87 protein-coding genes, 1 pseudogene and 1 riboswitch (1 of these 89 running past the window's edge) are annotated in these 115,343 nt (G+C 63.9%); of the genes and pseudogenes, 46 read left to right on the plus strand and 42 right to left on the minus strand.

Annotation, left to right across the window (positions count from 1 at the left end; genetic code table 11):
• A protein-coding gene (locus AB870_RS17410; RefSeq protein ID WP_084663827.1) for a peroxidase-related enzyme crosses the window boundary here: on the minus strand, nucleotides 1-339 show its 5' portion. Its footprint begins 243 nt before the window's first position; the window shows 339 of its 582 coding nt (coding positions 1-339); the start codon lies at nucleotides 337-339; its stop codon lies beyond the left edge, outside the window.
• A 51-nt stretch (nucleotides 340-390) separates the two neighbouring features.
• Nucleotides 391-2,142 carry a lipid A export permease/ATP-binding protein MsbA gene (msbA, locus tag AB870_RS17415; RefSeq protein WP_047905676.1) on the minus strand — a complete coding sequence of 584 codons (1,752 nt, stop codon included), beginning with the start codon at nucleotides 2,140-2,142 and terminating at the stop codon, nucleotides 391-393.
• A 162-nt stretch (nucleotides 2,143-2,304) separates the two neighbouring features.
• On the opposite strand from msbA, the gene recQ reads away from it, so the two are divergent.
• Nucleotides 2,305-4,116 carry a DNA helicase RecQ gene (recQ, locus tag AB870_RS17420; protein WP_047905677.1) on the plus strand — a complete coding sequence of 604 codons (1,812 nt, stop codon included), beginning with the start codon at nucleotides 2,305-2,307 and terminating at the stop codon, nucleotides 4,114-4,116.
• A 142-nt stretch (nucleotides 4,117-4,258) separates the two neighbouring features.
• A complete protein-coding gene (locus AB870_RS17425; RefSeq protein WP_047905678.1) occupies nucleotides 4,259-5,011 on the plus strand; it encodes a glycosyltransferase family 2 protein in 753 nt (250 codons plus the stop codon).
• Between the two features lie 226 nt (nucleotides 5,012-5,237).
• Here the strand turns inward: AB870_RS17425 and AB870_RS17430 are convergent, their stop codons facing one another.
• On the minus strand, nucleotides 5,238-6,089 hold the full coding sequence (locus AB870_RS17430; protein ID WP_047908351.1) for a glycosyltransferase family 2 protein: 852 nt from the start codon (nucleotides 6,087-6,089) through the stop codon (nucleotides 5,238-5,240).
• Between the two features lie 125 nt (nucleotides 6,090-6,214).
• The gene (dnaE, locus tag AB870_RS17435; protein ID WP_047905679.1) at nucleotides 6,215-9,808 is read right to left on the minus strand and encodes a DNA polymerase III subunit alpha; all 3,594 of its coding nucleotides are present in this window, start codon (nucleotides 9,806-9,808) and stop codon (nucleotides 6,215-6,217) included.
• A gap of 454 nt (nucleotides 9,809-10,262) precedes the next feature.
• On the opposite strand from dnaE, the gene AB870_RS17445 reads away from it, so the two are divergent.
• The 3 genes from AB870_RS17445 (at nucleotide 10,263) to gluQRS (ending at nucleotide 13,569) form a co-directional block, all read left to right on the plus strand.
• Nucleotides 10,263-11,486 carry an anthrax toxin-like adenylyl cyclase domain-containing protein gene (locus tag AB870_RS17445; RefSeq protein ID WP_167362715.1) on the plus strand — a complete coding sequence of 408 codons (1,224 nt, stop codon included), beginning with the start codon at nucleotides 10,263-10,265 and terminating at the stop codon, nucleotides 11,484-11,486.
• Between the two features lie 209 nt (nucleotides 11,487-11,695).
• On the plus strand, nucleotides 11,696-12,607 hold the full coding sequence (locus AB870_RS17450; RefSeq protein WP_084664197.1) for a sulfurtransferase: 912 nt from the start codon (nucleotides 11,696-11,698) through the stop codon (nucleotides 12,605-12,607).
• Between the two features lie 56 nt (nucleotides 12,608-12,663).
• A complete protein-coding gene (gene gluQRS / locus AB870_RS17455; protein WP_418304009.1) occupies nucleotides 12,664-13,569 on the plus strand; it encodes a tRNA glutamyl-Q(34) synthetase GluQRS in 906 nt (301 codons plus the stop codon).
• A gap of 87 nt (nucleotides 13,570-13,656) precedes the next feature.
• On the opposite strand, the gene AB870_RS17460 is transcribed toward gluQRS, so the two are convergent.
• Together AB870_RS17460 and AB870_RS17465 are read right to left on the minus strand one after the other, a co-directional pair.
• Entirely contained in the window at nucleotides 13,657-15,126 is a 1,470-nt protein-coding gene (locus tag AB870_RS17460) for a DEAD/DEAH box helicase (RefSeq protein WP_047905682.1), read from the minus strand.
• A gap of 273 nt (nucleotides 15,127-15,399) precedes the next feature.
• The gene (locus AB870_RS17465) at nucleotides 15,400-16,482 is read right to left on the minus strand and encodes a bile acid:sodium symporter family protein (protein WP_047905683.1); all 1,083 of its coding nucleotides are present in this window, start codon (nucleotides 16,480-16,482) and stop codon (nucleotides 15,400-15,402) included.
• A 219-nt stretch (nucleotides 16,483-16,701) separates the two neighbouring features.
• Here AB870_RS17465 and AB870_RS17470 point away from each other — a divergent pair, with 219 nt between their 5' ends.
• The 3 genes from AB870_RS17470 to wrbA all read left to right on the plus strand — a co-directional run bounded on the left by AB870_RS17470 (nucleotide 16,702) and on the right by wrbA (nucleotide 18,818).
• A complete protein-coding gene (locus tag AB870_RS17470) occupies nucleotides 16,702-17,622 on the plus strand; it encodes a LysR family transcriptional regulator (RefSeq protein ID WP_047905684.1) in 921 nt (306 codons plus the stop codon).
• Between the two features lie 137 nt (nucleotides 17,623-17,759).
• On the plus strand, nucleotides 17,760-18,053 hold the full coding sequence (locus tag AB870_RS17475; protein WP_047905685.1) for a hypothetical protein: 294 nt from the start codon (nucleotides 17,760-17,762) through the stop codon (nucleotides 18,051-18,053).
• 132 nt (nucleotides 18,054-18,185) lie between these two features.
• A complete protein-coding gene (gene wrbA, locus AB870_RS17480) occupies nucleotides 18,186-18,818 on the plus strand; it encodes an NAD(P)H:quinone oxidoreductase (protein WP_047905686.1) in 633 nt (210 codons plus the stop codon).
• A 119-nt stretch (nucleotides 18,819-18,937) separates the two neighbouring features.
• Here wrbA and blaOXA read toward each other — a convergent pair whose 3' ends face one another.
• Nucleotides 18,938-19,789, minus strand: coding sequence for an OXA-62 family carbapenem-hydrolyzing class D beta-lactamase (blaOXA, locus tag AB870_RS17485; protein WP_053059421.1), 852 nt, complete (start codon nucleotides 19,787-19,789; stop codon nucleotides 18,938-18,940).
• Nucleotides 19,790-20,090: 301 nt separating this feature from the next.
• On the opposite strand from blaOXA, the gene AB870_RS17490 reads away from it, so the two are divergent.
• Both AB870_RS17490 and thiC read left to right on the plus strand, forming a co-directional pair.
• The gene (locus AB870_RS17490) at nucleotides 20,091-21,695 is read left to right on the plus strand and encodes a hypothetical protein (protein ID WP_047908355.1); all 1,605 of its coding nucleotides are present in this window, start codon (nucleotides 20,091-20,093) and stop codon (nucleotides 21,693-21,695) included.
• A gap of 173 nt (nucleotides 21,696-21,868) precedes the next feature.
• Nucleotides 21,869-21,967, plus strand: a riboswitch (TPP riboswitch).
• Between the two features lie 73 nt (nucleotides 21,968-22,040).
• Nucleotides 22,041-23,957, plus strand: coding sequence for a phosphomethylpyrimidine synthase ThiC (gene thiC, locus AB870_RS17495; protein WP_047905687.1), 1,917 nt, complete (start codon nucleotides 22,041-22,043; stop codon nucleotides 23,955-23,957).
• Nucleotides 23,958-24,087: 130 nt separating this feature from the next.
• Here thiC and AB870_RS17500 read toward each other — a convergent pair whose 3' ends face one another.
• Nucleotides 24,088-25,242: a hypothetical protein gene (locus tag AB870_RS17500; RefSeq protein ID WP_047905688.1), complete on the minus strand. Its 1,155-nt coding sequence runs from the start codon at nucleotides 25,240-25,242 to the stop codon at nucleotides 24,088-24,090.
• 431 nt (nucleotides 25,243-25,673) lie between these two features.
• Here AB870_RS17500 and paeA point away from each other — a divergent pair, with 431 nt between their 5' ends.
• Nucleotides 25,674-27,035, plus strand: a complete 1,362-nt coding sequence (paeA, locus tag AB870_RS17505; protein WP_047905689.1) for a polyamine export protein PaeA — start codon at nucleotides 25,674-25,676, stop codon at nucleotides 27,033-27,035.
• Here paeA and recD read toward each other — a convergent pair.
• Genes recD through recC form a run of 3 tightly spaced genes read right to left on the minus strand, consistent with a single transcriptional unit; the run spans nucleotide 26,983 to nucleotide 36,463 of the window.
• Entirely contained in the window at nucleotides 26,983-29,163 is a 2,181-nt protein-coding gene (recD, locus tag AB870_RS17510; RefSeq protein WP_053059423.1) for an exodeoxyribonuclease V subunit alpha, read from the minus strand. The genes paeA and recD overlap by 53 nt on opposite strands.
• A complete protein-coding gene (gene recB / locus AB870_RS17515; RefSeq protein ID WP_064674862.1) occupies nucleotides 29,160-33,050 on the minus strand; it encodes an exodeoxyribonuclease V subunit beta in 3,891 nt (1,296 codons plus the stop codon). Before recB ends, recD begins: the two co-directional genes overlap by 4 nt.
• Nucleotides 33,047-36,463, minus strand: a complete 3,417-nt coding sequence (recC, locus tag AB870_RS17520) for an exodeoxyribonuclease V subunit gamma (protein ID WP_047905690.1) — start codon at nucleotides 36,461-36,463, stop codon at nucleotides 33,047-33,049. The genes recB and recC overlap by 4 nt, the downstream gene beginning before the upstream one ends.
• A 259-nt stretch (nucleotides 36,464-36,722) precedes the next feature.
• On the opposite strand from recC, the gene AB870_RS17525 reads away from it, so the two are divergent.
• Complete coding sequence (locus tag AB870_RS17525) at nucleotides 36,723-38,945, plus strand: FUSC family protein (protein ID WP_047905691.1); 2,223 nt, start codon at nucleotides 36,723-36,725, stop codon at nucleotides 38,943-38,945.
• 44 nt (nucleotides 38,946-38,989) lie between these two features.
• Here the strand turns inward: AB870_RS17525 and AB870_RS17530 are convergent, their stop codons facing one another.
• The 5 genes from AB870_RS17530 to AB870_RS17550 all read right to left on the minus strand — a co-directional run bounded on the left by AB870_RS17530 (nucleotide 38,990) and on the right by AB870_RS17550 (nucleotide 49,611).
• Entirely contained in the window at nucleotides 38,990-39,628 is a 639-nt protein-coding gene (locus tag AB870_RS17530) for a response regulator (protein ID WP_047905692.1), read from the minus strand.
• Between the two features lie 421 nt (nucleotides 39,629-40,049).
• Complete coding sequence (locus tag AB870_RS17535) at nucleotides 40,050-41,585, minus strand: efflux transporter outer membrane subunit (protein WP_157112477.1); 1,536 nt, start codon at nucleotides 41,583-41,585, stop codon at nucleotides 40,050-40,052.
• A gap of 190 nt (nucleotides 41,586-41,775) precedes the next feature.
• Nucleotides 41,776-44,940: a multidrug efflux RND transporter permease subunit gene (locus AB870_RS17540; RefSeq protein WP_047905693.1), complete on the minus strand. Its 3,165-nt coding sequence runs from the start codon at nucleotides 44,938-44,940 to the stop codon at nucleotides 41,776-41,778.
• Nucleotides 44,937-48,143, minus strand: coding sequence for an MdtB/MuxB family multidrug efflux RND transporter permease subunit (locus AB870_RS17545; RefSeq protein WP_047905694.1), 3,207 nt, complete (start codon nucleotides 48,141-48,143; stop codon nucleotides 44,937-44,939). The genes AB870_RS17540 and AB870_RS17545 overlap by 4 nt, the downstream gene beginning before the upstream one ends.
• 115 nt (nucleotides 48,144-48,258) lie before the next feature.
• Nucleotides 48,259-49,611: an MdtA/MuxA family multidrug efflux RND transporter periplasmic adaptor subunit gene (locus AB870_RS17550; protein ID WP_237169979.1), complete on the minus strand. Its 1,353-nt coding sequence runs from the start codon at nucleotides 49,609-49,611 to the stop codon at nucleotides 48,259-48,261.
• Nucleotides 49,612-50,190: 579 nt separating this feature from the next.
• On the opposite strand from AB870_RS17550, the gene AB870_RS17555 reads away from it, so the two are divergent.
• Nucleotides 50,191-50,910, plus strand: a complete 720-nt coding sequence (locus AB870_RS17555) for a response regulator (RefSeq protein ID WP_084663829.1) — start codon at nucleotides 50,191-50,193, stop codon at nucleotides 50,908-50,910.
• Between the two features lie 184 nt (nucleotides 50,911-51,094).
• A complete protein-coding gene (locus AB870_RS17565; RefSeq protein ID WP_047905697.1) occupies nucleotides 51,095-52,369 on the plus strand; it encodes an ATP-binding protein in 1,275 nt (424 codons plus the stop codon).
• Nucleotides 52,370-52,689: 320 nt separating this feature from the next.
• Here AB870_RS17565 and AB870_RS17570 read toward each other — a convergent pair whose 3' ends face one another.
• Nucleotides 52,690-52,980, minus strand: a complete 291-nt coding sequence (locus tag AB870_RS17570) for an H-NS histone family protein (RefSeq protein ID WP_047905698.1) — start codon at nucleotides 52,978-52,980, stop codon at nucleotides 52,690-52,692.
• A 940-nt stretch (nucleotides 52,981-53,920) separates the two neighbouring features.
• Between AB870_RS17570 and AB870_RS17575 the strand changes: the two genes are divergently transcribed.
• Nucleotides 53,921-54,520 carry a GNAT family N-acetyltransferase gene (locus tag AB870_RS17575; protein ID WP_084663831.1) on the plus strand — a complete coding sequence of 200 codons (600 nt, stop codon included), beginning with the start codon at nucleotides 53,921-53,923 and terminating at the stop codon, nucleotides 54,518-54,520.
• Nucleotides 54,521-54,710: 190 nt separating this feature from the next.
• A complete protein-coding gene (locus AB870_RS17580; RefSeq protein WP_047908361.1) occupies nucleotides 54,711-56,045 on the plus strand; it encodes an MFS transporter in 1,335 nt (444 codons plus the stop codon).
• Between the two features lie 28 nt (nucleotides 56,046-56,073).
• Here AB870_RS17580 and AB870_RS17585 read toward each other — a convergent pair whose 3' ends face one another.
• Genes AB870_RS17585 through AB870_RS17595 form a run of 3 tightly spaced genes read right to left on the minus strand, consistent with a single transcriptional unit; the run spans nucleotide 56,074 to nucleotide 57,381 of the window.
• A complete protein-coding gene (locus tag AB870_RS17585) occupies nucleotides 56,074-56,496 on the minus strand; it encodes a YeeE/YedE family protein (protein WP_047905699.1) in 423 nt (140 codons plus the stop codon).
• On the minus strand, nucleotides 56,493-56,972 hold the full coding sequence (locus tag AB870_RS17590) for a YeeE/YedE family protein (protein WP_047905700.1): 480 nt from the start codon (nucleotides 56,970-56,972) through the stop codon (nucleotides 56,493-56,495). The genes AB870_RS17585 and AB870_RS17590 overlap by 4 nt, the downstream gene beginning before the upstream one ends.
• A gap of 31 nt (nucleotides 56,973-57,003) precedes the next feature.
• A complete protein-coding gene (locus AB870_RS17595) occupies nucleotides 57,004-57,381 on the minus strand; it encodes an ArsR/SmtB family transcription factor (protein WP_047905701.1) in 378 nt (125 codons plus the stop codon).
• Between the two features lie 131 nt (nucleotides 57,382-57,512).
• Here AB870_RS17595 and AB870_RS17600 point away from each other — a divergent pair, with 131 nt between their 5' ends.
• Nucleotides 57,513-58,382, plus strand: coding sequence for an MBL fold metallo-hydrolase (locus AB870_RS17600; protein WP_047905702.1), 870 nt, complete (start codon nucleotides 57,513-57,515; stop codon nucleotides 58,380-58,382).
• Here the strand turns inward: AB870_RS17600 and AB870_RS17605 are convergent.
• Nucleotides 58,369-59,274, minus strand: a complete 906-nt coding sequence (locus AB870_RS17605; RefSeq protein ID WP_237169980.1) for a LysR family transcriptional regulator — start codon at nucleotides 59,272-59,274, stop codon at nucleotides 58,369-58,371. The two genes, AB870_RS17600 and AB870_RS17605, sit on opposite strands and share 14 nt — an antisense overlap.
• Nucleotides 59,275-59,408: 134 nt before the next feature.
• Between AB870_RS17605 and AB870_RS17610 the strand changes: the two genes are divergently transcribed.
• The 5 genes and pseudogenes from AB870_RS17610 to AB870_RS17630 all read left to right on the plus strand — a co-directional run.
• The gene (locus tag AB870_RS17610) at nucleotides 59,409-59,810 is read left to right on the plus strand and encodes a tautomerase family protein (protein WP_047905704.1); all 402 of its coding nucleotides are present in this window, start codon (nucleotides 59,409-59,411) and stop codon (nucleotides 59,808-59,810) included.
• A 214-nt stretch (nucleotides 59,811-60,024) separates the two neighbouring features.
• Complete coding sequence (locus AB870_RS17615) at nucleotides 60,025-60,405, plus strand: YXWGXW repeat-containing protein (RefSeq protein ID WP_047908362.1); 381 nt, start codon at nucleotides 60,025-60,027, stop codon at nucleotides 60,403-60,405.
• 247 nt (nucleotides 60,406-60,652) lie between these two features.
• The gene (locus tag AB870_RS17620) at nucleotides 60,653-61,498 is read left to right on the plus strand and encodes an ABC transporter substrate-binding protein (RefSeq protein WP_047905705.1); all 846 of its coding nucleotides are present in this window, start codon (nucleotides 60,653-60,655) and stop codon (nucleotides 61,496-61,498) included.
• A 103-nt stretch (nucleotides 61,499-61,601) separates the two neighbouring features.
• The gene (locus AB870_RS17625) at nucleotides 61,602-62,324 is read left to right on the plus strand and encodes an amino acid ABC transporter permease (protein ID WP_047908363.1); all 723 of its coding nucleotides are present in this window, start codon (nucleotides 61,602-61,604) and stop codon (nucleotides 62,322-62,324) included.
• A 91-nt stretch (nucleotides 62,325-62,415) separates the two neighbouring features.
• A pseudogene (locus tag AB870_RS17630) lies at nucleotides 62,416-63,037 on the plus strand (amino acid ABC transporter permease); the annotation flags it as partial.
• A 258-nt stretch (nucleotides 63,038-63,295) separates the two neighbouring features.
• Here the strand turns inward: AB870_RS17630 and AB870_RS17635 are convergent.
• Nucleotides 63,296-65,584: an NADP-dependent malic enzyme gene (locus AB870_RS17635; protein ID WP_047905706.1), complete on the minus strand. Its 2,289-nt coding sequence runs from the start codon at nucleotides 65,582-65,584 to the stop codon at nucleotides 63,296-63,298.
• 220 nt (nucleotides 65,585-65,804) lie between these two features.
• Here AB870_RS17635 and AB870_RS17640 point away from each other — a divergent pair, with 220 nt between their 5' ends.
• The 4 genes from AB870_RS17640 to AB870_RS17655 all read left to right on the plus strand — a co-directional run bounded on the left by AB870_RS17640 (nucleotide 65,805) and on the right by AB870_RS17655 (nucleotide 69,241).
• Nucleotides 65,805-66,767, plus strand: coding sequence for a LysR family transcriptional regulator (locus tag AB870_RS17640; protein ID WP_047908365.1), 963 nt, complete (start codon nucleotides 65,805-65,807; stop codon nucleotides 66,765-66,767).
• A gap of 184 nt (nucleotides 66,768-66,951) precedes the next feature.
• On the plus strand, nucleotides 66,952-68,217 hold the full coding sequence (locus tag AB870_RS17645; protein WP_053059424.1) for an autotransporter strand-loop-strand O-heptosyltransferase: 1,266 nt from the start codon (nucleotides 66,952-66,954) through the stop codon (nucleotides 68,215-68,217).
• An 83-nt stretch (nucleotides 68,218-68,300) separates the two neighbouring features.
• Nucleotides 68,301-68,828 (plus strand): helix-turn-helix transcriptional regulator, encoded by a 528-nt coding sequence (locus AB870_RS17650; protein ID WP_047905707.1) that lies wholly within the window; start codon nucleotides 68,301-68,303, stop codon nucleotides 68,826-68,828.
• The gene (locus AB870_RS17655; RefSeq protein WP_047905708.1) at nucleotides 68,825-69,241 is read left to right on the plus strand and encodes a VOC family protein; all 417 of its coding nucleotides are present in this window, start codon (nucleotides 68,825-68,827) and stop codon (nucleotides 69,239-69,241) included. The genes AB870_RS17650 and AB870_RS17655 overlap by 4 nt, the downstream gene beginning before the upstream one ends.
• 76 nt (nucleotides 69,242-69,317) lie before the next feature.
• Here AB870_RS17655 and AB870_RS17660 read toward each other — a convergent pair whose 3' ends face one another.
• Nucleotides 69,318-70,334: a transporter gene (locus AB870_RS17660; protein ID WP_047905709.1), complete on the minus strand. Its 1,017-nt coding sequence runs from the start codon at nucleotides 70,332-70,334 to the stop codon at nucleotides 69,318-69,320.
• Nucleotides 70,335-70,667: 333 nt separating this feature from the next.
• Between AB870_RS17660 and ppk2 the strand changes: the two genes are divergently transcribed.
• Nucleotides 70,668-71,588, plus strand: a complete 921-nt coding sequence (gene ppk2 / locus AB870_RS17670; protein ID WP_047905711.1) for a polyphosphate kinase 2 — start codon at nucleotides 70,668-70,670, stop codon at nucleotides 71,586-71,588.
• Nucleotides 71,589-71,702: 114 nt separating this feature from the next.
• Here the strand turns inward: ppk2 and AB870_RS17675 are convergent, their stop codons facing one another.
• From AB870_RS17675 to AB870_RS17685, 3 genes are read right to left on the minus strand one after another with little or no spacing between them, the layout of a single operon-like run.
• Nucleotides 71,703-73,082 carry an ATP-binding protein gene (locus AB870_RS17675; RefSeq protein WP_053059425.1) on the minus strand — a complete coding sequence of 460 codons (1,380 nt, stop codon included), beginning with the start codon at nucleotides 73,080-73,082 and terminating at the stop codon, nucleotides 71,703-71,705.
• Nucleotides 73,079-73,918: a response regulator gene (locus AB870_RS17680; RefSeq protein ID WP_084663837.1), complete on the minus strand. Its 840-nt coding sequence runs from the start codon at nucleotides 73,916-73,918 to the stop codon at nucleotides 73,079-73,081. The genes AB870_RS17675 and AB870_RS17680 overlap by 4 nt, the downstream gene beginning before the upstream one ends.
• 17 nt (nucleotides 73,919-73,935) lie before the next feature.
• Nucleotides 73,936-74,157, minus strand: a complete 222-nt coding sequence (locus tag AB870_RS17685; protein WP_047905712.1) for a hypothetical protein — start codon at nucleotides 74,155-74,157, stop codon at nucleotides 73,936-73,938.
• Nucleotides 74,158-74,770: 613 nt separating this feature from the next.
• On the opposite strand from AB870_RS17685, the gene macA reads away from it, so the two are divergent.
• The 3 genes from macA (at nucleotide 74,771) to AB870_RS17700 (ending at nucleotide 79,631) form a co-directional block, all read left to right on the plus strand.
• Nucleotides 74,771-75,907: a macrolide transporter subunit MacA gene (gene macA, locus AB870_RS17690; protein WP_047908369.1), complete on the plus strand. Its 1,137-nt coding sequence runs from the start codon at nucleotides 74,771-74,773 to the stop codon at nucleotides 75,905-75,907.
• Complete coding sequence (locus AB870_RS17695) at nucleotides 75,904-77,955, plus strand: MacB family efflux pump subunit (RefSeq protein WP_047905713.1); 2,052 nt, start codon at nucleotides 75,904-75,906, stop codon at nucleotides 77,953-77,955. Before macA ends, AB870_RS17695 begins: the two co-directional genes overlap by 4 nt.
• Before the next feature lie 107 nt (nucleotides 77,956-78,062).
• A complete protein-coding gene (locus tag AB870_RS17700) occupies nucleotides 78,063-79,631 on the plus strand; it encodes an efflux transporter outer membrane subunit (RefSeq protein ID WP_053059427.1) in 1,569 nt (522 codons plus the stop codon).
• A gap of 15 nt (nucleotides 79,632-79,646) precedes the next feature.
• On the opposite strand, the gene AB870_RS17705 is transcribed toward AB870_RS17700, so the two are convergent.
• Nucleotides 79,647-80,798 (minus strand): Rossmann-fold NAD(P)-binding domain-containing protein, encoded by a 1,152-nt coding sequence (locus AB870_RS17705; protein WP_064674863.1) that lies wholly within the window; start codon nucleotides 80,796-80,798, stop codon nucleotides 79,647-79,649.
• Between the two features lie 15 nt (nucleotides 80,799-80,813).
• Between AB870_RS17705 and AB870_RS17710 the strand changes: the two genes are divergently transcribed.
• From AB870_RS17710 to AB870_RS17725, 4 genes are all read left to right on the plus strand, one after another.
• A complete protein-coding gene (locus AB870_RS17710; RefSeq protein WP_047905714.1) occupies nucleotides 80,814-81,848 on the plus strand; it encodes a CDP-6-deoxy-delta-3,4-glucoseen reductase in 1,035 nt (344 codons plus the stop codon).
• Nucleotides 81,849-82,219: 371 nt separating this feature from the next.
• The gene (locus AB870_RS17715) at nucleotides 82,220-83,479 is read left to right on the plus strand and encodes an acetylornithine transaminase (RefSeq protein WP_084663839.1); all 1,260 of its coding nucleotides are present in this window, start codon (nucleotides 82,220-82,222) and stop codon (nucleotides 83,477-83,479) included.
• A 121-nt stretch (nucleotides 83,480-83,600) separates the two neighbouring features.
• Nucleotides 83,601-84,098 (plus strand): GNAT family N-acetyltransferase, encoded by a 498-nt coding sequence (locus tag AB870_RS17720; protein ID WP_047908372.1) that lies wholly within the window; start codon nucleotides 83,601-83,603, stop codon nucleotides 84,096-84,098.
• Nucleotides 84,095-84,571 (plus strand): GNAT family acetyltransferase, encoded by a 477-nt coding sequence (locus AB870_RS17725; protein WP_174554729.1) that lies wholly within the window; start codon nucleotides 84,095-84,097, stop codon nucleotides 84,569-84,571. The genes AB870_RS17720 and AB870_RS17725 overlap by 4 nt, the downstream gene beginning before the upstream one ends.
• 157 nt (nucleotides 84,572-84,728) lie before the next feature.
• Here AB870_RS17725 and AB870_RS17730 read toward each other — a convergent pair whose 3' ends face one another.
• The 7 genes from AB870_RS17730 to AB870_RS17760 all read right to left on the minus strand — a co-directional run bounded on the left by AB870_RS17730 (nucleotide 84,729) and on the right by AB870_RS17760 (nucleotide 91,951).
• Nucleotides 84,729-85,442, minus strand: a complete 714-nt coding sequence (locus AB870_RS17730) for an ABC transporter ATP-binding protein (RefSeq protein ID WP_047905716.1) — start codon at nucleotides 85,440-85,442, stop codon at nucleotides 84,729-84,731.
• Entirely contained in the window at nucleotides 85,442-86,215 is a 774-nt protein-coding gene (locus tag AB870_RS17735) for an ABC transporter ATP-binding protein (RefSeq protein WP_047905717.1), read from the minus strand. The genes AB870_RS17730 and AB870_RS17735 overlap by 1 nt, the downstream gene beginning before the upstream one ends.
• Nucleotides 86,216-86,236: 21 nt before the next feature.
• Complete coding sequence (locus tag AB870_RS17740) at nucleotides 86,237-87,370, minus strand: ABC transporter permease subunit (RefSeq protein ID WP_047905718.1); 1,134 nt, start codon at nucleotides 87,368-87,370, stop codon at nucleotides 86,237-86,239.
• Nucleotides 87,371-87,388: 18 nt separating this feature from the next.
• Nucleotides 87,389-88,339, minus strand: coding sequence for a branched-chain amino acid ABC transporter permease (locus AB870_RS17745; RefSeq protein WP_047905719.1), 951 nt, complete (start codon nucleotides 88,337-88,339; stop codon nucleotides 87,389-87,391).
• 210 nt (nucleotides 88,340-88,549) lie between these two features.
• A complete protein-coding gene (locus AB870_RS17750; protein ID WP_047905720.1) occupies nucleotides 88,550-89,758 on the minus strand; it encodes a branched-chain amino acid ABC transporter substrate-binding protein in 1,209 nt (402 codons plus the stop codon).
• A 754-nt stretch (nucleotides 89,759-90,512) separates the two neighbouring features.
• Complete coding sequence (gene ispH, locus AB870_RS17755; protein WP_047905721.1) at nucleotides 90,513-91,487, minus strand: 4-hydroxy-3-methylbut-2-enyl diphosphate reductase; 975 nt, start codon at nucleotides 91,485-91,487, stop codon at nucleotides 90,513-90,515.
• 8 nt (nucleotides 91,488-91,495) lie between these two features.
• Nucleotides 91,496-91,951 (minus strand): FKBP-type peptidyl-prolyl cis-trans isomerase, encoded by a 456-nt coding sequence (locus tag AB870_RS17760; protein WP_047905722.1) that lies wholly within the window; start codon nucleotides 91,949-91,951, stop codon nucleotides 91,496-91,498.
• Between the two features lie 213 nt (nucleotides 91,952-92,164).
• On the opposite strand from AB870_RS17760, the gene radC reads away from it, so the two are divergent.
• The 4 genes from radC to nadB all read left to right on the plus strand — a co-directional run bounded on the left by radC (nucleotide 92,165) and on the right by nadB (nucleotide 95,380).
• Nucleotides 92,165-92,839, plus strand: a complete 675-nt coding sequence (radC, locus tag AB870_RS17765; RefSeq protein ID WP_047908374.1) for a RadC family protein — start codon at nucleotides 92,165-92,167, stop codon at nucleotides 92,837-92,839.
• A gap of 275 nt (nucleotides 92,840-93,114) precedes the next feature.
• Nucleotides 93,115-93,348, plus strand: coding sequence for a 50S ribosomal protein L28 (gene rpmB, locus AB870_RS17770; RefSeq protein WP_039400832.1), 234 nt, complete (start codon nucleotides 93,115-93,117; stop codon nucleotides 93,346-93,348).
• Between the two features lie 16 nt (nucleotides 93,349-93,364).
• A complete protein-coding gene (gene rpmG, locus AB870_RS17775; protein WP_010807102.1) occupies nucleotides 93,365-93,532 on the plus strand; it encodes a 50S ribosomal protein L33 in 168 nt (55 codons plus the stop codon).
• A 243-nt stretch (nucleotides 93,533-93,775) separates the two neighbouring features.
• Nucleotides 93,776-95,380, plus strand: coding sequence for an L-aspartate oxidase (nadB, locus tag AB870_RS17780; protein WP_047908375.1), 1,605 nt, complete (start codon nucleotides 93,776-93,778; stop codon nucleotides 95,378-95,380).
• An 82-nt stretch (nucleotides 95,381-95,462) separates the two neighbouring features.
• Here the strand turns inward: nadB and nadC are convergent, their stop codons facing one another.
• From nadC to purN, 6 genes are all read right to left on the minus strand, one after another.
• Nucleotides 95,463-96,368 (minus strand): carboxylating nicotinate-nucleotide diphosphorylase, encoded by a 906-nt coding sequence (nadC, locus tag AB870_RS17785; RefSeq protein WP_084663841.1) that lies wholly within the window; start codon nucleotides 96,366-96,368, stop codon nucleotides 95,463-95,465.
• A complete protein-coding gene (gene nadA, locus AB870_RS17790) occupies nucleotides 96,365-97,498 on the minus strand; it encodes a quinolinate synthase NadA (protein WP_047905723.1) in 1,134 nt (377 codons plus the stop codon). The genes nadC and nadA overlap by 4 nt, the downstream gene beginning before the upstream one ends.
• 95 nt (nucleotides 97,499-97,593) lie before the next feature.
• On the minus strand, nucleotides 97,594-98,790 hold the full coding sequence (locus AB870_RS17795; RefSeq protein WP_047905724.1) for a DesA family fatty acid desaturase: 1,197 nt from the start codon (nucleotides 98,788-98,790) through the stop codon (nucleotides 97,594-97,596).
• A 404-nt stretch (nucleotides 98,791-99,194) separates the two neighbouring features.
• Complete coding sequence (locus tag AB870_RS17800) at nucleotides 99,195-100,550, minus strand: mechanosensitive ion channel family protein (protein ID WP_157112373.1); 1,356 nt, start codon at nucleotides 100,548-100,550, stop codon at nucleotides 99,195-99,197.
• A gap of 64 nt (nucleotides 100,551-100,614) precedes the next feature.
• Nucleotides 100,615-101,925 carry an RsmB/NOP family class I SAM-dependent RNA methyltransferase gene (locus AB870_RS17805; protein ID WP_047908377.1) on the minus strand — a complete coding sequence of 437 codons (1,311 nt, stop codon included), beginning with the start codon at nucleotides 101,923-101,925 and terminating at the stop codon, nucleotides 100,615-100,617.
• A gap of 200 nt (nucleotides 101,926-102,125) precedes the next feature.
• Nucleotides 102,126-102,785, minus strand: coding sequence for a phosphoribosylglycinamide formyltransferase (gene purN, locus AB870_RS17810; protein ID WP_047905726.1), 660 nt, complete (start codon nucleotides 102,783-102,785; stop codon nucleotides 102,126-102,128).
• A 217-nt stretch (nucleotides 102,786-103,002) separates the two neighbouring features.
• Here purN and AB870_RS17815 point away from each other — a divergent pair, with 217 nt between their 5' ends.
• From AB870_RS17815 to dut, 7 genes are all read left to right on the plus strand, one after another.
• The gene (locus AB870_RS17815; RefSeq protein WP_047905727.1) at nucleotides 103,003-103,995 is read left to right on the plus strand and encodes a bifunctional riboflavin kinase/FAD synthetase; all 993 of its coding nucleotides are present in this window, start codon (nucleotides 103,003-103,005) and stop codon (nucleotides 103,993-103,995) included.
• 156 nt (nucleotides 103,996-104,151) lie between these two features.
• Nucleotides 104,152-106,989, plus strand: coding sequence for an isoleucine--tRNA ligase (gene ileS / locus AB870_RS17820; RefSeq protein ID WP_047905728.1), 2,838 nt, complete (start codon nucleotides 104,152-104,154; stop codon nucleotides 106,987-106,989).
• Complete coding sequence (gene lspA, locus AB870_RS17825; protein WP_047905729.1) at nucleotides 106,989-107,531, plus strand: signal peptidase II; 543 nt, start codon at nucleotides 106,989-106,991, stop codon at nucleotides 107,529-107,531. The genes ileS and lspA overlap by 1 nt, the downstream gene beginning before the upstream one ends.
• 137 nt (nucleotides 107,532-107,668) lie before the next feature.
• Nucleotides 107,669-108,880 carry a bifunctional phosphopantothenoylcysteine decarboxylase/phosphopantothenate--cysteine ligase CoaBC gene (gene coaBC / locus AB870_RS17830; protein WP_047905730.1) on the plus strand — a complete coding sequence of 404 codons (1,212 nt, stop codon included), beginning with the start codon at nucleotides 107,669-107,671 and terminating at the stop codon, nucleotides 108,878-108,880.
• Between the two features lie 82 nt (nucleotides 108,881-108,962).
• The gene (locus AB870_RS17835; RefSeq protein WP_064674864.1) at nucleotides 108,963-110,183 is read left to right on the plus strand and encodes an MFS transporter; all 1,221 of its coding nucleotides are present in this window, start codon (nucleotides 108,963-108,965) and stop codon (nucleotides 110,181-110,183) included.
• Between the two features lie 72 nt (nucleotides 110,184-110,255).
• Nucleotides 110,256-111,287: an LLM class flavin-dependent oxidoreductase gene (locus tag AB870_RS17840; protein ID WP_047905731.1), complete on the plus strand. Its 1,032-nt coding sequence runs from the start codon at nucleotides 110,256-110,258 to the stop codon at nucleotides 111,285-111,287.
• A 71-nt stretch (nucleotides 111,288-111,358) separates the two neighbouring features.
• Complete coding sequence (gene dut, locus AB870_RS17845) at nucleotides 111,359-111,805, plus strand: dUTP diphosphatase (protein WP_047905732.1); 447 nt, start codon at nucleotides 111,359-111,361, stop codon at nucleotides 111,803-111,805.
• Between the two features lie 114 nt (nucleotides 111,806-111,919).
• On the opposite strand, the gene clpA is transcribed toward dut, so the two are convergent.
• Together clpA and clpS are read right to left on the minus strand one after the other, a co-directional pair.
• Nucleotides 111,920-114,217 (minus strand): ATP-dependent Clp protease ATP-binding subunit ClpA, encoded by a 2,298-nt coding sequence (clpA, locus tag AB870_RS17850; RefSeq protein WP_047905733.1) that lies wholly within the window; start codon nucleotides 114,215-114,217, stop codon nucleotides 111,920-111,922.
• Nucleotides 114,214-114,528 (minus strand): ATP-dependent Clp protease adapter ClpS, encoded by a 315-nt coding sequence (gene clpS, locus AB870_RS17855; protein WP_010807118.1) that lies wholly within the window; start codon nucleotides 114,526-114,528, stop codon nucleotides 114,214-114,216. The genes clpA and clpS overlap by 4 nt, the downstream gene beginning before the upstream one ends.
• A gap of 442 nt (nucleotides 114,529-114,970) precedes the next feature.
• On the opposite strand from clpS, the gene cspD reads away from it, so the two are divergent.
• Nucleotides 114,971-115,177, plus strand: coding sequence for a cold shock domain-containing protein CspD (cspD, locus tag AB870_RS17860; protein ID WP_010807119.1), 207 nt, complete (start codon nucleotides 114,971-114,973; stop codon nucleotides 115,175-115,177).
• The last annotated feature ends 166 nt before the right edge of the window (nucleotides 115,178-115,343 follow it).

Here is a 115,343-nt window from a genome sequence, read left to right on the forward strand (position 1 = left end):
CAGATAGTTGACGGCGACCTGGTCGGCGAGTAGCGGCTGCTTCTCGTAAATGCGCACCAGTGCACCGTGCGCAACTACGCAGTACAGACACTGGTTCGCGGCGCTTGTCGCGACCACGATCATTTCGCGCTCGCCCTTGCTCAGATTGCCGTCCTTGAGCATCAGCGCATCGTGATACGCGAAGAACGCACGGAACTGGTCGGGACGATGGGCCAGCGCCAGAAACACGTTCGGGATGAAGCCTGCCTTTTCATGCACCTCATGGATACGGGCACGAATGTCGCCGGGCAACGTGGCAAGGTCCGGCACGGGAAAACGGCTGATCGGCGGCGGGCTCATCATGGTCTCCTCAACGACGGGTTGAATTCGGGCGCGACGCCACGTGCAACGTCAGGCATCCTGCTGCTGTGCGTACTGAATGCGGTGCAAATGGGCGTACAGGCCATTATGCGTCACCAGTTCCTGGTGCGAGCCCTGCTCCACAATCCGGCCGTGTTCGAGCACGACGATGCGGTCGGCGCGCTCGATGGTCGACAGACGGTGGGCGATCACCAGCGTGGTGCGGCCCTCCATCAACACTTCCAGGGCCGCCTGCACGTGGCGCTCGGACTCGGAGTCCAGGGCCGACGTCGCTTCGTCAAGAATCAGGATCGGCGCGTCCTTGTAAATGGCGCGAGCGATCGCCAGGCGTTGACGCTGGCCGCCCGACAGCCGCATGCCGTTGTCGCCGACGAGCGTGTTCACGCCATCGGGCATCGCCGCGACCGCGTCGGCCAGATTGGCGGCGCGCAATGCGGCCTGCACGCGTTCGGCGTCGATTTCCTGCCCATAGGCAACGTTCGCGGCGATGGTGTCGTTGAACAGCACGACATCCTGACTCACGAACGCGATCTGGCGGCGCAGATCCGCCAGACGCAGTTCGTTCAGCGCAATGCCGTCGAGCAGAATCCGTCCGCCGGTCGGGTCGAAGAAGCGCGGCACCAGGTTGACCATCGTCGTCTTGCCGCTGCCCGACGGGCCGACCAGTGCGACCATCTCGCCCGGCGCGACGTCCAGCGAAATGTTGTCCAGCGTGGGGCGCTCGCTCGCGCCGTAGTGAAAGCTCACCCGCTCGAACGTCACGCGGCCCTTCGCGCGTTCGAGCGTGCGCTCGCCGCCCGTGGGCTCGACTTCCACGTCCATGACTTCGAAAATCAGCTCGGCGGCCGTCACGCCGCGTTGCAGCGGCTGGTTGACGTCCATCAGATGCTTGAGCGGCGAGACCACGAGCAGCAGGGCCGTGACGAACGCGGTGAACCCGCCCACGGTCATCTCGCCCGAGGACGATTCGATCATCGCCACCGTAATGACGATGGCCAGCGCCAGCGACGCGAGCGCCTGCGTGACCGGCTGTGCGAGACCGCCCGAGACCGTCACGCGCATGGCATAGCCGCGCAGCTTGCTGGTCATCTTGTCGAAGCGGTTTTTCTCGTACGCTTCGCCGTTGTGAATCTTCACGACCTTGTAGCCGCCGACCGCCTCTTCGACGACATACGACAACGCATTGGTCAGCGTTTGCTGCTCGCGGTTCAGGCGACGAAGGCGTCGGTTGATCTTGCCGACCAGCCAGCCGATGAGCGGCAGAATGACGGCCACGACCAGCGTGAGACGCCAATTGAGGTAGAACAGGTAGCCCAGCAGGCCGACAACGGTCAGCGAATCGCGCACGAGCGTGATGAGCACGGTGGTCAGCACACCGAGCACCTGATTGACTTCGTAGACGATGGCGTTGATGAGCGTGCTGGTCGTCTCGCGCTGATAGTAGGACGCCGGTGCGTGCAACAGACGCTCGAACATGCGCACACGCAAGTCCAGCAGCACCCGGTTCGAAACCCACGAGAGCATGTAGTTGGCCGAATACTGCGCCAACCCGCGAATCACGGCCAGACCGATCACCGCGGCCGGCACGTACCAGAGCTTCCACGGATCGCCGCCCGAGAAGCCTTTGTCGAGCACCGGCTTGAGGACTGCCGGGATCGCGGCTTCCGTTCCCGCGACCAGCGCCATGGCGAGAACGGCCAGCAGGCCCATGTGCCAATAAGGCTGGAGGTAGCCCAGCAGACGTCGCAGAATCGGTCCGGCGGGCTTGTGCGGTGCGCTCATGTAAGTCGGGGACGGCGGGAAAACCGCTATTCTAACGTACCGAACGGTCTCGCCGGGACGTGTCCGAACCGGACTCGGACGGTGCCGCAAAATCTCCGCAATGCCCAATATCCGGGGCCTTCGGCATGCCGAACCCGAGGGGGAACCGGTATACTCCGCCGCATGGCAAGCGCAATCGAAGTCCTCCGTACCGTATTCGGCTATAACGCATTCCGTGGCGATCAGGCCGCCATCGTCGACCATGTGGCCGACGGGGGCGATGCCCTCGTGCTCATGCCCACGGGCGGCGGCAAGTCACTCTGCTACCAGATTCCCGCGCTGCTGCGACCGGGCATCGGCATTGTCGTCTCTCCGCTCATCGCGCTCATGCAGGATCAGGTCGACGCCTTGCTGCAAGCCGGGGTGCGCGCCGCCTATCTGAATTCCAGTCTCGCCTTCGACGAGGCGGTCGATATCGAACGCCGCGCCGCCCGGGGCGAACTCGACCTGTTGTATGTCGCACCCGAACGGCTGCTCACCGAGCGCTTTCTCAATCTGCTCGACCGGCTCGACGAGCGGGGTCAACTGGCCCTCTTCGCCATCGACGAAGCCCATTGTGTCTCGCAATGGGGGCACGATTTCCGTCCCGAGTACATTCAGCTCTGCGCGCTGCACGAACGCTACCCGCGCGTGCCGCGCATCGCGCTCACCGCCACGGCGGACGCAGCCACACGCGAGGAAATTCAGACGCGACTGGGTTTGACCGAAGCGCGGTTGTTCGTCTCCAGCTTCGACCGGCCCAACATTCGCTACGAGATCGTCGACCGGGACAACCCGCGCAAGCAGTTGCTGGCTTTTCTGGCGCGGCATCGCGGCGAGGCGGGCATCGTGTATTGCCTGTCGCGCAAGAAAGTGGAGGAAACCGCCGCATGGCTGGAAACGCAGGGCATTCCTGCGCTGCCCTATCATGCGGGGCTGGACGCCGAGGTGCGGCGCATGCATCAGCAGCGGTTCCTGCGTGAGGAAGGGCTGGTGATGGCGGCGACCGTCGCGTTCGGCATGGGTATCGACAAGCCGGACGTGCGCTTCGTCGCGCACCTGGACCTGCCCAAGAGCCTCGAAGCCTACTATCAGGAGACGGGCCGCGCCGGCCGGGACGGGGAGCCCGCCGAAGCATGGATGACCTACGGTCTGAACGACGTCGTGGTGCATCGCAACCGGATCGACGAATCGAACGCCTCGGAATTGCAAAAGCGCGTCGAGCGCCAAAAACTCGACGCCCTGCTCGGCTACTGCGAAGCGCCACGCTGCCGCCGCACGGTGCTGCTGTCGTACTTCGGCGAGACGAGCGAGCCATGCGGGAACTGCGACGTCTGCCTCAATCCCCCGGAAGTGTTCGACGGCACCATCGCCGCACAGAAGGCGCTCTCAGCCATTTTGCGTACCGGCCAGCGCTTCGGTGCAGGGCACCTCATCGACTTGCTGCGCGGGCGCAGCACCGACAAGATTCGTCAATTCGGACATGAGAGTCTGCCGACCTTCGGCGTTGGCGGTGAAATGGACGATCAGGGCTGGCGCGCCGTGTTTCGTCAACTGATCGCGCACGGCATCATCGAACCGGACAGCAGCCAGTATGGAGCGCTGACGCTCAATGCGGCGGCACGGCCGGTGCTCAAGGGGGAAACGACGGTGTCGCTGCGGCGGCAACAGCGCCCGAGCGCGGGCAAGAAAAGCCGCTTTGCCGGATATGCGTCGGCACCGGCCATCGAACTCGACGTCGCCGATCAGCAATTGTTCGAGAAGTTGCGTGCGTGGCGGCAGGACGTCGCCAAGACACAGGCCGTGCCCGCCTACGTTATCCTGCATGACCGTACGTTGCGGGAACTCGCGCAGCGCCGTCCGCGCCACCGCGAAGGGCTGGCCGATATCACCGGCCTCGGCGAAGCGAAGATCGAACGCTACGGCGAAGCACTCGTGGAATTGCTCAATGCATGATCGCCGGTCTGCCTGAGCGCCCGAACGTCCGGAGGGCCTCGCTAACGGGACCGCCCGACTGCCCTCGACATATTTCCGGCATACGCCCACCAATATGGCTCAATATGGCCCGACGCCCACAGCAAACGCCTTACGTCCGCTCATGCCAAGTCTGCCTCTGACCGTCACGATTCTCACGCGTAACGAGCGCCACAACATCGTCGAGTGCATCGCATCGGTGAAGGCCTTCGCTTCGCAAATCGTCGTGCTCGACAACGCAAGCACGGACGGCACCGCGGCGCTTGCGCGCGCCGAGGGCGCCGACGTGTACGTCACGCCGGACTGGCCGGGTTTCGGGCCACAGAAGAATCGTGCGCTGTCGTATGCGACACAGCCATGGGTGCTGTCGCTGGACGCCGACGAGCGCATCACGCCCGAGTTGGCCGCCGAGGTGGCCGCCGCCATCGCACAAGGCACGCACGCCGGCTACCGCATGCCGCGTCTGTCGCAATTCCTCGGGCATTGGGTCAGGCATTGCGGGTGGTATCCGGACTATGTGTTGCGGCTGTTTCGCCGTGAAGCCGGACGCTTCTCCGACAACCTCGTGCACGAGCGTGTGATCGTCGATGGCGAGATTGGTACGCTCGCGCATCATCTGCTGCATTACAGCTACACGGAAGCGCGTCAGGTCGAGGATAAAGTGCAGCGATATGCCAGGGCCGGTGCGAAGGAGATGGCGTTGCGCGGCAAGCGGGTGTCGCCGCTCAAGCCGTGGATCAACGGCGGCTGGGCTTTCGTTCGCACATACGTGCTGCGTCGGGGCTTTTTGGATGGCGCGACCGGCGTTGCCATTGCCTGCATGAATGCCCGGAGCGCCTTTCTCAAATACGCGCTGCTGCGGCGCGGCGACGCCTGAGCCAGCCCGGCCGACCTCGTGCGCGTGCACATGACGGTGCGCGCGCCGTCACCGGTCGCCGCGACATGCCACCACGTGCCGCCACATGCCGCCACGTGCCACTACATGCCGCCGCATGCAGCGCATGCGCGAGCGGAAACGCCTGGGCGCGGCATCCACATCGGATGACCGCCACGAAGTAAAACGGACGCCGACGGCGTCCGGCGTCCGTTTCTGTCCCGCGGCCTTACTTGGCCAAGGCCCGCTTGATACGTGAGCGGAACAATTGCCAGCGCAGCTTGCCGTCGTCAACCGGCTCGGCGAGACGGCCATCGCTACCCGAAGGCACGGGCGTACCGCGACGCAGATAGTAACGGTCGAAAATCGACTGTGTCATTCCCCACTTGCGCAGGAACTGGGTACGCCCGTCGTTCTTTACGACCTTCCCCGTGCTCTTGCACTGGAAGTGATAGACGAGGCTCGCGCCCACTCCGACGAAGCGCCGTGCGCCAGCCGCCCACATCTTCATCGAAAAGTCGTTGTCGCTGCTCATGCCAGGGCTCAGCTCGGTGCTGTAACCGCCCACGAGGAACCACCAATCGCGATGCACGAGCGTCGGCGGCCACGTCGCGCCGAACCAGTCGGGCTTGCGATAAGTGGGCACTGCGGCGAGCAAGCCGGCTTCGTCGAACTTGTCGACGTCACGGCCGAAGTCCTGCACCAGCACGCATGGATTGCCGGTATCGACCGGCTCGATCATCGTGCCCGAGAGCATGAACGCCTTGTCCGGCTGAGCCTCGGCGCGTTCGATCAGTGCCGTGTCCCAGCCGGGGCAGCAATACATGTCGTCGTTGAGGTAGACGATGTACTTCTCGCGCGCGAGCGCCGCCGCCTGATTGACGGCGTAGCAAATGCCGATGTTATCCGGCGAGGCCGTATGCTCGATCCCCTCGGCCCTGACCCAATCGAGCGAACCGTCCGAACCATCGTTGACGTGAACGATGATCTGATGCGGGTAGCGCGAATTCTGTCGAATACTGCGAACGCAGAGTTGCAGCAAGGCGAGGTTGTTCCAGGTCGGAACGATGATGGAGAACATCCGGATTTCCTTGTTGTGTCGAGTGTCGGGCGGCGGATGACGGTCGGCTTCGCTTGCCGCCATCGCCTGCCGTGCGCTGCCCGCTGCCTCACCTCGGTGCATCGATGCATCGATGCACCGAAGCGTCAATAAATGACTTGCACCGAGTCGGTCGTGAGCCACTGACGAAGCTCGCCGAGCAATTCGTCGCCGGGCTGGACCTTCCAGTCGTCGCCGAGACGGGACTCGCACTCGGCGTCGGAACGGCGGTACACGATATGCACCGGCAGGCCGTTTTGCTTATCGGCGTCGCCGTCGCCATTGCCGTTGCGCCGGCCGAAACCACTGCCGCCTCCCCCCTGATGACCGCCGCCGTTGAAGCCCCCCCCGCCGCCACCGCCGCTGCCACCCCCGGCCGTCGCCGCCACGCGGTACATCGTGCAGTGCGGTTGCAGCGTGGCGCGCAGGCGCGTCCAGTCGGCATTGCCATTGAATGACAGCTTGAGTGCCCGCGCGAATCGCGCACGCGCGCGGCCGAGGTCCATCAGACTTTCCACAGTGAAGCGAAGACCGCCCGTGAAGCTGTCGGGACGCGCGTTGCCGTGCACGATCAGCAGCTCGTCTTCCTTGAACAGATGCTTGTTCGCTTCGAACTGCTCATTGAAGATCGTGACTTCCAGCGTGGCCGTTCCGTCGTCCAGCTGCACGATCAGCATCTTCCCGCGCTGCGTCATCATCGTGCGCATGCTGGAGATCACACCGGCCACGAGCCGGTCGCGCCCTTCCGACAGATCGCGGATACGTGTGCGCACGAAACGGCGCACTTCGTCCGCGTAGGAATCGAACATGTGGCCCGACAGATAGAAGCCGAGCGCCTGCTTTTCTTCCTGCAACTTGCGCTTGTCGGTCCAGGCCGGCTCGTCCGCCAGTTCCAGCGGCGCTTGCAGGCTTTCGTCGCCGAGATCGAACAGGCTGACCTGATTGGCCGCCGCGCTCGCCTGCTCGGCGGCTTCCATCGCCATCGGCACGGACGCCATTAACTGCGCACGGTTCTCGTGAATGGAATCGAAGGCGCCGGCACGAATCAGCGCCTCGATCGTGCGGCGGTTCACCACGCGGCGATCGATCCGCGCGCAGAAGTCGAACAGGTCGGTGAACGGCCCGGCTTCGCGGGCGCGCAGAATTTCTTCGATCGCCGACTGACCGCTACCCTTGATCGCGCCCAGACCGTAACGCACGGTCCTGGAATCGGCCGGCTCGAAGCGGTAGGCGGAGACGTTGACGTCCGGCGGCAGCACGCCCAGCCCGTTGGCCGGCGACAGGCAGTCTTCGTAGAGAATCTTGACCTTGTCGGTGTCGTCCATGGCCAGGCTCATGTTGGCTGCCATGAATTCGGCGGGATGGTGCGCCTTGAGCCAGGCGGTGTAGTAAGCGAGCAGCGCGTACGCAGCGGCGTGCGACTTGTTGAAGCCGTAGCCCGCAAACTTTTCCATCAGGTCGAAGATTTCGTCCGACTTCTCGCGCGTCAGACCGTTCTGAGCGGCCCCCTTGGCGAAAATCTCGCGATGTTCGGCCATTTCCTCGGCCTTTTTCTTGCCCATCGCGCGACGCAGCAAGTCGGCGCCACCGAGCGAGTAGCCGCCGATGATCTGCGCCATCTGCATCACCTGCTCCTGGTAGACCATGATGCCGTAGGTCTCCTGGAGCACCGGCTCGACGCGCGGATCCGGGTATTCCGTCTTTTCGCGGCCGTGCTTGCGCGCGCAGAAGCTCGGGATCAGATCCATCGGGCCCGGACGATACAACGCCACCAGCGCGATGATGTCCTCGAAGCGGTCGGGCTGGGCGTCCTTCAACATGCCCTGCATGCCCCGGCTTTCCAGCTGGAACACGGCGACCGTGTTGGCCTTCTTGAGGATGCTGAACGCCGCCGGGTCCGTGAGCGAGACCTGATCGAGCGACCAGTTCGCCATCTCCGGATGCAGGCGCTTGATGTAGCGCTCGGCCCAGTTAAGGATCGTGAGCGTGGTCAGGCCCAGAAAGTCGAACTTCACGAGGCCGACGGCTTCCACGTCGTCCTTGTCGTACTGGCTCACCACACCGCTGGCATCTTCGCCGCTGCCCTGCGTGTAAAGCGGGCAGAAGTCGGTGAGCTTGCCCGGGGCGATCAACACGCCGCCCGCGTGCATGCCGACGTTACGCGTGAGGCCTTCCACGCGCTGCGCCAGCTCGATCAATTGCTTGACTTCGTCTTCCGTCTGGTAGCGCTCGGCGAGCTGCGGCTCTTCCTTGAGCGCATCGTCGATGGTGACGTGCTTGCCCGGCTTGAACGGAATGAGCTTCGAGATCCCGTCGACGAAGTTGTAGCCGAGATCGAGCACACGACCGACGTCGCGCACCGCGGCCTTCGCGGCCATCGAGCCAAAGGTGGCGATTTGCGAGACGGCGTCCGCACCGTACTTGTCCTTCACGTACTGAATGACGCGATCGCGCCCGTCCTGACAGAAGTCGATGTCGAAGTCGGGCATCGAAACGCGTTCCGGATTCAGGAAGCGCTCGAACAGGAGGTTGTACTTGAGCGGGTCGAGATCGGTAATGCCCAGCGCGTACGCGACGAGCGAACCGGCGCCCGATCCGCGGCCCGGACCGACCGGCACACCGTTGTTCTTCGCCCATTGAATGAAGTCGGCCACGATCAGGAAGTAGCCCGGGAAGCCCATCTTGATGATCGTGCCGGTCTCGAAGTCGAGACGCTTGTAATACTCGGGGCGCCGCTCGTCGCGCTCGGCCTCGTCCGGGAACAACAGGGCGAGACGCTTCTCCAGCCCTTCCTTGGATAGTTGGACGAGGTAGTCGTCGAGCGACATGCCGTCCGGCGTCGGGAACAGCGGCAGCTTCGGCTTGCCGAGTTCGAGCGTCAGGTTGCAGCGCTTGGCGATTTCGACTGTGTTGGCAATGGCGGACGGCACGTCGTCGAACGCGGCGATCATGTCGTCCTGCGTACGGAAGCTCTGGTCCTGAGTGAAGCGGCGCACCCGGCGCGCATTGCCGAGCATTTCGCCTTCCGAGATACACACGCGCGCTTCGTGCGCGGTGAAATCGTCGGCCGTCATGAACTGGATCGGATGCGTGGCGACCACCGGCAGCCCGGCCTTCGCCGCGAGTTGCACCGCCTGCTGCACGTACGTTTCCATGCCTTGCTGGCCGGTGCGTTGCAGTTCGATGTAAAAGGCCCCCGGAAAAACGCTCGCCCAATGTTTCGCGCACTGCAACGCCAGATCCGGATTGCCTGCCGCCAATGCCGCGCCGACATCGCCCATCTGAGCGCCGGAGAGCGCGAGCAGACCGCGGGCCAGACCGTCGGGCGTCAGCCACGACGATTCGATCTCGGCGCGCCCCCGGTACTGGTTGTTCAACCAGGCACGCGAGAGCAACTGACACAGGTTCAGATAGCCTTGCCGGTCGCGCGCGAGCAGCAGCAGTCGCGACGGCTTGTCGCGATCGGCCGGATTCGTGATCCAGGCGTCGCAACCGATGATCGGCTTGACACCCTTGCCACGGGCTTCCTTGTAGAAACGGATGGCCCCGAACATGTTCGCCAGATCGGTGAGCGCGAGCGCGCCCTGCCCGTCCTTGGCGGCGGCCTTGACGACGTCGTCGAGCCGCACGATGCCATCGGCAATCGAGTATTCGGAGTGGAGACGGAGGTGGACGAAGCGAGGTTCTGACATGGGCCGTATTGTAACGCGGCCTCCCCGGATTGACCGCGTCCGGATGATCGGTGCCGCCTCGCGTCAACGGTGCCTGACACCGGCCTGCGGCATGCCCGGCCGTGCAGCGCCACGCACGGGCAATGCACCGGCACCGGCGGCATCGGCAAGCACGAACAGGGCCGACATGAGCGAATCCGGGAATCCCGGCCGGCCATTGTCGCGCAGACTCTCGGGCCAAACAAAAACGCCGGCGCGCTGACACCGGCAAAGACGCCATACGAGATCCCCACCGGACATGCAAATATCGCATCATTGGGCGCCCGTGCCCGCACGCGCCGCCGAGCCCCCAAAATCCTCCCGCGCTTCGCAACCCGTACCGGCTTCACCCGACCGGCAACGACCGCACGGCGCGGCATCGGCCACCGAAACGCCGCCCAGCCACAACGATTCCGGTTACAGCAGCGACGATAGCGAAAATGGCGTGCTTCACCGCAACGATGCAAGCGCAGACCGCAGCGGCAGCGCCAGCGAGCCCGACATCGATCCCGACGCCTGGCGCATCGGCAACCCGGCGCTCGACAGCCTGCGGCGCACCATGCTCCATGCGCGCAATGTGGCCCCCGGTGCGGCGCCGGACGTCCCGGGAACACGCGTTGCGGCTGGCATCGGGCGCACGGCGACACCCGGCAGGATCGAATCCGCGGTGCCCCGCCCCAGTCCCAACGCGAGGTCGATGCCGCTGTTCAGCGAATCCCTGCAGCGCGTGGCGAACCAATACAAGGTCGTGATCGGCCTGCGCCAGCCGAACACGCTCGGCCAGTCGCTGTTGCGCGAGGGTTTTCCAACCAAGAACTTCCACGTCAAGGCAAAAACGAGCGCGACAGGGCCGACCGCCGGCTTCGTGCCCCACGAACCGAAATACGCGAAGGTCGGCCTCGCGCAGTGGGAAAAGCAGGCAAACGCCGTTGCCGACGCGCTGCGTGCCGGTGCGAAGGCCGTCAATCTGCGGCTCAGCCAGGAACGGGTGACCGAACTGGTCACGCTCGGCGCTATGACACCCGCCGGCGGCTCGCGCTACGGCGCCGACTTCCCGTGCGGGACATTGACATTCTCGTTGCGATCCAACGGCACGGATACCTTCGACGTGCTCGATGCCGCCGGACACCCTGTGAAGGTGCTCACGAATCCGCCGGAACTGTCCGGCGGATTCGCCAGGGACAAGGCGCTCAGGGCGAGCCCGCTGCCCATTACGGCGGACTACGACCTCTTCTGTCTGTTCTCGTCGTGGCAACGCGACGTCGATCAAACGCCGATGCCCGTGCAGCCGCATGTCGTGGCCGGGCCGAAGATGCCGTCGCACAACCGTGCATCGCAGTATCTGAAGGCCGTCGCGGCCGGAAACACGCGGGCCGAAGACCCCAACATGGGCAACATTTCGCTGTTTCATCGCACCATCGTCGATGCGCTGAACGCCGCCGTGATCGACGACGGCTACCGAGGCGGCAAGCTCTTCTGGCACAACACGGAAAACGGCAATCCCTTCTCCCCCGGCTTTTCGTCCAGCGACGCCCCGATATTCTTCGTCCCCGGCAAGCGCACGGCGCTCACGGCGTCCAGCCTCGAAGACCTGAACGGCATCCTGGGAGAACTGCGTGAACTCGGATACGCCGCGCGGCTGAGTCCGCGGCTGAGCGTTCGGGCGTGATCCCCGGCCGACGTGGCAGGTCGCGCCTCGACACCGTGGGCTCGCGGCGCGGCCGACGCGGCGGCTGTGTCCCGATGCGTCCCGATGCGTCCCACTACGATGCAATATGCTCCGAAGCAGGCCGCTTTGTCCTGAATCAAGCACGAACCGGCACCGAATCGGCGATAATGGCGCTTTATTGCTTCACGCTTTTGCGAAAACCCGTTGCCATGTCTATCGTCAACATCGCTGCGTACAAGTTCGTCACGCTCGACGACATCGCGACCCTGCGTCCGGCCCTGCTCGAACGCTGCCAGGCGCTCGCCTTGAAGGGCACCATCCTGCTCGCGCCGGAAGGCATCAATCTGTTTCTGGCGGGCTCGCGCGAGGCCATCGACGCCTTCCTCGCCGGCCTGCGCGCCGACACCCGGTTTGCCGACCTCGAAGTCAAGGAAAGCCTCTCGGACGATCAGCCGTTTCGCCGGATGCTCGTGCGTCAGAAGAAAGAGATCATCACGATGAAGATGCCGGTCATCAAGCCGGCGGATGGCCGTGCGCCGGGTGTCGATCCCGCCACGCTCAAGCGCTGGCTCGACGCCGGCCGGGACGACGAAGGCCGTCCGGTGGTGATGCTCGACACGCGCAACGACTTCGAAGTCGACGTCGGCACGTTCGACAACGCGATCGACTACCGTCTCACGAAATTCTCGGAATTCCCTGACGTCATCGCCGCACATCGCGCAGACTTCGAGGGCAAGACCATCGTGTCGTTCTGCACCGGTGGCATTCGCTGTGAGAAGGCCGCGATCTACATGCGCGACATCGGGCTCGAACACACATATCAGCTCGACGGCGGCATTCTCAAGTATTTCGAAGACGTGGGCGGCGCGCACTATCAGGGCGACTGCTTCGTGTTCGACTACCGCACGGCGCTCACGCCGGAACTCGCGCCGTCCGCCACCAGGCAGTGCTTCGCATGCCGCGCTGTCGTGACGGCCGAAGCACAGCGCAGTCCCGACTACATCGAAGGCAAGCAATGCCCAGCATGCGCGGGTAGCCGTCGAACGACGGGAGTGTCCGGTGGCGCCGCGGCGGCCATGGCAGCCGATGCGGCGGCGGCAACATCGGCTACAGCGGCCTGAGCGCGCAGGTGGACCCGGCTTCGGCGCCACAGGCCGCTTCGCCCGCCGGCACTTGCCTGCCGGTGTCGTCCCCTTCACGATACCGCGGGCGCTTCGCCCCTTCCCCGACCGGGCCGCTGCATCGCGGCTCACTCGTCACGGCACTGGCCAGTTGGCTCGACGCTCGCGCGCACAACGGCGTGTGGATCGTTCGCATGGAAGATCTGGACGAACCGCGATGCGTGCCCGGCGCCGCGCAGGACATTCTCGATACGCTGCACCGCCTCGGGCTCCATTCGGACGAACCCGTCGTCTGGCAAAGCCGCCGTCATGCCCACTACGAGCGAGCGCTCGTCTCGCTCACGGCGCGCGGTCTCGTCTACCCCTGTGGCTGCACCCGTCGCGAGATTGCCGACTCGCTCACCCGCGTGCACGCGCGTCACAGCACACTGGCGTATCCGGGGACCTGTCGCGACGGCCTGCATGGCAAAACGGCCCGCGCGTGGCGTCTGCGGGTCCCGGACGGCGACGCCGCGCTGATGCGCTTTCAGGATCGCTGGAAGGGGCCGCAGACCCAGAATCTGGCGACGGAAGTCGGCGATTTCGTGCTCAAGCGCGCGGATGGGCAATGGGCCTATCAACTGGCGGTGGTCGTGGACGACCAGTTGCAAGGCATCACCGACATCGTGCGCGGCGCCGACCTGCTCGACTCGACAGCGCGTCAAATCTATCTCCAGACATGTCTCGATGCCCCGGCACCACGCTACCTGCACGTTCCGCTCGTCATGGCAGACGATGGGGAGAAGTTGAGCAAGCAGAACGGCGCAGCCCCCTTGTCGCTCGACACGCCGACGGCCGTGCTCGCGGCATTGAAGAACGCCGCCGCGCACCTGGGCTTACCGGCGACGCTTGCGGACATCGCAGATCGGGATCGCTTTTATGCGGCCGCTACGCAGGCATGGCGCGAGCGGCACGGACACTGACACCATCGCGATTCATTCGCAGCAACAAAAAAGCCAGCGTAAAAACGCTGGCTTCCTTCATCGGACTTGCCCCGCGTCGATTCGGTCTCAGCCGGACTTGCGCGGGAAACCCGCGAGCAACGCGGCAACCTGACGTTTCGGGGCCTTCTCGGACGGAACACCGAACGCCGTCGGCGCACCGCTGTCGAGCGACGCCCGGTTGTCGTGCCGGGATTCGCCGGCCGACGGCGACGGCTCGTAAGGCTTGTAGAAGAACTCGTCCTCCGGACGCACGCGCCGTGGCATGGCCGCACCGCCGCTGCGACCGACGCGCAAGCCGTCGTGACGGCCATGACGCTCGCTGCGCTCATAGCGCTCACCCCGCTCGCCACGCTCGTCGCGCGAACGGCTGCGACGCTCCAGCGTCATTTGGCCACGCTTGAGTTCGCGCTTGATGAGCTTCTCGATTTCCACGAGTTGCTTGCGCTCGTCCGGGGCGCACAGCGAAAGCGCGACACCCGACGCACCGGCGCGTCCCGTACGGCCGATACGGTGCACATAGTCTTCCGCGTTGTACGGCAGATCGTAATTGATCACGCCCGGCAGATCGGAGATGTCGAGACCACGAGCCGCCACGTCGGTCGCGACCAGCGCGCGGATATTGCCTTGCTTGAACGCTTCGAGCGCCTGCATGCGCTCGTTTTGCGACTTGTCGCCGTGAATGGCGGCCGTCACGACACCGTCGCGCTCCAGTTGTCGCGCGAGACGGCTTGCACCGATCTTGCTGTTGACGAACACGATCACCTGCTTGAGATCGCGCTCGTTGAGAATCTGCACCACGGCGGCGCGCTTGTCGTCTTCATCCACTTCGTAGACGACCTGCTCGACCGTATCGGCCGTCGCATTGCGACGCGCCACTTCGATCGTGACCGGACTCGTGAGATAGCTCGATGCGAGCTTCTTGATTTCGTTCGAGAACGTTGCCGAGAAAAGCAGCGTCTGGCGCTGCTTCGGCAGCAAATTCAGAATGCGCTGAAGATCCGGCAGGAAGCCCATGTCCAGCATGCGGTCGGCCTCGTCGAGCACCAGCATCTTCACCTGGCTCAGGTTCACCGTCTTCTGTTCGACGTGATCGAGCAGACGGCCCGGCGTGGCGATGAGGATTTCGACACCGCGTCGCAGGGCATCCTTCTGCGGATTCATGTCGACGCCGCCGAACACCACCGTGTTGCGCAGCGGCGTGTGCTTCGCGTACAGGCGCACGTTGTCTGCCACCTGATCGGCGAGTTCGCGTGTCGGCGTGAGGATCAGTGCGCGCACCGGATGACGGGCGGGCGATGCACTCGTGTTGGCGTCGGGCAACAGGCGCTGAATGATCGGCAGCGAGAAACTCGCGGTCTTGCCGGTCCCCGTTTGCGCGGCACCCATGACGTCGCGACCGGACAGCACCACCGGAATGGCCTGGGCCTGAATCGGCGTCGGCTGGGTGTAGCCCTGCTCGGCGATGGCCCGCAAGATGTCCGCATGCAGCCCAAAGCTATCGAAGCCGGGGGTCGGAACAGCATTTACGTCAGCCATGATGAAGGGACATCTCTTTTAAAAAAACGGGGGCCGCCACGCGGAAGGGTTTCCGCATCAAAGCTCACTCGCGAAGATTCAAGGGGCGCTGCGCGCCATGCTCGGGGCTGGCGCGAGAGGGGCCTGTCGGGTGACAGATGCGTCGGGCGCCGCCGGACCAGGGTGGTCGTCAAGAAGCGAAACAGACGCAATTCTAGCACTTGCGCACGACCAACGTGTGACAACGGCCCTTACCGGGCCGCGTTCTCGGGGTGACGGGCAACGCAGCGAGGCTCAGCGGCCCGCACCGGCGTTGGCGCTGCTGCCGTCGGACTTGCCCGGCTTGGCGGCGGACACAGCCTTGCCGGCCGCGGGTTTGACGGCTTTCGCCGTCGCCGTGTTTGCCGTGCGCTGCCGGTTCGCGTAGCGTTGCGCCAGAACGGCGCAGACCATCAGTTGCATCTGATGAAACAACATGAGCGGCAGTACGATGGCGCCCAGCGGGCCGGTCGCAAACAGCACCTTGGCCATCGGGATACCGCTCGCCAGACTCTTCTTCGAGCCGCAGAAGACAATGGTGATCTCGTCTTCACGCGAAAAACCCAGCCAGCGTGCCGAATAGGTCGTCAACGCCAGCATGATGGTCAGAATGACCGCGCAGCACCCCAGCAGGCCGAGCAGCGCCAGCGGTGGAATCTGATGCCACAGGCCCGTATTCACCGCCTCGCTGAAGGCCGTGTAGACGACCAGCAGAATCGAGCCCTGATCCACCACCTTGAGCAGTCCGCGATTGCGCTCGACCCATTTGCCGATGGCCTTGCGCGAGAGTTGTCCGGCGATGAACGGCACGAGCAGCTGCAACATGATGTTGCCGATGGAGTCGAACGGCGAGGCGCCGCTGTTGCCGTCGTGATGCACCACGATCAGGCCGACCAGCACCGGCGTGATGAAAATGCCGAACAGGCTCGACGCCGACGCGCTGCACACGGCCGCCGGCACGTTGCCGCGCGCCATCGAGGTAAAGGCGATGGCCGACTGGACGGTCGCCGGAAGCGTGCAAAGGAACAGGATGCCCAGATACAACTCGGGAGTCACCATCCACGAGAGCACGGGTCTGAGCACCACGCCCACGATCGGAAAGATAACGAACGTGCTGGCGAACACCAGCAGGTGCAAACGCCAGTGCGTGGCACCGGCGAGCACCGCCTCGCGCGACAATTTCGCGCCGTGCAGGAAGAACAATGCGGCAATCGCCACGTTGGTCAGCAGGTTGAAGGCGACTTCGCCCTCGCCGTGCGCCGGCAGAAAACTGGCCAGTGCCACGGTGGCGACCAGCATCAACGTGAAATTGTCGGGAAGGAAACGCGGTCTGGCCATCGTCTATCTCGAATACTCTCTCGAATGCGTCTAAAAATGCCAAAGCCCGTCCGCCAGAACACGCAGGCCGCGGCCGGGCCGTCGGCGGGGTCACGAACCGGAGTAGGGATCGGAAAAGTGACCGGAAGTGTGCGCTCGCGCTACGGGTTTTCACGTATTAGAGCGCAAGGCCAGTTAAAATACAAATTCATTTAAAAATTTTATTCATACCAAAGACGCATGAATATCTCGCTTCGGCAGCTCAAAGTGTTCCTCGCAGTGGCCGAACATGGCAGTTTCAGCCGGGCGGGCGAGGTTATTGGCCTGACTCAGCCGGCCGTGAGCCGCGGCATACGGGAATTGGAGCAAGAACTCGGTCTCAAGCTGGTGGACCGGACGACACGCGAGGTCACGCTGACCGAAGTGGGCGCCAGCCTCTCCGCCACCCTCGCGCGCGTGCTCGACGAACTGGAAAGCGCCCTGCGCGACACGCACGGGCTGGCCGAAGAGCGACGCGGCCGGGTGCGGGTGGCCAGCGCCCCGACCATCTCCGCGAACCTGATGCCGGAGTGCATTTCCGCCTGTGCCGCCCGGTATCCGGACATCACACTGATGCTGCGCGATCAGGTACAGACTCTGGCGACCGACAGCGTGCGGCATGGCGAAGTGGATTTCGGGGTGATCGTGGCCTCGGAAGGCACGGACGATCTGGTCGGCGAGCCGATCATGGTCGAACCGTTTCTCGTGGTGTGCGACCGCTCGCATCGCTTTGCAAAACAAGCCCAGGTGACGTGGAAGGAACTCAATGGCGAGAAACTCGTGTTGCTCGACTACGCGTCCGGCAGCCGTCCGCTGATCGACCGGGCGCTGGCCGAACATGGTGCTTATTGCCGGGTCGCGCAGGAAGTTGGGCATGCGATCACCGTCTTCCGGATGGTCGAAGCCGGCATCGGCATCAGTATCATGCCGGCGCTGGCCTTGCCGGCAGTGCCCGGGCTTCAGGAACCGGGCAGCCGTCTCGTTGCGCTGCCGTTGATTCCGCAGATCGACCGCACCATCATGCTCGTGCGCCGCAAGAACCGGACGCTCTCGCCCGCCGCCCAGTCGGTCTGGGAATTGATCCAGCAAATCACGTCGACGCAAGGCGCACCCGCAAAGTAAGTGAGCGTTTGCTACAATAAGTAGGCGTCGACTCCCCCGAACGTGCGCGACCGGGCCACCGGGCTCCCGCCCGCCTTGCCACCGCGCCTCGACGCCATGCCCGCGCCCGGCGGGCATTGTGTTTCCGGTACGGCGTCATGGACTTGTTCATCAAATACTTCAGCCCGCTGTGGCTTTTCCACGCGGCAGCCGATCTGTCCTTCTGGCAGCGGCATCAACTCGACGCGCGTATGCGGATCGTAAGCCGCTTCATGTGGCGCTATGTCATGCGTTGGTGTGTAGTCAGTGCCGTGTTGCTCGTGCCCGCCGCCGTGATGGCGCATGGTCTGGCGGCGACCGGTCTGGCTCTCGCCGGTGGCGTCTCGGCGAGCGTGGCGGTCCTGATGGCCGCACTGGCGCTCGCCTGCCTCATCGGTTCGCGCCTGCGCTGACCGGCCGGTACCCGGCGCTCCAGGCATTGCGCGATTCGTCACACGAGTCGACTATGATGGAACGGCTCGCCTCGCGCGTTCGTCGACACCGGCGCGCGGCGCCGGCGTCTCTTGACCCCTAAGGAGATTCCCATGGCCAACGCCAAGATCCTGGTGGTGTTCTATAGCATGTACGGGCACATCTACAAGATGGCCGAAGCGGTTGCCGAAGGTGCACGCAGTGTCGCCAGCGCCGAAGTCACTGTCATGCAAGTCCCTGAACTCGTGCCCGACGACGTCCTCGAGAAGAGCGGCGCGAAGGCCGCACGCGCCGCATTTGCGAGCGTGCCCGTCGCGCGCGTCGACCAACTCGTCGAATACGACGCGATCATTTTCGGCACCCCTACCCGCTTCGGCAACATGACCGCGCAGATGCGCAACTTCCTCGACCAGACCGGCGGCCTCTGGGCCAAGGGGGCGCTCGTTGGCAAAGTCGGCAGCGTCTTCGCCAGCACCGCGACCCAGCACGGCGGGCAGGAAACGACGATCACCAGCTTCCACACCACGCTGCTCCACCACGGCATGGTCATCGTCGGCGTGCCGTACACCGAACCGGGCCTCACCAACATGGCGGAAATTACCGGCGGCAGCCCCTATGGTGCGACCACGCTCGCGGCGGGCGACGGCTCCCGGCAACCCAGCGAAAACGAGTTGAAGATCGCCAGGACGCAAGGCCGTCACGTCGCGGAAATCGCCGCCGCCCTCAAGCACGGCCGCACGCTCTAAGTCACCCCGCTCGCGCGGATGCCGTGCTACAGCGTGTGCACCGCGCGAGTCTCCGACGTTCGCTTCGGTGCGGCCCTGGTTCGACCTCAAGGCGACCGCGCGCCGGCTTCGGACCGGCCTCAGATCAACTTCAGATCCTTGAGCACGCTGCGCACGATGCGCGCACGCTTCGGCCCGTCGGCGTCGCCTCCCATGTCCATGTTCAACGCGACCATCGTGAGATTGCCGTCGCGTTCGAGCCAGCCGACCCACCAGCCGATATCCGGCTTCTTGTCGACGAACCACCCCGTCTTGCCGTGAAGCACGTAGTCGGCGTTGGCTTCCACGATCGAAATCTGACGCACGATGTCCTGCGTTCTCGCCGAGAACGGCAACGTGCCGCGCGCGAGACGTTGCAGGAAATCGACCTGTTCGCGCGCCGAGATCTGCAAGCTGTCATCGACCCAATACGCATCTGCCGCGCGCCCGATGGTGCGATTGCCGTACCCGAGCGCATTGAGTTTCGCCTGCGCATACTCGCGCGGGATCTTGTGCGACACGGCTTGGTAGCACGGCAGACACGACACGCGAAACGCCGTGCGCAGATCCATCGCGGCGTTCCATGCCTTCACGCGGCGCGGCTTGCCATCCCAGGGAATGATCTCGCGCTCGTTGTCCAGCGCCCCCGACTCCAGCGCCAGCAGGCTGTTGAATATCTTGTACGTCGATGCAGGCGACATGCGGCGCTGCGCGCGTGCGGCATCGAACGCCTGATATGTCTGCGTCTTGCCGTCTAACACGACGATCGTGCCCTTGACGTTTTCCGCCGCGAAATACTTGCCCCAGTCGGCGCGTTCGGTCATGTGCACGGAGGCACTTTTCTCCCCCTCGGCGGCATGCGCCGGCGTCGTGAACATGACGGGAGAGACGAGCGCCGAGGCCAGACGCAATACGAAGGCAATGCGTCGCCAGCGGGAGATTGTCGTTTTCATTTCGTTGTCCTGATTGGATGGATGACAAAGACGTTGTCGGCGTATCGATGGCGCTGGCCAGGCACCGCGTTTCGAAAGCGTTTGCAGCTTAGTGCGCGTTTCGCGAGATGCAAAGCCGAGCTACCGTAACCGATGTAACCGCCGTATCATCGGCGCATTCCTTCCGAGTACGTCGAAGATCGTGCGCAAGCTGCCCGCTGCGCGGCACGACTCGATGCCGCCCGACGCCATGTCAGATACCGTCGTCCCCACCCTTCCGCCTCGCCCTGCCGGCGCGCCGTCTCACGCCCGGACACGCGTCGTGCGCCTCGATGCCCCCCAGAAAATCGACGGGCAGCCGGTGCGTTACCAGAGTCTGTGGCTGCTCATGCGCGTCTACTACGCCGCGCATTACGAAACCTCGCCGGTAACCTTGGCGTCATTGAAGATTCGCTTCGGTCAGGCCGCCGGCGATATGCGTATGCTCGTTAGCCGCGCATTTTCGGATTTTGCGCGGTGGGGTATCGCCGTGGGCTGGGGCGACGATCGTCAAATGGACGTGCGTCTGCTGCCCACGCGTGGGCGCGGCAAAGGTCCGTTCTGGCTGGCCCCGCAGGAGATGTCGCGCATCGAGGTCATGATCGGCGATGCCGCACCCGCCGACGCCCGTCGCGCCATCGCGGCCTTTCTCGGTCTGCCGCTGGCCTCGGTGCCCGACACGCAGTCGCCCGCACTCGATTACGTCATGCAGGACATTGCGTTCTGGCATCACCTGACGCTGGGCAAACGCGACATGCAGGATGGCGTGTTCTTCGCACCGCCGTGTGCACCGTCCGCGGGCGGGCCCAGGCGACAGCAGCGCACGGGCGCCATCCCCTCGTTTCATGCGGCGCAGCTCTGCGCCGTGGACGACGTGCAACGCGGCATCGCCCTGCTCGCCGAGACGATCGTATGGCGCCGCATGGGTGACGCAGCGCGGACCAAACGCACGCTCGCCACGCTCGCTGCGACCGTTGACGCCAATCGGCCGGGATCGCCGACGTTACGCGCCATGCACTGGATCGTGCAGGCATGGCAAGCCTACGCATCGCGTGACGAAGCGGGCGCGCTGGCGCATCTGCACCGCATCAGCGACGACGCGACGCTCGCGCCCTGTCTCGTCTATAACCCGCGTATCCGCTTCGAAAGCCGCAATCTGCAAGCGTTGTTGCACAAGTCGCACGCCGCGCGCAACGGCCCGATTTCAGCGCGAGCGCAATCGGCTGCCGACGCGCTCGCTGCCTTCTCCGACGCCCTGCAAGCGGCCTTCGAAGCCGACTCCATCGAGCTCGCGCAACACGTCGCGGCGAACATCGGCCTGTCGCTCTGGCTGTTCTGGCAAGGTGCGCTCATCGACCCCGGCAGACGCCTCGCCGCCGCCGACGTGCAACGTCAAGCGTTGCGCTGGATCGGCCTGTCGGAGTGGATTTGCGATCGCTTCGGCGTGGGCGGGAATTCCGTCTGGAATACCGTCTTTCTGTTGCGTATCGCGCGAGGCGCCGTACCCGCGAGGCGGGACCCGGATCTGGAGACGCTGCGCGCGAGCACGCCGCTGGCCGTCGACGCCTTTCTCGACGCCGTGCAGCCCTTCGGCGCACCATTCTCCCGCGCCAAGGGATTCTGGCGCTGGACCGACGTCATCGTGACGACGCTTGACGACCACGAAGAGGGACGCGTTCGTTTCGAGCCGTTACAACTTGCCAACCTTTGGTTCGAGATGTTGTGGTTTGCGCTGCATCAGGACGGCGATTCGCCGCAAGCCCTGCATGCCGCGCGCTCGCTCGGACGTGTCCTGCCGCTGCTGCCGCCGCCGGACCGGCGATTTTTCCGCGATGCCCTGCGCCTGATGCCACGCGAGTTTCAGCGGGAAGTGCGTCTCGCGCAATAGCGCCTTGCCGGACGATCGGGCGGGCTCGCCACGGGCGCGTCATCCGTTTCCGGCGGGCCTTCGATACACGCCGGGCAACGCGCGATATGTCGCACCGCACCATGATCGGTTCACGTTTTTCGGGACACATCGCGCTTGTGTTTGCCGGGTATGTCGGTGTATCGTTGCCGCAAAGCTAAGCGCAGGGGTCCTGCAACGTGAGTTGTGGGTGAGAAATACCCTTAGAACCTGATCTGGATAATGCCAGCGCAGGGAGCGTAGAAATTCCTCGCCCCCGTTCATGCTCCTGAGCCGCTTTGCGCCGAATTTGTCGGCGTCAACACGTGCCCCGCCAGGAGACATTGCATGAACGCCAATCCGAAGTTCCTCTCAGCCAACGCGCGCGTGGACGAAGCCGCGATCGCACCGCTGCCCAATTCCCGCAAGATCTACGTACAGGGCTCGCGCCCGGACATTCAGGTCCCGATGCGCGAAATCTCGCAAGCCGACACGCCCACGAGCTTCGGCGGCGAAAAGAATCCGCCGATCTACGTCTACGACTGCTCGGGTCCGTACACCGATCCGAATGCGACCATCGATATCCGTTCCGGTCTGCCCGCGCTGCGCGCGAAATGGATCGAAGAGCGCGGCGACACGGAAGCGCTGCCGGGCCTGTCCTCCGCTTACGGCCGTGAGCGCGCCAACGACAGCGCGACCGCCGACCTGCGCTTCCCCGGATTGCACCGCACGCCGCGTCGCGCGAAGGCCGGCAAGAACGTGACGCAAATGCATTACGCGCGTCAGGGCATCATCACGCCGGAGATGGAATACATCGCCATTCGCGAAAACCTGCGCCGCCAGGAATACATCGAAAGTGTGCGCAATACCGGCCCGCAGGGCGAGCGCCTGGCCAAGCTGCTCTCGCGCCAGCATCCGGGTCAGCATTTCGGCGCGAGCATTCCTGCCGAAATCACGCCGGAATTCGTGCGCGACGAAGTCGCACGCGGCCGCGCCATCATTCCGAACAACATCAACCACCCGGAGTCGGAGCCGATGATTATCGGCCGTAACTTCCTCGTGAAGATCAACGCGAACATCGGCAACTCCGCCGTGACGTCGTCGATCGGCGAAGAAGTGGACAAGATGACGTGGGCCATCCGCTGGGGCGGCGACACCGTCATGGATCTGTCGACGGGCAAGCACATCCACGAAACGCGCGAGTGGATTCTGCGTAACAGCCCGGTGCCCATCGGCACGGTGCCGATCTATCAGGCACTGGAAAAGGTCAACGGCAAGGCCGAAGATCTGACGTGGGAAATGTTCCGCGACACACTCATCGAGCAGGCCGAGCAAGGCGTTGACTACTTCACGATCCACGCCGGCGTGCGCCTTGCGTACGTACCGATGACGGCCAACCGCATGACGGGTATCGTCAGCCGCGGCGGCTCGATCATGGCCAAGTGGTGTCTCGCGCATCACAAGGAAAGCTTCCTGTACACGCACTTCGAAGAGATCTGCGAAATCATGAAGGCGTACGACGTCGCGTTCTCGCTGGGCGACGGCCTGCGTCCCGGCTCGATCTACGATGCCAACGACGAAGCGCAACTCTCCGAACTCAAGACGCTCGGCGAACTCACGCAAATCGCGTGGAAGCACGACGTTCAGGTGATGATCGAAGGCCCGGGCCACGTGCCGATGCAACTCATCAAGGAGAACATGGATCTCCAGCTCGAGTACTGCGACGAAGCCCCGTTCTACACGCTCGGCCCGTTGTCCACGGACATCGCGCCGGGTTACGACCACATCACGTCGGGTATCGGCGCGGCGACCATCGGCTGGTACGGCACGGCCATGCTGTGCTATGTCACGCCGAAGGAACACCTGGGTTTGCCGAACAAGGACGACGTGAAGGAAGGCATCATCACGTACAAGCTGGCGGCGCACGCGGCCGACCTTGCCAAGGGGCACCCCGGCTCGCAGATTCGTGACAACGCGCTGTCGAAGGCACGTTTCGAGTTCCGTTGGGAAGACCAGTTCAACCTGGGCCTCGATCCGGACAAGGCCCGTGAATTCCACGACGAAACGCTGCCGAAGGACTCCGCCAAGGTGGCGCATTTCTGCTCGATGTGCGGACCGCACTTCTGCTCGATGAAGATCACGCAGGACGTGCGCGATTACGCGGCCAAGCAAGGCATCAGTGACGAAGCCGCGCTCAAGCAGGGCATGGAAGTGAAGGCTGTCGAGTTCGTCAAGAGCGGTGCCGAGATCTATCGCCGCACCTGACGTCCGAGGTCGCCCCCGATGTCGTCCACGCATGCCGCAAGGCATTCGGGTGGCAGGAAAGGCGAAACGCGGAAACGCGCCCGGGTAACGCCGGGCGCTTTTTTTTGCGACGTAGGCGAGTCGACCGGAATTAGCCGGCGTCGGGCTTTTGGCTCGTCGCCTCCGCGGGCACCGTGGGAATGCCCTGCATCGTCAACTGATTACGCAAGCGCTGCGTGGCAATATGCGGCGCCATGGACGAGAGCGATGTCGCCAATGCCGTAAACGCCTTGGTGTTCGTCGCCGGTATCGCCGCCGCATCGACGACCTCCACGTGACGCATGTCCCAGTGCCGCTCGCCCAGTTGCTCGATGCCGAGCGCCAGCTTTACCCATTCGTGCGTTCCCAGTCCGACCGAACCCGGCAGATCGCCGCGTACGAACGCCTGGTGCATCGGCAGGCCATCGGAGAATCCCACGCGCAGCATCCACTCGGTACTCTCGGCAGACGGCAGCAAACGTGTTCCGGCGTGCAGACGGTCGTTCAGCCCTCCAATGAACTTCCTCGGCGGCGTGTTCATCAGGCATGCCGTCGTCCACTCCTTCTTGCCTGCCAATGCCGGTTTGCCCGTCCAGCGGCGCGCGGTGTTGGCCACGGTCTTCGTCACGTCCGCCCGGCTGGGATCGAACGGTACGGTGCCATTCCTGCCGCCGGTGCCGAGCAATGAGCCGTTGACGATATCGCGGCAGATCTGGGCACGCTCGCTCCGGCCGTCGGGCATGACGACCGGGTGATTCCTGCCTTCGAGCGCAGCAACCCGCGTATTGACGTTCTGCGCGCTTGCGCAGACATGGAGTGTCGCCACGGATGCGGCGGACAGAACGGGCTGGGCCGCGCGCGGTGCGTCGAAGATCGCCCCGGCGAGCGACGGGTCGACCACATCGACGTTGTCGACATCCATCGGCGCGAGTGCAACAGCGCCGAAGAACGTCCCGCCATCGGCGCCATCACCTTTAATTTCGGAAGATACAGGCGATGCCGACGCGAACGCCGTCTGAAAATCGCGCCTCGCCTGAGGTCGCAGATCGTTATCGTCGCGCCCCTCCGCAGCCGCGACGATGGGCCGGTGAACCCGCCACGGATGCGCCTGCGTTCCGGCGCGGACATTCGCCACATTGGCGATTTGCAGCAGCGGCATGCCGGCGGCGTCGGCCATTCCGGCATCCGGATTAAGTGCCACAGGTGCGAGAAACGCCAGCCCGCCTACGCCGGGCGGTTGATGCAATGGCTGCATACCGAAGGTCATCAGGAAGTCCTATGAAAAATGGAAAAGGAGGAGTCGTGGCTTTGCGCCACGCTTCGATGCCGTCGCAATACGGCGTCAAAGCGACGTCCACGATGCCCGAACGGTCGTTCGGGAATTGTCGGTTCTGCACGCCGGCTCTCGCAGGTCGTGCAAGCGACCGTCCGGGAGTAGACAGCGCCGGCCGCTTGCGCGCGCCGGTCACGCAGGGGTCGCGCTGTCGGAGTGCCCCCAAGTTATGGCATGCTATCGGACAGCGATACAGCCGACGCGGCTGACGCGGCACCCGCGCTACAGCCCGAAGGCATCTCAAAATGATGGCCGGCAGGCCTTGTTTTGAAATGTCTCCCTGCTCTCCGGACCCACTCCCGTGCGAACCGGTCCGGCCTGCGTCGCGGCGATGTATCCGCACTCGCACTTACAGGGACAACAATATGAGTGGTTACGGTTTTCTTTTCAGTATTCTCCTGCTGGTGCTGGCAAGCGCCTTCTTTTCCGCTTCCGAAATCTCGTTGACCGCCGCCAAGCGCACCAAGCTGCAGGTGCTCATGGAAAAGGGCGACGAACAGGCGGTCAAAGTGCTCGCTCTCAAGGAACAGCCGGGCAACTTTTTCACCGTCGTGCAGATTGGTGTGAACGCGGTCGCGGTGCTCGGCGGCGTGCTCGGCGAGAGCTTCCTCACCGGCTATCTGTTCGAGTGGCTGTCGCCCTTTACCGATCAGGCGCTGGCGCTGCGCTTGGCCGGTATCGGCTCGTTCCTGTTCATCACGATCGCCTTCATCCAGTTCGCGGATCTGATTCCCAAACGCCTCGCCATGGTCAATCCCGAGCGGGTGGCAATGGCCATCATCGATCCGATGCTGCTCTGCCTGAAGGTGCTGCGCCCGCTCGTCTATCTCTTCAATGGCGTCGCCAATCTGTTTCTGCGCATGTTCAAGCTGCCGACCCATGCCATCGACAACATTACCTCGGAAGACATTGCGGCGATGGTGGGCGCCGGCGCGCAGGCCGGTGTGCTGCGCAAGCAGGAACTGCATCTGATCGAGAACGTGTTCGAACTCGAGTCGCGCACCGTCGGCTCGGTCATGACCTTCCGCGACGACGTGGTCTATTTCACCATCTCCGAGGACGAGCGCAGCATTCGCCAGAAGATCACGGAAAGCCCGCATTCGAAGTATCTTGTTTGCCGCGACGAAATCGACAATGTGCTGGGTTACGTCGATTCGAAAGATCTGCTCCAGCGCATTGCGAGCGAAGATCTGTCGAGCGTGATCCGCAATCTGGATCGCCTCTACGCCAAGAAGCTGCTGGTGATTCCGGACACGCTGAACCTGTCCGAAGCGCTCGCGCGCTTCAAGGAAACCCGTGAAGGCTTCGCCGTCATCATCAACGAATACGGCATGGTCGTCGGCGTGGTGACCCTCAATGACATCGTGGGTGCGCTCATGGGCGACGTGGTCCACCCCGCCGACGAAGATCAGATCGTGCAGCGCGACGAACACTCATGGCTCGTCGATGGCGTGACCTCGGTCGAGGACGTGAAGAAGACTCTCGATATCGACGAACTTCCTGGCGAAGGCAAGTTCGAGACCATTGCCGGGTTCATGATCTATCAGCTCAAACGCATTCCGAAGAAATCGGAAGCCACGGAGGCCGCAGGATACAAGTTCGAGGTGGTCGACATCGACAACTACAAGATCGACCAGTTGCTCGTAACCCGCCTCGGTGCCGTGGCCGAGGCCGCTATCGCGGCCTCAAAGGCCGCGGAAAATCCGGCGGCGCAGCGGACATCGTAGCCAGCACCTCGGTCAGCCGGTCGGTCAGGCCTCCATCGCGCTGCGTCGGCCGCGCGATGGCCGACGCGATCACCGGCCAGGGCGAAAACAGCCACGCCTCACGACGCGCGCGCGTCACACCGGTGTAGACCAACTCGCGCGACAGCACACGGCTTGCCTGTTCGGGCAGAACGATGGCGACGCGCTCGAACTCCGAACCCTGCGACTTGTGAATCGTCATGGCAAACGCGGTCTCATGGGCGGGCAAACTCGCCGGCGAGTACAGGCGGTAACGGCCATCCGGCGTCGCAAACGCAACGCGTAACGTGCCCGATGGCCCAAGCGGCAAGGCGATGCCAATATCCCCGTTGAAGAGATTGAGCGCATATTCGTTCTGCGTGACCAGCACGGGACGCCCCGCAAACCACGCGCCACCTCCCGCGCCCAGCGCCACGCCCGCGCGACGCGCCAGCAGTGCCGTCAACTGCGCACCCAGAAACTCAACGCCCCGCCGCCCGCCACGCGTCGCGCACAACACCCGGAACTGACCGAAAGCGGCGAACACCGGTTGCGCGACCATTGCAATGTCGGTCGACATGGCCGCAGCCGGATCTCCCAGTTGCTCGATGGTTTGCATGGCCTGCGCGAGCGCTTCCAGGTATTGGCCGTACCCGTCGGCAAGCACATTCAGATTGTGCGACGACAACTGGATGCCACCATCCTCGCTGAGCAGCACTCGATCGGGTGATACGCCTTCTGCCAATACGGCACGCGTTTCTCGTTGCTCGCCGGAGGTCGCAAGCGCGCTCTCGCCAACGGCAAACTCCTTGCGGGCATCGATAACCCTGCCCGTCTTGATCGCGCTCGCCAGTCGTCCGATCGCCGAATGCGCGCCGAAACGATAGGTCCGCTCCAACCAGACGACGGCGTCTTCCAGTCCTCTCGCCGTGCGTGCGCAGGTCGACACATTCGGCGTAGCCGACGCGCCCGGCGCGAGCGGACCCGAACGCGGCAAATCGTCCGCGGGCCACGCCAGCGCCGTCAGAAGCTGCGCGCGCATCGCCTCGGAGAATGCCCGCTGCGCACTCAGTTCCCCGAATACCGCACCAGCTTCGACGGCGGCCAACTGATCCTTGTCACCCAGCAGAATCAAGCGCGCCTCGTCCGGCACCGCCTCAAGCAATGCCGTCGCCATCGACAGGTCGATCATCGACGCCTCGTCCACGACGATCAGGTCGTAGGGCAAAGGATTGCCGGCGTGATGACGGAAGCGCCGCCCGACCTGATCGGCCGACTCGGGCAACACGCCCAGCAGGCGATGCAACGTCACCGCCGCCTCGGGCAATGCCATGCGCACAGCTTGCGGCAGATACTGACGCGCCGTGAGCGCCTCCTGCATCCGCTGTGCCGCCTTGCCCGTGGGGGCGGCGAGCGCGACACGAAGGTTGGCGTCGCGCTCCAGCAGGCATGCCAGCAGACCGACGACAGTCGTCGTCTTGCCCGTTCCCGGACCACCGCTGAGAACGACCAGCGAGCGTCGAAGCGCCAACGCCGCAGCGGCCATCTGCCAGTTCGGCTCTCGCCGGCCGTCCGGCGAGAGAAGTACACCGTCGCCGAAGTAACGATGCAGGCGTTCCCGATCCGCCGCGGTAATGGACCCGGCAGGGGAATCCGGCGCGTCGGAAAGGCGTTGCGTCGTCGAGAGCTTGCGGGCCAGCGCGGCGGCCAAACGGGCTTCGTACCCGTAATAGCGCGCCAGATACAGACGATCATGGTCGTCGAGCAACAATGGAAACGCGTCGCCCTGTGCTTCGCCTGCGAGGGCACGTGCGAGGCTGGCGGGTGCGCACAGTCCGCTCGCGAAAAGCGCATCGCGCCAGACGGACAGCGCGGGCGCATCTCCCGGGAACAATTCGCCGCTGGCCTGCACGTCGAGTAGGTTGTCGAGCGGCACGCAGACATGGCCCTCCGACGTGGCAAGGCTCACCTCGAAGGCGGCGCGCCGCACATAGCGACATATGACCTCGTCGGCGCCATTGCCACGCGCCAGCAGTTCCATGCGGCGCGCGAATCCCTGCGCGAGACGCACGACACCGCTATCGGCCAATGGCGCACCGGACGCGTCCCCCGTATGACGTCGGTCGATCATGCGCCCTCCCCACCGATGTCCGCCACGCCCGCCCCCGCTGCGGGGGCCGCCGTACTGCCTCGTCCGTCGAGCGAAAGCGCTTCGGCAAGCGCCGCGTTCTCGCCTGCGGCGAACAAGCCGTCAAGTGCATCGACCATTTCCCGCGACGGCTTATCGAAGAAGACGCCCGGCACATCGTCGCCGGCCAGATGTGCACTCGCCCAATCGGGACGTACGCCCCGCACGAAGAGGTAAAGGCTGCCGCCCATATCGCGGTCGTAATCGTAGTTCGGTAGACGGCGCTGCAAATAGCGATGCAGCGCAAGCGTGTAAAGCAAATATTGCAAGTGGTAGCCATGCTCGGCCATCGCCTCGCGCAGACCGTCCGCGGCATAGTTCTCGGGGGCAGTACCCAGATAGTTGGACTTCCAGTCGAGGATCCACCATTGGCCGCCGTGCCGGAACACCAGATCGATAAAACCTTTGAGGTAACCCCGCAGCACCGTCGCTTCGAGCGGCAGGTCGGGGTAACCGAACTGCCGGAGCAGCCCGCGCAATGCTTCGAGCGACACCGCATCGGCCGGATACGTGAACTCCATTTCGGTCAGCCGTTCCGTCAGCGCGACGTCAGCCAGATGCATGCCGGGACGCAACGGCGTGGCGAGCGTATCGGCCAGCATGTTCATCATCATGGCGCGCCACGTATCGTTGTGCTCGGCACCACGGCCCGGCGGACGTTCGCGCAACGCCCGCGCTACCGCGTGCGGCCATTGTGCGCGTGACTGAAAATCCGCAAGCTCGAACACCCGGTGCAGACTTTCGCCGGCAGCCGGGCCACGCGGGAATCGCAGAATATCCTCCGCGGGGGGCCAGGTGTCGTCGCCTTCCGGCGGCAATGCGAATACCGGCCCGGCATTGGCCTGCGCGTCGTAGTCCGGTCGCGTTCGCTCCGGCGCGCTCAACTGCCCCCCACCTAGTTGGGGGCCGGTATGCATACCCGCCAACAGTCCCGAGAAGCTGCCGATGCGCCAGACTTCTCGCAAGGCGCGCGTACTCGTACGTGGCGCAAGGTCCTGCGGCATGTCGTGCACCACCCGCGTGTCGTTATCGAGCGCGTCGCCGACCGGCAGCGGCACGACGTCGAGCGGGCCGCCGACGAGCGCTTTCCACGCGTTGCGAATCGTCCCAACGCGCTCGTCGGTATCGACTGTCGACGAAATCCAGGCGTCGAACGAGATCCCCTGACCGGCGGCAAGCCAGTTGAGCATGCCGCCGCACGCCTCCTTCACACTGCGGCGAGACGAATAAATGCCCGCTGCCAGATAGCACCGGTACACCGCTCGGGTCAGTGCGACATACAGCAGACGTGCCTGCTCGGCGGATTGCTCCTGACGCAAGGCCGCAGCGGCTGGCGATCCTTTGCCCGCAGCATCGGTAAAGTCGATGACGGCAGTGGCACCGTCGTGATATTCAAGGCCTTCGAGCCCGCCGGTGTCCCGCACCGCACCGTCCCAGAGGAACGGGCAGAAGACCACGCCATACTCAAGCCCCTTCGACTTGTGAACGGTCACGATCTGCACCAGATTCTGGTCCGACTCGAGCCGCAATTGCGTCTCTTCGCCTCCGCTCGCGCTGCGTTGAGACGCCAGCCAGCGCAGCAACGCCGGCATGCCCGGTTGTTCGGCCCAGCGTGCCTGCGCCAACTCGGCCAGGTGCATGAAATTTGTCAGACGCCGCTCCCCCCCGGGCTGCGCGACCAACCGTGCCGCCAGCCCCAGTTCGCGCATGAGCGTGCGCCACATCGCCGAGAAACCACGGTCGGTCCACAACTGTCGATAGCGTTGCAAACGCTCGATCCAGGCGATCGCTTCCGCATCGGATGCCTCACTCGTCTGCATGCGATATAGCGCCGTTGCGTCGAGTCCGAAAAGCTCCGTTGCGAGCGCCGCTCGAAGGGCGCGCACGTCCCCCGGCGCTTCCACTGCCCGCAGCACGCGCAGCAACGTTTCGGCTTCCTCACTCGCGAATACCGATTCCTGCGTCAGCTCGACGCTGCCCACGGCGTGTTCGGCGAGCATGGCCTTCATGAGCGCGCCCTGCCGGTGCGTCTGGACGATCACCGCAATGTCGCCCGGTGCCAGCGGCCGGTCGCCGACGAGTACTTCGTCGCGCGACGCGCCTGCGAGCAAGCGAGCCACCTCTGCGGCCGTCGCACGCGCGCACGCTTGCTGTGCTTCGTCCTTCGACAGCGGCTCGTCTTCGTCGGGCAGCCACCACACCGTGAAGTCCGCCACGTCACGCACGTCCGATAACGGCGGACGTCGGCGTGCGCCCGGTCGCACCGGAGGATAGTCGAGTCCGTCGAGCACGAAGGCACGGTCGTGCGCGCCAAAGAGCCGGTTGCCCGCTTCGATGATGGCGGGCGTGGAGCGCTGATTGACGGCAAGCGTGTACGCCGCGTCGGCGTTCTCGCGTGCCGCCAGATAGGTATGAAGGTCGGCAGCGCGAAAGCTGTAGATGGCCTGCTTCGGGTCGCCCACCATGAACATCGGGCCGCGCCCCTCATGCGCAGATGTCGGCGATGCCGCGGATGTCGCCGGTGCCCGGGCGGTCTGGCCGTACACCGCGCTGAAAATGGCGAATTGCAGTGGGTCGGTATCCTGGAATTCGTCGATCAGCGCGCAGGGATAGCGCTCGCGCAGCGCCTGCGCGAGGTCGGGATGCTGATTGAGCGCGCGCGCGATATTGCCGAGAAGATCGTCGAACGACACCACGCGCAATTGGCGTTTGCGTAGCGCCAGTTGTTCCGGCGCCTGTGTCAACCATGTGCGCAGAATCCGTAGCCACTGCATCGCGTAACGTTCGTCGGCGTCGGCGCGTGCACGCACGAGGACATCCGCCATCTCGAAGAACCGGTGACCGGGCGGCGTTTCTCCCTTTTTGATGTCTTTGGCCAGACGCGTCGTCGTCAGCAACTCCGCTTTCGGCGCCAACGGCGCGCCGGCATCGCGCGAGCCGAGGTATCGCTGCCACGCCGACACGGCCTGCGGGAGCGACGTGTCGTTGTAGATGTTCTTTTTGTAAGACGGCAACGCACGGCGCATGAGCTCGGCAATCACCGGCGCGTCGGTCTCCCAGCAGTCGCACGCTGCCGAGTAGGTGGCGAGCAGCGCGGTGTCCGCAGACGCCTGCGCATCACTTTGGACCGCTTCCGGCCAGCGCAGCTCGGACATGGGCTTTTTCAACCGTCGCGCCAACTGATCGGTGAGCGTGCCCGGCGAACGTTTCCGGTCCACGAGCCACGCGGCAAAACTATCGTCCTGCGCCGCCATCGGCTCCACCACCTGACGCCAGAACTCCACCGCCAGATCGTGTCGCACGCCGTTGTCGTCAGGCACCAGCTCATACGCAAACGGCAGCCCGGCCGCGAACGGCACCTCGGCAAGGGCGCGCTGGCAGAAGCCGTGAATCGTGTGAATCGAAGCCTGATCGAAGCCGCGCAGCGCCCTTTGCAGGCACTCGCGAATGGCTTTCGCCGACATATCGCCGCGCTCGATCAAGCCCGCAATCATCACGTTGAACAACGGATCGTCGCTGGCATCGGGATCGAAGTCGGGGAGATCTTCATCGTCACCGCTTTCGCTCGCCGCGTCTTCGTCGCCAAAGACAGGCGCCATTGCCGCAACCAGCCCCGACAGGCGAGCGCGAATGCGCTCGCGCAACTCTGCCGTCGCGGCATTCGTAAAGGTCACCACGAGAATTTGCTCGACGCTCAGTTGCTTTTCGAGCAGCAGGCGTACATAGAGCGCGCAGATATTCCAGGTCTTGCCGGTGCCGGCAGACGCTTCAATCAGGCAAACGCCATCGAGGTCGCACCCAAAAACGTCGAGGTCCGTGAGCCGGGTCATGCGCCCTCCACGAGTTCAAGGTGCTGCGCCAACGGTCCGAACATTGTGTTCGCCAGCAGGTCGAACGGCGAGGCCAGCGGGTCGTCCACGCCGCGCCAGACCAGTTTCGTGTAGGGGTCGTCCGCATCTGCGCGGGCGAATGCGGAACCCAGCCAGGCGCTTTGCGCATCCGCCAGTTTGCCGGTGCTGGCGAGCTTCCAGGCGCTTCGCACGAAAAACGGCAGCGGACGTGTCTGTCCGAGCCGATACAACGCAATCCATTGCGCCAGGAGCGCCGCCGCATCGTCCACAGGACGCAATGCGAATGTCTCGTCTTCGCCGTACCAGAGCGTTCTGGCAGCGATGTCCAACCCCGCGTGCTCCGGCTGTTGCAAATGGGCGCACAGTGCGAGATGGGCAAGCCATGCCGCCAGCAAATCGCTCGGGCGCATGCTGCCATAGCGGTACATTACCAGACCATGACGCGAGACCGGTGCGAGGCGCCCTTGCAGCACACAGTCGGCAAACAGCGTGGCATCGCCATGCCATATTGCCTGCGTCGACGCTTTCCAGGTCGGCGGCAGCGCAGGCGTCAACGTCAATGTGACCAGAAGCTCCCCGGTGCCGTCCGCCTGCGCCTGCCGCACCTGCGCAGCGAGTGCGCGCAGGCCGCCCAATTCACGGCGCCGCCAGACCGCTCCGGTGGCACCACCGGGCAGTTCATGACTCACGCTGGCGATCCGTTCGATGGCCTCTGCGCTGGCGCGTGCATCGCGCACGTCGTCGCGCAGCAGGCGAGGCAAGAGGCGCGAGGCAAGCGCGTCGCGTCCCGTCCAGTCGAGCGCGAACGGCTCCTCGTCTTCAACCTCCGTGAGCATCTCGTTGAGCGAAAGGCCCAACCGGTCGCGCGCCCAGGCACGCCCCGGATGCCGCCAGAAGCGCAGGAGATCGTCCAGCGTCAGATGCGTTTGCACGATGGCGGGCAGCGGCTCACCAGCGAACGGCACGGCCACCGCTTGCGGCACCGGCGACGCCAGTTGGCCGGCCAATTGCTGCGCGGCTTCGCCGTTGGACACGTCGTAGCTGTACAACGACGGCACCGTGCCATCGAAATACTTTGGCGAGAACGGCTGAAGCGGATGCAACACCACAAGGCGCTCCCGCGCTTCGCGTTGCTCATCGAGACTGAAGCCTTGCGACATCGGCGCGAGCAACTGACCGGTGAAGTCCAGCAATTCGTCTACCACCGTCGACGGCGGCAGCGGTGCGTTATCGCGCACGCTTCGTCCCGTATAGGTCACCAGGAAGCGGTCCTGCGCACTCAACATCAAATCGAGAAAGAGATTGCGCTCGTCATCGCGCCGCTGGCGGTCGCCGCGCTGCGGCAGTGCGCGCATCAGGTCGAACTCGTCCGCACGTACACGCCCCGGCAATACGCCGTCGTCCATGCCGATCATGCACACGACGCGATACGGTAACAACCGCAAACTGGGAATCGCCGCAAACGTCACGCGTCCGGCAGGCACGCCGCCGCGCGTGGGATCGTCGAGCGCATTGGCCAGCACACGCGCCACCACGTCCACCGGGACCCGAACCTCGGGCGCACCGTCTGCGATGGCCGAACCGATTTGCTCTATCGCCATGCGCACTTCGGCAACGTCGTCGGCAAATCTCGGCTCGTCGGAAAAGAATTGCTCCAACATGGCGAGCAACTGATCCCGCCACGCGAGACCGGTACGCTCGCTTTGCAGCGCGACTACCGTCATGTCGAGATCGTCGATCAGGCGGGCCAACTGGCCGAGCAGTTCGGCGCGACCGCCTTCAATGCCTCCGACAGGCAGCCAGTCGTCGACAGGCATGGCATCGTCCGGCAGCGCGTAGCCCAGGAACAGTCGCATCATGGCGTCGCCCAGCGTGTGGCGCTCCAGTGCGGGGGCAACGTCTCCGCCGCCATCACCGCTCGCCCCCGGACTATCGAGCCGCAGCAGAGCGTCTCCTCGCCAACCTCGCCGCGCCCCGGCAGCGTGCAACCAGTTCTGAATGGCATCGAGCACATTGCCGCCCAGATCGTAGCGCTGCGCCACCGCTTCCGTTCGCGCCAGCTCGACCAGACTCGACGCCGCCACGCGCTGCTGCGGCAGCGCAAGAATCGCCCCGAACGCCCGGGCGACCGGATTGGTTCGCGTTGGCGGCAGGCCAGTCACCAGATAGGGAATGCGCGGCGTGGCAGTGCCGAACACGGCGTCGATCAGCGGTGCCGCACGGCCGAGGTCCGGCACGGTTATCAGCACATCGTCCGGGCGCAAGTCGGGGAGTTCGTCGAAGCACGCCAGCAACCGGTCGTGCAGCACTTCGATCTGTCGCGCAAGGCTATGACAGACGTGCACCTGCACCGATCCGTCGGCGCCAACACCGTCCGGGGCGCCATGGCGTCCATCGTCCAATGTGAGAATGCCGTTTTGCAATGCGGCGAGCAGTGTCGGCGCGGGATTTGGCTGAAACAGCGCCCGGTCCTCCACGGCTTGCGGCGCGAGGTCCGCATACAGGGCGTCGATGTGCGACTGCGTCTGCCTCCCCCATTCGGCCAGCAGCGGATGCCCCACCTCGCGATGGGCCGCACCGTCGCGCTTCGTCAGATACGACAGCCGCGACGGCGGCACGATGTCGAACCAATAGCTCTCGCAGGGATTGAGGACATACAGGTGAACGTCGATCAACCGGGACATTGCCTTGAGCAACGCCATCGAAAGCGGCGGCATCGACGACAGCGCAAACACCGAGACGCGGGACGGCCAGCCCACCGGCACCGTCTCCGGCGTCAATTGCTCGATACGGTCGATCGCACGCAGCGTCGGGTGACGCTCGCGAATCTCGAGATGCGCCAGCACCTGACGCCATAACGCGCTCTGCCAGGCCTCGTCGGCGCGCTGGACCTCGCCCCAGGTCGCCGCCGCCCCCGGCGTGATCGATTCGCCGGACTGCCATCGCTCCAGCCAGTCCGGCCGGTACGTCAGATATTGATCGTAGATATGGGCGAGGCGGTCCGCCAGCTCGAAGCGCATGACGTCGTCCGCTCCCGACAGATAACCCGCCAGACGCGGCGACGCCTCGACCCACGGCTTCCCAAGACATTGGTACAGCGGCCAGACCAGCCGGTCCGGCGCAAACGGCGAGCTTTCCGGCACCGTCAGCAATTTCCCGGCCATGTCCCACAACCACTGCGCGAGGTAGGCGAGACGCACGTTGGCGCACACGCCGAAGACATCCGCATAGTCCAGTTCCAGCCGGCGGCGCACCGCCACGCTCGGCACGATGATGGTTTCCGTCTCGAACGGATCGACAGGTCCCGTCGACGCGCCGGGCGCCTGTGCGAGATCGCGCAGCAAGGCGGCTTCGAGCGTGGTGAACCGGTTGGAGAAGAATAGATGGAGCATGCGGGCGTGACGGCTTAGCGAGTCTGTTCGCAAGCATAGCAAATGCCTCACGGCAAAGCCCATCGGACGGGTCCGAAAGCTTGCCCCGTCATCGGTGACCGTCCATCCGCTTTGCGCCAGCGGGCCGGCGGCCGGCGCCTAGCGTGTAACGGGCAGTATCCCCACTTCGCGGCACGCAGGCGTTCAGCTAGACTCTCACTGCGCCGCGCGTTACCCCATGGCGCGGCCGGCTTTGCTGCGGAACCCTCGCACCCGACGCATGGACTACCAGACCGATATCAAGAAGTTCCTATATAGCCATTACTTTTTCAGTGGCACCCGGCAGGCAGTCGGCGTCATCCTGCCCGCGCTCGTCCTGTTCTGGGGGATGGATCAGCACCTGCTCGGCATCGAGGTCGCCTCCGGCGCCCTGTGCGCGAGCGTGGTCGACATCAACGGACCGCTGCGCCACAAACATACCGAACTGCTCAGTTGCACGCTGCTCGGCGCCCTGACCGTGCTCATCACCGGTATGGCCACGGCGGCACAGCCCTGGCAACTCTGGCTCACGTCGCTGATTCTGACGTTCGGCCTGTCCATGCTCGTCGTCTACGGTTTTCGCGCATCGCTCGTGAGCTTCGCGTGCCTGATGATGATGGTCCTCAATGTCGAGGCCGACCTCACGCGTCATCAAGCGGTTCTCGATGCCGGGGCTGTACTTGCGGGCGGGCTCTGGTACACCTACTTCAGTTTGTTCGTCTGCCGTATCTGGTGGTTTCGGATCGAGCAGCAGACACTGGCCGAATGCTTCTTCGTCACCTCGGAATATCTTGAGGCCAAGGCCGCCTTTTACGATACGTCGACCGACATCGACGCCTGCTACCGCCGTCTGATCGCGGCGCAGGTCAACGTGGTGGAAAAGCAGCAGGCGGCGCGCGAAATCATCTTGCGAAATTTGCCGCGTCTGCGGATCGGGGCGCTCGAACCGCGCCGCACGATGCTGTTCAATCTGTTCATCAACATCGTGGACCTGCATGAGACGGTGGTCTCGGTGCACACCGACTACCCCATGCTGCGCCGCGAGTTCGCCAGCAACGACGTGCTTCTGTTCTTTCGCGACATGATTCGCAAGATCGCGATCGAAGTGGATGCCATCGGTTACGCCATTGCCACAAACGAGCCGTCACGCGCCCAGCGCAGCTGGCGCGCCGAGTTCCGGGCCATCGAGTACGAAATCGAACTCATGCGCAAGCAGTCGCTCCAGCAGCGCTCGCCCGAGGCCTATCAGGCGCTGACGAGTACCTTCCGTCGTGTATGGAGCACCACGCGCATCGTGGAGCGCATGCATCGCAACACGGACGTGACCACGGCCGGCAACGCGACGGAGATGCAGATCGACCAGGCGCTCGTGCGCTTTACGTCGCGACAGAGCTTTTCGCCGAAATTGTTATGGAAAAACCTGACGTTTTCGTCGCCGAGTTTCCGTCACGCGTTGCGCGTGACGATTGCCATCTCGGCAGGCCTGCTCATCTGCGAAAACTGGTCGTTGCTCGCCGGGCAGGACCACAGCTACTGGGTATTGCTCACGATCATCGTGATCCTGAAGCCCGGCTTCAGCCTGACGAAGCAGAAGAACGCGCAGCGGTTGACCGGCACGCTTCTGGGATGTGTGAGCGTGCTCGTCATCCTCTCGTTCGTGCACAAGGCATGGATCCTGCTCGCGCTCATGTTCTTCTGCATGGTCATGGGCAACAGTCTGTCCCTGTTCAACTACGGACTGTCGGTCGTGTTCATGTCGTCTTACGTCCTGTTGCTGTTCCACTTTCTTCTACCCGGTTCGCTTTCGGTCATTGGCGAGCGCGCCGTCGATACGCTGATCGGCTCGGCCATCGCGCTGGTCTGCTCGTATTTGTTCCCGTACTGGGAATACCGCCTCATGGGGCCGCTGATTCGCAACGCCGTTCAGTCCACGCGCACGTATCTGGAATCGTGTGCCGGGCTCGAAGGCAAGCGCGACGACTTCGCCTACCGGATGGCGCGCAAGGATATGCATATCGCGTTCGGAAATTTCGGCGCCGCCTTCAAGCGGATGATGCTCGAACCGAAGTCCAAACAGGTCGCGGTGGCCGAACTCAACGATTTGCTGGTGCAAAACCACGTGATGGCGTCGTACATCACAGGGATGTCGGACGTGCTGCCTCGTCAGATCGCGGCGGACAAGAGCGGAGAACTCGGACAGGTCGTGGCCGCCATTAGCGATCTGCTTTCTCAGGCGGTCGCCGCGCCTGCGGCGTCCGTCCCGACGGACACGCAGGCGGCAACCGAGGCCATGCGCGATTACACGCGACGGCTGGACGCCCTTGTCGTCGAACAGGAGCAACAGCCCGACGCCGCCGATGCCCACATCCAGGAAATCAAGCAGGTGGTGCATCAACTCAAGCAGATGCTGCGTGCGGGTGAGTTGATTTTGCGCGACATGCGGGCAATTCGCCTGCCCGCCTGAGCGCGCCCCAGTCGGACAGGACCGGCGCCGGCGACGGCGACGGGTCAGGTAATGCCCGAGCGCGTAGCGTAGTGGTAGAGATCGACGTCGCGATCCAGCCCCAGTTTGCGCATGGCGTTGGTTTTCTGCGAACTGACGGTTTTGACGCTGCGGCTTAGCTGAAATGCGATTTCGCTGATCGTCAGTCCCGACACGAACAGCCGCACCACTTCGACTTCGCGCCCCGAGAGCTTCGACGCATCGATCTCCGCGTCGTCGACCACCGAATCGTGCAAGCGCGTGGCCAGCCCGGCGGGAATGTAGCGACTGCCGTCGGCGACCACACATACGATGTCGGCGATCGAACTCTGTTCGTCGAGCTTCGAGAGAATCGAATGGACACCGAGCTTCAGCATGCCGCGCAGAATCGCAAGATTCTCCAGCATGGTCACGACGATGATCTTGATCTGCGGAAAATATCGGCGGACGTAGCCGATGAGAAACAGTCCGTCCTTGAAGTTGCCCCCCGGCATGGAAAAATCGGTCACCAGAATGTCGCATGGCGCTCTGGCCAGCAGGTTCACCAGTTCCGACGAATTTCCGGCCTCCCCGACCAGATGGATCATCTCCCGCTCTTCGAGCAGACGCCGTATGCCAAAGCGCACAATCGGATGGTCGTCCGCGACCACGACATTGATCGTCATCCTTTGCCCCCTTTTCTATTCGTCGTTTGCAGGCCGCGATGACCGCGCCGCTGGCACGGTGCTTCGCGCCGGCCGTCACAACGAAGCGGGTCCATTCTGGCAAAAAGGGTTCATGCCAACCCATTGGGAAACATCACATAGTCGCGCGGAATCCCCGGCTTGCCACGCAGCGTGGTCAACCGGCGCGAAGCCCGCATGCTGCCCGATAGAGCGGGTACTGCGCCCTAACCGCTTGACGGGACTCGCACAGAGGTGAAATTGCACAGACGCGCATTGACGAAGTTTGTGCTACTCGCGTCACCGGCATTCGGAAGATTCGCGACGCCGGTGTCGGGCATTCCGAATTAGAAAGTCGGAATTACCTTAAACACCGGCGCCGGATTTGATGATCGGCTCCCTCGGAGCCTCGGAATATGCGTAGTCATTCCTGCGCGGCGACAGCAGACGCGCCCGCCTCGCCCGGCGCACCACTTGCGCCACCGCTTGCCGCACCACCTGCTACGTCACTGGTTGCGCCGCCCTCTGCGGGCAGGCCATGCCAGCCACCGCCAAGTGCGGTCACAAGCAATACGTTCGCCGTGAACTGACGGCCGAGAATGGTCAGCGCCGTCCGCTCCGCAGCGTACGCCGTCGCCTGTGCCGTAAGTACGTTCTGGAATCCGACGGTGCCGGCCTTGTATTGATTGAGAATGAGTTGCGCCGCCTCGCGCGACGATTGCACGGCCTGATTCTGCACGGCCGCCTCGCGTCCCAGATAGTTCAGCGCCGCGAGATTGTCCTCGACAGCCTGGAACGCCGTGAGCACCGTCTGACGGTAGGTCGCAACCTGCGCATCGTAAGCGGCGATGGCGGCATCGGTTTGCGCACGGCGCAGGCCACCGTCGAAAAGCGTCGCCGCCAGTGCCGGGCCAACCGACCAGAAGCGGCTCGGCAACGTGAGCCAGTCGGCAAAGCTGTTGCTCTGGAACCCGCCCGTCGCCGAGAGCGAGAGCGTGGGGAAAAATGCCGCTTTCGCGACGCCGATCTTCGCGTTCGCCGCCACGACCGAACGCTCGGCCGACGCAATGTCCGGACGACGCTCCAGCAACTGCGACGGCAGGCTCACGGGCACCGGCGGCAGCGCGGCGCGCAACGGCATGGGCGTCAGCGAGAAAGCCGCGGGCGCCTTACCCACGAGCAGGGCAATGGCGTGCTCCAGTTGCGCACGGGTGACTTCGATGTCCAGCGCGGACGCCTGCGCCTGTTGCAATTGCGTCTGCGCCTGGATCACGTCCGAGCGCTGTGCAACGCCCACCGCGTACTGATTCTGGGTCAGCTTGAGCGTTTGCTCGTACGCCGCGACAGTGCGTTCGAGCAGTGCTTTTTGCTCGTCCGTCACTCTCAGGTCGAAGTAGTTCTGTGCAAGCAGGGCTTGCGCCGACAGACGCGCGTTTGCCAAATCCGCCGCACTGGCTTCGGCACTGGCATTGCCCGCCTCGACGGAGCGGCGTACGCTGCCCCAGATGTCCGGTTCCCAGCTCGCCGTACCCGACAGGCTGTAGCTGTTCGAGATCCCGCCAACCCCCGATCCGCTGACTGCCGTGTTGCTCACACGCGAACTGCTGCGCGTCACACCGGCATCGGCGCCGATGGTCGGAAAGAATGCCGAACGCGCCTGCGAAGCGACCGCGAGCGCCTGCCGGTAATTGGCTTCGGCCACTTTGATGTTCTGGTTGTTGATATCGACCTGATTCATCAGCCCGGAGAGCACCGGGTCCTGATAGATCGCCCACCAGTCGCCCTTGGCGAGAGCATCGCTCGGCTCGGCCAGCTTCCAGTCGCCGGTTTCCTTGAACGCGGCGGGCGTATCGATCTCCGGGCGGACATAGTCCGGCCCCAGCGCGCATCCGGCGAGCCAGAGCACAGCGCTTGCCGCAAGAAACGTTGCCGAGCGGCGCAGGCGCGGCGACCTCCCCATGCCTCGCCCCTTGCTCGCGGCGACGGCCGTTTGAGAAGGCATGCTGGCGACTTGACGATTCAGGGTACGGGACATGGCACACATCGGCTCATCGGCCGCGACAGAAGTTTCGGAAGACAGGACAGACGACGCAGATGACGCAGTAGCCCGCGGCGAGCCATGGATGTCGCGCGCCGCGCGACGGATCGGATCACCCATGGCCGACCTCCCCGACGTCGCTGTGGCCGGTCTGGGCGCGCGCGCGCCACCGCGCCCAGCGCAGGCGCACGCGATCCAGATACAGATACACGACCGGCGTGGTGTAAAGCGTGAGCACCTGACTCACCAGCAGGCCGCCCACGATCGAAATGCCCAACGGCTGACGCAGTTCCGCTCCGTCGCCCGTTCCCAGCGCCAGGGGAATCGCCCCGAGCATGGCGGCCATCGTCGTCATCATGATCGGACGAAAACGCAGCACACACGCCTGGAAGATCGCCTCGCGCGGCGGCAGATTCTGACGCCGCTCCGCGTCGAGCGCGAAGTCGATCATCATGATGGCATTCTTCTTCACGATACCGATCAGCAAAATTACCCCGATCAGCGCAATGATGCTGAACTCGGTATTGAACAGCAGCAATGCAAGCAAGGCGCCCACGCCGGCCGACGGCAACGTCGAGAGAATCGTCAGCGGATGGATATAGCTCTCATAGAGCACGCCCAGCACGATATACACCGTCAACAACGCCGTGAGAATCAGAATCGGCTGGGACGACAGCGCGGACTGGAACGCCTGCGCCGTGCCCTGGAAACTGCCCTGCACCGAGGTCGGCATACCGAGCCGGCTCACCGCGTCGTTGATGGACGCCTGCGCCTGCGAGAGCGACACGCCCGCCGGCAAATTGAACGAAATCGTACTGGCGGCGAACTGCCCCTGATGCGAAACGCCCAGCGCCGTGTTCGTCGGCCGGTAACGCGCAAACGCCGAGAGCGGCACCTGCGCGCCCGCGGACGTCACGACGTAAATATCCTTGAGCGATTCCGGACTTTGCCACCACTGCGGCGCCACCTCCATCACTACCTTGTACTGATTGAGCGGGTTGTAGATGGTCGAGACCTGGCGCTGGCCGAACGCGTCGTTGAGCACGTTGTCGATCTGGCTCATCGTCAACCCGAGGCGCGACGCCTGATCGCGATCGATGTCCAGCGTCGTTTGCAGCCCCTTGTCCTGCTGGTCCGTATTCACGTCGGCGAGGTCCGGCAGACGGGATATCGCGTTGCGCACCTTCGGCTCCCATTCGCGCAACTGCTGAAGGTCATCGGCCTGCAACGTGTACTGATATTGCGCGTTGCTTGAGCGCCCCCCGACCCGGATGTCCTGCACCGATTGCAGATACAGCATCGCGCCCGGCTCCTTCGCCAGCTTGCCCCGCAGACGCGCGATCACCTGATCGGCCGTCAACTTGCGCTCGCCCAACGGCTTGAGGGTGACGAACATCGATCCGCCGTTGCGGTTCGACCCGCCGGTGAAGCCCGTCACCGTCGCGACGTCGGGGTCCGCCTGCACGATCTTGATGAAATCCGCGAGCTTTTTCTCCATCGCCTGGAACGAGATCGCCTGATCGGCCTGAATGAAGCCGATCATCCGTCCGGTGTCCTGCTGCGGGAAGAAGCCTTTGGGCACCACCATATAGAGCCAGACATTCAGGCAGATCGTCGCCAGCAGAATCAGTAACATGAGCGGTCCGTGTCGCAGTGCCCAGGCGAGCGAACGCTCATACTCGCGCAACATCGCTTCGAACATGCGCTCGGTCCAGTCGCCCGCGCGCGTCCATATCGAAGCTCGCTTCGGCGGCTCGGGGGCGAGCGGTGCGGTGCCTGCGGGCACGCCCGGCGCCGGCTTGCCCTTGAGCAGGCGAGCACACATCATCGGCGTGGTCGTCAGCGAGACGACCAGCGACACCATGATCGCCGCGGACAGCGTCACCGCAAACTCCCGAAACAGGCGCCCGACGATACCGCCCATGAGCAGCAACGGTATGAACACGGCGACCAGCGAAATGCTCATCGACAGCACGGTGAAGCCGACTTCGCGCGTGCCCTTGAGCGCCGCTGCGAATGGACTCAGCCCCTCCTCGATATGCCGCGAGATATTCTCGAGCACGACGATGGCGTCGTCGACAACGAAGCCGGTCGCAATGGTCAGCGCCATGAGCGAGAGATTGTCGAGACTGAAACCGCACAGATACATCACCCCGAACGTGCCGATCAGCGAGACCGGCACCGCCACGCTCGGAATCAGCGTCGCGCGCCAGTTCCGCAGGAAGATGAAGACGACCATGATGACGAGCGCGATCGAGATCAGCAGCGTGCGCTCGACCTCCTTGAGCGAGGCGCGGATCGTCGGCGTGCGGTCCATCACGACGTCGAGGTTGATCGCCGCCGGAATCGACGCCCGCAGATTCGGCAGAATTCTGTTGATGCCGTCGACCGTCTGGATGATGTTCGCGCCGGGCTGTGTCGTGATGATCAGCAGCACCGACGGCTTGCCGTTCGCCGAGCCTGCGTTACGCAGGTCCTGCACCGAATCGACCACATCCGCGATGTCGGACAGCCGCACCGGGCGGCCATCCTGATAGCTGACGATCACCGGCAGATACTCCTTGGCCGTCTTCGCCTGATCGTTGGCAAGAATCTGCCAGCGCCGGTCACCGTCTTCGAGCGCGCCTTTCGGACGGTTCGCGTTGACGGACTGGATCGCCGTGCGCACTGTCTCCAGTGGAATCTGATACTTGTTGAGCGCCGTGGGATTGAGTTCCACACGTACCGCCGGCAACGAACTGCCACCGACGGTCACGTCGCCCACGCCTTCAAGTTGCGAAATTTTCTGCGCGAGGATGGTGGACGCCGCATCGTACATCTGCCCGCGCGTCATGCTCTCCGACGTCAGCGCGATAATCATCACCGGCGCGCTGGCCGGGTTCACCTTGCGATAGGTCGGGTTGCTCGGCAGCCCCGTCGGCAACAGGCTGCGCGCGGCATTGATCGCCGCCTGCACGTCGCGCGCGGCCCCGTTGATGTCGCGCGAAAGGTCGAATTGCAGCGTGATGCGCGTCGAGCCCAGCGTACTGTTCGACGTCATTTCCGTCACGCCTGCAATACGTCCGAGCGAACGCTCCAGCGGCGTGGCCACGCTTGCGGCCATGGTTTCGGGACTCGCGCCGGGCAGCGACGCCGAGACGGAGATCGTCGGGAAGTCGACCTGCGGAAGCGGCGAGACGGGCAACAGCCCGAAGGCGACGATACCCGCCAGCGTCACCCCGACGGTGAGCAGAACGGTAGCGACCGAGCGCTTGATGAAGACGGCCGACAGGTTCATCGTGCGGGGCCGTCCGTCGTGGCTGCCCCTGCCGGGCCACTGGTACCCCCGCTACCCCCGCTACCGCCGCTACCCCCGGGGCCGTCGTGATCGCTGTGCGATGCACCGTCCGACGCGCCGAAGCGGCGCTCGCGCCACGCCCGCGCGCGAAGTGCCCAGCGGTCGAACCACAGGTAAATTACCGGCGTGGTGAAAAGAGTCAGCACCTGACTTACCATCAAGCCGCCGACCATCGTGATACCCAGCGGCTGACGCAACTCCGAGCCAACGCCCGAGCCGAGCATGAGCGGCAGTGCGCCCAGCACCGCGGCCATCGTCGTCATGAGAATCGGACGGAAACGCAGCAGGCAGGCCTGATAGATCGCCTCGCGCGGCGCCATGCCGTGCTCGCGCTCCGCTTCGAGCGCGAAGTCGATCATCATGATGGCGTTCTTCTTCACGATACCGATCAGCAAAATGATGCCGATGATCGCAATGATGCTGATGTCGTTGCCCGAGACCATGAGCGCGAGCAACGCCCCTACCCCGGCCGACGGCAGTGTGGACAGAATCGTGATCGGGTGAATGTAGCTCTCGTACAACACGCCGAGCACGATGTACATCGTCACGACAGCGGCGAGAATCAGCCACAGCGTGTTGGAGAGAGACGCCTGGAATGCCTGCGCAGCGCCCTGGAACGTCGTTTGCGTGCTCACCGGAAGGCCAATGGCCTGCTCCGCTTGCGTGATCGCCTTCACGGCTTCACCGAGCGACGCCCCCTTGGCGAGGTTGAACGAAATCGTCGCGGCCGGAAACTGTGCCTGATGGTTGATCGCCAGCGGCGTGGGCTTCTCCACGATCTTCGCGAACGAGGTGAGCGGCACCTGAACGCCGGACGACGAGGCGACATAAATGCCCTTGAGGGCGTCCGGCCCGCGCTGGAAGTCGTTTGCCACCTCCAGCACCACGCGGTACTGCGACGCCTGCGTATAGATCGTCGAAATCAGACGCTGCCCGAAAGCGCTGTAAAGGGTCTGGTCGACCGACGCCGGCGTGACGCCCAGACGGCTCGCCGTATCCCGGTCGATCTCCACATAGGCTTGCAGGCCATTGACTTGAAGATCGCTCGTCACATCCGCCAGTTGCGGCACATGTTGCAGTTTCTCGACCAGCTTCGGCACCCAGACGCCCAGCGTGTCCAGACTTGGGTCTTGCAACGTGAACTGATACTGCGTGCGGCTGATCCGGTCCTCGATGGTCAGGTCCTGCACCGGCTGCATGTAAAGCGCGATGCCGGGCACCTTCGCCACTTCGGGCTGAGTACGGCGAATGACCTCCGAGGCGTCGAGCCCGCGCGTCGCCTTGTCCTTCAGGTTGATGAGCAGACGTCCGCTATTGAGCGTGGCGTTCACGCCGTCCACGCCAATGAACGACGACACGGATTGCACCGCGGGGTCCTTGAGAACGGCTGCCACCAGCGCCTGCTGGCGCTCGCCCATCGCCGCGAACGAGATCGACTGCGGCGCTTCGGAGATCCCCTGAATCACGCCGGTGTCCTGCACCGGAAAGAAACCTTTGGGCACCCACAGGTAAAGCAGCACGGTCAGCACCAGCGTGCCAAGCGCGACAAGGAGCGTGGCCGGCTGGCGGTCGAGCACCCAGGTAAGCCACTCGCCGTACTTCGCGATGATGCGATCGAACATTTCGCCGGTCTTGCGGTAAAACTTGCCCTGCTTCTCTTCCGGCACATGCCGCAGAAGCTTGGCGCACATCATCGGCGTGAGGGTCAGCGAGACGACAGCCGATATGAGGATCGATACCGCCAGCGTGATCGCGAACTCGCGGAACAGGCGCCCCACGACATCCCCCATGAACAGCAGCGGAATGAGCACGGCGATCAGCGAGAACGTGAGCGAAATGATGGTGAAGCCGATTTGCTCGGCGCCCTTGAGCGCCGCCTGCAACGGCTTTTCTCCCTGCTCCATGTAGCGGGCGATGTTCTCGATCATCACGATGGCATCGTCGACCACGAAACCGGTCGCAATGGTCAGCGCCATGAGCGTCAGGTTGTTGATCGAGAAGCCGGCGAGATACATCACGCCGAAGGTGCCGATGAGTGAGAGCGGCACCGCCACGCTCGGAATGATGGTCGCGGAGACATTGCGCAGGAACAGGAAGATGACCATCACCACGAGGGCGACCGCAAGAATGAGTTCGAACTGGACGTCGGAGACGGACGCGCGGATCGTGGTGGTGCGGTCGGTGAGCAACTGCATGTCGATACTGCCGGGCAGCGCGGCCTGCAACTGCGGCAACAGCGCCTTGACCTTGTTGACCGTCTCGATCACGTTGGCCCCCGGCTGACGCTGCACATTGAGCACGATGGCCGGCGTGGTATCGGCCCAGGCGGCGAGTTTGGTGTTCTCCGCGCCGTCGATGACGTCTGCAATGTCCGACAGGCGAATCGCCCCCCCGTTCTTGTAGGCAATGACCAGATTCCGATACTCGTCGGCGGAGGCCAGCTGATCGTTCGCATCGATGGTCGAGGCGCGCAACGGTCCGTCGAAACTGCCCTTCGCCTGGTTGACGTTGGCTGCCGCAATCGACGTGCGCACGTCTTCGATATTCAGGCCATACGACGTAATCGCCCGGGGATTGACCTGAATGCGCACGGCGGGACGCTGCCCGCCGGAGATGCTCACCAGCCCGATGCCCGGCAGTTGCGAGATCTTCTGCGCGACGCGGGTATCCACCAGATCCTGAAGCTTGGGCAGCGGCATGGTCCGTGACATGATCGCCAGCGTCAGAATCGGCGTGTCCGCCGGGTTGACCTTGTTGTAGATCGGCGGCATCGGCAGGTCGCTCGGCAGCAGATTGCTGGCGCTGTTGATGGCGGCCTGCACCTCCTGTTCGGCAACATCGAGCCCGAGATCCAGCGAGAACTGCAACGTGATCACCGACGCCCCGCCCGAACTGGTCGACGACATCTGATTGAGTCCCGGCATCTGACCGAACTGCCGCTCCAGCGGCGCCGTGACCGACGAGGTCATCACATCCGGACTCGCGCCCGGATACAGCGTGACCACCTGAATGGTCGGATAGTCGACTTCCGGCAATGCCGAGAGCGGCAGCAGCCGGTAGGCGACAAAGCCGGCAAGCAGGATCGCCAACATCAGCAACGATGTGGCGACCGGTCGGAGAATAAACTGACGGGACGGATTCATTGGCTACGTTGAAGGGCGTCTCTTTAGGGGCGTGAGCATTGCGTGAGCACGACGAAGGGGCCGCAGGGGCGGGAAGCGGCGCTCATGCGCGCGCCCGTCTTCCCCTGGCTTCTCCTTACTGTCCCTGACGGCGATGCCCGCCGCCATTGCCGCTGCGCTTTTCGCCCGGGGCACGCGGCGCCACGGCAGCGGCCCGGCTCTCGGCCGTGATCACTTCGACCTTGGCGCCGTCGCGCAACTTGTCCATGCCGTCGATCACCATCTTCTCGCCCGGCTCGATCCCCGATTCCACGGCCGTGTTGGTGCCATCGGTCGGGCCGAGCTTCACCGTCTTGAGCTTGACCGTCTGATCCGGCTGCACGGTATAGACGAAGCTGCCCTGTGTGCCGCGCTGCACGGCTGCGCTCGGAATCAATGTCACACCCTTGAGCGTATCCACGAGCATCTTCACGTTGACGAACTGATTCGGGAACAGCATGCCGTCCGGGTTGGCGAACTCCGCCTTGAGCTTGACGGTGCCCGTGGTCGTGTCGATCTGGTTGTCGATGGACGCCAGCTTGCCTTCGGCCAGCTTGATCTTGCCGGCCCGGTCGAACGCTTCGACGGGCAGCGTCTCGCCACCGCGTGTGCGCTTGACCACCTTCGGCAGGTTGTCTTCCGGAATCGTATAGACGACGGTGATCGGGGTCACTTCGTTGATGATGACGATACCGTTGGTGTCCGAAGCGTGGATGATGTTGCCCGGATCGACCTGTCGCAGCCCCGCCAGCCCCGAGACCGGCGCCGTGACGCTGGCGTACGTCAATTGCAGCCGCGCGTTGTCGAGTTGTCCCTGATCCGATTTGACGGTTCCCTCGTACTGCTTGACGAGCGCGCGCTGCGTGTCGACCGTCTGCGTTGCAATCGAATCCTGCTTGAGCAGCGTTTCGTAACGGACGAGGTCGAGCTGGGCGTTCTTGAGCAGCGCCTGATCGCGCGCCAACTGACCTTCCATCTGAGTGACCTGCACCTGGAACGGCCGCGGATCGATCTCCGCGAGCAACTGCCCGGCCTTGACGAGATCGCCTTCCTTGAAATGCACCTTCATGAGCTGCCCGTCCACACGCGAGTGCACGGTGACGCTGCGCGTCGGGGTGACGGTGCCCAGCCCGTTGAGAAAAACCGGCAGATCGCCCGTTTTCGCCGCGACCGCGGTCACCGGCGTTGCCGCGCCGGCCATGCCCGCGGGGGGACCGCCGCGACGCCCGCCGGCCTGCGCCGGACCTGCGGCGTTTTGCGAATGCAGACGGTAATAAACGCCCCCGGCGATGAGCACGACGATCAGCCCGATCACGCCCGGCACGAGCCAGCGGCGCGTGCGCGACGGCGCGGGAGAGGTCGAAACCGGTGGTATCGGCGGCGTCTGCGGGGCAGGCGAACGCTCAGAACCGTTCGGTTTTTCGGTACCGTGGGGACCGTGCTCGGTCATGACTTCCTCGTAACAGCGGAGTAGTTGGCGGATTCGCCCAATGCGGACGACGTTCTTTTTTTGTCGGATTGCTGCGGCGCGCCAAGTCGCTCGGAATGCCCCGGGCGACGGCACAGGCCTCATCGGCTGATCAGCATAGCAGACCGGTGTAACAGGTTGACGGGACGCCTTGTTACAAGAGCTTTCTCTGTATTGGCGCTCGGAAATATCCGACGCTGCTGAAAGACCTGCCGCACGCGCGAAAGGTTCTCGACTCGTGCGGGCTCGACGGCTGCCGACGTGGCGCGTCGCCTTGCCGTTCCTTACCGTGCCGTGCCCGGCCGCGACATTCCCGTGAGGTGAGACGTGCGATTGGGCGGGCGATTTACCCTCTGATATAGAGGCGCTTCAGAGGGCCCGTTCGAGAGAACGAACTTTACGCGAGGCGGGCGAATCGGCGCGTAATTCATGCGCAAGAGAAGCTCGCTCTATTATTACGCATCGTTACAGACAACCAAGACTGTAATTTCCGGAAACAAAACACGTGCAAAGCCGTGCAGGGAGGCCACTATCATGACGACACAACCTGTCCGAACGAATATGAAGATTCTTGTAGTCGACGACGATCCCGATCTGCGTGACCTGCTGCGCGAGTATTTGAGCCGCCATGGCTTCTCCGTTGCCGTCATGCACGATGGCGAAGGGCTGGCCGCACGCCTTGAGCGCGAGCGCCCCGCCCTGATCGTGCTCGACCTCATGATGCCGAAGGTCGACGGGCTCACCGCCCTGCGCGACTTGCGCGCGCGCAACGACGATGTGCCGGTGATCCTGCTCACCGCGCGCAGCGACGAGATCGACCGCATCGTCGGGCTGGAAATCGGTGCCGACGACTATCTCGGCAAGCCTTTCAGCCCGCGCGAGCTGCTTGCGCGCATCAACGCGGTGCTGCGCCGTCGCAAGACGCCCGATGCTGCCGTGCCCGAACAGCGCGAAAACTATGCATTCGGCCCGTTTATGCTCGACTTCCGCAGCCGCACGCTCACCCGCGACGCACAATTGCTGACCCTCTCGGACGGGGAATACGGATTGCTGCGCCTGCTGGTGAACCACGCCATGCAGGTGCTTTCGCGAGAACGCATCATCGAATTGCTCTATGGTGCCGACAGCGATGTCAACGACCGCGGCATCGACGTGCAGATCTGGCGCTTGCGCCGCCTGCTCGACGAAGACGCGCAAAGCCCGCGTTTCATCCAGACCGTGCGCGGGCGCGGTTACATCTTCGTTCCCGACGGCCAGCGCGCCGACATGGCCGCCGGCTGATGCGTCGGCACGACTCCCCCGGCACGTGTGAGCCGCGCCGCGCCGATGACCGGCGTAGGGTCGCCCTCATCCGCTTCGAAGACGCCGCTTTCCGGTCTGACAAGGACTCCGGCATGCAGCCGATATTGTTGACAGTCGCCCCGGTCCACCGGGCGGGCCGCATGGCCCGGATGCGGAGCGCGGCATGAAAGGCCGTTTCGATACCTTGTTCGGCCGGCTCGCGGTGCTTATCATCGCCGCGCTGGTCATCAGTCATTTCTCCTATCTGACGATCCTGCGCAGCGATCACGACGAGACGCGCGTGCAGAACGCCGCGGAGCAGATGGCGTTCATCATCAAGGCCGCATCGGAAGTCCACGACGGCAATTCGAGCCTCACCTTGCCGGATCTGGTTCAGGTCGTGCCGGTCTCGTTCGCTCATGGCGACGTGTTCGAACCCACCAACAAGAGCGCGCGCCTGACGACCGAGCTTGCCCGCCGGCTGCCGGCCGGCACTCAACTTCGCGTGGAGCATACGCCGCCGCCACGTATCTGGGCCCGCCTGCCGGGCCGCGATTACTGGATCGCCACGCCGATACTGTCGGTGCGCAACCCGCCGGGCACCGCCACGATTCTGCCCGGGCTGGCGGCCGTGCTCGGGATTACCGTCATCTTCGCACTGTTCGCTGCCTGGCAGTTGCAACGCCCCGTGCGGGATATGGCCGCGGCCGCGGAGCAACTGGCCACCCACCGCGTTCGAACGCAGGTCAAGGAGCGCGGTCCGCTGGAGCTTCGCCAGCTGACCGAGCGTTTCAATCGCATGAGTCAGGACATCGTGCAGACCGACCGTGAGCGCAACACGATGCTCGCCGGTATTGCCCATGACCTGAAGACGCCGCTCGCACGCCTGCGGCTGCGCGCGGAGATGATCGAAGATGTACAGATGAGCGAGGGCATCACGCGCGACGCCGAATCGATGACGCGCATCGTCGATCAGTTCCTGCTCTTCGCCCGTGGGATCGAGCTCGACAGCGCGGCGTCGCCGGTCGAAGCGCGGCTTCCCGCATTGGCCGCGCCGTTCCTCGATCAGGGCTACGCGGTCGAACTCGATCTTCAGGCCGGACCGGGTTTCAAGCTGCGTCAGACCTATCTCGAACGCATCGTGAACAATCTGCTCGATAACGCCGTGACGTACGGGCGCGCGCCGTTGGCGATCCGCACATCTCAGGACGCCAGCGGATGGCGGCTCGTGATCGAGGACAGCGGCCCAGGCATTCCGAATGAAGATATCAATCGCGTCGTGCGGCCCTTCGTACGGCTCGACCCCGCGCGTGGGGGCAATGCACATTGCGGTCTGGGGCTCGCCATCGTGGACAAGCTCACGCAGCAGTTGGGCGGACGCGTGTCCTTCGCGAACCGGCCGTCAGGCGGCTTGCAGGTCACGCTGATGTTCCTGCCCGACGATCCGAGCGCGGAATAAAGAAAAGACGAAGCGCGGGACGGACCAAACCCGGACGACGAGCCGCACACACCCCCACCCACACACCGCGACTCTCACGCAATGAAAAAACCCGCCGTCGATGAACGAACGGCGGGTTTTGTCTTTTACGGCACTGCATCACATCAAGCCACAGCCAGGCGATCCGGGTTGGGGGGCAATGCGACTACTGGGCTGCGCTTTACTGCTCGCAGGGACGCGATGGAGATGGCAACACGCTGCGCCGGTGAGACACAGCGATGTCTGCTCCCCGACCTCCCTGGCATGTGACCGGCAATGCCAGTCCGGCGCGTGCCGGCAAATTACTTGATCAGGAATTTCTCTTTGTTCTTACCGACCCACTTCGGCGCACGGCCACGGCCCGACCACGTTTCGCCAGTGGCCGGATTCATGTATTTCGGTGCAATCTGAGCGCGAACGGCGCGGCGACGGCCGTCCGTGGTGGCAAGGCCCAGATCCTTGGCCGTAAGCTCGTATTCCTGGATCTTCTGTTTGACCGCAGCAATGACCTCGGCCACTTCACGGGCACGGGCCTCTTCGATCTGCTTTTCGATTTTGTCGCGTTGCGCGATGAGTTCCTTATAGCTTGCCATCTGGCGTGTCCTTACATTGTTAAAAGTGGATCGCCACTTAAAATAACACGAGTTTTAATAATTTGAAAACCGCATTTCCAGCAAATGAGTCTGCGGGCACACAAATCGCATTGAATTGTCCGAGAGACACTTCAGAAAATGCACAGAAGCGGGGCATCAATCCGTCATTACCACGACATCCACAAAGGCGATACGCCGCCTTACGCCACCAATATCCCGTCGGATGCGGCCCCCAATTCGCTGGAAATATGTGCCGAATTCGCCGCCAGGTGATCAGGACTCCATGCGGCACTATTAGTTCACGCCTCATGCTGCAAGATAGAGAAAGCTTTCTCCGCCTCGCTCGCCGCGGGCGCGACGCCACAATTTTCCGCGCCATTCGACGCGTCAGAATATACGATCACAAATATTTAATTGCATTGCGATTGCTCCGTTATCCGAACGACCGTAATCATTCGGACAATTCTCATGGGCGCGCCGCAATTTACGGATAAGCTCGGCTTGAGGATTTCACTTGAGGTTTTGCAGCATTTCACCAACCGCTAGTTGACGCCCGGATGTCGCGCGGTGACGTTCGTGCGGCCGAACGCGATGGGACGAAATCGAGATTTGGTGAGACGGGCATCCCAACCTTCCCCAGCCGCCTATCGACCGGAAGAACGTCCGGCAGTCAAGTTAGGGACAAATCAGGACGCGGGGTACGCCGCCGTATTGCATTGACGTATACGTCAAATTCATACGGGAATCTCATTTCCCGAATGGAAAAAGATTTCGTAAGATAGGCAAACGCGTCGCCCCACCCATTCTCATAAAACACCGTGCCGCGAGGCTTTACGGGTGATATGTCACGGTTTTTCAGTGCAATTAAGCTTTCGCTGATTTACCGAAGTTTTGCGATTCGCGATCGGCATTGGAGTTGCTTCCCCTTGGATTTGAACGCATGACGACCTCGACGACGGCTTCCCATTCACCCTCGCCTTTCGACACCGAGGCTCCCACGATCACGACCGCGCGCACGATCCTGCGTCAGTGGCGCACGGACGATCTGCCGCTGTTCGCCGCACTCAACGCCGATCGTGAAGTCATGCGGCATTTCCCCACCTCCCTCGACCGGGCACAAAGCGATGCCGTCGCCCACCGCCTGGCGCAGCATCTCGAAACACACGGCTTCGGCCCCTGGGCGATGGAAATCCCCGGCGTCACGCCGTTCGCCGGGTTCGTCGGCCTGATGCGGGTGGGCTTCGACGCCCCGTTCGTGCCCGCGGTGGAGATCGGTTGGCGTCTGGCGCGAGCCTGGTGGTCGAAGGGGTACGCAACCGAGGCCGCCACGGCCGCCGCCCGATACGCGTTCGATACCTTGGGCATGGACGATCTGGTGTCCTTTACGGTGCCTGCCAACGTCCGTTCACGCGCGGTGATGCAGCGCATCGGCATGCGCCATTGCCCGGACGAGGACTTCCTGCACCCGCTAGTGCCCCCCGGCCACCGTCTGCGTCGCCATGTTCTGTACCGGCTGAACGCCGACGAGCTCAAGGCCTGAGCCGCCACGCCGGCGCGGCACTGAGGCGGCACGCGCTGGCATCGAATGGCGGCAGACACGCGACGAACGTCGCCTCCGCGATTGAAGCATTCGCTTAAAACGTGGGAGAATCCGACTCTTTGCGCCAGCCGTCTCCCCCATCGTGTCGCGCGCCGTCATCATCCCGCTCATCATCGCCTGCGCCTTGTTCATGGAGAACATCGACGCCACGGTGATCACCACATCGCTGCCCGCCATGGCACGCGATCTCCATCAGGACCCGATTTCACTGAAGATGGCGCTGACCGCGTACGTGGTCGGCCTCGGCATCTTCATCCCGATCTGCGGCTGGGTCTCGGATCGCTTCGGCGCGCGCAACGTGTTCCGCACGGCCATCGGCATTTTCATGGCCGGGTCGCTCCTGTGCGCGGTGTCGTTCTCGTTGCCGACGTTCGTGTTCGCCCGCTTCCTGCAAGGCGTGGGCGGCGCGATGATGGTCCCGGTCGGGCGCCTCGTCATCTTCCGCGCGGTGCCCAAGCACGATCTGGTCAAGGCCATCGGCTACCTGACGATGCCCGCGCTGCTCGGTCCGGTCATCGGCCCGCCGCTCGGCGGTGCGATCACCGCCTACCTGCACTGGCGCTGGATTTTCTTCATCAACATTCCGGTGAGCCTGCTGGGCATCTACCTCGCGGGCAAGTACATCGACAACGAGCGCGGCGGCGACGCCGGACGTCTCGACACCCTCGGCTTCGTTCTCTCCGCACTGGGCAGCGGTCTGCTCATGCTGGGGCTCGCGATGATCGGCGAGCATCAGGTGAGCGACACCGTGGTGATCGGCATGTGCGCCGTCGGCGCGCTATTCGTGTATGCGTACTGGCGGCACGCCAACCGCGTCGAAGCGCCCCTGCTGGACTTCCGTCTGATGCGCATTCCGACGTTTCACGCGAGCGTCGTCGGCGGATCGCTTTTCCGGATCGGTCTGGGCGCCGTGCCGTTCCTGCTGCCTCTGGCGTTGCAGGAAGGGCTGCACATGGATCCGTTCGAATCCGGCATGATCACGTGCGCATCGGCATTCGGCGCGATCTTCATGAAGGCGATCGCCCAACGCGTGCTGGCAAGGTTCGGCTTCCGGCAGGTGCTGATCGTCAACGCCGGACTGGCAGGATTGGCGCTCGCATCTTACGGGCTTTTCACACACGACACGCCGGTGATCGTGATGCTCGCGGTCGTGGCATTCGGCGGCTTCTTCCCGTCGTTGCAATTCACTTGCCTGAACTCGATCGTCTACGCCGACATTGCGAGCGAAGACGCGAGCCGCGCCACCAGTCTGGCGAGCGTGGTTCAGCAATTGTCGCTGGGGCTGGGAGTGACGATTTCGGGCATGGTCTTGCAGGCGAGCAGCCGGCTGGCCGGCCACGATCAACTGGAAGCGGGCGACTTCCTTCCGGCCTTTCTGGTGATCGGCCTCTTTTCACTGTTGTCGATTCCGGTCACGCGTCGATTGCCGGCCGACGCGGGCACCGAACTGGCGCGCAAGCACTAACACCGGCCGGCGCACACACACGCGAACGCTACTTCGCGTTCGGCCGGATGACGACGGCATGCAGCGCCATGCCGACGATCATGGCAACGACGAAGAGCAGCGCCTTGTCCGAGCCCGCCCCGAGCAGCACCCATGCCGGGCCGGGGCAAATGCCCGCGAGTCCCCAGCCGACACCGAAGAGCAGCGCGCCGATGACCAGTCGGCGATCAAGTCCGCGCAACGCGGGCCAGACGCGCGGCTCACCCGTCCATGCCAGCGCCTGCGAACGCGCCAGCCGAAACCCGACCAGACCGACGGCCACCGCGCCGCCCATCACGAACGCGAGCGAGGGGTCCCACCGGCCGGCGACGTCGAGAAAGCCGAGCACTTTCGTGGGATTCGCCATGCCAGCGAGCATCAGCCCCAGTCCGAAGACCAGCCCGCCGATCCACGCGAAAAGCACCTTTGTCATACCGAACCTCCCGCGCCGGCGATACCCAAGACATGACCCAGGACATGACCCAGGACATGACGCACGACATAGACAGTCAGAACCCCCGTGGCCATGAAGCACAGCGTGGCGACGAGCGAGCGCCACGACAATCGCGACAGACCGCACACGCCGTGACCGCTCGTGCATCCCGAACCCAGACGCGTGCCGAAGCCCACGAGCAGGCCTGCGACGACGAGCATCGCCGTACTAGCATCGATCTGCGCTTCGGGCGCGACGGTCACCGCGCGATACGCCCATGGCGCCGCCATCAATCCGATGATGAACGCGACACGCCATGCGATATCGCCCGAGCGCGGGCGCAACAGACCGCCCACGATACCGGAGATGCCGGCGATCCGTCCCGAGGACAGCATCAGCCAGACGGCGGCAACGCCGACAAGCCCACCGCCGGCGAGCGACGCCCACGGCGTGAAGTTAAGGGTATCGAGTGTCATGACGCACACCTCCTGTGGCGCCTTCAGGCTTTCAGGCCTGCGGGCAGAACTGGTCGTAGAGACACGCGAGCACGGCAAGCACCGCCGCGTCGGCCACGGCGTAATAGATACGTTTGCCGTCGCGCCGGGTCGTGACGAGCGCTTCGCTGCGCAGCACGGCGAGTTGCTGGGAAAGCGTGGGTTGACGGATGTCGAGCTGCGCTTCGAGTTCGCCCACGGACAATTCGCCCTGCGTGAGCTGACACAGAATGAGCAACCGGTCTTCGTTGGCAAGCGCACGCAACAACGCCGTCGCGTCGTGCGCGGCCGCACGCAGGCGCGCAATGTCGAGCGGCGCGGCGCGGCGATCGTCTCGGAGCGCGGCGGCGGCGCGCGGGGCGACGGGGGATAGCGCAGTGGCTCGTGGCATGGCAGGATCGATGCAAATCAGAAAGCCGTGACGCGACGAGATGTCGCGCCGCTTTGCGAGATGTCACACATATCGCGGACACTTTACTGATTTATAATATATGAATCGATAAACTTTTGCAGGAGCCGGTCATGTCAGCCACGCCAGCACACATCGAAGCCTTCTTCGACACCGCCACCGCCACGGTGACGTATGTCGTATTCGATGCGCCGGGCGGGCACGCAGCGATCATCGACCCGGTGCTCGACTACGATCCGAAGGCCGGCCGCACGCACACGGGTTCGGCGCAGCGCGTACTCGACTTCGTTGCTGCGCAACGGCTCGCCGTCGACTGGATTCTGGAGACACATGCCCACGCCGACCATCTCTCGTCGGCGCGCTGGCTCAAGGAACGGGTGGGCGGGCGCATCGCCATCGGCGCGCACATCCGCGACGTGCAGCACGTCTTCAAGAAGCTATTTCATCTGGGCGCCGACGTGCCGCCCGACGGCTCGCAGTTCGATCATCTCTTCGAGGACGGGGAAACGTTCGCCATCGGCGCATTGCAGGCCGAGGCGATGTTCGTGCCGGGGCATACCCCTGCGGACATGGCATATCGCGTGGGCGACGCCGTCTTCGTGGGCGACACCCTTTTCATGCCGGACGTGGGCACGGCGCGCTGCGACTTTCCCGGCGGCAATGCGCACACGCTGTTCCGTTCGATCCGCCGATTGCTCGCGTTGCCGGCGTCCACCCGCCTGTTCATGTGTCACGACTACCCGCCGCCCGGACGCCCCGCCCACTGGCAAACGACCGTGGGGGAACAGCGCCGCGCGAACATCCACGTACATGACGGCATCGACGAAGCGGCGTTCGTCGCCATGCGTGAAGCGCGCGATCGCACGCTCGACATGCCGACGCTGATCCTGCCCGCCGTGCAGGTCAATATCCGCGCCGGCGACATGCCCGCGCCGGAAGCAAACGGCACGCGCTATCTGAAAATCCCGCTCAACGCGCTGTAAGTCCCGCCGGCGCGCCCAACTGCTCGGCGAGCGCATCGCGCGCGCGCGTGACCCACTCGGGTTCACCGCGACGCGCGGGCAACAGGTGAAATTCGGCGTCAGGCAAGGGGGGCAAACGTCGCCCCGGCACCAACGCTTCGACACGTGCCAGCGACGGCCCCGCCGCCGATGCGTTCAGGCACGCGACACCCAGCCCTGCATTCAATGCCAGTTGCAAACCCGCCACACCCGACGCCACATGGGCGATGGCGTACGGCACTTCGTGCTCGTCGAGCCATTGCGTGGTGAACCGATGCAGTGCACACGTATCCGGCAGTACCAGCAACGGTAACGGCGCGTGCACGTCCAGCACGAAATCGGGCGCCGCCACCCAATCGAGCGATTCGCGCCCGAGGGGTCGTGTGCCTGTCACGGCATCGCGACCGAGCGACCTGCCGAGCACCCGCATGGACAACCCGATGTCGAATTCGCCGGTGTCGTAACCGCTCTCGATCACACCGCTTTTCAGGATCGTGACGTGGATGCGCAGCGACGGGTATGCCGTGCCCAGGTACCGCAGCAGGCGCGCGACCTCGCCCGGACGGAAGTAATCCGTAATCGCCAGGCGCAGTTCTCCCGCAAGCGAGAACCCGCGAACATCGTGCCAGGCATGTTCGGACTGCGCGATCAATTGTCTCGCGTGCCCGAGCAGACGCTCGCCCGCCGGTGTGGTCGACACGCCCTGTTTGCCGCGCGTGAACAACGTCACGCCGACACGCTCCTCGAGCTTGCGCATCTGCTCGCTCACCGACGACTGCGACAGAAACACGCGTGGCGCGGCCGCCGAAAGACTCCCCGCCTCGGCCACCGCGACGAAGGTCCGCAACTGCTCGAAATCGAATCCGGGCGTCATAACGCTATCCATTAATGAAACCGATGGATGAAATCGTATATTCCCGCTTTTCCGATGTCAAACCTCTCCCTAGACTGAAGCCGTGATCTTCATCGTCACGCTTTTAACGACACGTTTTCCCAAGGAGTGCCATCATGCCGCACATCGTTCTGCAACTCTCGGGCACGCCCGACGACACCCTCTCCCGCCAAGCCGTTCGCGCCGTCTCGCAATTGACCGTCGACACGCTGCACAAGGCGCCTGAAGTCATCGCCGTGAGCGTCGAGTACATCCCTCACGAGCGCTGGTTCATCGGCGGCACACCGCTCTCGGAGCAAGGCAAGAACGCCTTCCATCTGGATATCAGTGTCACGGACGAGACGAATACCAAAGCGGAAAAGGCGCGGTTCATCGCGCAGGTTTTCGAAACGCTGTCCGCCATTCTCGGCAACGTGCACGAGTGTTCCTACATCCACGTGATCGATGCACGGGCCGCCGCCTATGGCTACGGCGGGCGCACGCAGGAGTACCGGCATCAGCGCACGCCCGCCCTTTGATCGTTTCGCAACGCGCGGGCGCGCAGCCGATGCGACGACGGCGAAACCGGCAATCCCGACTACCTGCCGATTTCGCCGAACGCTTTGTCCATGCACATTCCAGCCGCATCGAACGATACATTTTCAACATTTTCTTACGACTATTAGCTTCGTAACGAACGCGTCCCCTCGTACGATGAAGGTGTACCAAAACTTCGCTTTCAAGGGGGCGAACATGAAAAAACTGACATTGACCATCACGCTTGTCGCCGCCACGCTCGGCGGCTTTGCCGTGGCGCCGGCTCACGCTCAGGTGGGCGTATCGATCAGCATCGGCGCACCGCCGCCGCCGCGCTACGAGCCGGTCCCGCCGCCGCGCGCCGGCTACGTCTGGGCGCCGGGCTTCTGGGACTGGGACGGCCATCGGCACGCGTGGCGCGAGGGCCATTGGGAACGCGCACGTCCGGGTTACGCCTATCGCGCCCCGGCCTGGCACCAGGGTCCGCACGGGTGGGAATTGAACCGTGGCGGATGGGAGCACGGCGGTCCGGACCATCATGACAATCGCGACCGTGGTCACGACCACGATCATGACCATGATCGCTATCACGGCTAATCCCCGCACGGACCGCCCGTCCGGGCGCGAAGCTGTCGTGCAGTGAAGTTGCGATGAAACGCCGGCGCTTATCAGCGCCGGCGTTTTGCTAAGGAAAATCGGTTGGTTGGGCGCACGCGTTCCCACCGTTATCGTTGATACCCGCTCGCTGCTACCCGCAGCCCGGTCCCCGTCGATATCTGCGTGCCGTACTGTCGACGACTTCGGGACACATCAAGGATCAACGAAAAACGGAGCCCAACAGGCCATGCAAAACAAGAATCGCCCGCCACGCGCACGTCTCGCAGTGCCCGGCATCGCTGCCGCGCTGCTTTCCATCGCCGCCCTCGTACCGCTCGCGGCGCATGCCGACAAGCTCGACGACATCAAGAAGGCCGGCGTGCTGCGCGTCGCCACTTTCGACAGCAACCCGCCATTCGGCTACGTGGACGCGAAGTCGCACAAGATCGTCGGCCTCGACGTCGATTATGCGAAAGCACTCGCCGACAAGCTTGGCGTGAAGCTCGAACTGCAACCGACGAACCCCGCCAACCGCATTCCGTTCCTCACGTCGAAGAAAGTCGACCTCGTGCTGGCCAACTTCACCATCACGGACGAGCGCGCCAAGCAGGTCGATTTCAGCATTCCCTACTTCTCGTCGGGCCAGCAGTTCCTCGCGAAAAAGGGCACGCTGTCGTCGCCCGATCAATTGAGCGCACTGCGCATCGGTGCCGACAAGGGCACGACGAACGAGATCACACTGCGCGAGAAATTCCCGAAGGCCACCATCGTCGCGTTCGACGACACGCCGTTCGCATTCGCGGCACTGCGCACCGGCACCGTGCAGGCAATCACGCAGGACGGGCCGAAGCTCGTCGGATTGCTCGCCAACGTGCCGGACAAGCAGAACTACGAGATTCCCGCGTTCACGATCTCCAACGACTACATGGGCGTTGGCTTGCCGAAGGGCGAGCCGCGTTTGACGGCATTCGTCAACGACACGCTGCGCGATCTGGAGAAGGACGGCACGGCCGCCAACATCTACGAGCGCTGGTTCGGCCCGAAATCGGCCCAGCCGCTGCCGCGCCTGTTCAAGATCGGCGACAAGGTCTGAGCGGGCGCCGGCCCAACGTCTGACGCTTGCCCGTCGGCCTGGCCGGGGCGCATGGGATGAGAGCCCTGTGCGCGCCCGGCGTTTTGCATTGGAACGCCTCATCATGATCGACTGGCTCGCTCCGAAGTACCTCGGCTGGCTGCTGAGCGGCTTCGGTGTCACGGTCGCACTGGCCACCGCAGCGAGCGCCGCCGCCACGCTGCTCGGCTTCATGCTGGCCATTGCGCGCAATTCGGCGCACCGGGGGTTCGCGCGCCCCGCGGCCACCTTCGTCGCGCTCATGCGCAATACGCCATTGCTCGTGCAGCTCTTCTTCTGGTACTTCGGCGTTGCCGCATTGCTGCCGCCCGGCGCGATACAGTGGCTGTCGCAGGCGCATGTCTGGCACGTGGTGTTCTTCGACATTCGCTGGCCGACATTGGAGACGCTTGCCGGTTTCATCGGCCTGACGATCTATACGACGGCGTTTATCGGTGAAGAAATTCGCGCCGGGTTGCGCGGCGTACCCGCAGGACAAACGAATGCTGCGGCCGCGCTCGGCATGCGCCCGCTTGCGATCTTCCGATATGTGGTGCTGCCGCAGGCGGTGCGCATCGCGATGCCGCCGCTGTTCGGCCAGTACATGAACGTGGTGAAAAATTCGTCGCTGACGATGGCGATCGGACTGGCGGAACTCTCCTATGCCTCGCGGCAAGTGGAGACGGAGACGTTCCGGACGTTTCAGGCCTTCGGCATCGCCACGCTGCTCTACATCGGCGCCATTGCCGTGATCGAGGCACTCAGCATGGCAACGACACATCGGCACGCCGCCGCGCCCTCACGCTGATCCTGCACGCCCGTCCTGTGCGCCCATACCGACGCTCATACCGACGCCCATACCGACACCCACTCCGACGACGATACCGACGCCGTTGCCCATGAACTTCTCCGCCGTACTCGACAACCTGCCCTACCTGCTGTGGGGCGACTTTCCGGACGGACCGCTCTCGGGCGCCGCGCTCACGCTCGCGCTCGCCACACTCAGTGCGCTCGCCTCCGGCGTGCTGGGCCTGGCCGGCGGCATCGCCCTGGCCATGCTCGGCGGCCCGGCACGATGGGGGCTGACCTTCGCGATCGGCTTCTTTCGCGCGATTCCCGTTCTGATGCTGATCTTCTGGACGTACTTTCTGCTGCCGATTCTGTTCGGCGTGGACGTGCCCGGCCTGGCCACTGTCGCCTGCGCGCTCGCGCTGATCGGCGGGGCATATCTTTCACACACGGTCTACGCGGGCATTCGAGGCGTCGGCCCAGCGCAGTGGCAAGCCGGCATGTCGCTCGGCCTCACGCGCGTGCAGACGCTGCGTCACATCGTGCTGCCGCAGGCGCTGCGCATCATGACGCCATCGTTCGTCAATCAGTGGATTTCGCTCGTGAAAGATACCTCGCTGGCGTACATCGTCGGCGTGGCCGAACTGTCGTTCGTCGCCACGCAGGTCAACAGCCGGTTGATGGTCTATCCCGCCGAGGTATTTGCCTTCGTCGCCCTGATCTACTTCGCGATGTGCAGCGCGCTCGAATGGCTTTGCACGGCACTGCTGGGCAAGCCGCCGCATCCCCGGGCCAGGGCGCCGGAAAACGCAACGGCCAGGCCCCGGCAGAGCTGGCAGCGCATCGTGTCGATGTGGCTGCCTTCCGCGCCGGGGCTTGCGAATGCTGCGAATGTCCTTACGGGCGCCGTCGAGCGCCTGCGTCGTCTTGCGCATCGCGACCGGCGCCGCACTCCGGAGAACGTTCCGGAACACGAGCGCCGTGTGGACTTCAGTCGCGATTGGCCTGGATGACGGTCAGGGCCGTCATGTTGATGATGCGGCGCACGGTCGAGCTGGACGTCAGCACGTTGACCGGCGCGCCCACGCCCAGCAGGAAGGGACCGACGGCCACATTGCTGCCGGCGCCCGTCTTGAGCAGGTTGTAGGCGATGTTGCCGGAATCGACGTTCGGGCACACCAGCAGATTGGCGGCGCCCTTGAGCTTCGAATGCGGCAGGATGCGGCTGCGCAGCGCTTCGTCGAGCGCGCAATCGCCGTGCATCTCGCCGTCGATTTCCAGATCCGGCGCCTGCGCCGTCACCATATCGAGCACGCGGCGCATCTTCGTACCCGATGCCGCGCTGCCCGAGCCGAAGTTCGAGCGCGAGAGCAGCGCGACCTTCGGGTTCAGGTTGAGACGCGTCATCTGCCGGGCGGCCGCGAGCGTGAACTCGGTGATCTGCTCGGCCGTGGGATCGTCGTTGACGTGCGTGTCGACCAGCGCCACCGTGCGCTTGTCGAGCAGCAGGATGTTCATCGCCGCGTAGGTGTTCGCGCCCGGCTGCCTGCCGATGACTTCGTCGACGAAGCGCAGATGGTCGTGATACGCGCCCACCGTGCCGCAGATCATGCCGTCGGCATCGCCCAGACGGACCATCATGGCGCCGATCAGCGTGAGACGGCGACGCATCTCGACACGCGCCATTTCCTTGGTGATGCCATCGCGGCAACGCAGTTCCCAGTAACTGGTCCAGTACTGGTGGAAGCGCTCGTCGTAGTACGGGTTGGTGACTTCAACGTCTTCGCCCAGCCGCAGACGCAGGCCGAACTTCTCGATGCGCGCGAGCAGCACTTCCGGACGCCCCACCAGAATCGGACGCGCCAGCTTCTCGTCGACGATCACCTGCACGGCGCGCAGCACACGCTCTTCCTCGCCTTCGGCGAATACGATGCGCGATTTGCCGCCGTCGCGCACGAATTGCTTCGCGGCCGAGAAGATCGGCTTCATGAACGCGCCCGAGTGATACACGAACTGCTGCAACTGGTCGGCATAGGCGTCGAAGTCGGCAATCGGACGCGTCGCCACGCCGTCTTCCATGGCGGCACGCGCCACGGCCGGGGCGATACGCACGATCAGGCGCGAATCGAACGGACGCGGGATCAGATACTCCGGCCCGAACGACAGGTCGTACGCTCCGTAGGCGTTGGCGACCGAGTCGTTCACTTCTTCCTGCGCCAGCGCGGCAATCGCGTGCACGGCGGCGATTTCCATGTTGCGCGTGATGGTCGTCGCGCCCACATCGAGCGCACCGCGGAAAATGTACGGGAAGCACAGGACGTTGTTGACCTGATTCGGGAAGTCCGAGCGGCCCGTGGCGAGCACGGCGTCTTCCCGCACGGCGCGGGCCGCGTGCGGGAAAATCTCCGGCGTGGGGTTGGCAAGCGCCAGAATCAGCGGACGCGCCGCCATCGTCCTGAGCATTTCCGGCTTGAGCACGCCCCCGGCCGACAGGCCGATGAAGACATCTGCGCCGTCGATGACTTCGGCAAGCGTGCGCTTGTCGGTCTTCTGGGCGAAACGCGCCTTGTCCGGATCCATGCTGGCGGTACGGCCCTCGTACACGACACCGTCGATGTCCGTCGCCCAGATGTTCTCGACGGGCAGGCCAAGGTCGATCATCAGGTCGAGGCACGCAAGGGCTGCCGCGCCGGCGCCCGAGGTCACGACCTTCACTTCGCGAATGTCCTTGCCGACCACCTTCAGACCGTTGATGAATGCGGCGCTGACCGTAATGGCGGTGCCGTGCTGGTCGTCGTGGAACACCGGGATCTTCATGCGCTCGCGCAGCTTGCGCTCGACGGTGAAGCACTCCGGTGCCTTGATGTCTTCGAGGTTGATGCCGCCGAACGTGGCTTCGAGGCTGGCGATGATGTCGACGAGCTTGTCCGGGTCGCTTTCGGTGATTTCGATGTCGAACACGTCGATCCCGGCAAACTTCTTGAAGAGGACGGCCTTGCCTTCCATGACCGGCTTGGAGGCGAGCGCACCGATGTTGCCCAGGCCCAGCACGGCGGAGCCGTTGGTGATGACGCCCACGAGGTTGCCACGGCCGGTGTACTTGAACGACGCCGACGGGTCGGCGGCGATTTCCTGACAGGGGATGGCCACGCCCGGGGTGTAGGCGAGCGCCAGGTCGCGCTGCGTGACGAGCGGCTTGCTGGCCGTCACGGAGATCTTGCCCGGGGTGGGGAACTGGTGATATTCCAGGGCGGCCTGGTGATCGTTGCTGTTGCTCATGGCAATGTCGTCCTCGGTGATTGTCTCGGCTGATGTTCCGGGCTCCGGATTGCGCAGCGAACCGTTCTACGGGACGGCTACCGCCATGGGCGCAACGGAGGTGAAGCCATTCTAGGGAGCCGCCAGCGGGGGACGATTCTGAATTACTATGGGGGCATCATGTTTTCGTTATAAGCCCGGAGCATCGGGGGTTTCAGAGGATTCAGGACAGATGGCGGCGGTGCCTTTCGATACGGGGGAAGTGGTCCGGCGGCTGACGACACGGCTCAAGATGCGTCATCTTGTGCTGTTGTTGCAGATTCAGCAGCACGGCTCGCTCACGCGGGTGGCAGAGCATATGGCGACGAGCCAGCCGGCCGTCACGAGCGCCCTGGCAGAGCTGGAAAGCATGCTCGGCGGCCCGCTTTTCGATCGTACGCCGCGCGGCATGACACCGACCCCGCTGGGCGACGTCGTGCTGGCCCGGGCACAGGCCATGGTCCACGATCTGGACCATCTGACCCGCGACATCGAGGCCGTGATGGCGGGCCATGCAGCGCGTTTGCAGGTGGGCGTGATTCCGTACATCTCGGGCAAGACGCTCGCCGCCGCGATACAGCAAACGCTGGCCCAGATTCCCCAACGCCTGACCGTCACCCTGCACGAAGGGACCAGCGAATCGCTGATGGCACAGCTACGCGATCATACGCTGGACGTGGTGATCGCCCGTGCGGCGGCGACCGTTGATCTCGCGCAGGTGCAGTTCGAAGTGCTGCATCACCAGATGCCGCGCGTGGTCGCGAGCCGGCGTCTGGCGGCCCGGCTCGGGCGAAGCGGCCCGGTGTGGCCGCAACTGGCGGAACTCGATTGGGTCATGGGCGCGCCGAACACCCCGATGCGCGACCAGCTCTCCGATCTGTTTCTGCATGCGGGCGTGGTGCCACCGGTCCCGGTGGTGGAAAGTTTCTCGTCGCGCCTGACAGGCGAGCTTCTCGCGAGCAGCGAGCGTGCCGTCTCGTTGCTGCCGGCCGACATTGCCGAAGAACTGGTGCGTATCGCCGGGGTCGCCATCGTACCGTGGTCGCTTACGTGGACGCTGCCGCCCGTGGCGATGTTCACGCGCCGGGAGAACCCGCGGGAGACGCACCGGCGCTTTACCCAGGCATTGCGCGCGCAGTATCAGGCGATGGCCGGGACGGCTTAGGCGGCTTAGGCGGCTTGGGCGGCTTGCGTGACTCGAACGGCGGGCGGATCAGGCGCACGCCCCCGTTCCGGAAAGGCACCGAAAGGTCTTTTGACGTCAAAACCGGCAAATTTCGCGAAATGCAGCCTTTTCAGCTCGTTTCCCACCCGATTGCCCGAGCAGTGTCCGTCGTAAGGTGTCGTTCATGAACGACGCCGCCTCCCTCACTCATGCGGACCCCGTGACGTCCACCGGCCATGCCCCGGTCGTGACGCCGTTCGCCCCGTCCCCCGGCCAGATCTTTCTGGCCCCTGCGCTGCTGCCGACACAGGTCGGCCCCGCTGGCCTGCGCTTCGACTTCAACGATGGCGCTCGCGTGGTCATTCCCGACTTTGGCCAGCCGCTGCCCTGGCGCGTGCGTATCTGCGATTTGCGCGACGACAGCACGCTCGCCGATGTCTCGCTGTCCTGCGGCGTGGTGCGCAGCCCGGCCAAGTACTACACCCCTTACGGCATCACGATCTGGCTGAACGGCGTGGTGGTCTTCGAGCATCGTTTCGATCTGCGCGATCAGGATGTGCTGATCCAGTTTCCGCTGGCCGCATTGGGCGATGTGCTGGGCTGGCTGCCGTATGCGTTGCGCTTTGCGCAGGTTCACGGATGCCGGCTGGCGTGCGTCGTCACGCCAGCGGTGGCGGCCTTGTTCCGGGAGGCCTATCCCGACGTCGAATTCCTCGCGCAGGACAAGGTGGAGCGCCGCAAGTATTACGCGACCTACAACGTCGGCCTGTTCTTCGACGACAAGGAACTGACACAACAGCCGCGAGACTTCCGCGAGACGGGGCTGCATCGCACGGCTGCGCACATTCTCGGCGTGGACGAGAGCGAATCGGCGGCGAATACGGCGCTGCCGGATGTATCGCGTCCGATGGCACAGCCGTACGTCTGTATCGCGGTGCAAAGCACGGCGCAATGCAAATACTGGAACCGGCCGGGGGGGTGGGACGCAGTCGTGGCCGGACTGCGTGCGCGGGGGCTGCAAGTGGTTTGCATCGACCAGAAGGCGCGTCATGGAAAGAACGACTTCTGGCAATCGATTCCCGAAGGCGCCGTCGATGCGACCGGCGAGCGGCCGCTGACCGAACGCGCGCGCTGGCTCATGCATGCGAGCGCTTTCGTCGGCCTGTCAAGCGGCCTGTCGTGGCTGGCATGGACGATGGGAACCCCAACGGTACTCATCTCCGGGTTCACCCTGCCGCACAACGAATTCGCGACCCCCTATCGCGTCATCAACAATGACGTCTGCACCGGCTGCTGGCACGATCCCGCCATTCGCTATAACCACGACGACTTCCATTTCTGCCCGAGGCATAAAGGGACCGGCCGTGCGTTCGAATGCACGCGGGAGATCACGCCCGACGCCGTGTTGGAAGCAGTCGACCGAATCCCCGGCGTGACCAGCCGGAATTGATGGCGCAGCGCTTGGCGTCGCGCTGCACTCCAAATGGCGTCGATATACTAGGTGGACATTCATTGCGCCGCCCGGACCCCGCCATGGCCCCGAAAACCCGCCGCACGACTGTCCTTGCGCCATCCGACACCGGACCCACGCCGTCACCGGCACTGCTGCGGCGCTTGCTGCGCGCCAAAGATCACGTGGACGCCGCCTCGCACGAGGCATGGCCCGTCAAGCGGCTCGCCGCGCTCAGCGGCACCTCGGAAGCCCACTTTGCACGCGCATTCAAGCAGGCCTTCGGACTCCCGCCGCATCGCTATCTGCTCACCCGTCGCATCGAGCAAGCCAACACGCTGCTACGCGATACCGACTTCAGCATCACGGAAATCGCCTTCGCGACCGGCTGGGAAAGCGTCGGCACGTTCGGACGCATCTTTCGCGACATCAACGGGCGAAGCCCCGGCGAGTTTCGCCGTCACGCACGGCAGATTCCCGCGCCGCTGGCCGCCATGCCTGCCTGTGTACTGAAGGCCGCTCAACGGCCCGATCTCAACATCGCAGTTTTGGAGAAGCGCCGCCGAATGGCGAACGGTACAGTTCGTCCATCAACCAGGGAGGGAACATGAATCAGGGAATTGGCGTGGCAGGACTGTATGTCGACGATCAGGACGAGGCGCTCGCGTTCTATGTCGACAAGCTCGGATTTCGCGTGCACACGGATGTGCGCAACGGCCCGTATCGCTGGCTGACCGTCCAGCACCCGGACCAGCCCTCGTTTCAACTGGGACTGTTCGCCCCCGGCACGCCCATTCACGACGACGCCACCGCGCAAACGCTTCGGGCCATGGTGGCGAAAGGCGCGATGCCGCCGCTCGTCCTTTACGTCGACGACTGCAAGGCCAGCTATGCCCGGCTCAAGGCCAGGGGCGTGGAGTTCACGCAGGAACCGGTGGACCGCTACGGCAGCGTCGACGCCGGATTCCGCGATCCCGCGGGCAACGGCTGGAAGATGATTCAACCGGCGGCGGACACGAAATAACCCGCACGGCGGCGGCGCGCCGCCGCGCCATATGGCGGGCAGCCGGTAGCGGGCGGACAGGAGGTCGGCAGCCGCGTCAGTCCGGCCGCCGCCGGAAGGCCCACCAGCCGGCTGCCGCCGTGCCGGTTGCAACGATCGCGACGAGTACCCAGAAACCGTGCGGATGGTCGGCGAGCGGTATGCCGCCCACGTTCATCCCGAAGAACCCCGCCACGATGTTGATCGGCAGCGCGAGCACGGTCACCACGGTCAGCGTGTAAATCGTGCGCTCCGTACGCTCGCTGACCATCGCCGCGATCTCTTCCTGAAGCAGCTTGATTCGCTCGAGCAACGCGGACAGATCGTTGAGCACCACCGCGAACTCTTCCGTCGCCTGACGAAATTCCTGCACGTCTTCCGCATGCCCCCATACTGGCGGGCGGCTCAACAGTCGAAAGAGCGCTGCGGGCTCCGGCGCAAGCAGGCGTTGCAGCCGCACGAGCACGCGTCTGAGCGACCCCAGATCCGCGCGATTGCTCTCGATGCGCTGCTGCAACAAACGGTCTTCCACGATATCCACCCGGCGGCTCGTCTCGCGCACGATACGCTCGAGCACGTCCGCCTGATCGCGCAACAGATGCACGAGCAGCGCGAGCGGCGTACGGAATGCGTCCCCTCGTTTGACCGACGCGCGCAGCTTGTCGATGGAGCGCAGCGGTTTCACGCGTCCGGTGACGAGCAAGCGCGCGTTGGCCGCGACGCGCAGCGTGGAGATCTCGGACTGCGCGATGTCGAACGCGAAAATCACGTCGTTGATGACCGCGAGCAGCCAGTCGTCGGAATGCTCGATGCGAGTGGAACGCGACCCTTCGCTCAGACTCTCGTAGAACTCCTCAGGCAGGTGCATCTGCGCCTTGAGCCACTTCTCGCACGCGGCGTGCGCGAAATTGAAGTGCAGCCAGAGAAAGCCCTCGGCCCGCTCCCCCTGCATGAGCCACGCCAGCGCTTCGCCCGAATCGACCGGCTGCGGCGCGTTGCCGTCGGTAAAGCGGTAGCCGTAGATAAGGCCGGCCTGATCGCAGCCATAAGCGTTGTGGACTAGGTCGGCGAACATGCGCGCAATCTGGGCGAACGTAGGGGGATGAGATGATCCGCACCGCAGCGGTGGGATTTGCCATCATGACAATGTCATATTTCATTTTCGTGACAGCCGGCCCGCTGCGAAGTCACGGGAACGCGGTCACCGGAACGCGGTCCGCGACCCGCGGAGCACGCCGCGAACGGGAAGTCCTCCGCACGGTGTTCGTCAACGCCACGCTGGTGTCATAAAATCGTCGCATACTCAGGTTCACCATCGGGCGCGCCGTTCGTCCGTCGTCACCCAGGCCGACGTCCGGGCCGCAGGGGTTGTCCCTTTTGTGCATTCTGGCCGTGAGAGATCGTCGCCATGACCCAATTCGATTCCGACGCCGACCACGACGCGATGCTTGCGCGTCGTCTCCAAGATGACCTGATCGACAGCTACGACGAAGAGATCGAGATGGAGATCGACGACCTGCGTCTGCCGGGCCTGAACGATCTGAGCGCGCAAGCGCGCGACGACCGTCTGCACTATTTCCGCGAGTTGTTCCGTCTGCAAGGCGAACTCGTGAAGCTGCAGGACTGGGTGATTCGCAGCCGCCACCGTCTCGTGGTGATCTTCGAAGGCCGCGATGCCGCGGGCAAGGGGGGGGCGATCAAGCGCATCACCCAGCGGCTGAATCCTCGTGTGTGCCGGGTCGCCGCCCTACCCGCCCCGAACGACCGCGAGCGCACGCAGTGGTATTTCCAGCGTTACGTTCAGCATCTGCCGGCCGCGGGCGAGATCGTGCTGTTCGACCGTAGCTGGTACAACCGCGCGGGCGTCGAGCATGTGATGGGCTTTTGCACGCAGGACGAGTACGAGGAATTTTTTCGCTCGGTGCCGGAATTCGAGAAGATGCTGGTGCGCAGCGGCATTCAGATCGTCAAATACTGGTTCTCGATTTCGGACGAGGAGCAGGAAGCACGCTTTCTCGCACGGATTCAGGACCCGCTCAAGCAGTGGAAGCTCAGCCCGATGGATCTGGAAAGCCGTACACGTTGGGAAAAGTACACCGTCGCCAAGGAAGTGATGCTCGAACGCACGCACATTCCGGAAGCCCCCTGGTGGGTGGTGCAGGCCGACGACAAGAAGCGCGCCCGTCTGAACTGCATTCATCACCTGCTCCAGCAAGTGCCGTATCACGACGTGGAGCGCTCGAAGGTCGTGCTGCCCGAGCGTGCGCGCAGCGAGGACTACATGCGCCATCCGGTGCCGCCCGAGATCATCGTGCCGGAGATTTACTAAGACTGGCCGCATCTGGGGCGAGCCCCGCCGTTCGGAGCGCCGACATGCCAATGAAGACGGCCCTGGACGGCAACGCCGCCTCCGGGCCATGTGCATGGGCGCCGCCCCGGCGAGTCAGTGGGCGGGCACGGCGGCAAGATCGCCTGCATTTGCGTTTGCGTTTGCCTTTGCGTTTTCATTGGTGGTCCCACTCGCGATCGGCAGCCTGAGCGTGACGCGCAATCCGCCGCCCGGCGATTTGTCGAGGCGCACCGTCCCGCCCTGCCCCTCGACCAGACGCACGACGAGCGACAGACCGAGGCCACAATGCCCTTCGCCGCCACGCGACGCGTCGAGCCGCACGAAGGGGCGCATCGCCAGCGCCACCTGATCGTCGGGAATCCCCTTGCCGCAGTCGCTCACCTCGATGCATCCCAGTTCGCCGTCTCGCCATGTGGCCAGACGCACGGTCGGTTCGCCGTGTTCGAGCGCGTTATCGACGAGATTGGACATGACGCGATCGAGCAACGTGCGCGGCAGCAAGAAGCCGGAACCCGCGCGCAGATGGCTCACGAACAGCCCGCTGTCGTCCTGCGCTTCGGCACGCGCGGCATCGCCATCGGCCGGCGTCTGTTCGTCGGCCGGAAACTGCTCGCGCAGGAATTCGTCGACATTGACGAGCGGACTGGTGTCGGCTTCATCGCGCGCATACGCCAGAAACTGCTGGACGATGTGATCGATGGAGGCGATATCGCGCACGAAACCGTCGCGCGACGCCACGTCGTCGATCAGATCGGCGCGCAGCCGCAAGCGCGTGAGCGGCGATTTGAGATCGTGGGCAATCCCCGCGAGCATGATGGCCTGATTGTCCTGCGCCTCGGCAAGGCGTTTGGCCATGTCGTTGAATGCGTGCGTGAGGTCGCGCAGTTCGTGCGGCCCTTGCTCGGGCAGCAGCGCGGGGCGCCGGCCTCGACCGATGACCCGCGCCGCGTGCGCGAGCCGCGCGATGGGGCGCTGCATCTGCCACGCAACGAGCAACGCCAGCAGTACCGCGCCGATGAGAATGCCGAGCGTTTGGCGCACGAACGGAGGCATGGGCGGCAGGTCCAGAGCAATGACGATCCATTCGTCGTGTTGCGGGAGCAGCACCCAGATATTGCCGCGCTTGCGCTCGTTGACGATATGCAGCTGCGTGCCCTCAGGCAATCGCGAGAGCAGTTCCTGCCGCAAACGCCCCGCGCGTTCGTCGTCGGCCTCGCCGGCGAAGGTCGGCGTCTGGCGCAACGGCACGCGCCGCAGGCCATGCGGCGGAACGAGGCTGCCGGGAGCGACGGCGCGCTGGTCCACACTCTGAATGGCGACTAGCAGGCCGCGGGCGAAGCCGTCGACCTGCTGACGGGGACGCTGATAGAACACCAGCGCGCTCCACACGAGATGCATCACCAGCAAGACGGCAATGCCCAGCCATGCCATGCGCGCGAACAGCGTGTCGCGCAGCAACCAGCGAACGTTCACGCAGCAGACTCCCGCCAGCCGCGTACGGCCCGTTTGCTCGCGGATGCCGAGGTGGCGAGCGACATGCCATCGTCGTGTCCATCGCCCATGCCGCCGGAACCCTCGCGTGCGTCGGACGTCGCGCCTTCGGGCAGTTCGCCGCCCGGGACGAAGACGTAACCCTTGCCACGAACGGTCTGGATGTAGCGCGGCTCGGACGGATCGGCCTCGATGAGACGACGCAAGCGCCACACGGGCACGTCGAGACTGCGGTCGCGAAACGCAATGCCATCGCCGTAAAGCATGGCATGAAGCTTCACGCGCGGCAGTACCTGCATCGGATGCTGGGTGAACGCCTTGAGCATGGCGAACTCGGTATCGCGCAACGGCAGGCGCTCTCCCTCGCGCTGAAGCGTTCGCAGCGAGTAATCGAGTTCGAACGGACCGAAACGATACGGTGCCCGGGCATCCGGGGCGCTGGCGGCGATGGGGCCGCGACGGCGCAGCACGGCGTGAATCCGCGCGAGCAACTCTCGCGGATCGAACGGCTTGGCAAGATAGTCGTCGGCACCGAGTTCGAGACCCAGCGCGCGGTCGAGCGGACCGCCCCGCGCCGACAACATGATGACGGGAATATCCTCCCCCGCCGCGCGCAGGTCCTGCAACGCTCGCAGACCGTCCCGCTCGGGCATCATGATGTCGAGCAGAATGACGGACGGGCGTTCGAGTTCGAGCCGGCGCATCAGCGAAGCGCCGTTGTGAAGCACCGAGACCTGCATGCCATTGGCGTGCAGCAATTCGCGCAACAGGTCGCGAACGACCGGATCGTCATCGACCAGAAGAACATGCAGACTCATAAATAATTCTCGGTAAATTAAGTTTCGCGCGCGGCCGTCGCGCTTCGCGACAGCTTCACGGCCTCGTCCTGTGTCACGGACGGCGTCTGCGGCGTGCTGGAGAGCGCCCGCAACGCGTTGGAATATCGATCCGCCCCCGATGGCGCACGATGTGTGCCGACCGTCGACGCCGATCCCTGCCCCGGCAAGCGCCAGGCCCGATGTATCGCCGTCTCCGGTGAACCAATGGTGATGGCCATGCTTTGTGCTCCTCTGTGACGAGATACATCGCAGTTTGCGCGCCCGTCCAGTGCACCGTTGACCGAAGCATCCAACAGAATGACGCCTAATCCTTATTTCAGAAAGGATTGGTAAGGATGTTCGGGAGACGCCAGACGTCTCGCCGTCGTTCGAAACGCCAGAAATTCATGATTTCGTCGATATTAGGCGATATTGGGCGAAATTATAGCCAATTTAACGATATCGATCCGACGGCGACTTCGTGCCTCATGCCGCGAGACCGGCCCCGGCATACGCCGCACGCGCCGCAATCTTCACACTGTGCAGCCGTCGGTCTCGCCCCCTTCTCTTCGCCCTTCTTTGGCCTTTCCCTCACCAGGTCTTGTCGCTCAAGGCCTTACGCGATGCACTTCCTCGATATCCCGCTTCCTTGCGGCGTTTTCCGCTTCTCCACATTTCCCCCTACGGCTCGCGCCACGCCTGCCTTGCTTCTCGCGTCATCTCTGTTCACAAAGTGTCAACAACTGAAAACAGTTCGTTTGCGCACCTTTGTTTAGCATCGGGCCACGCTCTCTATTCCGCACGCCATCTTCCGGCGCGGTATCCGTACGCTCAATGATGCTTTTTTCTTCACTGTTCCGCACACGCCGTCGCAAGATCGCTGCGGTGACCGTCGCCCTGCTCATCGGCCTGGCCACCTGGTATTGGCCGCGCCCCAAACCGCCCGCGTTCCTCTTCGCCAAGGTGGTCCGCAACGATCTCGAAGACGCCGTGCTCGCCACCGGGGTCCTCCAACCCATCAAGCAGGTCGAAGTCGGCTCGCAGGCCAACGGCCAGCTTCGCTCGCTCAAGGTCGTACTCGGCGATACCGTCTCGAAAGGACAACTCCTCGCCGAAATCGATCCGACCTCCAGCGAAAACGACTTGCGTGAAGCCAACGCCGGACTCACCACGCTCGCGGCCGACAGGCGCGCCCGGTCGATTCGCCACGCGCAGGCGGATCGCGAACTCGCCCGCCAACGCCAATTGGCCCGCGATGATGCGACGTCGCCGCGCGATCTCGAGAAAGCCCGTACCGAAGCCGACGCACTCGCCGCCGAACTCGCATCGCTCGACTCGCAGATCGGTCAGCAAAAAGTCAAAGTCGACAAAGCGCGAACCCATCTTTCCTACACCCGGATCACCGCGCCGATTAGCGGCACGGTCACCGCGATCACCACGCAGGAAGGCCAAACGGTGACCGCGATCTATCAGATCCCCACCATCCTGAAAATCGCCGATCTCTCGATGATGACGATTCGCGCTCAGGTCTCGGAAGCCGACGTCGTGCGCATTCGCGCCGGTCAGCCGGTCTACTTCAATATTCTCGGTGCGCCGGAAAAGCGCTACGAAGGAAAGCTGCGCGTAATTCAGCCGTCTCCGGAGAAAATCAACAACGCCATCTTTTTCAATGCGCTTTTCGATGTGCCGAATCCGGACGGCGTGCTGCGCCCCGACATGACCGCGCAGGTGTCCATCGTCAGCGCGCATGTGTCGAACGTGCTTACGTTTCCCTCGGTCGCGCTCGGCGAAAAACGCGCCGACGGCCGCTATCGTGTACGCGTGCTCGACGCGAAAGGCAACGCTCACCCACGCTGGGTCAAGGTCGGACTCGACAACCGCCTCACGGCCCAGGCGCTCGACGGCCTGTCGGAGGGCGAGCGCGTCGTGACCGCCGATCCGGCCGACGCACCTCCGCCCGGCGCAAGCGACTCGGGAACGCTGCTGTGACGAACGCCGCCGCGCCCCTGCTGCGCCTGTCGGGCATCTCCCGGACCTTCGGTGAAGGCGTCGGCGCCGTCACCGTGCTGCGCGACGTCGAACTGGAAATCCGGCGCGGCGAGATGGTCGCGATCATGGGACCGTCCGGCTCCGGCAAGTCGACGCTGATGAACGTACTGGGCTGCCTCGACCGCGCCACCGGCGGGCGCTACGAAATCGACGGTCACGACGTCGCGTCGCTGTCCGACGACGCCCTCGCCAAACTTCGCCGCGAATACTTCGGCTTCATCTTTCAGCGCTATCACCTGATGGGGCATCTCACGGCGCAAGGGAACGTGGAAGTCCCGGCCGTGTACGCGGGCATGGCCCGTGCGCAGCGCTCGCCGCGCTCGGCCGCCTTGCTCGAACGGCTTGGCCTGGGCAAGCATCTGTCTCATCGCCCCGCGCAAATGTCGGGCGGCCAGCAGCAACGCGTGAGTATCGCCCGCGCGCTGATGAATGGCGGCGACATCATCCTCGCGGACGAGCCGACCGGTGCACTCGACAGCCACAGCGGGCTGGAAGTCATGCGTATCCTGCGCGAACTGCATGCGCGCGGACATACGATCATCCTCGTCACGCACGATCCCGGTGTCGCCGCCTGGGCGCAACGCGTCATCGAAATCGCAGACGGACGCGTCAGGTGGGATGGCGTCAACGAAACGCCGCGCGACGTCGATGCGCCCACACGGGGCGGCCCCGGCGATGCCTCGTCCTCGACCTCGACATCATCGGCGTCGCCGATCTCGTTCGCGTCGTCCCCGGCCTCGCCGTCCCCACCCGCGTCGCAACGTCACCGGCTCGCTCGCTGGATGAGCGGCTGGCCGACGTTCTCGGAGAGTCTCGCGATGGCATGGCACGCCCTGGCGTCGCATCGATTACGCACCGGCCTGACGATGCTCGGCATCATCATCGGCATCACGTCGGTGGTGTCGCTCTCGGCGATCGGCGAAGGCACGAAGCGCCGTGTGCTCGACGACATCGGCAACATCGCCCCGAACACGATCACGGTGCTGCGCGGCAGGGATTTCAACGACGACAAGGCCGCGGAAATCCGAACGCTGCTCCCACGCGATGCCATGCTGCTCGCCGCGCAACCGTACACGGACAGCGTGACGGCGCAAGTCGGCCCGCGCACCGTGCGCATGCGCTTCGGACGCCTCGACACCGACGCGCAAGTGCACGGCGAAGGCGCCGATTTCATGCGCGCGAACGGCCTGAAGCTTGCGCGGGGCCGAAGCTTCGACGAGAGCGAGATCGAGCGGCAGGCACAGGTCGCGCTGCTCGGCGAGAACACGCTCAGGAAGCTGATGCCCAACGGCGGCGATCCGGTCGGCAAGATCGTGCTGGCCGGATCGCTCCCGCTACGGGTCATCGGCGTGGTGCGGGACCGCTCGTCGATGTTCGTCAGCCGTTCGCTCAACGTATACGTGCCATGGACGACGGTCGCGAGCCGTCTTGCCGGTCAGCAGCATCTGGAATCGATCACGGTGCGCATTGTCGACGGGCATCCGCCCGCGGCCGCCGAAGCGGGGATCATTCGCGCACTCACGCGCGCGCATGGTCGCAAGGACTTTTTCACGTTCAACATGGACACGATCGTGAAGTCGATCTCGCGCACGAGCCAGATGCTGACGCTGTTGCTGTCATTCGTCGCGCTGATTTCGCTTGTGGTGGGCGGCATTGGCGTGATGAACATCATGCTGGTCTCGGTCACGGAACGCACCCGCGAGATCGGCATTCGACGCGCCATCGGCGCGCGACGTCAGGACATTCTCCGGCAGTTCCTCATCGAAGCGGTGCTCGTCTGTCTGATGGGCGGTGCCATAGGTGTCGCGCTGTCCTACGCCATCGGCTGGCTGGTGTCGACCTTCGTGCCGCAAGTCGCCGTGGTGTTCTCCGTCAACACGTTCGCCGCTGCGCTCGCCTGTGCCTGCACGATCGGCATGCTCAGCGGCTGGCTGCCCGCGCGCAGTGCCGCGCGGCTCGATCCGGTGGATGCACTGGCGCGTGAATGATTGCCCCCCGCCGTCCCGTGGCGCCCCCTCAGGCTCGGGATGGCTTTTATACCCCGCGCGCGATTCGGTGTCGCGCGCGGGGGTCTTTTTGATCGATTCGATGACGCATGACGCGCTTCATTTTCCGTTTCATTCCTCGTTTCATTCTTCACTGCACGTCTTCTTCACGCCGCGCGCGACGCGCCGCTCCGATCCCGCAATGGCACGTTCGTACGCTGAGCATGGCGGCCACGGCCCTTCTGCTTTCGGGATGCGCCCTCACACGTACGGACTATGAACGTCCGGCGCTTCCCCTCCCGGCGCAGTTTCGCGCGCCCATCGACGGGCAAGACACAACACGTAGCGCCGGCAGTCCGAGCCACGCCAGCGCCCCACAGGCGGCGACGTCGCACGATGCCAGTCTTCGGGCCGGTCTTCAGGCCGATCTTCAGCCGTGGTGGCGCGCCTTCGGCGAACCCCGGCTCGATACGCTCGTCGCTCAGGCACTCGCCGGCAGCCCCGCCCTCGCGCTCAAGGCGCTGCAAGCGGATCGCGACGCGCTACAAGCCGGGCTGAGCGCGGCCAATCGCTGGCCGCAGTTCGCCGGCAACGTCACCGCAGCCAAATCGCGCTCGCTCGATGGCGGAAAAGCGGCCCTCGCCTCCGATGGTCAGACACGCACGACGTCCGGCGCCAGTCTCGGCATCAGCTACGAAATCGATCTCTGGAACAAGCTCGCCGCGCAGCGCGATGCGGCCCACTGGCAGGCCGCCGCGAGCGCGTGGGACCGGCGCGCCGCCGCATTGTCGCTCTCGAGCCAGGTGGCGTCGCTCTACTGGCGCGTGGCCTACCTCAACGAGAACGTGCAAAGCGCGGCGGAAGATCTCGACGCCGCGAATCGTGTCGTGGCGCTGGTGGATGCACGTCACCGGGCAGGATCGGTGTCGGCGCTCGACCCGGTGCAGGCGCAGCAGGATCGCGATGCGCTCGCCGGCGCGCTGGCGCAATGGGAGCGGCTTCGGGACGTCGCACGGCATGCGCTCGCCAATGCGCTGGGGCGTCCCGCGCAAACACGCTTTGCGGAAAGCGAGTCGCTCGCGCCCGCCCGCTTGCCGGACGTCGCGCCAGGATTGCCGGCGTCGCTGCTCGCCCATCGTCCCGATCTGGCCGCCGCGGAGACCCGCGTGCGCGCCCGGCTGGCCGACGTCGACGCCGCACGCCTGTTCTATCCGTCTCTCACGCTCAACGGCACGGCCACGACCGGCAGCGATTCGCTCTCGCGTTTGCTCGCCAATCCGGTCGGTACGCTCGCGGCATCGATTGCCCTGCCGTTCCTGCAAGTCCAGACGGCACGCTTTACCACGGCGCTCGCTCGCAACGACTACGAACAATCCGTCATCGCCTTTCGCAGCACGCTTCTCACGGCGTTGACGGAAGTCGAAGACGCCCTCAGCGCGCGCGAACGAACGGCGTCGCAGTACGCCTCGCTCGCCAGCGCCGCCGCACTGGCGCAACGGGCCGCCGCCCTGTCCGGGGCACGCTATCGCGCCGGGGACATCGACCTGCAAACCTGGCTCGACGCCCAGCGGCTCGCGCGTCAGGCGCGTCGCAACGCCGCGCAGTCGCGGCTCGATCAGATCGATGCGACGCTCTCGCTCGTCAAGGCGCTGGGCGGCACACTGGGCCATGACGGCTGACGCCGTCGAAACGGCTCAGGCGATGCCGGACGAGGATCCCGGAGCGACGTTGGACGGCACCGCCGGTGTGACCGGCCCGGCTGGCGGGGTGGGCGTGAGCGTCGCCAGCAGCGCCGCCACGTCGGGATATTTCAGCCGGTATCCGAGTTCGCGCTTGAGCCGCGTGTTGGCCAGACGCCGCGACTCGGACATGAAGGACAGCAACGTCGGCTCCAGCACCCGCGCGGCCTCCTGCCGGCTCACGCGTGGGGGTCGCGGCAACCCGAAGGCCTGCGCGACATGGTCGAAGTACTCGCCCATGCGCCAGTCGGTGTCGTCGCTCGCGTGCACGATGCGCTGCGCCTTGCCGCGCCACATCGCGCGAATCAGGATCGCCGCGAGATCGTCGGCATGGATGTGGTTGGTGTACACGTCGTCCGAGGCCTGCAACGCGGGGGTGCCCCTTTGCAGCCGCGCCAGCGGCAAACGCTGCGCCGCGTAAATTCCCGGTATGCGCACGATCGAAGCCCGCCACCCCACACGGGCGCGCTCGGTTCGGCGCCACGACGCACGCGTGCCAAATGCCGCGACGGCGCCCGGCACTCTGGCACGCGCCGCACCGGCCTTGAGCAAACGACGCGGATTGCGCGCATGGAACGACGCACGTCCCAGGCTGCGCACCGTCCGCTCGGCATCGACCCGGCGCTGGCCGCGCGGTGAACGCGGCATCGGCGTGCGGGTCTCGTCCACATAGGCGCCTCCACAGTCGCCATAGACCCCGCTGGTGCTCGCATAGACGAGAACCCGGCGAGGTCCGCCCGCCAGTCGTGACAAGGCGGCATGCCCCCCCTCGGGTACAATATCGGGTTTCGACGGCCGGTTCAGCGCAGCGCGCAAACGGCGTGTCCGCCAGTCCTGCGTGCCACCGCCGGCGACGGCTGCGGGGGGCGCCAGATGCAACACCCGCGGGGCCAGACGGCCAATGCGATGCAGGCTCGCCGCGTCGTCCAGATTGGCGAGGACAGGCACCGCGCCCGCCGCACGCAAGACCGCATGACGAGCATCGCTGGAAGTCACGGCAAAGACGCGAAAGCGCTCGACGAGAGCCGGCAACGCACGCATGCCGACATCGCCGCAGCCCACGATCAACAGGCGCGGACGGCCGAAGGGTTTGGACGGTTTTTTCATTTTTCGGATTGTAGTATGGCTTACAACGTTACCCTCGTGCCGAGCGGGCGCGAGTTCCAGGTCGAAGACGGCGAGGCCGTACTCAGCGCCGCGTTGCGTCAAGGCATCGGCCTGCCCTACGGGTGCAAGAACGGCGGTTGCGGCTCATGCAAGGCCAGGCTGGTCGAGGGCACCGTCGAGCACGGCGCACACTCGAGCTCGGCACTTTCCAAGGACGAAGAAACGCGCGGGTTCGCCCTGCTCTGCTGCGCCCACACCCAGGGCGATCTCGTCATCGAGTCGCGCGAGGTCAAAGGCATCGGCGACATTCCGGTCAAACGCCTGCCGTGCCGTGTGAACGCACTGGAGCGCCGCGCCGACGACGTCATCGTGATGCGCCTTCAACTGCCCGCCAACGAGCGCTTCCAATATCTCGCCGGGCAATACATCGAATTCATCCTCAAGGACGGTCGCCGCCGCAGCTACTCCATGGCCACCGCGCCGCACGAAGAAGGTTTCCTCGAACTGCACCTGCGCCACATGCCCGGCGGCGTGTTTACCGATCATGTGTTCAACACGATGAAGGAGCGCGAAATCCTGCGCTTCGAGGGTCCGCTCGGCACGTTCTTCCTGCGTGAAGACTCCGAGAAGCCGATCGTGCTGCTCGCCTCGGGCACCGGCTTCGCACCGATCAAGGCCATCGTCGAACATGCCGTGCACAAGGGGCTTGAGCGTCCAATGACGCTTTATTGGGGCGCGCGTCAGCTCAAGGACATCTACATGCTCGATCTCGCGCAACGGTGGGCGCGCGAGATCCCGAACTTCAAGTTCGTGCCGGTACTCTCGGAAGCCGCGCCGGACGACCGCTGGGAAGGCCGCACGGGCTTCGTGCACCGCGCCGTGGCCGAAGACATTGCGGACATGTCGGGGTACGAGGTATATGCCTGCGGTGCGCCGGTGATGGTCGAGTCGGCTCGCCGCGATTTCATCGCCCACCATCAATTGCCGGAAGACGCGTTCTTCGCCGATGCCTTCACCACCGAAGCCGACAACCCCGGCGGCGGAGACTGACGGACAACGCCGCGAGACACGGCCGCAGGGGCGCACCATGCGCCGCGCCCGAAGGGCTTCGCGGCGCGAAGCGCGACGCCAACGACCGTGAGAGTCCCGCCACGTCGAAGGGACGTGCGAAAGATGCATGCAAACCACAGTCCGTGCATTCCCTTTGACAAGCGTCGCGTCACCGCCTTATGCTTGCCGACATGAACCTGATTGCCATCGCCTCGATCCGACGTCGCCGCACGCTGCCCCAACCGGGATGCCGCGCGGCACGCTATCGACTGCGATAACAACGCAAGTTCTCAAGCACAGCGAAGCCACGGGCACCCCCCGTGGCTTTTTTTATTTCCCGTCTCTTTTCCCTTCGCCCTCCGGAGACCGTCATGTCGCTTGCACCCTCGTCCGCCGCCGCGCCGTCCAACTCGCCCAAGGCCGCTCGCCACGCCAAGTTTGCCGAGTACCCCACGCAGGCGTTGCTGCCCATTACCACGCGTCCCGAACTCGTATTCACGCACGGCAAGGGCGGTTGGCTGTACGACCACGAAGGCAAGCGATACCTCGACTTCATCCAGGGCTGGGCCGTGAACAGCCTCGGCCACTGCCACCCGGTAATGCGCGACGCGCTCGCCACGCAGGGCGCGCTGCTGCTCAATCCGAGTCCGGCGTATTACAACCTGCCGATGATCGAACTGGCCGACCTGCTCACGAAGCTCTCCGGCCTGGGCAAGGTCTTCTTCGCCAACAGCGGCGCCGAGGCGAACGAGAGCGCCATCAAGCTCGCCCGCAAGTGGGGGCAACGGCATCCGAACGCCGCCGGCGGCGCACGCTACGAGATCATTACGTTCAACAACGCGTTCCACGGCCGCACGCTCGCCACGATGTCCGCGAGCGGCAAGCCCGGCTGGGACAGGATCTTCGCCCCTCAGGTGCCGGGCTTTCCGAAGGCCGAGCTCAACGACATCGCGTCGGTCGAAGCGCTGCTCGGCCCGGACACCGTCGCCGTCATGCTCGAACCGGTTCAGGGCGAAGCCGGCGTGGTCCCCGCCACCGACGCCTTCATGAAGGCGCTGCGCGAACTGACGAAGCAACGCGGGCTGCTCCTGATCGTCGACGAGGTGCAAACGGGCTGCGGGCGCACGGGCACGATGTTCTCGTATCAGCAAAACGACATCGTTCCGGACATCGTCACCCTCGGCAAAGGCATCGGCGGCGGCGTGCCGCTCGCCGCGATGCTCTGTGGCGACGAGTTCGCCGTCTTCCAGCCCGGCGATCAGGGCGGCACGTATAACGGCAATCCGCTGATGTGCGCGGTGGGCCTGGCCGTGATGCGCACGCTCAGCTCGCCCGGTTTCCTCGAATTCGTGCGTGCGCAAGCCGATTATCTGAGCGCCGGATTGCAGCATCTGTCCTCGCGCTACGGCGGGCAGGGCGAACGGGGCGCCGGTCTGCTGCGCGCGCTGCTGCTCGGGCGCGACATCGGGCCGCAACTGGTCGACGCAGCACGCGACATGGGACCGGACGGGCTGCTGCTCAACTCGGCACGCCCCAACCTGCTGCGCTTCATGCCGGCACTGAACGTGAGCCGCGAGGAAATCGATCAGATGCTGACGATGCTCGACACGTTGCTCGCCAGGCACGCCTGAGCGCCGGCGCTCGTCACGTCACGTCAGGCAAGTGGTAACGCATTGCCTACCTAACGTCCGCCGACGCTCGCCCGGATTGCACATGGCGAGCACGCCGGACATCTCAGAGGAGAATCCATCGATGAAAGACCTGAGTCAGGGACAGATCACATCCCCCGCCGACGCCATCGTCGAAATTTCGTCCGATCCGGCACGGCTCGACATCGGCTTCATCCATCACGCCCTGTCGACACAAACGCACTGGGCACAGGACATTCCACGCAATACCCTCATGCGCGCCATCAGTCACTCGCTGTGCTTCGGCGCGTATGCCACCCAGGTCGAAGGGGGACCGGCACGTCAGGTAGGTTTCGCCCGCGTGATCACCGATCACGCCACGTTCGCCTACCTGGCGGACGTGTTCGTCGAGCCGTCGATGCGCGGGCTCGGTATCGGCAAGCGGCTGTGCGAAGACGTGCTTGCCCATCCCGCCCTGCAAGGGCTGCGCCGTTTCCTGCTCGCCACCACCGATGCCACCGGCCTCTACGCGCGGTATGGCTTCGAGCCGCTCGGCCCCGTCAACAAGATGATGCAGATCCATCGGCCCGACATCTACACCGGCAAACAGGACACCCCATGAACCGCATGCCCGCCGACATTCATCTGCGCACCTTCGACGACTCGGACACCGACGCGGTGATCGCACTCTGGCGCGAAGCATTTCCGGAGTACAACCGCACGGACAAGCCGCATCGCGAACCGCGCCGCTCGATCGCCAACAAGGTCGCCATGCACGACGGTCTGTTCTTCGTCGCAGTGCGCGATCGCAAGGTCGTGGGCACGGTGATGGCCGGCTACGACGGTCATCGGGGTTGGGTTTATTCGCTCGCGGTAAGCTCGGCATTGCGCCGCCGCGGTGTGGCCAGCGCACTGCTGCGGCATGCAGAGGTGGCGCTGGCCGCGCGCGGCTGCCTCAAGCTCAATCTGCAAGTGCTCACGCAATCGCGCGGGGCGCTGGCTTTCTACCGCGCGCACGGTTATGCCGCCGATGACGTCGTGTGTCTCGGCAAGCGCTTGCCGGTCGCGTCGACGGCGGCGGCGGCGGCGCCGTAGTTGTCGCCCGTGCGGCACGCGAAGCCGCACGTCGCCGGTTCGTCAAAACGGCAAAGGGCGCCGGAAGTTGCCTCCGGCGCCCCCTGCCTGACGCTCTCCACCTCAACGCGCGATGGATCGGCGGACTTGCGTACGCCGGCCCTCGCCGCTCCCGGGCTCACTCCCCAAGATACGCGGCACGCACCTTCGGATCGTCGAGCATGTCTTTCGCATCGCCCGTCATGGTGACCAGCCCGCTGTCCATCACATAGCCACGGTGCGCGGCTTGCAGCGCCAGACGTGCGTTCTGCTCCACGAGCAGCACCGTCACCCCCTCTGCCGAGACGGTGCGCACCACTTCGAAAATCTTCTCGACCATGATCGGCGAGAGACCCATCGACGGCTCGTCGAGCAACAACAGCTTGGGCTGGCTCATCAGCGCACGCGCCATCGCAAGCATCTGCTGTTCGCCACCCGAGAGCGTGCCCGCGAGTTGATCCCTGCGCTCCTTCAGACGCGGAAAGATACCGAACATCTTGTCGACGTCCTGCTTGATGCCCGCGTTGTCGTTGCGCAGATACGCCCCCATCTGCATGTTCTCGAGAATGGTCATGCGCGTGAAGATGCCGCGGCCTTCCGGCACCATCGCCAGCCCCTGCTTGAGCAGATCGAACGCCTTCACACCGCGGATCGACTTGCCCAGATACTCGATGTCGCCCTCGGCCCACGGCAACAGGCCCGTGATGGCCTTCATGGTGGTCGTTTTGCCTGCACCGTTCGCACCGATGAGCGTCACCAGCTCACCCGGCTGAATGTTCAGGTCGATACCCTTGACCGCCTTGATCCCGCCGTAAGCGACTTTCAGGCCCTTGATCGTCAACATTGCGCTCATCAATGGCCTCCCGAACCCAGATACGCTTCAATCACCGCCGGATTCTTCTGGACGTCCTGCGGCAAACCTTCGGCAATCACCTTGCCGTAATCGAGCACCGTCATGCGGTTGCACAACCCCATCACCAGCTTCACGTCGTGCTCGATGAGCAGAATCGTGCGGCCGTCGCTGCGGATCTTGTCGAGCAGACCGCGCAGTTCGACCTTCTCCGTGGCGTTCATGCCGGCGGCCGGTTCGTCCAATGCGAGCAGCTTCGGGTCGGTGGCGAGGGCACGGGCAATCTCCAGACGCCGCTGGTGCCCGTACGAGAGGTTCGCCGCCGTGTAGTTGGCGTACTTCGCCACGCCCACGTACTCCAGCAACTCCATCGCGCGGTCACGGATGGCGCGCTCTTCGGCCTTCGCGCCGGGGTGGCGCACAATCGCGCCGATCACCCCCATCTTCGTACGCACGTGACGCCCCACCATCACGTTTTCGATGACGGTCATGCCGCCAAACAGACGAATGTTCTGAAAGGTGCGCGCAATGCCGGCCTTCGCCACTTCATGCACGGCGGTCGGCTTGTAGGCCGCGCCGTCGAGCCTGAATTCGCCGGAGTCCGGTGTGTAAAGGCCGGTAATCACGTTGAAGAACGTGGTCTTGCCCGCACCGTTCGGGCCGATCAGCCCGTAAATCTGCCCCGGCTCGATCTCCAGGCCCACATCGGTGAGGGCTTGCAGACCGCCGAAGCGCTTGTTCACGCCCTTGACGGACAGAAGAATTTGTTCGCTCATATTCAGGTCATCTCCCTCGGCTTACAGAGTCCGCTCTTCCGGACGCGGCGACGGCCACAGGCCGGCCGGACGGTACAGCATGATGAGAATCATGGCCAGACCGTACAGCAATTGCCGGATCACTTCGGGATCGACGATGACGGTGCCGAACAACTTCATCTGCAACGGGCCCATGGTCGAGCGCAGGATCTCGGGGAACGCCGAGAGCAGCACACCGCCCAGAATCACGCCCGGAATGTGGCCCATGCCGCCGAGCACCACCATCGAGAGCACGACGATCGACTCCCAGAAAGTGAACGACTCTGGCGAGACAAAGCCCTGGAACGCGGAGAACATGCCACCTGCCACACCACCGAACGACGCGCCCATGGCGAACGCGAGCAGCTTGATGTTGCGCGTGTTGATGCCCATCGCCTTGGCGGCGATTTCGTCTTCACGAATGGCAACCCATGCGCGCCCGATGCGCGAGTGCTGCAAGCGTACGCAGACGAACGCAATGAGCAACGCGAGGAACACGAACAGGTAGTAATACATGTACACCGAGCTGACCTTGAACCCGAAGAATTCGTGGGCCTTCGAAAAATCGAAGCCGAACAGGGAGGCTGGCTGGATGCCGGTGATCCCCTTCGGGCCGTTCGTGATATTGACCGGCCGATCGAGGTTGTTCATGAAGATGCGGATGATCTCGCCGAAGCCGAGCGTCACGATGGCCAGATAATCGCCGCGCAAGCGCAGCGTGGGCGCCCCGAGCAGGATGCCGAAGATCGCCGCGATCGCCGCACCGATCGGAATCGTGAACCAAACCGGCACGTGCAGCCCGGCGGGGAACAGATGCCCGATCCACTCGAACTGGGTCGTGAGATGCGGTGAACTGAGGAAAGCGGTGACGTACGCACCCACGGCATAGAACGCGATGTAACCCAGATCGAGCAGACCGGCGAAGCCCACCACGATGTTCAGGCCCAGCGCGAGCATGATATAGAGCAGCGCGAAATCCAGCACGCGCACCCAGTAGTTGCCCCCGGCATAGCCGACGAGCACGGGCGCGATGATAGCCGCGATGAGGAAGAACGCGAGACCGCGATACGCCTTGCGGGTCGCGGCGGCCGCGGAGATTTGCGTAGCGCCGTTGGCGGCAGGTACGGGTTGATTCATGATGTCGATCCTCCCGTTTTACGCACGATCGGCCACGCGCTCGCCAAGCAGACCGCTCGGACGGAACACCAGCACGACGATCAGCACGACGAAAGCGAATACGTCCTGATAGTTACTGCCGAACACGCCACCGGTCAGATCGCCGATGTACCCCGCGCCCAGCGCTTCGATAAGGCCCAGCAGCACGCCGCCGACCATGGCCCCTTGCAGGTTGCCGATACCGCCAAGCACGGCGGCGGTGAACGCCTTCATGCCGGGGATGAAACCCATGTAGAAGTGCGCGTTACCGTAGTTCGAGGCCATCATCACACCGGCGAGCGCGGCGAGGCCGCCGCCAAGGGCGAAGGTTGCGGAGATCACGAAGTTCGGGTTCACACCCATGAGACCGGCGACGTTGCGGTTTTCCGCCGTCGCCCGCATGGCGCGCCCCAGCTTGGTGCGGTTCACGAGTTGTGTCAGGCCGAACATGACCAGGAAGGCCACGACCACGATCACGATACCCGTGCCGTTGGTGACCGCGCCCGGATGGTCCCCGCGCGGCGGGATGACGTTCATCGCGTCGGTGGGCAACAGTTGCGGGAACGAGAGAGGGTTACGCGACCAGATCAGCATGGCGATCGTTTGCAGGAGCAGCGAGACGCCGATGGCCGTAATCAACGGCGCGAGCCGTGGTGCGTTACGCAGCGGCCGGTAGGCCACGCGCTCGATCACGAAGTTGGCGATCGCACACACGGGCATACACACGAGCGTGGCAATGGCCAGCATGAGCGCCGGGTTCATGTCCGGCGCGACTTTCAGAAGCAGATTGATGGTGGACAGCGCGACCATCGCGCCGATCATCATCACGTCGGCGTGGGCGAAGTTGATGATGCCCAGAATGCCGTAGACCATCGTATAGCCCAGTGCAATGATCGCGTAGACGCTGCCAAGCACGAGGCCGTTCAAGATTTGTTGGATAAAAATATCCATGAAGCAAACTCCTTGTCCCGGAAACGGGCTCTCGACACGCTAGCCAGATAGGCGCGCGAGGGGGTCGAGAGAACTGCGGGTTATGAGGCGTAATCCTGTGTCAGGAGGAGGGCCGTGCCCGTCATGCAGGCACGGCGTCTTTCCGCAGATATCGAGACGGCACCGTACGGGTAGGCAACGGTGCCGTTTCATGGCGCGAGCGCCCGGGAGTTACATCTTCACCACGTCGAGCACGCTCTTCTTCTTGTCCTTGTAGTTGTAGAGCGTAATCACCGGCTCCTTCATGTCGCCCTTGCTGTCGAAGGCGATGTGACCGATCACACCCTTGTAATCGGTCGCCGGCATGGCGGCCAGGATCTTGGCCGGATCGGCCGAGTTGGCGCGCTTCATGGCGTCGATGATCACGTTGACGGCGTCATACGTGAAGGGGGCGTAGATCTGGATCGGCTGGTTGTAACGGGCTTCGTAGCGCTTCGAGAAGTCGCCGCCGCCTTCCATCTTCGACAGCGCCATGCCCGCTTCCGAGCAGACGATGTTGTCGATGGCGTCGCCGGCGAGTTCGGCCACCTTGTCGGTACACACGCCGTCACCGGCCAGCACCTTGGCGCCAATACCCAGTTCCTTCGACTGCTTGGCGAACGGGCCACCGGTCGCGTCCATGCCGCCGTACATGATGATGTCCGGCTTCTCACCCTTGATCTTGGTCAGAATGGCGCGGAAGTCCGTCGCCTTGTCGTTGGTCGCGTCGTGCGAGAGCACCTTCAGGCCATTGGCCTTGGCGGTCTTCTCGAACTCGTCGGCCAGGCCCTTGCCGTACGCCGTCGCGTCGTCGACGATGGCCACCGATTTGGCATTGAGCGACTTGGTCGCGTAGTTGGCCAGCGCGGGACCCTGCTGCGCATCGGTCGCGACCACACGATAGGTCGTCTTGAAGCCCTGTTGGGTGTAGGCCGGATTGGTGGCCGACGGCGAGATCTGCACAATGCCCGCATCGCTATAGATCTTCGATGCCGGAATCGTCGTGCCCGAGTTCAGGTGACCCACCACGGCGACGACCTTCTCGTCGACGAGCTTCTGGGCAACCTGCGTTGCGGTCTTCGGATCGGCGGCGTCATCTTCGGCCACCAGTTCCAGCTTCACCGGCTTGCCGTCGATCGTCAGACCGGCCTTGTTGGCTTCTTCGATGGCGAGGCGTGCACCGTTTTCGTTATCTTTGCCCAAGTGAGCAATTTGGCCCGTCAGCGGTGCAACGTGACCAATCCTAATGACAACCGCATCGCCGCCCCCGCTGGCGGCAGTCGTCGCGGCAGGTGCAGAAGCCGCACCCGAGTCGGCCTGCTTTTCTTCTTTCTGGCCGCATGCCGCCAACAGCGTGACTGCGGCGACTACGGGCAGTACCTTCGCGAACTTGAGTTGCATGTGATTATCTCCTGATTGTCGGCGATTAAATAACGCCAATAACGCCAAATCGATGTTTCGTATGCGAAACGCGCGCATTGTAACTCCATTCTTTGCGGCTGCGACGCCCGCAGCCACAGGGTTTTCCATAATGGAGGCCTAAGGTTTTATACCGACTTGTGCAACCCTGTTTTTTCAAAAGCGCAACCCCGGATTTGTGAATGGTTTTACGCACCCGCTTGCTGCTGCGCGGGCGGCTTCATGGTGCAACCGATGCACCATTGATGGGCCTCGGTGCCATACCAAATTAGTAAGCAATTAGCATGCCCATTGTATTTTGAGCGTTTGCTCTAATTAAGCAGGCATATAAATAATTAAATTCCGGAAAACCAGACGGCCATTTCCTTTCTTAATTCCATATTCGTTGAATTGGGAATACCGTCATTCGGTTTTGGCTGACAAGACGTTAAAACCGCCGAAATCGGACACGCGGAAAAGTTGCGAATTATCGATCGTCAATGCGAAAAAGCCGCAAGGGTCTTTGAGGGACACGAAGCGAGCCTTTTTCCCGCAGACAGCGCGCATGCATCAGGTTGCCTGATGAAATCTGACGACGTGATTCCGCGCGGGGTCCGGTAAGGCGCGACAGCAGGAGAGATGTGCCGCGAACGCGGAACGGGAGGAGGCATAAAAAAACCGGGGCCGTCGATGACGGTACCCCGGTCGGTCGGCCGCGCGGCGTGACTGCCGGCCGGTGTCCTGCGGATGCGCGGACTTATCCTGCCGTGACTGGCGTAAGGCCCTTGGGCAGCGGAAACGCGATGTTCTCTTCCACGCCATCGAGCACCTTGACCTGGTTGACCCCCAATTCGCGCAGACGCGAGACGATCGACTGCGCCAGCACCTCGGGCGCGGACGCGCCGGCCGTCACGCCGATGCGACGCTTGCCGTCGAACCACGCCGGCTTGAGTTGATCCGGCGAGTCCACCATATAGGCGGGCACACCCATCTTTTCCGCGACTTCACGCAAACGGTTCGAGTTCGAACTGTTGGGGCTGCCGACCACCACCACCACATCGCACTGCGGCGCCATGAACTTCACGGCATCCTGACGGTTCTGCGTGGCGTAGCAGATGTCCTGCTTCTTCGGCTCCGTGATTTCGGGGAAACGCTTCTTGAGCGCGTTGATGACTTCGGCGGCGTCGTCGACGGACAGCGTCGTCTGCGTCACGTAGGCGAGCTTGCTTTCGTCCGCCACTTGTAGCGCCAGCACATCTTCGATCGTCTCGACGAGGAACATGCCCTCGCCCGATTGCCCCATCGTGCCTTCGACTTCCGGGTGCCCCTTGTGGCCGATCATGATGATCTCCAGGCCCTGGCCGCGCATTTTCGCGACCTCCACGTGAACCTTGGTCACGAGCGGACACGTGGCGTCGAAAATGCGCAGTCCGCGCGATTCGGCTTCGGCACGCACGGCTTGCGACACGCCGTGGGCGCTGAAAATCAGCGTGTTGCCCGGGGGCACGTCCGACAGTTCCTCGATGAAAATCGCGCCCTTCTTGCGCAGATTCTCGACGACATACACGTTGTGCACGATTTCGTGACGCACATAAATCGGCGCACCGTACATCGCAAGGGCGCGCTCGACGATCTCGATCGCGCGGTCGACACCCGCGCAAAAGCCGCGCGGCTGAGCCAACAGGATTTCCGCATCCGACAGCATCGGTGCTACGTCTTGGGTGGCGCTCATTTCGATTCCTACAGAATGCCGATAATCTGGACTTCGAACACGATCGGCTGGCCCGCCAGCGGGTGATTGAAGTCGAACAATGCCCAGCCGTCGCCCAGTTCGCGCAGGATGCCCGCATAGCGGCCACCGCTCGGCGCGTTGAACTCGACGAGATCGCCAACGCTATATTCTTCGCCGAAGTTGCTGTTCTCCTGCAACGTCTTCATCGAGACGCGTTGCAGCAGATCCGGATTGCGCGGGCCGAATGCCTGCTCCGGTGCCAGCTCGGTGCGGCGACGTTCCCCCACGGCCATGCCCAGCATTGCGTGTTCCAGCGTGGGCGCCATCTGGCCACCGCCCAGCTGCAGCGTCGCAGGCGTGCCTTCGAAAGTGTTGACAATATCCGCGCCGTCGGGCGCGCCGATCCGGTAGTGCAGCGTCAGATAGGAATTGTCTTGAACCACGGGGGTTGCAACAGAACTCATGGGGGTCTCACAGCAAGGTCAAGCTATTATTGTAAGCGACGACGCGTTGCGCGTCCGGCTCCCCATCGAAAGCAGCCCCGAATTTTCCCCTCGACGGCTCTTCTTCCGTGGCTTCCCGTTGTCTCTTGCTGTCCCCCGGGTGCTCCCCCCGGGGTTTCTCTATTAGTGACACCCGCGATCATGCGCGCAACCGTGTCCGCCTCCGGAGTCGTCATGTCCATCGCTCATTGGCCACCGGCCGAGCGCCCCCGCGAAAAAATGCTTGCCCACGGGCCCGGCGCCCTGTCGGATGCCGAGTTGCTCGCCATCCTGTTGCGAACCGGCTCGCACGGACGCAACGCCGTCGAACTCGGCCGCGAACTCCTGACCCACACCGGGTCCCTCGCCCGCCTGCTCGCCACCCCGTTCGAGACCTTGCGTCAATTCCCGGGGCTGGGGCAGGTCAAGGCCCTTCAGTTTCAGGCATCGCTGGAAATGGCGCGGCGCATGCTGCGTGAAGGCTTGCAATCGGGTTGCATGCTCGACTCGCCGGCCCGGGTTCGCGACTATCTTCGCCTCACGTTGCAGGACATGTCGCGCGAGCGCTTCGTCTGCCTGTTTCTCGATGCGGCGCACCGGCTCATCGGCACGCGGATCATGTTCGAGGGAACGCTCACCCAGACGTGCGCATACCCGAGGGAAATCGTCCGGGCTGCGCTCGACGTTCATGCAGCCGCCGTCATCGTCGCTCACAATCACCCCTCGGGGATCCCGGTGCCCAGCACGGCAGACCTGACGCTGACCCGCCAGTTGGGCGACGGGCTGGCGTTGCTGGACATTCGCCTGCTCGATCACTTCATTGTGGCCGGGGACACCATCCGCTCGCTCGCCGAGAGCGGCGAAATGTGACGGAGAGGGGATAGGGCGCACGCCACCGCACGCGGCGCCGCCGAATGTGACATCGAACAACACCGTGCACAGAAATTTGGCAGCCGGTTCGCATTCGAGCGCCGTTTACGCTATGATCCGTCCCTTCCCCGAATCTCCGACAGACGTGTTCCGCCAGGGACTTACGTCCTACATCGACTAAAGCGATTGATTTGTCTGGGATTTTTGTGGTATTATCGCGGTCTGTCTTTTCGACTCACCTTTTTTTACACAGAATTCTGGGTTAGGAGTGCTTCATGGCACGCGTATGTCAAGTGACCGGGAAAGCGCCGATGGTCGGCAACAACGTTTCCCACGCCAATAACAAAACCAAGCGCCGTTTCCTCCCGAACTTGCAAAATCGCCGGTTCTGGGTTGAGAGCGAAAACCGTTTTGTGCGCCTGCGCCTTTCGAACGCCGGCTTGCGCCTGATCGATAAGGTCGGTATCGATGCCGTTCTCGCGGACCTGCGTTCGCGTAACGCCATCTAAGTTTTAGGAGCTCATCATGGCAAAAGGCGCTCGCGACAAGATCAAGCTGGAATCGACCGCAGGCACGGGTCATTTCTACACGACCACCAAGAACAAGCGTACCCATCCGGAAAAGATGGAAATCAGCAAGTTCGATCCGGTGGCTCGTAAGCACGTGCCGTACAAAGAAACCAAGATCAAATAAGATCAACAGGTTTCATCGCGATAGCTTGCTATTGCGTTCGATACCCCGCCTTTGGCGGGGTATTTTCGTTTGGGCGTCCCGAAAACCGCAACCCTACGCTATGCGTAGTCACGCGAGGCACAATTTCTCCCGGGTGCGCACAGGGTCATGTGTCAGGCGCGTATTGACTCGCTATACTGGCTCATCTCCCATAACGAGGATCGCGCCACCGTTCTCGCGTCGATCCCAGACACCACACGTACCATGAATTTCGATGTCGTCATCGTCGGCAGCGGGCTCGCCGGTCAATCCGTCGCCCTGCATCTGGCCAATACCTGCCGCGTGGCGCTGGTCGCCAAGCGGCCCATGCCGGAAGGTGCGAGCGATTGGGCACAAGGCGGTATCGCCGCGGTGCTGGATTCGACCGACAGTGTCGACGAACACGTTGCCGATACCCTCGTGGCCGGCGCCGGCCTGTGTGACGAAGCGGCCACGCGATACATCGTGGAGCACAGCCGCGAAGCGATCGAATGGCTCATCGAGCAAGGCGTGCCCTTTACCCGCGACGCCGATGCCGAACTCGGCTTCCATCTCACGCGCGAAGGCGGCCACAGTCACCGCCGCATCATTCATGCGGCCGATGCGACCGGACATGCCGTCATCACCACGCTCACGGAGCGCGTGCGCAAACACCCGAACATCACGCTCTTCGAAAATCACTTTGCCGTCGATCTGATCACGTCCGATCGCGCCGATGCGGCGCCGACCGCCGGACGCCATTGCCAAGGCCTGTACCTTCAGGATCTGGGCACGGGAGAAGTGCACGCGCTCACCGCAAGGCATACCGTGCTGGCAACCGGCGGTGCCGGCAAGGTCTATCTCTACACGACGAACCCCGACACCGCCACGGGCGATGGCATCGCCATGGCCTGGCGCGTCGGGTGCCGGATCGCGAACATGGAGTTCATCCAGTTCCATCCGACCTGCCTTTACCATCCGTATGCAAAGTCGTTCCTGATTTCCGAGGCCGTTCGCGGCGAAGGCGGACGGCTCGTGCTGCCCGACGGCACCCGCTTCATGCTGCAGCACGATCCGCGCGCGGAATTGGCGCCGCGCGATATCGTCGCCCGTGCCATCGATTTCGAGATGAAAAAGCACGGCCTCGATTGCGTATATCTCGACATCAGCCATCAAAGCCCCGAGTTTCTGCGCGAGCACTTCCCCACGATCCTTGCGCGCTGCGCCGAACTGGGCATCGACATCACCAAGCAGCCGATTCCGGTCGTTCCCGCCGCACATTACACTTGCGGCGGGATTGTCACCGACATGCACGGCCGCACGGATCTGCCGGGACTCTATGCCGTAGGCGAAGCGACGTACACCGGCCTGCACGGCGCGAACCGTCTTGCCAGCAACTCGCTGCTCGAATGCATCGTGTTGGGCAAGGCCGCTGCCGAAGACATTCAGCGTAGCGACGCAACGCACGCCGTCGCCATCGACGTACCCGCATGGGATGAAAGTCGCGTCTCCGACGCCGACGAGGAAGTCGTCGTCGCTCACAATTGGGATGAATTGCGACGGATGATGTGGAACTACGTTGGGATCGTACGAACGACCAAACGCCTCGAACGCGCGCAGCATCGCATTGCCCTGCTGCGCGAGGAGATCGCCGAGTACTACGCGAACTTCCGCGTGAGCCGCGATCTGCTGGAACTGCGCAATCTGGTCGACGTTGCGTCGCTGATCGTGGATAGCGCGTTGTCGCGTCGTGAAAGTCGCGGCCTGCATTTCTCACGCGACTTTCCTGACACTTTGCCGAAGGCGCTGCCGACGGTACTGTCACCCGCACTGCCGGGCCGCAAGCGCTGACGGCCATCCATGAAAACACAAGGCCGCGGATGTTATCTCGCGGCCTTGTTCGTTCCGGCATGGCGTTGCTACGCTACGATGCTCATCCCACTGTCTCGACAATCCGCATCGAGAAATCCGTCGCACGCACGTCCTTGGTGAGGCCCCCGACCGAAATGCGGTCGACGCCCGTCTCCGCAATCGCACGCAACGTTTCGAGATTGATGCCGCCGGACGCTTCCAGCAGGGCACGGCCATCCGTCACGCGCGCGGCTTCACGCATCATTTCGAGCGAGAAGTTGTCGAGCAGGATCGACGTTGCGCCGCACTCCAGCGCCGTTTCAAGCTCTTCGAGCGACTCCACTTCGATCTGCACGGGCGCACCATCGGCCAGACGATCCGCATTTGCCAGCACCTGACGAATGCCGCCCGCCGCCGCGATGTGGTTCTCCTTGATGAGAATGCCGTCGTAGAGAGCGAGACGTTGATTCACGCCGCCGCCCACGCGCACCGCGAACTTCTGTGCGAGACGCAGCCCGGGCAGAGTCTTGCGCGTATCGAGCACGCGCGCCTTCGTTCCTTCAACGATATCCGCGTAACGGCGCACTGCCGTCGCCACACCGGAGAGCATCTGGAGGAAATTCATCGACGTGCGCTCGCCCGTGAGCAGCGCGCGCGCCGGCCCGTGAATGTCGCAGACCGCCGCGCCGGGTGTCATGCGCTCACCTTCGCGATAGTGCCACTGCACGCGCACCGACGCATCCACGCCCTGCATGCAGCGCTCAAACCAGCGCACGCCGCACAACACGGCCGACTCACGCACGATGACCCGTGCGTGCGCCATTTCCTCCGACGGCACGAGCAGTCCCGTGAGATCGCCACTGCCGATGTCTTCCGCCAAAGCGTCACGTACATTGCGCGTGAGCGCCGCTTCGAGCGGCTCGCCGAACGTGCTGAATTCCGGAGAGAGCGCCTCGGCAGTGCTCAACGTTTTCGATTGCGTCATCATGCGGGGCCCACACCGGCAAACAGCGCGCCGTCGCGCGCGAAGTCACCGCTGGCGCGCACGTTCTGCTTGCGCGCTTCGGCGAACGTCAACATACGATCGATACAGGTATGAGCACGACGACCGATCTCCGGATCGACGTGGATCTCATTGGCACCGGATTCGAGCACGTCGGCCAGATTCCGCAAGCTGTTCATCGCCATCCAAGGGCAATGCGCGCAGCTCTTGCACGTCGCACTGTTACCGGCCGTCGGCGCTTCGATGAAACGCTTGCCAGGTGCCGCGGCACGCATCTTGTGCAAAATGCCGTTGTCGGTCGCCACGATGAATTCGGTGGCATCCATGGTTTGCGCCGCCGCGATCATCTGCGACGTCGAACCCACGACGTCGGCCAGTTCGACCACCGCCGCAGGCGACTCCGGATGCACCAGCACCTTGGCGTTCGGATATTCGCGGCGCAGCAGTTCGAGTTCGGTCCCCTTGAACTCGTCGTGCACGAGGCACGCGCCCTGCCACAGCAACATGTCGGCGCCGGTCTGCTTCTGGACGTAGCTGCCCAGATGACGGTCGGGCGCCCACAGGATTTTCTTACCCTGCGCATGCAGATGCGCCACGATCTCGAGACCGATGGACGACGTCACCATCCAGTCTGCGCGCGCCTTTACGGCAGCACTCGTATTTGCATAGACGACCACCGTGCGATCGGGGTGCGCATCGCAAAATGCGGCGAACTCGTCGGCCGGGCAGCCCAGATCGAGCGAGCAGGTCGCGTCGAGATCGGGCATCAAAATGCGCTTTTCGGGACTGAGGATCTTCGAGGTCTCGCCCATGAAGCGCACGCCCGCGACGACAAGCGTCTTCGCCGGATGATTCCGGCCGAACCGCGCCATTTCCAGCGAATCCGCCACGCAGCCACCGGTCTCCTCGGCGAGATCCTGCAAGTCGGAATCAACGTAGTAATGGGCAACGAGCACGGCGTTCTGCTCGACGAGCAGCCGCTTGATCCTGGCCTTGAGCGCCGCGCGTTCCTCCTGCGACGGCGCATCCGGGACGCGCGCCCAGGCTTGGGCAACGCACGTGGCGCCGCTCGGTGCGGGGCGCTCGAATTCTACGGATTTGAGTGAGGCATTCATTTTTACGTGGCCCGTGGGATAGGCCGGGAATGACAAAACCCCGCCGTGGCGGGGTTTCGATTATGCGTCAAAAACAGATTTCTGGCTGACCCCGTTCACGCGTAGCGGCGCAGACGCGTCGCAAACTCCTGCAACGCGTGAATACCGCTCTGCTCGGCACGATGGCACCAGTTCTGCAACTGACCCAGCAACTGCTCACGCGAAGCGTTCGAGCGATCCCAAATACCGGCGAGTTCTCGGCGCAATTCGTAGTAAGTCTTCACAGCGTTGCTGTGCGCGAAAATCTCGCCCAGTTGCTGCTTCTGCGGCTCTTGCAGCGAGGCTTCGTCGTGATGCAGCCACTTGCGGGCACCGCGGAACAACTGATACTCGCCATGCTGACGCTTCTCCTTGAAGCGCGCCAGTTCCTCGCCATACGCACGCTTGAAGGTCTTGGCGTAACGCGCCATCACTTCATAGCGGTTCGAGAGCACGGCCTGCAGCGTATCGTCGTCGCAGGCGGCCTTCACCTTCGAGAGCTTCGGCGTCGGCGCGATCTTCTTCACCTTGGCCAGCCCCACGAAGGACAGCGTACGAATGTACAGCCAGCCGATGTCGAACTCGTACCACTTGTTCGACAGCTTGGCCGACGTGGCATACGTGTGGTGGTTGTTGTGCAGTTCTTCGCCGCCGATGATGATGCCCCAGGGCAGCAGGTTCGTCGATGCGTCGGCGCAATTGAAGTTGCGGTAGCCCCAGTAGTGGCCCAGACCGTTGACCACGCCGGCGGCCCAGAACGGAATCCATACCATCTGCACGGCCCACACGGTCAGGCCGATGGCCCCGAACAGCGCGATGTCGATAATCATCATCATGCTGATGCCGAGAATCGGAAAACGCTTGTAGACGTGGTTCTCGATCCAGTCGTTCGGCGTGCCGTGGCTGAATTTGCGCAGAGTTTCCTCGTTCTTCGCCTCGGCGCGATAGAGTTCGGCGCCTTCGGCCAGCACCTTCCACAGGCCACGCGTTTGCGGGCTGTGCGGATCTTCGGGCGTCTCGCACTTGGCGTGGTGCTTGCGGTGGATGGCGGCCCACTCGCTCGTAATCATGCCAGTGGTCATCCACAGCCACAGACGGAAGAAATGGGCGACGATCGGATGCACGTCGAGGGCGCGATGCGCCTGGCAACGGTGCAGATAGATGGTCACGGCGGCAATCGTCACATGGGTGACGGCCAATGTGAAGAAAAAGATCTTCCAGCCGCTCCAGTCGAGCAAGCCGGTCGAGAGAAATCCAAGGAGACTGTCCAGCAAAATATCACTCCAAACTAATCAATACGGTAGCCATCACGGCAAAGCACACGAGGTGCCGTGTCCTGTCTTGTCGGGCCGGGCGGCATAAGCGCCCGATGGGCGTCGGCCGTCGCGTCAGGTCTCGTTCTTGCGCTCGCTTGACGCTTGGATTCGCTGGAGTTCGGCAAGTTGCTGAATGCCGTGGCGATATGGGCGGAAAACGTGCCAGTGAACGTCTGGTTTTTTTGAGGTTTGGCACGCATTTTACCCGACCCGCCGTTGCCCGTGTGTCGCCTCGCAGCCACGCATTTTGTCGCAGGTCAACCCGGCGGCTTAGGGAAAAGCGTCTATCGGACGTCTTTACGGTGTCATTCGCCTGTGCAGACGTCGATTTCGGCGTCAATTCCCGAGATTCTTCCAATGAATCAGGAAGTTGGACGCTCCGAAACATCCTCGACCGGTTGGGCCGCCTGCGCAGGAACGCCGTCCGCCCAGTCGTTCAGGATACGTATTTCGCGCTGCGCATACGGAATTTCAATACCATGCTCACGAAAAGCGCGCCAAATCCGCAAATTGATGGTCGAGCGAATCGCGCCGCTGCCCTGCGCAGGGTCCTGCACCCAAAAGCCCATTTCCAGATCCATCCCATCGGCACCGAAATTGAGCAGCAATGCCGAGGGCGGCGGGTCCGTCAGTACGCGAGGGATGTCCTGTGCTGCCTTGAGCATCAGCGACATCGCCAGCTCGACATCCGCACTGTAGGCCACCTGGACATTCACTTTGGCCCGCCCGCGGGTTTGCGTGAACGAATGGTTCTGCACGACGTTCGTGACGAGTTGCTCGTTCGGCACCAGCGCCTCGACACCGTCCAGCCCGCGCACGACCGAATACCGTGTGTTGATTTGCGAAACGGTGCCGTGATACGTCGACACCGTGATCAGGTCGCCGATCCGCACGGAGCGATCGAGCAGGATGATGAAACCCGAGACGAGATTCGAGGCGATCTTCTGCAAGCCGAACCCCAGCCCCACGCCAAGCGCCCCGCCGAACACGCCGAGCACCGTGATGTCGATGCCGACGAACGACAGCGTGGCGAGAACGGCGACCAGCGTCAGCAAACCCTTGACGACTCGCGACAGCACCACTTTCAGGTTGCCGTCGAGCGTGGTCGTGCGCATGATGCGGTCTTCGATCAGCGAACCGACCCACATCGCCAGCACCAGCGTCACGCCGATCCACAGCAGTCCCGACAGGATCGAGAGCAACGTCAGATGGCTCGTGCCCACGGCAAATTTGACGCTGGCGAGCCATTTGAGAATGTCGTCGTGAACGCCGAGCACGTAGGCCAGCATCGAGACCCAGGCGAGCGTCGTGAACACGCGCTCGAACACCTTCAGCAGGCCCGACGCGTGCGGCGAGGCGGCAAACAGCCGGCGCGCGAAGTAGAACGCGAGATAAATGAGCGCCGTGCCGAACAGGGGCACCTCCGCGAGCATCAGCAGCGAGACGTGCGTGTACTCCTGAAGCACCACGCGCGTGAGCGCTACGCACATCCAGCCGAACATCGGGAAAAACGCGCGACGCAGGCTCGACGAGCCCGCCCGGCGCGCCGGCGCCACGCGTTCGAAGTGGCGCTCGAGCCGGCCGATCATCCAGCGGCGCAGCACCAGCGCGACGGCGAGCGCCCCCACGAGCGCGACGATCTGCCAGACGATCTGCGCATCGCCGAAGTCGCGCACGACGTCCCGCACCAACCTCGCGAAAGCCGGACTTTCCTGCATCGCCATATCCCTTCTATCTCTTATTGTTGATTGCCGATACTCGTTGAGGCGACACCTTACACCCTTACGCCTGCGGCAACGCCTCGGTGACGCTCGCCGTCTTCAAAGCCGCACGACGCTCGAACACAGCGGCAAAGAAGCCGTCGGTCGCATTGCGGTTCGGCAGCAATTCGAGGTACTTGCCCGTGTCGAGTCCGATTTTCTGAGACGCGAGCAATTCGTTGGCCGGCAGCAGCACGAAGTCCGGATGCGCCGCCGCGAATGCCTCGGCAATCGCGCCGTTCTCCTCGGTCAACAGACTGCACGTCGCGTACACGAGACGCCCGCCCGGCTTCACCAGACGCGCCGCGCTCGCCAGGATCGACGTCTGCTTCTGCGTGAGTTCCGCCACCGACTGCGGCGACTGACGCCACTTCAGATCCGGGTTGCGACGCAGCGTACCGAGCCCGCTGCATGGCGCGTCGACCAGCACACGGTCGATCTTGCCCGCGAGACGCTTGATCTTGCTGTCGTTCTCGCTGTCGATCATCACCGGATAGACGTTGGACAGTCCGCTACGCGCCAGACGCGGTTTGAGCTTCGCCAGCCGCTTTTCCGAGACGTCGAAGGCGTACAGCCGACCGGTCGAGCGCATCTGTGCGCCGATGGCGAGTGTCTTGCCGCCGGCACCGGCGCAGAAATCGACGATCATCTCGCCACGGCGCGGCGCCACCAGTTGGCACAGCAACTGGCTGCCCTCGTCCTGCACTTCGATGGCGCCCGACATGAACAACGGGTGCTTCTGCAACGCCGGTTTGCCCGACAGGCGAATGCCGTTGGGGGCAAGCGGCGTCGGCTCGGCAGAGAACCCGTCCTCACGCAGCTTCGCGAGCACATCGTCGCGATTTGCCTTGATGAGGTTGACGCGGCAATCGAGCGGCGCGGGCTGGTTCAGCGCGGCCGCAAGCGATTCGAGTTCGGTCGCGTCGAAACGGCCGGCCAGCCGGTCATACAACCATTCCGGCAAGTTAGTGCGCACTCGCGGCGAAAGGCTGGCCGGATCGATCTGCCCCACGTGTTCGAGCCAGGCGGCTTCCTCGGGCGTGGCGACCAGTTCCACCGATGCGATGCCGCGGGTGAAGGCGAGACCGAGCAACGCCAGACGGCGCTCCTGCGAACCCGTGCCGCTCACGGCATGCTGACCGAACTCGAGCTTGCGGCGCAGGATGGCGAATACCGTCTCGGCCAGCACACCGCGCTCGCGGTGGCCCAGCTTGTCGTTGGCGCGGAAGTATGTGCTCACGAGCGTGTCGGCCGGGCCGGTGAACGTCAGCACACTGCCCAGCAGCCGCTGCGTATGTTCGAAAAGCGCGGGCGGCAGCCGCTCGCCGCGCATGCCGGTGCCGCCCACGACGGGCGGCGCATCCTGACGACGCTCGTTGCGTGAACGGTCGTAGCGGTCGGGGCGAACGTAACCCCGCTCATTGCCGCCGCTGTTGCCGCTGCCCTTGACGGGGCGACGGGCATCGGAGGGACGGCCGCCGGAGCGGTTGACAGATTGATTGGCGCCATCGCGGCGCTGGGTCGGGCGGGTGCTCATGCGTCCTCACCAAAAAGCCATTGCGAATCTTGCGGATCGACCGTGCCGTCGGCGCGCGGCGCGAGCGTCACGCGGCTGCCGGCCACGATCAGACGGTCCTCCACGAACCAGCGCACGGCACGCGGATAAATGACATGTTCGAGCGGCAGAATGCGCTCGGCCAGTGTCTCGGGCGTGTCGCCGTCACGCACGGCGATGGCCGTTTGCACCACGTACGGGCCATGATCGAGTTCCGCGGTCACGAAATGCACGGTCGCGCCGACGATCTTGCAACCGGCCTCCAGTGCGCGGGCGTGCGTCTGCAATCCGGGGAATGCAGGCAACAGCGACGGGTGGATGTTGATGAGCCGCCCTGCGTAGCGCTCGGTGAATTCCGGCGTGAGAATGCGCATGAATCCGGCGAGCACGACGAGATCGGGGCGATGGCGATCGATCTCGGCGGCGAGTTCGGCGTCGAAAACCTCGCGGGTCTTGCCACGGCTGGGAACGACAGCGGTGGGAATGCCGTTTTCCCGTGCAAATGCCAGGCCTTCGGCCTCGGGACGATTGGCGACGACGGCGGCCACGCGGGCCGGCCAGCCTTCTGCGGTACAGGCCCGGACGATGGCCTGCATGTTGCTGCCTCGTCCGGAAATCAGGATGACAATGTTCTTCATCGCCGGATTTTATCATTGGCGCGGCGCACCAGACAGCGCGATCCGCGCCGCGATGGCCCCGAAGCGTTTATAATTCAACGTTCTGCGGCGCCGCAATGTCGGATCGGCCGTCCTGCGCCGTCCGGGCCCCGTCCCGCCGCCACAGGCCGCCGGGCCTTCCCAGCCCCGCCGCGCGGTTCATCCAACACTCAACGTCCTGTACTGACGCTTCCTTATCGTGCGAGTCTTCCGGGGTCTACCCAACGCGCAAAGCAAAGCGCCCTGCGTGCTGACGATCGGCAATTTCGACGGCGTGCATCTGGGCCACCAGGCACTGCTCGCACGCGTGCGCGCGGCGGCGGCTGCGCGCAGCTTGCCCGTGTGCGTGATGACGTTCGAGCCGCATCCCCGCGAATATTTCACGCCCGAGCGCGCGCCCGCGCGCATCTCCAATCTGCGCGACAAGTTCGAGGCGCTGCGCGCGCATGGCGTCGACCGTCTGGTGGTGGAGCACTTCAATGCCCACTTCGCCGGTCAGTCGCCCGAGGACTTCGTGCGCAACATCATCGTGGACGGTCTGCATACGCGCTGGCTGCTCGTGGGCGACGACTTCCGCTTCGGCGCGAAACGCGCGGGCGACATCGATTATCTGCGCGACGCCGGCCGCCGCTTCGACTTCGTCGTCGAACAGATGCCGACCATCGCGCACGACGGCGTGCGCATTTCCAGCTCGGAGGTGCGTGCAGCGCTTGCCGACGGCAATTTCGAGCGCGCCCACGCGCTGCTCGGCCGTCCGTACGCCATCACCGGTCACGTCGTGCATGGCATGAAGCTCGGCCGCAAGCTCGGCTTCCCCACGCTCAATCTGCGCATCGCCCACAAGCACCCTGCCCTCACGGGAATATTCGTCGTGCAGGTGCACGGCCTGGCGGACAAACCGCTGCCGGCTGTGGCAAGCCTGGGCTTGCGCCCGACCGTCGACGACTCCGGTCGCGTGCTGCTCGAAGTGCATCTGCTCGACTTCACAGGCGATTGCTACGGCAAACTCGTGCGCGTGGAATTCCTGCAGAAACTGCGCGACGAAGCGAAATTCGACGGACTGGCCGAACTCGAAGCCGCCATCGCGCAGGACACGCGCGAGGCACGCGCCTATTTCGCCCATGCGCTCGACGCCAACGGCCCGAGCGCACGACGCGATTTCGCCACGTCGGCCACCGACCGAATTAGTTGATCTTCGCCCGCGTGCGCCGGCGCTCAGCGCCTCGCGCGCGGCCCGCCGCCGTCTTCGGCACCTGCCCGGGCGTCGCACCTCAGGCCCGCAAGGCCTCGTCGACACCCGTGGCATGAGCGCCCCACACCCGACATCCAAAATTCGAAGCGTTGCACCATGAGCGAAAAGAAAGCCCCGAGCAAATATCCCGTCAACCTGCTGGACACGCCGTTCCCGATGCGGGGCGACCTGCCCAAGCGCGAACCGTTGTGGGTCAAACAATGGCAGGACAAGAATATCTACGACAAGATCCGCCGTGCCAGCAAGGGCCGGCCGAAGTTCATCCTGCATGACGGCCCGCCGTATGCCAACGGTGACATCCACATCGGACACGCGGTCAACAAGATCCTCAAGGACATGATCGTCAAGGCGCGCAGTCTCGCGGGCTTCGACGCCGCCTATGTGCCGGGCTGGGACTGCCACGGCATGCCCATCGAAATCCAGATCGAAAAGCAGTTCGGCAAGCACCTGCCGGTGCGCGAAGTGCAGGAAAAGGCGCGCGCCTACGCGGCCGTCCAGATCGAGCGCCAGAAGGCCGACTTCGAGCGTCTGGGCGTGCTCGGCGACTGGGACAATCCGTACAAGACCATGAACTTCTCGAACGAAGCGGACGAGCTTCGTGCGCTCGCGAAGATTCTGGAGAACGGCTACGTGTACCGGGGCCTGAAGCCGGTGAACTGGTGCTTCGACTGTGGTTCGGCACTGGCAGAAGCGGAAGTCGAGTACAAGGACAAGACCGATCTGGCCATCGACGTGGGCTTCGCCTTCGCCGAACCGGACAAGGTCGCGAGGGCGTTCGGTCTGCCGAAGCTGCCGCGTGAAGACGGCTACATCGTGATCTGGACGACCACGCCGTGGACGATCCCCTCGAACCAGGCGCTCAACGTGCACCCGGAAGTCGAGTACGCACTCGTGTCGACCGAGCGCGGGCTGCTGATCCTCGCGACCGATCGCGTCGAGGAATGCCTGAAGACGTATGGCCTGCACGGGGAAATCGTCGCCCGCACGAAGGGCGAAGCGCTCTCGCTGATCCGCTTCCGTCATCCGCTCGCGAGCGCCGACGCCGGTTACGATCGCACCTCGCCGGTCTACCTCGGCGACTACGTCACGACCGATACCGGCACCGGTATCGTCCACTCGGCGCCGGCCTACGGCGTGGAGGACTTCGTGTCGTGCAAGGCGCACGACATGCCGGACTCGGAAATCCGCATGCCGGTGCTCGGCGACGGCCGCTACCAGGACAGTCTGCCGCTTTTCGGCGGCCAGTCGATCTGGGACGCCAATGCGCAGATCGTCGAAGCGCTGCGCGAAGCCGGCTCGCTGTTCCATTCGTTCAAGTACACGCACAGCTACATGCACTGCTGGCGCCACAAGTCGCCGATCATCTATCGCGCGACGAATCAGTGGTTTGCCGGCATGGACATGAAGCCGGCCGATGGTGCGCCGGGCCACGGCCGGACGCTGCGCGAAATCGCGCTCGCCGGCATCGAAGCCACGGAATTCTTCCCGTCGTGGGGCAAGCAGCGCCTGCATAACATGATCGCGCACCGCCCGGACTGGACGCTCTCCCGTCAGCGTCAATGGGGCGTGCCGATGGCCTTCTTCGTCCACAAGGAAACCGGCGCACTGCACCCGCGTACGCCCGAACTGCTCGAAGCCGTGGCCAAGCGCGTGGAGCTCGAAGGCATCGAAGCCTGGCAGACGCTCGACCCGGTCGAACTGCTTGGCGACGAAGCGAAGGATTACGTGAAGAACCGCGACACGCTCGACGTCTGGTTCGACTCGGGCACGACGCACTGGCACGTGCTGCGCGGCTCGCATGCGCATGAGCTGGGCTTCCCGGCCGACCTGTATCTGGAAGGCTCGGATCAGCATCGTGGCTGGTTCCACTCGTCGCTGCTGACCGCGTCGATGCTCGATGGCCGCCCACCCTACAAGGCGCTGCTCACGCACGGCTTCACCGTCGACGGTCAGGGCCGCAAGATGTCGAAGTCGATCGGCAACACCATCGTGCCGCAGGAAGTCGCGGGCAAGCTGGGCGCCGAAATCATCCGCCTGTGGGTGGCCTCGACCGACTACTCTGGCGAGTTGTCGATCTCGGACGAAATCCTCAAGCGCGTGGTCGAAAGCTACCGCCGTATCCGCAACACGCTGCGCTTCCTGCTCGCGAACCTGGCCGATTACGACCACGCGAAGCACGCCATGCCGGCCGACCAGTGGCTCGAAATCGACCGCTACGCCGTGGCGCTGGCGCAGTCGCTGCAAACCGAAGTACTCGGCCACTACGACCGTTACGAGTTCCACCCGGTCGTGTCCAAGCTCCAGACGTTCTGCTCCGAAGACCTCGGCGGCTTCTATCTCGACATCCTGAAGGACCGTCTATACACGAGCGCGCCGGACGCCCCGGCACGCCGCGCCGCCCAGAACGCGCTGTATCACATCACGCACGGCCTGTTGAAGGTGATGGCCCCGTTCCTTTCGTTCACGGCAGAGGAAGCGTGGCAGGTGTTCCAGCCGGGCAACGACACGATCTTCACCGAGACGTACTACGCTTACCCGGAAGTGGCGCAAGGCACGCGTCTGCTCGAGAAATGGCATCTGCTGCGCACGGTGCGCGGCGACGTCACGAAGGCGCTCGAAGAAGCGCGTGCCGCCGAACAGATCGGTTCGTCGCTGCAGGCGGAAGTCGACGTTCGCGTCTCGGGCCGCAAGTACGACGTACTCGCGAGCCTTGGCGACGATCTGCGCTTCGTGTTGATCACCTCGGCCGCCAAGGTGACGCAAGTCGCGACGGAAGCCGAAGAAGGCGTGGTGGTCACGCCATCGACGCATCAGAAATGCGAGCGCTGCTGGCACTATCGTGAAGACGTGGGCGCGGACGCTGCTCACCCGACCCTTTGCGGACGCTGCGTGTCGAATCTGTTCGGCAGCGGCGAACACCGGAGCGCGGCATAATGGCAAGCAAAGCAGGCGCGCGAACGGGCGCAAAGCGCAGTGCGGGAGGCGCAGCGCGCAGCGGCGGCACCTTCGGGCTGGCGCCGTGGCTGGGGATCGCGGTCATCGCGATCCTGCTCGATCAGGTGACCAAGCTCACGATTCTGAAGACGTTCCAGTACGGCGAATTCCGCCCGCTGACCTCGTTCTTCAATCTGGTGCTGGTGTACAACAAGGGCGCGGCGTTCAGCTTTCTGGCGGCCGCCGGGGGCTGGCAGCGCTGGTTCTTCACATTGCTCGGTGTCGTGGCGGCGGCGGTCATCATCCTGCTGCTCAAGCGCCATAACGGCCAGAAGATGTTTTGCCTGTCGCTGTCGCTGATTCTCGGTGGCGCATTGGGCAACGTGATCGACCGCGTCATCTACGGCCACGTGATCGACTTTCTGGACTTTCACGTCGGCGGCTGGCACTGGCCGGCGTTCAACGTGGCCGACTCGGCCATTTGCGTCGGCGCAGTACTGCTGGTGATCGACGAGTTGCGACGCGTGCGGCGCGGAAAGTAGCGCGTACGGCACCGCAGCGCGATCTGCGGCACGATTCGCCCACGAGACGAAACGCGTGCGGCGAATCGACGAAAGGCATCAAACACCGTCGCGGCGCCCTGGAGGCGCCGCGCGGCACTTTGAGGAGGCATTTCCTTATGGAACGCGGTGAACTGGCTGGCAAGACCATCGTCCTCGGCCTGACGGGCGGCATCGCCTGCTACAAGTCGGCCGAACTCACGCGGCTGCTCATCAAGGCCGGCGCGACGGTGCAGGTCGTCATGACCGAGGCCGCCACGCAATTCATCACGCCGCTCACGATGCAGGCGCTCTCGGGCCGCCCCGTCTTTACAAGTCAGTGGGACAGCCGCATCGACAACAACATGGCGCACATCGACCTCTCACGTGAGGCCGATGCGATCCTCATCGCCCCGGCCTCCACCGACTTTCTCGCCAAGCTCGCGCACGGCATGGCCGACGATCTGCTTTGCACACTGTGCGTGGCGCGCGACTGTCCGCTGCTCGTCGCGCCCGCCATGAACCGCCAGATGTGGGCAAATCCGGCCACGCAACGCAATGCTGCGACGCTGCGCGGCGATGGCGTCACGATTCTCGGCCCCGGCAGCGGCGATCAGGCATGCGGCGAAATCGGCGACGGGCGCATGCTCGAACCCGAGGACCTGTACGAAGCGCTCGCAGGCTTCTTCCAACCGAAGCGTCTGGCCGGACGCCGCGTGCTGATTACCGCCGGCCCCACGTTCGAGCCCATCGATCCGGTGCGCGGCCTGACCAATCTGTCGAGCGGCAAGATGGGCTTCGCCCTCGCGCGCGCCGCCGCCCAGGCAGGCGCCGACGTGCATCTCGTGGCAGGGCCGACATCGCTCGCCACGCCTTATGGCGTCACGCGCAGCAACGTGCAGACGGCACAGCAGATGTTCGACGCCGTGATGGCCGACGTCGCCCGCAACGACATCTTCATCGCCGTGGCGGCGGTAGCCGACTGGCGGGTGAAGGACGTTGCGCAAGACAAGATCAAGAAGACAGGCGTCGCCGACGTGCCGACGCTCGAATTCGTTCAGAACCCGGACATTCTCGCAGCCGTGGCGCAGTTGCCGAAGCCGCCTTATTGCGTGGGCTTCGCGGCCGAGTCGGGCGATCTGGAAAAACATGGCGCACAGAAGCGTCAACGCAAGCAGGTGCCGCTGCTCGTGGGCAACCTCGGGCCGGCCACGTTCGGCCGGGACGATAACGAAATCATCCTGTTCGACGAGACGGGTCAGAAGCGACTGCCGCGCGCCGACAAACAGTCGCTCGCGCGCAGCCTCATGATCGAAATCGCCGCGCGCCTGCCTCCGCGCGCGCCGGCCTGATCGCGCCCCTCAATGCCATCCAACGCCGTCCAATGCCGTCAGTACCGCGGCCCTCGGGCCGATGCATTCGAAAAACATTCAAATGACGCAACTTCCCCCCTCCGCGCGGCCCGACGTGAGTGTCTACGGGACACTGAGCATGCTTGCCGCGATCATGTTCTTCGGCTTCATGACGATCGGCATGCCGCTGCCCGTGCTGCCGGTATATGTCCATGAAACGCTGGGTTTCGGCTCGTTCGTTGTGGGGGTGACGATCGGCATTCAATCCGTGGTCACGCTGTTGCTGCGCTCGTACGCAGGCCGCACCGTGGACACGCGCGGCCCGCGCAACGCGGTGCTCACTGGATTGTGCGGCTGCGCGGCTGCCGGTGTGCTGTACCTTGTCGCCTCGATCATGCCGACGCCGCCGCTCGCGCTGGGCGTGCTGCTCGCGGGACGCGTCGTGCTCGGCTTCGGCGAAAGCCTGTTGCTCACGGGCGGCATGTCCTGGGGCATCGGACTGCTCGGTGCGGCGCATGCGAGCAAGGCGATTTCGTGGCAAGGCGTGTCGATGTACACCGCTCTCGCGGTCGGCGCGCCGTTCGGCGCCTACCTGTTGCAAACCACAGGCTTCACAGTCGTTTCGCTCGTCAACATCGGGTTGCCCAGTATCGCATTCGCCATCGCCCTGCGCCTTCCGGCCGCAACGCCGGTCGGCGGCACGCGCCTGCCGTTCTTCAAGGTGGTCGGCCTGGTTTGGCGTCCCGGACTTGCAATGACGCTCGGCAGCATCGGTTACGCTGTGATCGCCGCGTTCATCACGCTGTTCTACGCCAGCCACGGCTGGCCGGGCGCGGCGTTCGCGCTCACGCTCTACAGCGGTACGTTCATTGCGATGCGCGTGCTGTTCTCGCACGCAGTGGACCGTTTCGGCGGACGCCGCGTCGCCATGTGCTCGCTGCTCTTCAGCGCCATCGGCCAGTTCCTGCTATGGGGCGCGGTGAACCCGCATATGGCGCTGGCCGGCGCGGGCCTCACGGGCGTGGGCTTCTCGCTGGTATTCCCGGCGCTTGGCGTGGAAGCGCTGCGTCAGGTGCCGCCGCAAAACCGCGGCGCGGCGCTCGCGGCATACTCAGCGTTCTTCGATCTGGCGCTCGGCCTGATCGGTCCGATGGCCGGACTCGTCGCGAACTTCTTCGGCTACGCATCGATTTTCCTTTGCGGCGCCCTCGGCGGCGTCGTGGCGATTCTGATGATTGCGCGCCTGCCGCACGCAGGTCCGGGCGCAGCGCCGGGGGATTCGTCCGCCGGCAGCGGCCATTGAACGATATGACGTCGTGTCGATGCCCCTGAGCCGAAACACTGGCCCCGGCATTCGACAAGGAGTGTGAAACGCATGGTGCAGCCTACGCAACGAATCAAACTGTCGATTCTCGATCAGACGCCTGTCATCCACGGCCACAGCGTTGCAGACGCCATCGCCGCGACCGTCGAATTGGCGCAAGCCGCCGACGATCTCGGCTACACACGCTACTGGTGTGCGGAGCACCACGGGTTGCGCGGCGTGGCCAACCCCGCGCCGGAAGTCATGATCGCCCGTCTGGCGAGCGTGACGAAGCGTCTGCGGGTCGGCTCGGGCGGCGTCATGCTGCCCTACTACAGCCCGTTCAAACTGGCCGAGCAATTCTTGATGCTCGAAGCGTTGTTCCCGAATCGCATCGATCTGGGTGTCGGCCGCGCGCCGGGGGGCGACATGCGCACCGCGCGCGCCGTAGCGAAGGGACCGTACGACGCCGGGGAGCACTTTCCCCAACAGGTCGCCGAACTGGCGGGACTCTTCGGCGACTCCCTGGCGGACGACCATCCGTATCGCGGGGTCTTGTTGCAACCGGCGGTACAGACGCGTCCCGAACTGTGGGTGTTGGGATCGAGCGAGTTCGGTGGATTGCTCGCCGCGCAGCTTGGCCTGCGCTACTGCTTCGCTCACTTCATCAACGCGCATTACGGTCATCGCGTGACACAGGCCTATCGCGAACGCTTCACGCCGGGACAGCTGGAGAAGCCTTACTGCTCGGTGGCCCTGTTCGTGATCTGCGCCGATACGCACGCGCAGGCCGAAGCGCTGGAGGCGGGCGTGGACCTGCGTCGCGTGCAGATGGCATACGGCATGAACGAGCCGATCCCCAGCCTTGAACAAGGGGCGCAGGCCAAGGCGCAGTATCGTGAGCGGGAACTGTCCGTCATCGCGCGGGAGAAGCCGCGTAGTATCATCGGCACCCCGGAGCGCGTCACCGAACGCGTGCTGGCGTTGCAGGCGCAATTCGAAGCCGACGAGATCACCGTGCTGACGGTGGCCGGCAGCTATGGCGCCCGCCTGCGTTCCCATGAATTGCTGGCGCAGGCATTTTCACTGCGTGCCGGGGACTGACCTCGCCTGGGTATCGTCAACGCCGCGACCGGACTTTTCGCTCTCATTCACCGCCATCACGTCATACCGCCATGAAACTCGACGTCAAGATTCTCGACGAACGCCTGCGCGCGCAACTGCCCGCCTATGCCACGCCCGGTAGCGCCGGACTCGATCTGCGCGCCTGTCTCGACGCACCGATGACCATCGCCCCGGGGCAGACGGTACTCGTGCCCACGGGACTCGCCATCCATCTGGCCGACGCAGGCTATGCCGCCCTGATCCTGCCGCGATCGGGCCTCGGCCACAAGCATGGCATCGTGCTCGGCAACCTCGTTGGTCTGATCGACTCGGACTACCAGGGGCAGTTGATGGTCTCCACATGGAACCGCGGCAACGAGCCGTTCGTGCTGAATCCGTTCGAGCGTCTGGCACAACTGGTCATCGTGCCGGTCGTGCAGGCCGAATTCAATATCGTCGACGAATTTCCGGAAAGCGATCGCGGCGAGGGAGGCTTCGGCAGCACGGGCAAGCAATAACCCGATAACCCCGATAAACCCGATAACTCAATAACCCGCGCCTGCCGCTCGGCTCGGGACAACGAGAAAGCGCCGCATATGCGGCGCTTTCTCGTCAGGGCAGTGCCGTGGCGATTACTCGACTTCGGCGGCTTCCGGCTGAGCCTTGGTGTTGCCGTCCTCCGGGAAGGACAACTGCACCTGATCGTGCTCGTCAAGATCGACGCTCACGCGGCCCCCGCTCGTCAGACGGCCGAACAGCAGTTCGTCGGCCAGCGCACGACGGATCGTGTCCTGAATCAGACGCTGCATCGGACGCGCCCCCATGAGCGGATCGAAGCCCTTCTTCGACAGATAGGCCCGCAGCTTGTCGGTGAAGACAACCTCGACCTTCTTCTCATGCAGTTGATCTTCGAGCTGAATGAGGAACTTGTCGACCACGCGCAGGATGATCTGCTCATCGAGCGGCTTGAAGCTGATGATCGCGTCCAGACGGTTACGGAACTCCGGCGTGAACATGCGCTTGATGTCGGCCATCTCGTCGCCCGCCTGACGCTCGTTCGTGAAGCCGATGCTCGCACGGTTGATCGTCTCGGCGCCCGCGTTCGTCGTCATGATGATGATGACGTTACGGAAATCCGCCTTGCGACCGTTGTTGTCGGTCAGCGTGCCGTGGTCCATCACCTGAAGCAGCACGTTGAAGATGTCCGGATGCGCCTTTTCGATTTCGTCGAGCAACAACACGCAATGCGGCTTCTTCGTGACAGCTTCGGTCAGCAAGCCACCCTGATCGAAGCCCACGTAGCCCGGCGGCGCACCGATGAGCCGGCTCACTGCGTGGCGTTCCATGTACTCCGACATGTCGAAGCGGATCAGTTCGATGCCGAGCGTGAACGCAAGTTGCTTGGCGACTTCGGTCTTGCCGACACCGGTCGGGCCCGAGAACAGGAAGGCACCGATCGGCTTGTCAGTCTTGCCAAGTCCGGCACGCGACATCTTGATCGCCGCGGACAGGGCGTCGATGGCCGGGTCCTGCCCAAACACCACGCTCTTGAGGTCGCGATCGAGCGTTTGCAGCTTGCCGCGGTCGTCCGCCGACACGCTTTGGGCCGGAATTCGTGCGATTTTCGAGACGATTTCCTCGATCTCGCCCTTGCCGATGGTTTTCTTCTGCTTGGACTTCGGCAGGATTCGCTGGGCGGCGCCCGCCTCGTCGATCACGTCGATAGCCTTGTCCGGCAGGTGGCGATCGGTGATGAACTTCGCCGACAATTCGGCCGCGGCCGAGAGCGCGCTCGACGAATACTTCACGCCGTGGTGCTCTTCGAAACGCGACTTGAGACCGCGCAGGATCTGCACCGTCTGCTCGACCGTCGGCTCGTTCACGTCGATCTTCTGGAAACGGCGCGACAGCGCTGCGTCCTTCTCAAAGATGCCGCGGTACTCGGTAAATGTCGTCGCGCCGATGCACTTGAGTTGGCCGGACGACAACGCCGGCTTGAGCAGGTTCGAGGCGTCGAGCGTGCCGCCCGACGCGGCACCCGCGCCGATCAGCGTATGAATTTCGTCGATGAACAGGATCGCGCTGTTGCGCTCCTTGAGTTCCTTGAGCACCGCCTTCAGCCGCTGCTCGAAGTCGCCGCGATACTTGGTCCCGGCCAGCAGCGCGCCCATGTCCAGCGAATAGACGGTCGCGTCCTGAAGGATTTCGGGGACTTCGCCGCGCGTCACGCGCCAGGCGAGGCCTTCGGCAATCGCCGTTTTGCCCACACCCGCCTCACCCACGAGCAGCGGGTTGTTCTTGCGGCGGCGGCACAGCACCTGCACCACGCGCTCGACTTCCGATTCGCGCCCAATGAGCGGATCGATCTTGCCGTCGCGCGCCATCTGGTTCAGGTTCTGCGTGTACTGCGCAAGCGGACTTTCCTTGGTGTTCGCGCCCTCTTCCCCTTCGGCACTGCCTTCGCCGGCCTTGGCCGACTCACCGGACGCCCCGGTCTTGGTAATGCCGTGGGAGATGAAATTGACGACGTCCAGCCGTGTCACGCCCTGCTGTTGCAGGTAGTAGACGGCATGGGAATCCTTTTCACCGAAGATCGCGACCAGCACATTGGCGCCCGTCACTTCCTTCTTGCCGTTGGAAGTGGACTGCACGTGCATGATGGCGCGTTGAATCACACGCTGAAAACCGAGCGTGGGCTGCGTGTCGACCTCGTCGCTGCCTGGCACCGTCGGCGTATTGTCGGCGATGAAGTTGCGCAGGTTCTGGCGCAAATCGTCGAGATTTGCGGCACATGCGCGCAATACCTCGGCTGCGGTGGGGTTATCCAACAGGGCGAGCAACAAGTGCTCGACCGTGATGAATTCGTGTCGTGCCTGGCGCGCTTCCATAAACGCCATGTGCAGGCTGACTTCCAATTCCTGGGCAATCATGCTTCCTCCATCACGCACTGCAGCGGGTGCCCGGACTGCCTTGCATGGCTAACGACTTGCTCAACTTTGGTCGCCGCGACGTCGCGCGTAAAGACCCCACAAACTCCCCTGCCCTCGCGATGAACCTTGAGCATGATCTGCGTGGCAGATTCCCGGTCCTTATTGAAATATTCCTGAATGACCATCACCACGAACTCCATCGGGGTGAAATCGTCGTTCAACAGTACCACCTTGTACATGGACGGCGGCTTGAGCTGTTGCTCCTGCCGCTCCTGTACGGTGTCGTCATGCGTTGTCGGTAAGGTTGCCATACGTGGATTCTAAACAACTCCCGGGTGCAGGAAGCAATCGGAGCCCCTATTGCCGCCTGCCGTCCGGTTTTCCACCGGAATGCCAACACTCGCCCGTCAGCGCGTGCGTTGTCCAGCAAGGCGCTACAGCCCCGACCACCGGGGGTGCCACACCCATATGAGTCAGCTTAACCCAAATTTCAAGCCCGTGTCTCCGCACGGCTTATGCCCTCCCAGATATAAGGGTAAAACCTGATCGAACGTCAGTTCTACCGCTAAAAAAAGGGCTTGACACTATTGGCAGTTAGCGAAAACAATCGACGTGGCGCTTTTCCTCTATAAGTGATTTAAAAGAAAAGATGCCTGGGTGAGCCTAAGAAGCCGCCGCCAGCCGGCGGGTTTTTCAGATGTGCTCGTTGTTGCGGTGATATGTAGTAGTCGTAATTGTTTAGGGGAAGTTTGTATGGCAACCGGTACGGTCAAATGGTTTAACGATGCCAAGGGTTTTGGTTTCATCACGCCGGACGAGGGTGGCGAAGATCTGTTCGCTCACTTCTCGGCGATCCAGATGAACGGTTTCAAGACCCTGAAGGAAGGTCAGAAGGTTCAGTTCGAGGTCGTTCAAGGCCCGAAGGGCAAGCAGGCTTCGAACATCCAGGCAGCCGCCTGAGGTAGCGCCGTTCGACGCATTGAAAACCCGGCTTCGGCCGGGTTTTTTATTGCAGCGCACAAACCGAATGAAAGGCAGGTTGTTTTTGGATCCTTTTTTGCATGCAAAAACAGCGCAACTTTCCACTCCGGCGATGAATCTTTGCGGTATTAAACTGCGTTTAATA

It is taken from the genome of Pandoraea faecigallinarum (assembly GCF_001029105.3).
In the GTDB taxonomy this organism is placed as follows: domain Bacteria; phylum Pseudomonadota; class Gammaproteobacteria; order Burkholderiales; family Burkholderiaceae; genus Pandoraea; species Pandoraea faecigallinarum.

Coding starts and splice junctions, on each gene's coding strand:
- msbA (WP_047905676.1), bottom strand. CDS start 2,142: ATGAGCGCACCGCACAAGCCCGCCGGACCGATTCTGCGACGTCTGCTG.
- recQ (WP_047905677.1), top strand. CDS start 2,305: ATGGCAAGCGCAATCGAAGTCCTCCGTACCGTATTCGGCTATAACGCA.
- AB870_RS17425 (WP_047905678.1), top strand. CDS start 4,259: ATGCCAAGTCTGCCTCTGACCGTCACGATTCTCACGCGTAACGAGCGC.
- AB870_RS17430 (WP_047908351.1), bottom strand. CDS start 6,089: ATGTTCTCCATCATCGTTCCGACCTGGAACAACCTCGCCTTGCTGCAA.
- AB870_RS17450 (WP_084664197.1), top strand. CDS start 11,696: ATGTCTATCGTCAACATCGCTGCGTACAAGTTCGTCACGCTCGACGAC.
- AB870_RS17460 (WP_047905682.1), bottom strand. CDS start 15,126: ATGGCTGACGTAAATGCTGTTCCGACCCCCGGCTTCGATAGCTTTGGG.
- AB870_RS17465 (WP_047905683.1), bottom strand. CDS start 16,482: ATGGCCAGACCGCGTTTCCTTCCCGACAATTTCACGTTGATGCTGGTC.
- AB870_RS17470 (WP_047905684.1), top strand. CDS start 16,702: ATGAATATCTCGCTTCGGCAGCTCAAAGTGTTCCTCGCAGTGGCCGAA.
- AB870_RS17475 (WP_047905685.1), top strand. CDS start 17,760: ATGGACTTGTTCATCAAATACTTCAGCCCGCTGTGGCTTTTCCACGCG.
- wrbA (WP_047905686.1), top strand. CDS start 18,186: ATGGCCAACGCCAAGATCCTGGTGGTGTTCTATAGCATGTACGGGCAC.
- blaOXA (WP_053059421.1), bottom strand. CDS start 19,789: ATGAAAACGACAATCTCCCGCTGGCGACGCATTGCCTTCGTATTGCGT.
- thiC (WP_047905687.1), top strand. CDS start 22,041: ATGAACGCCAATCCGAAGTTCCTCTCAGCCAACGCGCGCGTGGACGAA.
- AB870_RS17500 (WP_047905688.1), bottom strand. CDS start 25,242: ATGACCTTCGGTATGCAGCCATTGCATCAACCGCCCGGCGTAGGCGGG.
- paeA (WP_047905689.1), top strand. CDS start 25,674: ATGAGTGGTTACGGTTTTCTTTTCAGTATTCTCCTGCTGGTGCTGGCA.
- recD (WP_053059423.1), bottom strand. CDS start 29,163: ATGATCGACCGACGTCATACGGGGGACGCGTCCGGTGCGCCATTGGCC.
- recB (WP_064674862.1), bottom strand. CDS start 33,050: ATGACCCGGCTCACGGACCTCGACGTTTTTGGGTGCGACCTCGATGGC.
- recC (WP_047905690.1), bottom strand. CDS start 36,463: ATGCTCCATCTATTCTTCTCCAACCGGTTCACCACGCTCGAAGCCGCC.
- AB870_RS17525 (WP_047905691.1), top strand. CDS start 36,723: ATGGACTACCAGACCGATATCAAGAAGTTCCTATATAGCCATTACTTT.
- AB870_RS17530 (WP_047905692.1), bottom strand. CDS start 39,628: ATGACGATCAATGTCGTGGTCGCGGACGACCATCCGATTGTGCGCTTT.
- AB870_RS17535 (WP_157112477.1), bottom strand. CDS start 41,585: ATGGGGAGGTCGCCGCGCCTGCGCCGCTCGGCAACGTTTCTTGCGGCA.
- AB870_RS17540 (WP_047905693.1), bottom strand. CDS start 44,940: ATGAACCTGTCGGCCGTCTTCATCAAGCGCTCGGTCGCTACCGTTCTG.
- AB870_RS17545 (WP_047905694.1), bottom strand. CDS start 48,143: ATGAATCCGTCCCGTCAGTTTATTCTCCGACCGGTCGCCACATCGTTG.
- AB870_RS17550 (WP_237169979.1), bottom strand. CDS start 49,611: ATGACCGAGCACGGTCCCCACGGTACCGAAAAACCGAACGGTTCTGAG.
- AB870_RS17555 (WP_084663829.1), top strand. CDS start 50,191: ATGAAGATTCTTGTAGTCGACGACGATCCCGATCTGCGTGACCTGCTG.
- AB870_RS17565 (WP_047905697.1), top strand. CDS start 51,095: ATGAAAGGCCGTTTCGATACCTTGTTCGGCCGGCTCGCGGTGCTTATC.
- AB870_RS17570 (WP_047905698.1), bottom strand. CDS start 52,980: ATGGCAAGCTATAAGGAACTCATCGCGCAACGCGACAAAATCGAAAAG.
- AB870_RS17575 (WP_084663831.1), top strand. CDS start 53,921: ATGACGACCTCGACGACGGCTTCCCATTCACCCTCGCCTTTCGACACC.
- AB870_RS17580 (WP_047908361.1), top strand. CDS start 54,711: ATGGAGAACATCGACGCCACGGTGATCACCACATCGCTGCCCGCCATG.
- AB870_RS17585 (WP_047905699.1), bottom strand. CDS start 56,496: ATGACAAAGGTGCTTTTCGCGTGGATCGGCGGGCTGGTCTTCGGACTG.
- AB870_RS17590 (WP_047905700.1), bottom strand. CDS start 56,972: ATGACACTCGATACCCTTAACTTCACGCCGTGGGCGTCGCTCGCCGGC.
- AB870_RS17595 (WP_047905701.1), bottom strand. CDS start 57,381: ATGCCACGAGCCACTGCGCTATCCCCCGTCGCCCCGCGCGCCGCCGCC.
- AB870_RS17600 (WP_047905702.1), top strand. CDS start 57,513: ATGTCAGCCACGCCAGCACACATCGAAGCCTTCTTCGACACCGCCACC.
- AB870_RS17605 (WP_237169980.1), bottom strand. CDS start 59,274: ATGACGCCCGGATTCGATTTCGAGCAGTTGCGGACCTTCGTCGCGGTG.
- AB870_RS17610 (WP_047905704.1), top strand. CDS start 59,409: ATGCCGCACATCGTTCTGCAACTCTCGGGCACGCCCGACGACACCCTC.
- AB870_RS17615 (WP_047908362.1), top strand. CDS start 60,025: ATGAAAAAACTGACATTGACCATCACGCTTGTCGCCGCCACGCTCGGC.
- AB870_RS17620 (WP_047905705.1), top strand. CDS start 60,653: ATGCAAAACAAGAATCGCCCGCCACGCGCACGTCTCGCAGTGCCCGGC.
- AB870_RS17625 (WP_047908363.1), top strand. CDS start 61,602: ATGATCGACTGGCTCGCTCCGAAGTACCTCGGCTGGCTGCTGAGCGGC.
- AB870_RS17635 (WP_047905706.1), bottom strand. CDS start 65,584: ATGAGCAACAGCAACGATCACCAGGCCGCCCTGGAATATCACCAGTTC.
- AB870_RS17645 (WP_053059424.1), top strand. CDS start 66,952: ATGAACGACGCCGCCTCCCTCACTCATGCGGACCCCGTGACGTCCACC.
- AB870_RS17650 (WP_047905707.1), top strand. CDS start 68,301: ATGGCCCCGAAAACCCGCCGCACGACTGTCCTTGCGCCATCCGACACC.
- AB870_RS17655 (WP_047905708.1), top strand. CDS start 68,825: ATGAATCAGGGAATTGGCGTGGCAGGACTGTATGTCGACGATCAGGAC.
- AB870_RS17660 (WP_047905709.1), bottom strand. CDS start 70,334: ATGTTCGCCGACCTAGTCCACAACGCTTATGGCTGCGATCAGGCCGGC.
- ppk2 (WP_047905711.1), top strand. CDS start 70,668: ATGACCCAATTCGATTCCGACGCCGACCACGACGCGATGCTTGCGCGT.
- AB870_RS17680 (WP_084663837.1), bottom strand. CDS start 73,918: ATGAGTCTGCATGTTCTTCTGGTCGATGACGATCCGGTCGTTCGCGAC.
- AB870_RS17685 (WP_047905712.1), bottom strand. CDS start 74,157: ATGGCCATCACCATTGGTTCACCGGAGACGGCGATACATCGGGCCTGG.
- AB870_RS17700 (WP_053059427.1), top strand. CDS start 78,063: ATGACGCGCTTCATTTTCCGTTTCATTCCTCGTTTCATTCTTCACTGC.
- AB870_RS17705 (WP_064674863.1), bottom strand. CDS start 80,798: ATGAAAAAACCGTCCAAACCCTTCGGCCGTCCGCGCCTGTTGATCGTG.
- AB870_RS17710 (WP_047905714.1), top strand. CDS start 80,814: ATGGCTTACAACGTTACCCTCGTGCCGAGCGGGCGCGAGTTCCAGGTC.
- AB870_RS17715 (WP_084663839.1), top strand. CDS start 82,220: ATGTCGCTTGCACCCTCGTCCGCCGCCGCGCCGTCCAACTCGCCCAAG.
- AB870_RS17720 (WP_047908372.1), top strand. CDS start 83,601: ATGAAAGACCTGAGTCAGGGACAGATCACATCCCCCGCCGACGCCATC.
- AB870_RS17725 (WP_174554729.1), top strand. CDS start 84,095: ATGAACCGCATGCCCGCCGACATTCATCTGCGCACCTTCGACGACTCG.
- AB870_RS17730 (WP_047905716.1), bottom strand. CDS start 85,442: ATGAGCGCAATGTTGACGATCAAGGGCCTGAAAGTCGCTTACGGCGGG.
- AB870_RS17735 (WP_047905717.1), bottom strand. CDS start 86,215: ATGAGCGAACAAATTCTTCTGTCCGTCAAGGGCGTGAACAAGCGCTTC.
- AB870_RS17740 (WP_047905718.1), bottom strand. CDS start 87,370: ATGAATCAACCCGTACCTGCCGCCAACGGCGCTACGCAAATCTCCGCG.
- AB870_RS17745 (WP_047905719.1), bottom strand. CDS start 88,339: ATGGATATTTTTATCCAACAAATCTTGAACGGCCTCGTGCTTGGCAGC.
- AB870_RS17750 (WP_047905720.1), bottom strand. CDS start 89,758: ATGCAACTCAAGTTCGCGAAGGTACTGCCCGTAGTCGCCGCAGTCACG.
- ispH (WP_047905721.1), bottom strand. CDS start 91,487: ATGAGCGCCACCCAAGACGTAGCACCGATGCTGTCGGATGCGGAAATC.
- AB870_RS17760 (WP_047905722.1), bottom strand. CDS start 91,951: ATGAGTTCTGTTGCAACCCCCGTGGTTCAAGACAATTCCTATCTGACG.
- radC (WP_047908374.1), top strand. CDS start 92,165: ATGTCCATCGCTCATTGGCCACCGGCCGAGCGCCCCCGCGAAAAAATG.
- rpmB (WP_039400832.1), top strand. CDS start 93,115: ATGGCACGCGTATGTCAAGTGACCGGGAAAGCGCCGATGGTCGGCAAC.
- rpmG (WP_010807102.1), top strand. CDS start 93,365: ATGGCAAAAGGCGCTCGCGACAAGATCAAGCTGGAATCGACCGCAGGC.
- nadB (WP_047908375.1), top strand. CDS start 93,776: ATGAATTTCGATGTCGTCATCGTCGGCAGCGGGCTCGCCGGTCAATCC.
- nadC (WP_084663841.1), bottom strand. CDS start 96,368: ATGATGACGCAATCGAAAACGTTGAGCACTGCCGAGGCGCTCTCTCCG.
- nadA (WP_047905723.1), bottom strand. CDS start 97,498: ATGAATGCCTCACTCAAATCCGTAGAATTCGAGCGCCCCGCACCGAGC.
- AB870_RS17800 (WP_157112373.1), bottom strand. CDS start 100,550: ATGCAGGAAAGTCCGGCTTTCGCGAGGTTGGTGCGGGACGTCGTGCGC.
- AB870_RS17805 (WP_047908377.1), bottom strand. CDS start 101,925: ATGCGCGGCGAGCGGCTGCCGCCCGCGCTTTTCGAACATACGCAGCGG.
- purN (WP_047905726.1), bottom strand. CDS start 102,785: ATGAAGAACATTGTCATCCTGATTTCCGGACGAGGCAGCAACATGCAG.
- ileS (WP_047905728.1), top strand. CDS start 104,152: ATGAGCGAAAAGAAAGCCCCGAGCAAATATCCCGTCAACCTGCTGGAC.
- lspA (WP_047905729.1), top strand. CDS start 106,989: ATGGCAAGCAAAGCAGGCGCGCGAACGGGCGCAAAGCGCAGTGCGGGA.
- coaBC (WP_047905730.1), top strand. CDS start 107,669: ATGGAACGCGGTGAACTGGCTGGCAAGACCATCGTCCTCGGCCTGACG.
- AB870_RS17835 (WP_064674864.1), top strand. CDS start 108,963: ATGACGCAACTTCCCCCCTCCGCGCGGCCCGACGTGAGTGTCTACGGG.
- AB870_RS17840 (WP_047905731.1), top strand. CDS start 110,256: ATGGTGCAGCCTACGCAACGAATCAAACTGTCGATTCTCGATCAGACG.
- dut (WP_047905732.1), top strand. CDS start 111,359: ATGAAACTCGACGTCAAGATTCTCGACGAACGCCTGCGCGCGCAACTG.
- clpA (WP_047905733.1), bottom strand. CDS start 114,217: ATGATTGCCCAGGAATTGGAAGTCAGCCTGCACATGGCGTTTATGGAA.
- clpS (WP_010807118.1), bottom strand. CDS start 114,528: ATGGCAACCTTACCGACAACGCATGACGACACCGTACAGGAGCGGCAG.
- cspD (WP_010807119.1), top strand. CDS start 114,971: ATGGCAACCGGTACGGTCAAATGGTTTAACGATGCCAAGGGTTTTGGT.